This window comes from Paraburkholderia antibiotica (assembly GCF_012927125.1).
In the GTDB taxonomy this organism is placed as follows: Bacteria; Pseudomonadota; Gammaproteobacteria; order Burkholderiales; family Burkholderiaceae; genus Paraburkholderia; species Paraburkholderia antibiotica.
On the sequence record NZ_JABBFZ010000001.1, the window covers coordinates 56724 to 168969 of the forward strand.

The following is a 112246-nucleotide window of genomic DNA, read 5'->3' on the forward strand; positions in this document are numbered from 1 at the left end:
GTTGCGCAAGCGGCATGGCTTGAAAAGTCGCATAATCGACTCACATGACGACTGTGTCCGACACGCCGACGGCCCCGGCGGCGAGCGCTGGCAGCCGGCACCGGCAGGTTGTGCGATACTCGATCCGACCGCGGTGCAGCACGACCGCGCAGCAGAACAGGATAGGGGCCGGCTCCGCAATCGGCCCGTCGAAAACGCATCTGCCACGGTAATCATGACAGAGTCGTGACGGCCGGGCGGCGGCGAACGGGCTCATCGGCCAACTGGCCGGGTTTTGACAGGATTGCGGGCCTGTCCCAGTTGTTTAGAATGGGTGTATGGCGATTATCCCGGACAAGCAGGACGGCACCGTACTGGAGCGGCAGGAGCAGAAACTCAAGCCGCCGTCCATGTACAAGGTGGTGCTGCTGAATGACGACTTCACGCCAATGGAATTTGTCGTGATGGTCGTGCAGGAATATTTCAATAAGGATCGTGAGACCGCAACACAGGTTATGTTGAAGGTGCATCGCGAGGGCAGGGGAGTTTGTGGGGTCTATACGCGGGACATCGCGTCGACCAAAGTCGAGCAAGTCGTTACCCACGCACGGCAGGCCGGGCATCCGCTGCAGTGTGTGATGGAGGAAGCATGATTGCCCAGGAACTGGAAGTCAGCCTGCACATGGCGTTCATGGAAGCACGCCAGGCAAGGCACGAGTTCATAACGGTCGAACATCTTCTGCTCGCGCTGTTGGATAACCCGACGGCGGCGGAAGTGTTGCGTGCATGCGCGGCCAATATCGAGGATCTGCGTCAGAACCTGCGCAACTTCATTCATGACAACACGCCGACCGTGCCGGGCACGGACGACGTCGACACGCAGCCCACGCTCGGTTTCCAGCGTGTGATCCAGCGCGCCATCATGCATGTGCAGTCCACCTCGAACGGCAAGAAGGAAGTGACCGGCGCGAATGTGCTGGTCGCAATCTTCGGCGAGAAGGACTCGCACGCGGTGTATTACCTGCAGCAGCAGGGCGTGACGCGTCTGGACGTGGTCAACTTCATCTCGCATGGCATCGCCAAGACGAGCAGCTCGGACGCCGCGAAAGCGAGCGACGCGAATGCCGAGTCCGACGAAGCCGCCGCGCAGAAGGAAACGCCGCTCGCCCAGTTCACGCAGAACCTGAACCAGATGGCGAAGGACGGCCGCATCGATCCGCTGATCGGACGCGAGTCGGAAGTCGAGCGCGTGGTGCAGGTGCTGTGCCGCCGGCGCAAGAACAATCCGTTGCTGGTCGGCGAGGCGGGCGTCGGCAAGACTGCGATCGCCGAAGGTCTGGCGTGGCGCATTACGCGCGGCGAAGTGCCGGACATCCTCGCGGATGCCCAGGTGTATTCGCTCGACATGGGCGCGTTGCTCGCGGGCACCAAATATCGCGGCGACTTCGAGCAGCGTCTGAAGACGGTGCTGAAGGAACTGAAAGAGCGTCCGCACGCCATTCTCTTCATCGACGAAATTCATACGCTGATCGGCGCGGGTGCCGCGTCGGGCGGCACGCTGGACGCATCGAACCTGCTGAAGCCGGCGCTCTCGTCGGGCACGCTGAAGTGCATCGGCGCGACCACGTTCACCGAATATCGCGGCATCTTCGAAAAGGACGCGGCGTTGTCGCGTCGTTTCCAGAAGGTCGACGTGACCGAGCCGACCGTCGAGCAGACGGTCGCGATCCTGCGTGGGCTGAAGTCTCGTTTCGAAGAACATCACGGCGTGAAGTATTCGTCGGGGGCGCTGTCGGCGGCGGCTGAGCTGTCGGCGCGTTTCATCACGGACCGCCATCTGCCGGATAAGGCGATCGACGTGATCGACGAAGCGGGCGCGGCGCAACGCATTCTGCCGAAGTCGAAGCAGAAGAAGACGATCGGCAAGAACGAGATCGAGGAAATCATCTCGAAGATCGCGCGTGTGCCGCCGCAAAGCGTGTCGCAAGACGATCGCAGCAAGTTGCAGACGCTCGACCGCGACCTGAAGAGCGTCGTGTTCGGCCAGGATCCGGCGATCGACGCGCTGTCGGCGGCGATCAAGATGGCGCGCGCGGGTCTCGGCAAGCTGGACAAGCCGATCGGCGCGTTCCTGTTCTCGGGCCCGACCGGCGTCGGCAAGACCGAAGTCGCGAAGCAGTTGGCGTTCACGCTCGGCATCGAGTTGATCCGTTTCGACATGTCGGAATACATGGAGCGTCACGCGGTGAGCCGTTTGATCGGCGCGCCTCCAGGATATGTCGGTTTCGATCAGGGTGGCCTGCTGACCGAGGCGGTCACGAAGAAGCCGCACTGCGTGCTGCTGCTCGACGAAATCGAGAAGGCGCATCCGGACATCTTCAACGTGCTGCTGCAGGTGATGGACCACGGCACGCTGACGGACAACAACGGCCGCAAGGCGGACTTCCGCAACGTCATCATCATCATGACGACGAACGCGGGCGCCGAGGCGATGGGCAAGTCGGTGATCGGCTTCACGAACCGCCGCGAGGCGGGCGACGAGATGGTCGACATCAAGCGCATGTTCACGCCGGAGTTCCGCAACCGTCTGGACGCAACCATCAGCTTCCGTGCGTTGGATGAGGAGATCATCATGCGTGTGGTCGACAAGTTCCTGATGCAACTGGAAGATCAGCTGCACGAGAAGAAGGTCGACGCGCTCTTCACCGACGCGCTGCGCAAGCATCTGGCGAAGCATGGTTTCGACCCGCTGATGGGCGCGCGGCCGATGCAGCGTCTGATCCAGGACACGATTCGTCGCGCGCTCGCCGACGAGTTGCTGTTCGGCAAGCTGATGAACGGCGGCCGCGTGACGGTCGACGTCGATGCCGAAGACAAGGTGCAGCTGACCTTCGACGAGCATCCGGCGCCGCGCAATCCGAATCCGGAAGCGGTGGAAGTCGAATAAGGCCTGGCGCAGCAGGCGCTGCGCCAGGCCTAGGCGAGCTAGACTAGCTGGCTGAACTGAAAGCAAAACGGCGCGGGATAAAACCCGCGCCGTTTTCTTTTGGGGCTCTGCTTTTCCGCGATGATGCTGGCGCTACCCTCGCGCTAACCGCTAACGGACACCGCGGCAGCAAGCGCTCAATGCTTGCCGGTGCTGCCGAAACCGCCTGCGCCGCGCACGCTTTCCTCGAAGTCGTCGACGATATTGAACTCGGCCTGCACGACCGGCACGATCACCAGTTGCGCGAGGCGTTCCATCGGATTCAGCACGAACGTCGTTTCGCCGCGATTCCACGTCGAGATCATCAGTTGACCCTGGTAATCGGAATCGATCAGGCCGACCAGATTGCCGAGCACGATGCCGTGCTTATGCCCAAGACCCGAGCGCGGCAGAATCAGCGCCGCATAACCCGGATCGCCGACGTGGATCGCGAGGCCCGTCGGCACCAGCGCGGTTTCGCCGGGTTTCAGCGTCAGCGGTTCGTCGAGGCAGGCGCGCAGATCGAGGCCGGCGCTGCCGGTCGTTGCGTAGGCGGGCAGCTGTTCTCGCATGCGTTCATCGAGAATCTTCAGGTCGAGTTTCATTCAGGTTCGAGAGAGTGTGGATTAGACGTTGGATGGGCGTTCGGATAGGCGGCTCATCAGCCGCGCCGGCAAACCGGTCAGGCCGCCCGATTCGCGCCGAGCTCGAAAGCCTCGGCGAGAAGTTCATAAGAGCGCAGCCGCGCGCGATAGCTGGCGGCGACGGTCAGCACCATCAGTTCGTCGGCCTGGAATTGCTCCTGCAGTTCCGTCAGCCGCGCGGTGACGGTCTCCGGCGTGCCGATGATGCTGCGCGGTTTCTCGCGCGCGATGATCAGTTCTTCGCGCTCGCCGTACTCCTGCGTGACGCCTTGTTCGATCGTCGGAATCGGTTCGTTCAGGCCGTACGCCATCTGCACGCGCCGCAGATCGACGGCTTTTTCGAGGTCGGCCGCTTCCTGCTCGGTATCCGCGCAGATCACGAACACCGCGGCCGCAAGATACGGCTGCGCCGCTTCGTTGCCCGGCTGGAAACGCTCGCGATACGCTAGCGCGACCTGCTTGCCGAAATGCGCGTTGATGAAATGCGCGAACGCGAAACGGATGCCGAGCTTTGCCGCCAGCTGGCCACCGAATTCGCTGGAGCCGAGCATCCACAGTTGCGGGCGCGTATCGATTTGCGGCTGCAGCAGCACGCCTTGCGCGACGTGATCGTCGGACAGCGTGCCATGCATCAGGCCGACCAGCTCGGCGACCTGCTGCGGGAAAATCTCGCCGCGATTGTAGGCACCGGCGGCGACCGCCTGCGCGGTGCGCATGTCGCCGCCCGGTGCACGTCCGACGCCGAGATCGACGCGGTTCGGAAACAGCGCCTCGAGCATCATGAACTGCTCGGCGACCTTGAACGGGCTGTAGTACGGCAGCATCACGCCACCCGAGCCGATGCGAATGCGTTTGGTCACGCTGCCGAGGTGCGCGAGCATCACTTCGGGGCAGGGGTTCGACACGCCGCGCAAGCCATGGTGTTCGGCGCACCAGTAGCGCGTGTAGCCGAGGTCGTCGGCAAGCTGCGCGAGTTCGACGGTGGCGGCAATCGCGTCCGCCACCGAATGGCCGGCGACCACCGGCGTTTGATCGAGCACGGAAAGTAGCGTCATGTCAGTAGTGCTCCAGATAACTCCGATTCGGCACGGCACGCGCGACGGGCGGGGCAGCGGAGTGCGAGTCCGCCGCCATGCGCTCGTCTAGCGCAGCGGACCGGTGTCGGGCGGCAGGCGCTTCGCGATTTCCGTGATCAACGCGCGCGCGAGCGTCTGCTTGTCGGCGCGCGGCAGCTTCGTGGCGCTGCCTGCTTCGAACAGGATCACTTCGTTGTCGTCGAGCCCGAAGGTCTGCGGGCCCAGATTGCCGATCAGCAGCGGCACGTTCTTGCGCACGCGCTTTTCCTCGCCATGGACGTCGAGGTTATCGCTTTCGGCCGCGAAGCCGACCGTGAACGGCGGCTTCGGCAGCCTGGCGACCGCGGCCAGGATGTCCGGATTTTCGACGAACGAGAAGCTCGGCAGCGCTCGCTCGGCGGTCTTCTTGATCTTCTGCTCGCTGACGTGATCGACGCGCCAGTCCGCCACTGCCGCGACGCCGATAAAGACGTCCGCATCGGCGACCGCGTGCATCACCGCGTCGTGCATCTGCTGGGCGGTTTGCACGTCCTCGCGGAACACGCCCCACGGTGTTTCCAGCGCGACAGGGCCGGCCACCAGATGCACGTCGGCGCCGGCCTGCTGTGCGGCGCGCGCGAGCGCGAAGCCCATCTTGCCGCTCGAGCGGTTGGTGATGCCACGCACCGGATCGAGCGGCTCGAAGGTCGGGCCGGCCGTCAGTAGCACGCGCCGGCCGGAGAGAATCTTCGGCGCGAAGAACGACGCGATCGCTTCATAGGTCGCCGCCGCTTCGAGCATGCGGCCGTCGCCGACTTCGCCGCAGGCCTGCGGGCCCGAATCCGGGCCGAGCACTTCGACGCCGTCCGCGCGCAATTGCGCGACGTTGCGTTGCGTGGCGGGGTTCTGCCACATCTGCCGGTTCATCGCCGGCACGACCAGCAGCGGGCAGTCGCGCGCGACACATAGCGTCGCGAGCAGATCGTCGGCCATGCCGTGCGCGAGTTTGGCGAGGAAATCGGTGGAGGCGGGCGCGATCACCATCGCATCGGCTTCGCGCGACAGATCGATATGCGCCATGTTGTTCGGCACGCGCGCGTCCCACTGGCTCGTGTAGACGGGGCGCCCGGACAGTGCCTGCATCGTGACGGGCGTGATGAACTGGGTCGCCGCGTCGGTCATCACGACCTGCACGGTTGCGCCGGCCTTGGCCAGGAGACGCGTGAGTTCGGCGATCTTGTAGCAGGCGATGCCGCCCGTCATGCCGAGGACGAGGTGTTTGCCTGCGAGTTCTGCGGTAGCCAACGAAAGCCTCCGACAAAGCGTGATCGCGCGGCGGCACGATGGCGTTGCCCGCCGTCGCGCCGTCGCGCTTTTCAAACGGACGCGGGCGCGGCCGACGAGGCCTCGCGCCCGCGGGCGACGTTAGCGTGTGCCGCGTACCCGCCGCAGCTCGTCGAGCACGAGCAGGATCGCGCCGATCGTGATCGCGCTGTCGGCGAGATTGAACGCCGGCCAGTGCCAGCCGCCCACGTGGAAATCGAGGAAGTCGATCACGTGGCCGTACATCAGCCGGTCGATCACATTGCCGAGCGCGCCGCCGAGAATCAGCGCGAGTGCCGTGCAGAACATCTTCTGTCCGCTATGGCGCTTGAGCAGATAGCAGATCACCAGCGCGGCGACCACGCCGAGCGCGGTGAATGCCCAGCGCTGCCAGCCGCCCGCCATCGCGAGGAAGCTGAACGCGGCGCCGCGGTTGTACACGAGGATCAGGTTGAAAAACGACGTGACCTCATGCGGCACCCCGTATTCGAACACCTTGCGCACCGAGATTTTCGTCAGCTGATCGAACAGGATGACGATCAGCGCGATGCCGAGCCAGGGTGCCAGCGAACTGCTTCGAACCGATGTTTTCGACATGCTGCTTCCCGCCATTATGCCGCGCTCCTCGTTTCGCCATTGCCGAACAGATTGCTGAAGCAGCGGCCGCACAGCGATGGATGCTCGGCGTTCGCGCCAACGTCCGCACGGTAGTGCCAGCAGCGTTCGCACTTCAGGTATTTCGACGTAATCACTTCGACGCCTTCGTCCGCTTCGCTCCCGACCTTGACGACGTTCGCCGCCGACGTGATCAGCACGAACTTCAGGTCGTCGCCGAGGCTGGCGAGCGCGTCGTAACGCGCGCCGCTCGCACGGATTTCGACCTCCGCCTGCAGTGACGAGCCGATCAGATTCGCGACGCGCGCCTCTTCCAGCGCCTTGGTCACGTCGCCGCGCGCGGCGCGCAGCAGCGTCCACTTGTCGAGCAGCGCGCCCGCGTCCGGCACGGCCGGGTACGCGTGGTAGGTCTCGGTGAAGATGGTCTCGCTGTTCGGCTGGAACACCTTCCACGCTTCTTCGGCGGTGAACGACAGGAACGGCGCCATCACGCGCAGCAGGCCGTGCGCGATGTGGTAGAGCGCGGTCTGCGCCGAGCGGCGCGCAACCGAGTCCGCCGCCGTGGTGTACAGGCGGTCCTTCAGCACGTCGAGATAAAAGCCGCCGAGATCTTCCGAGCAGAACGTCTGCAGCTTCGCGACGACCGGGTGGAACTCGTACTTCTCGTAGTGCGAGAGGATGTCGTTCTGCAGGTTCGCCGACAGCGCTACCGCGTAACGATCGATCTCGAGCCAGTCTTCGACCGGACGCGCGTGCTGCGCGAAGTCGAAGTCCGACAGGTTCGCGAGCAGGAAGCGCAGCGTGTTGCGGATCCGGCGATAGCCTTCCGTCACGCGCTTCAGAATTTCTTCGGAGATCGCGAGTTCGCCCGAATAGTCGGTCGACGCGATCCACAGGCGGATGATTTCCGCGCCGAGGCGGTTTGCCACTTCATGCGGATCGATACCGTTGCCGAGCGACTTGCTCATCTTGCGGCCTTCGCCGTCGACGGTGAAGCCGTGCGTGAGCAGCGCGTTGTAGGGCGGCCGGCCGTCGAGCATCGATGCGGTCAGCAGCGACGAGTGGAACCAGCCGCGGTGCTGGTCCGAGCCTTCCAGATACAGATCGGCCGGGAATTGCAGCTCGTCCTTGTGCGAGCCGCGCAGCACGTGCCAGTGCGTGGTGCCCGAGTCGAACCACACGTCGAGCGTGTCGCGGTTCTTTTCGTACATGTTTGCATCGTCGCCGAGCAGCTCGCGCGGATCGAGCGTCTGCCATGCCTCGATGCCGGCCTTCTCGACGCGCTGCGCGACCTCTTCGAGCAGTTCCAGCGTGCGCGGGTGCAGCTCGCCGGTTTCCTTGTGCACGAAGAACGCCATCGGCACGCCCCATTGACGCTGACGCGACAGCGTCCAGTCCGGGCGGTTCGCGATCATGCTGAACAGGCGCTGCTTGCCCCACGACGGATAGAACGCGGTGTTCTCGATGCCTTCGAGCGCGGTTTCGCGCAGCGTCCTGTCGCTGTCGTTCGGCTTCACGTCCATGCCGGCGAACCATTGCGACGTAGCGCGATAGATGATCGGCGTCTTGTGGCGCCAGCAGTGCATGTAGCTGTGCGAATACTTTTCGGTGCGCAGCAGCGAGCCCGCGCCTTGCAACGCTTCGACGATCTGCGGATTGGCCGCCCAGATCGACAGGCCGCCGAACAGCGCGAGCGATTCGATGTAGCGGCCATCGCCCATCACCGGGTTGATGATGTCGGAGTCCGACATGCCGTGCGCCTTGCACGACACGAAGTCTTCCACGCCGTAGGCCGGCGACGAGTGCACGACACCCGTGCCGGTTTCGGTCGTCACGTAGTCGCCGAGGTAGACCGGCGCAGTGCGCTTGTAGGCCGGATGCGCGGACGCGAGCGGGTGGTTGAAGCGCAGATTGACGAGCTTTTCACCCGGCGTGGTCGCGACGATCGTGCCTTCCAGACCGTATTGCTTCAGACACGCTTCGACGCGCTCTTCAGCCAGAATCAGCAGGCCGCGCGGCGTGTCGACCAGCGCGTAGACGATTTCCGGATGCAGGTTCAGCGCCTGGTTGGCGGGGATGGTCCACGGCGTGGTGGTCCAGATCACGATGCCGCCTTCGTTGCGCGGTAGCGCGGCGAGGCCGAACGCCTGCGCGGTCTTTTCCGGCTCGGCGAAGCTGAACAGTACGTCGATGGTCGGATCGGTCTTGTCCTTGTACTCGACTTCCGCCTCGGCGAGCGCCGAGCCGCAGTCGAAACACCAGTTGACCGGCTTCAGGCCGCGGAATACGTAGCCCTTTTCCATGATCTTCGCGAGCGCGCGGATTTCGCCGGCTTCGTTCGCGAAGTTCATCGTCTTGTACGGGTTGTCCCAGTCGCCGAGCACGCCCAGACGGCGGAAGCCGACCTTCTGCTTCTCGATCTGCTCGGTCGCGTAGGCGCGCGCCTTCTGCATCACTTCGGCGGCCGGCAGCGACTTGCCGAACTGCTTTTCGATCTGGATTTCGATCGGCATGCCGTGGCAGTCCCAGCCCGGCACGTAGACCGCGTCGAAGCCCGCGAGGTTGCGCGCCTTGACGATCATGTCCTTCAAGATCTTGTTCACCGCGTGGCCGAGATGGATGTCGCCGTTCGCATACGGCGGGCCGTCGTGCAGGATGAACTTCTTGCGGCCCTTCGAGGCGGCGCGGATCGTCTCGTAGACCTTGCGTTCCTGCCATTCCTTGACCCATTGCGGCTCGCGTTTGGGCAGGTCGCCGCGCATCGGAAACGGCGTGTCGAGCAGGTTGACCGGGTAGCGGGACTGCGGTTTCGAATCGGCTTTCTTGTTGCTCATGATGTGGGTGGCGGTGAATGCGTTGTATGCGTAGCGGCGCGCGGGTTGCGCTCAGCCGTGGCGTGGGACGCGCCCGGCAGGCGGCTCGTGTGAAGCCCGGACGCCCTTCGATGCGCGGTGGCGGTTCTTGCGGCGCGCTGCGCCGGCCCGAACCGCGGCGGCTATCTAATTCGGTCGGTGGCCGAGGTGGCGAAACCGGTGGAACGACTGCCCGGCGTGCCGGCGCCGACGGCCGCGAACCACGCGCGGGCATTGGCGACGTCGCGCGCGATTGCGGCGGTCAGCGTTTCGAGGTCGACGAACTTTTCCTCGTTGCGCAGCTTTTTCAGGAATTCGACGCGCACGAGTTTGCCATACGCGTCGCCGTGCCAATCGAGCAGATGCACTTCGAGCAGCACGCGGCCGGAGTCGTCGACGGTGGGGCGCAGGCCGAGGCTCGCGACGCCGGGCAACGGTTGCTCCGCGATGCCGTGCACCTGCACGACGAAGATGCCGGCGAGCGCCGGGCGCTTGTGCGCGATCGGCAGATTGAGCGTCGGAAAGCCGAGATCGCGGCCGAGCTTCATGCCGTGCGTGACGTGGCCGCTGATCAGGTAATCGCGGCCGAGCGCGGCGCGTGCCGCGTCGAGGTCGCCCGCGATCAGCGAGGCGCGCACGCCCGAGCTCGAAATACGCGCGCCCGACGGGTCCGCGACCGTGGCCATCTGTTCGACTTCGAAGCCGTGCTGACGGCCGGCTGCCTGCAGCGACGCGAAGTCGCCGGCACGCTTCGCGCCGTAGCGGAAGTCGTCGCCGATCATGACCCAGCGCGCGTGCAGCCCGCCGACGATGATCCGCTCGACGAACGCATCCGGCGACTGGCTCGCGAACGTGTGATTGAAGTGCTCGACCACCACGCGGTCGACCCCGTTGGTGCGCAGCGCCTCGAGCTTGTCGCGCAGCATCGCGATGCGCGGCGGCGCGCCGGCCGGGTTGAAGAACTCGCGCGGATGCGGCTCGAAGGTCATCACGCAGACGGGCAGGCCGCGCGCATCGGCGGCGGCGCGCACGTGGGCGAGCAGCGCCTGGTGGCCGCGGTGGACACCGTCGAAGTTGCCGATGGTCAGCGCGCAGGGCGCGCGGCTTTCGGCATTGGGAAGACCGCGGAAGACTCTCACGATAGCGGGTTGCAGCGGTTGGGTGGCAGTGGCGAGCGGCTGGCCCGCAATGGCGGCCAGAGTGCCGCAAAACAATCGATTATAAACGCTTGGCGCAACAGACGGCTGCGCGGTCGCGGTCGGACGATTGCCGAATGATAAAATCCGCGCATGAAAAAACTCGTCATCCTGATTTCCGGACGGGGCAGCAACATGGAAGCCATCGTGCGCGCCTGCGCGAGCGAGGGTTGGCCGGCGCAGGTCGCCGCCGTGATTGCCAACCGTCCCGATGCCGCCGGACTCGCGTTCGCGGCGTCGCACGGCATCGCCACCGCGGTGGTGGACCATCGCCAGTTTCCGGATCGCGATAGCTTCGACGCAGCGCTTGCCGAACAGGTCGACGCATTTGCGCCGGACCTGGTGGTGCTCGCCGGCTTCATGCGGGTGCTGACCGCGCGCTTCGTCGACCATTACGCCGGGCGCATGCTGAACGTGCATCCGTCGCTGCTGCCGAGCTTTCCGGGCCTCAAGACCCACCAGCAGGCGCTCGACGCCGGCGTGCGGCTGCATGGCGCGTCGGTGCATTTCGTCACGTCGCAGCTCGATCACGGGCCGATCGTGGTGCAGTCGGCGGTCCCCGTCGTTGCCGGCGATACCGCCGCCACGCTTGCCGGGCGCGTGCTCGCGACCGAACATATTATTTATCCACGCGCGGTGCGCTGGTTCGTCGAAGGGCGTCTTGCTCTCGATGGCCTGCGTGTCACGCTTACGCCGTCGGAGCCGCAATGGCTCTTTGCCGGTCACACCGCCGGAGAGGGCGCATGAGATTACATGGTTTCCTGATTGGACAAACTGAAACGCTGCTGGCCGAAGTGCTGCGCCTGAACGGCCCGGCCGACGCCACCACCAGCCGCTTTTTCCGCGCGCATCCGAAGCTCGGCCACAGCGAGCGCGGCGTGATCGCCGAGGCGGTGTTCGCGGTGCTGCGCCGCCGGATGGAATTCGCCCACCTCGCCGAGAGCGGCTCGGGCAACCCGGCACGCCGGATGGCGCTGCTGGGCCTGATGCAGACGGCCGGGCGCAACGCACTGAAGCCGTTCGTCAGCGAGGCCGAGGCGACCTGGCTCGAACACGTCGCGAGAATCGACCCGGAAAGCCTGCCGCTGCGGATTCGTCTGAACCTGCCCGGCTGGATCAGCGACGCGCTGAGCACCCGCATCGAACCGGCTGAGCTCGCGCAGCTGGCCGCCGCGCTGAACTACCCGGCGCCGCTCGATCTGCGCGCGAACCCGATCAAGGCGACCCGCGACGACGTGCTCGGCGCATTGCAGAAGGCCGGCATCGAGGCCGGCGCGACGCCGTTCGCGCCGTTCGGCGTGCGCGTGGTCGGCAAGCCGGCGTTGACGAAGCTCGACGCGTTCCAGCAGGGCTGGCTCGAAGTGCAGGACGAGGGCAGCCAGCTGCTGTGCTCGCTGGTCGCGCCGCGGCGCGGCGAGATGATCGTCGATTTCTGCGCGGGCGCGGGCGGCAAGACGCTGGCGCTCGGCGCGGCGATGCGCTCGACCGGCCGGCTCTACGCGTTCGACATCTCCGAGCGGCGTCTCGCCAAGCTCAAGCCGCGCCTGGCGCGCAGCGGCCTGTCGAACGTGAACCCGGTGTTGATCGACAGCGAACACGACGCGAAGATCAAGCGTCTGGCCGGCAAGATCGACCGTGTGCTGGTCGATGCGCCGTGCAGCGGCCTCGGCACGCTGCGCCGCAATCCGGACCTGAAGTGGCGCCAGTCGCCGGAGTCGATCGCCGAGCTGGCGCCGAAGCAGGCGTCGATTCTGGCGAGCGCGGCGCGTCTGGTGAAGAAGGGCGGCCGGCTCGTCTACGCGACCTGCTCGATTCTCGAAGCGGAAAACGAGGCAATCGTGCAGCAGTTCCTCGCCGATCATCCGGACTTCGCACTTGTGCCGGTGCGCGACGTGCTCGCCGAGCAGCGCATCGAGCTGGAAATGGGCGATTACCTGTCGCTGTGGCCGCATCGCCATGCGACGGACGGCTTCTTCGCCGCCGTGCTCGAGCGTCAGAGCTAAGCACGACCGGCGCCTCGCCGGTGCGCGCGGGTCGGCTTGCCGCCCGCCCGCGCCGGCGCTTTCGGCGACATCATGAATACCCTCTCTCCTCATATGTTCGGCGACATCGCGCGCGACTTCGGTCAGCCCGTGATGTTGTGGCAGGTCGGCATCCTGCTCGTGACGCTGGCGGTGGCCTGGCTGCTCGCGCGGCTGCTGCGTCGGCGCGTGGCGCAGTCCCAGTCGCAGCAGCTGTCGTTGCCGCGCTACCAGAGCCTGCGCTTCGGCATGGAAAGCCTCAATCGCGCGGCTTTTCCGCTGATCGGCGCGGCGCTCGTGTGGATCGCGCGGGCGATCGCCGGGCAGTTCATGCACACGGCACTGCTCAATCTCGCGCTGGTGCCGCTCGTCGGTATCGGCCTGATCTACATCGTGTTCTTCTTCGCGCGGCGGGTGTTCAACCGCGACGGCGGCGTGCATCCGTGGCTGTTCCTCGTCGAGAAGACCGTGTCGGTGATCGTGTGGGTCGGCATGGTGCTCACGCTGATGGGCATCCAGGACAGCGTGATCGCGTGGATGGACAGCGTGCGCTTCCGGGTCGCCAATGCGCACATGACGCTGCTGTCGCTCGTCACCGGCCTGCTGTGGGTCGGCGTCACGATGATCGTCGCGATGTGGCTCGGCTCGACGTTCGAAGACCGCCTGATGCGCTCGAAAACGCTCGATGCGAACCTGAAGGTGGTGGTCGCGCGCGTCGGCCGGGCGGCCTTCGTGCTGGCGGCGATCCTGATCAGCCTGTCGATCGTCGGCATCGACATCACGGTGCTCGGCGTGTTCGGCGGCGCGCTCGGCGTCGGCCTCGGCTTCGGCATGCAGAAGATCGCGAGCAACTACGTGTCGGGCTTCATCATCCTGCTCGACCGCTCGTTGCGGATCGGCGACACGATCAACGTGACGGGCCTGCAGGGCCGTGTCACGCAGATCCGCACGCGCTACACCGTGGTGCGCGGACTCGACGGCATCGAAACGCTGATTCCGAACGAAAAACTGATCACCGACGTCGTGCAGAACCAGTCGTCGTATCTGACGCGCGGTTACGCGCGGGCGGCCGTGCAGATCGCCTACACGTCCGACGTCGAGCAGGCCATGGCGCTGCTCGCTCAAGCCACCGCCGACGTGCCGCGGGTGCTGAGCGATCCGGCGCCGACGCCTTTTCTGGTCGGCTTCGGCCCGGACGGCATCAATCTCGAACTGGGTTTCTGGATCGACGACGCGGCGAGCGGCACCTCGGGCGTGCGCTCGAGCGTCAACCGCAACATCTGGCGTCTGTTCTCCGAGCACGGCGTCAAGATCCCGCTCGCGCAACGCGAGGTGCGGATCGTCGGCCCGGCGGGCGGCACAATACCGCAACCGGTAACAATGACCGATTTGACCCAGGCGGTCGCGCCGGAGGCCTCGTCGGACGTCGCGCTCAGGCCGCTGGGCGGGGCTGTCAACGACGGCCGCTAACAGCCGTTTCAGGTCGCCGCGAGCAGCACACCGTTGCCGCGGCAACTGCTATCACATTGATAGCGCACAAAAAATCCCTATTTGTTACAAACACTTGGAACGCTTCAAGTAGAATGTCGTCCAATCCGGCGTTATGCTTTCACTTTCTTGACACACGCGCCGCGTGTGCTCCGAATTTCTCGTTCTGCAGGTAACTTACCTTGTTGAATTCTTTGCTCGATTTTCTTGCCCATGGCCTGCTGCATTTCTCGTGGTGGCAACTCATTGTGTACACGGCCGTCGTGACGCACATCACGATCATCGGCGTGACCGTTTATCTGCATCGCTGCCAGGCGCACCGCGCACTGGAGCTGCACCCGATCGTCAGTCATTTCTTCCGTTTCTGGCTGTGGATGACCACCGGCATGCTGACCGGCCAGTGGGCCGCGATTCACCGCAAGCACCATGCGAAGTGCGAGACCGAGGAAGATCCGCACAGTCCGCAAACGCGCGGCATCTGGAAGGTGCTGCTCGAAGGCGCTGAGCTCTATCGCGCCGAAGCGAAAAACGAAGAAACGATGCGCAAGTTCAGCCACGGCACGCCGAACGACTGGATGGAGCGCAACGTGTACACGAAGTACCCGATCCTCGGCGTGAGCCTGATGATGGTGATCAACGTCGCGCTGTTCGGCGTGGTGGGCCTGACCATCTGGGCCGTGCAGATGGTCTGGATTCCGTTCTGGGCCGCGGGCGTGGTCAATGGTCTCGCGCACTTCTGGGGCTATCGCAACTTCAATTCGTCGGATGCGAGCACCAACATCTTTCCGTGGGGCATCATCATCGGCGGCGAAGAACTGCATAACAATCACCACACGTATGCGACGTCCGCGAAGCTGTCGAACAAGTGGTACGAGTTCGATATCGGCTGGATGTACATCCGCATCATGCAGGCGTTTCGTCTGGCCAAGGTGAAGAAGGTTGCGCCCACGCCGCGTCTGACGACCGGCAAGCTCGTGCTCGATCAGGACACGCTGCAGGCCGTGCTCGCGAACCGCTACGAAGTGATGGCGCGTTACGCGAAGGCGATCAAGCGCGCCTACCGTCAGGAGCTCGCGCATCTGAAGGAAGTCGGCGCACGCGAGAAGTATCAGGTGATGCGTGGCGCGCGTAGCTGGTTTCACAAGGAAGAAGCAGGCCTGAACGAGCCGCAGAAGCGCCAGCTGCCGCAGATTTTCGCGAATAGCCAGAAGCTGAAGACCTATATCGACATGCGCAACGAACTCGCGTCGATGTGGGAACGTTCCAATGCATCGCGCGAGCAATTGCTGGTGCAGTTGCAGGACTGGTGCCATCGCGCTGAGCAGAGCGGTATCAAGGCACTGCAGGACTTCGCGATGCGACTGCGTCGCTATGCCTGAAATCCATTAAAATTTCGGTACGTCACAAAACCCCGCGTTGGCGGGGTTTTGCTTTTTTGGGCCGCGGAAAATCGTCCGACGAAAGCGATGCGACCGTCAACCGCGGCGGCCAAGCGAGGGCAGAGGAGATGATGGAGCAGCAGGCGATCAGGAGCGTCGAATACGACCGGCCTCAGGCGCAGGGTACGACTTGTGGCATCGGGCAGGCGTGGGCGAAGGTGCCCGAAACGCCGTCGGCGGAAGAGAAATTGGCGCTGAAAGCGCGTATTCGCGCGCTACTCAAGCGTGAGAAAGCGGTGCTCGTCGCGCATTATTATGTCGACGCTGAGTTGCAGGAACTTGCCGACGAGACCGGCGGCTGCGTGGCCGATTCGCTGGAAATGGCGCGTTTTGGTCGCGATCACGACGCGCAGACACTGGTGGTCGCGGGCGTGCGCTTCATGGGCGAGACCGCGAAAATTCTGAGCCCCGACAAGCGCATTCTGATGCCGGATCTCGATGCGACATGTTCGCTCGACCTCGGCTGTCCGGTCGACGAGTTCTCGGCGTTCTGCGATGCGCATCCGGATCGCACGGTGGTCGTGTATGCGAACACGAGCGCAGCAGTGAAGGCGCGCGCGGACTGGATGGTGACGTCGTCGATCGGGCTGGAGATCGTCGCCGATCTGCATGCGCGTGGCGAGAAAATCATCTGGGCGCCGGATCGTCATCTTGGCAGTTACATTCAGGGCAAGACCGGCGCGGACATGCTGATGTGGCAGGGCTCGTGCCTCGTCCACGACGAATTCAAGGGTATCGAACTGGATCTGCTGCGCGCCGAGTATCCGCGCGCTAAGGTGCTCGTGCATCCGGAGTCGCCGGCCAACGTGGTCGCGCAGGCGGATGTGGTCGGCTCGACCACGCAGTTGATCGACGCCGCGCAGAAGCTCGACGCGAGCCATTTCATCGTCGCGACCGACCTCGGCATCCTGCACAAGATGCAGCTCGCCGCGCCCGGCAAGACGTTGATCGCCGCGCCGACGGCCGGCAACAGCGCGACCTGCAAGAGCTGCGCGCACTGCCCGTGGATGGCGATGAACGGTCTCGCGAATCTGGTCGACGTGCTCGAGCGCGGCCACAACGAGATTTTCGTCGATCGTGCGATTGGCGAGCGGGCGCGTCTGCCGATCGATCGGATGCTCGACTTCGCGGCGCGTCACAAGAAGCGCGTGCAGGCAAGCGGCGATCTCGCGCGCGATGCGCAACTGTATTCGAACGTGGGGGCAGCGTAATGACGGTGATGGAAAAGGCGCTGCAGCAGGCAGTGATGCATGAAGAGGCCAACGGCGCGGCCCATGGCGACGCCAACAACGCGGTGTCTCCACTTTTCGCGGAGATTCACGCGCAATACGGCGCGGCGTTCGATGCGGCGCTCGCGCGCAATGTCGCGGATGCGCTCGCCGAAGACGTCGGCAGCGGCGATCAGACCGGCCGTCTCGTGCCTGCCGACGACGTGCGCGACGCACGCATCATCGTGCGAGAGGACGCGGTGCTGTGCGGTGTGCTGTGGTTCGAAGCGGTGATGCGCGCAGTCGATCCGCGCATCGAGGTGCGGTGGCGTTATCGCGAGGGCGAGCGGATGAGTGCGGATTCGCCGGTCTGCGAATTGCGCGGCCCGGTGCGTGCGCTGCTGACCGCGGAGCGCAACGCGATGAATTTCCTGCAGTTGCTGTCTGGCGTAGCGAGCGCGACGCGCCGTTATGTCGACGCGATCGCTCACTCGCGCACGCGCGTGCTCGATACGCGCAAGACCTTGCCCGGTTTGCGGCTCGCGCAGAAATACGCGGTACGTGTCGGCGGCGGCGCGAACCAGCGGCTCGCGCTGTACGACGGCATTCTGATCAAGGAAAACCATATCGCGGCGGCCGGCGGCGTTGGCGCGGCAATGGACGCGGCTCTCGCGTTGAATGCGGGCGTGCCGATCCAGATCGAGGTCGAAACGCTCGAGCAACTGGAAACCGCGCTCGCGCATCGCGCGCAATCGATTCTGCTCGATAACTTCTCGTTCGACATGATGCGTGACGCGGTTCGGATTACGGCGGGGCGCGCGGTGCTGGAAGTCTCCGGCGGCGTGAACTTCGAAACCGTGCGCACGATCGCGGAGACGGGTGTCGATCGCGTATCGATCGGCGCATTGACCAAGGACGTACGAGCGACCGACTATTCGATGCGGATCGTTTGAGGTTCATGCGTTAGCGCTGCAGCCTCGCGCTTGCGGGTGCCGTGGCCGAACGAACAGACAAGGCCCTCGCCGGGTTCACTCCGGCGAGGGCCTTGTCGTTTTTGCGCCGTTGTTTCAGCCTGCGTTTCGACGCGCGTCGATCGGACTTGTAGGGCCCGCCATGCCGGGCATCAAGCGTCCGACCTACGCACATACTCCGGCGACAACACTGTCGGCAAAGCCTTTGGCAACGCGTTGGGCCAGTCGCGGCTGAAATGCAGGCCGCGGCTTTCTCGCCGCGAGCGCGCACCGTCGACGATCAACGATGCGACGTCGACCAGATTGCGCAGCTCCAGCAGATCGCGGCTCACCTTGAAGTTCGCGTAGTACTCATGGATCTCGTCGCGCAGCAGTGCGAGCCGGTGCTTTGCGCGTTCGAGCCGCTTGTCGGTACGCACGATGCCGACGTAATTCCACATCAGCCGTCGCAGTTCGTCCCAGTTGTGCGCGACTACGACTTCCTCGTCCGGATCGGACACGCGGCTTTCGTCCCAGGCCGGCAGCGGCGCGTGGATCGCGGCGCTGAAGCCTTCCGCTTCGATGGCCTGCGCGGCCGAACGGCCGATCACCAGGCATTCGAGCAGCGAGTTACTGGCAAGCCGGTTCGCGCCGTGCAGGCCGGTGCAGGAGGTCTCGCCGACCGCATAGAGGCCCGCCAGGTCGGTGCGGCCCGCGAGATCGGTGACGACGCCGCCACACGTGTAGTGCGCGGCCGGCACGACCGGGATCGGCTCTTTGGTGATGTCGATGCCGAATTCGAGGCAGCGGGCGAGAATGGTCGGGAAATGCTCGCGCAGAAACTCGGCCGGCTGATGGCTGATGTCCAGATACACGCAATCGATGCCGCGCTTCTTGATCTCGAAGTCGATCGCGCGCGCGACGATGTCGCGTGGGGCGAGCTCCGCGCGCTCGTCGTGATTCGGCATGAAGCGCGTGCCGTCGGGTAGTTTCAGGATGCCGCCTTCGCCGCGCACCGCCTCCGAAATCAGGAACGACTTCGCGTACGGATGGAACAGGCAGGTCGGGTGGAACTGGATGAATTCCATGTTCGATACGCGGCAACCGGCGCGCCAGGCCATTGCGATGCCGTCGCCGGTCGCGGTGTCGGGGTTGGTCGTGTACAGATAGACCTTGCCGGCGCCGCCGGTCGCGAGCACCGTGTGCGGCGCTTCGATCGTGACCGTGCGGCCGCTTTGCAGGTCGAGCGCGTACAGGCCGTGGCAGCGGCGGCCGGGCAGGCCGAGGCGCTCGGAGGTGATCAGGTCGATCGCGTGGTGGTCTTCGAGCAGCGTGATGTTCGGGTGCTGGCGCACCTTTTCGCTCAACGTGGCGACCACCGCGTGGCCGGTGGCGTCGGCTGCGTGAATGATCCGGCGGTGGCTATGGCCGCCTTCGCGCGTCAGGTGAAAGCCGAGTTCGGCGGCGTCGTCCTTCGTGAACGGCACGCCTTGCTCGATCAGCCATTCGATTGCCGCGCGCCCATGTTCGACGATGAAGCGCGTCGCCGCCTCGTCGCACAGACCGCCGCCCGCGATCAAGGTGTCGCGCACGTGGTTCTCGACGCTATCCGCGGAATCGAGTACCGCGGCGATGCCGCCCTGCGCCCAGTCGCTCGCGCCCTCCGTCAGCGATCGCTTGGCGATCACCGCGACCCGTCGCGTCTGCGCGAGATTGAGTGCGACGCTCAGTCCAGCCAGACCGCTACCGACAATCGCCACATCGAATTCCATTGCCTGCATCTCCATCTTTCGTTTTGCGATGACGGCGCGCGAATCGCACGCCGCGAAAACGACACAGGATACGCGTCGCGACGGACGAGCGAAAGCTGGCCAAATGGAATAGGGCGTTGCGCGCGTTCAAGGCGGTGTTATTGCGGCGCACGCCCAAAACAAAAAGCCCCGCACGGATGCGAGGCTTTTCGGCATGTCTTCGCCTTCGTCAGGCGAGAGGAGCCCAAGATTACTTGATCTTGGTTTCCTTGTAGTCAACGTGCTTGCGGATGACCGGATCAAATTTCTTGATCAGCATCTTTTCCGGCATGTTGCGTTTGTTCTTCGTGGTCGTGTAGAAGTGACCCGTGCCTGCGGTCGATTCCAGCTTGATCTTGTCGCGTGCGCCTTTAGCCATGATTTACTCCTTAGGCTTCACCGCGTGCGCGCAGGTCTGCGAGCACAGCGTCGATACCGTTCTTGTCGATCAGGCGCAGGCCGGCGTTCGAAATACGCAGACGCACCCAACGGTTTTCGCTTTCCACCCAGATACGGCGGCTTTGCAGGTTCGGCAGGAACCGGCGCTTGGTCTTGTTGTTCGCGTGGGAAACGTTGTTGCCGCTCATCGGCGCTTTCCCAGTTACTTGGCATACGCGTGCCATGAGAGCACTCCTAATACGCTAATTCTGAGTTCGAACGCCGTGAAAGTTTCCCGAAAAGAGCCGCGCTGAAGTGGAGTTCGCAAGTACTCGCTACTACAGCCGCCTGACCTTTTTGGAACGCCTCAGTGGCTTCGGAACAGGGGGTTGGAAATAGGCAAACCGGGATTCTAGCAGAAAAAAAGCCGCAAAATCAAACCTTATTTGTGCTGCCCGGTCACGCCGTTGTCCAGCGGCCTCTGCGCTTCGTGCGCCGCCGCGGGCTTTTGCGTCTGCCCCGGCCAGCCGGCGCGGGCGAATGAGTATACGCTATCCGCGCCAATCACCAGATGATCGATCAGCTGGATGTCGACCAGCGCGAGCGCATCGCGCAGCGTCTGCGTCAGGCGGCAGTCGCTCGCGCTCGGGTGCACGGCGCCGGACGGGTGGTTGTGCGCGACGATCAGGCTCGCGGCATTCGCGGCGAGCGCCTGCCGGACGATTTCGCGCGGATACACGGCCATGCGCGTGAGCGTGCCTTGCGCGCTTTCCTCGCAGCGGATCAGCCGATGCCGCGCGTCGAGAAAGAGCGACACGAACACCTCCTGTGACCGCCCGCCGATCAGCAGGCGCAGATAATTTTCGACCGCCTCGGGCGAATTCATCAACTGGCGCTTGCGCAGCTTGTCGACCAGCGAGCGGCGCGCCATTTCCATGATCGCGAGCAACTGCGCCTTTTTCGCGGGACCGATGCCGCGGATGCCGTCGAAATCCGCGTAGGTGGCGTTGAGCATCGCGCGCATCGAGCCGAAGCGTTCCAGCAGTGTCTTCGCGACGTCGAACACGTCGTGGCCGGGCAGGCCGGAGCCCAGCACCAGCGCGATCATTTCGGTGTCCGACAGTACTTTGGGCCCGTGGCTGATCAGCCGTTCGCGCGGCATGTCGTTGCGATGCCATTTGCCGCGCACGAGCCGCGGCCGCGCGCGGGCAGGGGCGGCAGCGGGCGCTTGCGCCGCGCCGGCCGGCCGCGGCGCCGTGGCCTCGCATAGGGTGCCGCGCTGGCCGTGGGCGGGTCCGGCGCGCTCGCGCGTGTCGGGCTGCGCTGTCGCGTTGGGGGTTTCGTCGATTGTGCCGGCGAAATTTGCCATATATATAGAGTCCTCCACTTCCGGTTGGTGGCTCGCGCGGCGCGAAGGCGCCGCCACGGCCATGCCACCTTCGCGCGCGACGGACTCAAGCCGGCGCCCGCTAGGTGGCTTACAATAGACGCTTTGCGCACGGCACCCCGACGGTTTGCCACACGCGTCGACTGCTCCCGCGGCGCACGCGTGCAGCGCGCTTCGACTGAGCGAGCATTGCATGAGCATCATCGACATTTCCGAGGTGAAACCCGGTTCACACGTCACGCTGCATTACCGGCTTTCGCTTGCCGATGGCGCCGAAGTGATCAACACGTTTAACGACAAGCCGGCCACGCTGCTGCTCGGCGCCGGTCAACTGGCTCCGCCGCTGGAAGATATTTTGCTGGGTTTGAAGGTGGGCCACCATTCGACCTTTCAGCTAGCACCCGGTCAGGCGTTCGGGCCGCGCAATCCGGAGCTGATCCAGCGCGTCTCCCTTGCCACATTGCGGGAAAACAGCATGATCGGCGAGGATTTTTCGCCGGGCGATCTGGTCGAATTCAACGCGCCGGGCGGCGGCCGCTATGCTGGCGTGCTGAAGGAAGTCGGCGAAACGTCGGCCCTGTTCGATTTCAATCACCCGCTTGCCGGCCAGGCGCTGGCGTTTGAAGTGAAAATCATCGGGATTCTGTAAACATGAGCATTGCGGATACGACTCTTGCCGAAGCGGAGATCCTGCTGGCCCAGCCACGCGGGTTCTGTGCCGGCGTCGACCGGGCGATCGAGATCGTCGAGCGCGCCATCAAGCTGTATGGCGCGCCGATCTACGTGCGTCACGAAATCGTCCATAACGCCTACGTGGTCGAGGATCTGCGCAAGAAGGGCGCGATCTTCATCGAGAACCTGGACGAAGTGCCGTCCGGCAACACGGTGATCTTCAGCGCGCACGGCGTGTCGAAGGCCGTGCGCTCGGAGGCGGAGTCGCGCGGGTTGCGGGTGTACGACGCGACCTGTCCGCTCGTGACCAAGGTGCACATCGAAGTCGCGAAGATGCGTCAGGACGGCTTCGACATCGTGATGATCGGCCACAAGGGCCACCCGGAAGTCGAAGGCACGATGGGCCAGGCGGCCGAGGGCATGCATCTCGTGGAGGACATCGAGGACGTGCAGGCGTTGCAGCTCGCCGATCCCGAGCGCATCGCGTTCGTCACGCAAACCACACTGTCGGTCGACGACGCCGCCGAAATCATCGGCGCGCTGAAGGCCAAATACCCGTCCATCCGCGAGCCGAAGAAGCAGGACATCTGCTACGCCACGCAGAACCGGCAGGACGCGGTGAAGTTCATGGCGCCACAGTGCGACGTCGTGATCGTCGTTGGCAGTCCGAACAGCTCGAACTCGAATCGCCTGCGCGAACTCGCCGAAAAGCTCGGCGTGCCGGCCTATATGGTCGATTCGCCCGACCAGATCGACCCGGTCTGGGTCGAAGGCAAGCGCCGCATCGGCGTGACGGCCGGCGCGTCGGCGCCGGAAGTGCTGGCACAGGCGGTGATCGCGCGTCTGCGCGAACTCGGCGTGCGCAACATGCGCGCGCTCGAAGGCATCGAGGAAAACATCGCGTTTCCGCTGCCGCGTGGACTGGGTCTGCCGACCTGACGTCCAACAATCCCTCGCTTCGTTGAAAGGAAAGCGCACCTAAGGGTGCGCTTTTTTTATGGCTCGCCTCTCACGAGTCACTTAAATAATAAGTGCCACATCAAATGTGTTTGTCAACTTTGGTGACCTTGCGCACTAATTATTTTGAATTCCGATCTGGTCTTTTTATGGTTTTCGAGGGATGCGTCCCCGTTTCCTGATAACCGGATCGCGAGCGACAATTAATCATGCACTGAGTTAGTGCAATTGATCTAATGCGCACTGAACCGTCATATCTGACGCAAAGCCCGGCCTATCCGGCATTCCACCCGATTACCCGCAACACTTGATGCCATCGGGCTCGGCGTCGGTGCAACTGATGCACGAAAAAGAATCGCAACCGGGTTGCGCTTTTTCGTCGATTTAGCTCTCAAAATAAGGTTGCAATGCAGGAAAACCCCACCGTTTCAACAATATTGCCAGTCGCATAATTGGAGTTACAATGCGCGCGTTCTCAAGGCCTTGAGGTCCTGAACAGTGGATTTTGCAAGGCGCAGGAGACCCTACTTGATGCGAGTCAAATTTGCTTACGCCGTGTCCGTCGCGGCCGCGGTTGCGATGTTGACCGCGTGCGGCAAGAAACCGGATGGCGAAGCGGGAGCGGGCGCATCGGCGGCATCGGCCGCGGCGGTGGCCGCCGCGAGCGAAGCGACTATCGTGAAGATCGGTCATGCCGCGCCGTTGACGGGCGGTATCGCCCATCTGGGCAAGGACAACGAAAATGGGGCACGCCTCGCGGTCGAGGAAATCAATGCGCAGGGTCTGACGATCGACGGTCATAAGATCCAGTTGCAGCTCGACGCGCAGGACGATGCGGCGGACCCGAAAACGGGCACCGCCGTCGCGCAGAAGCTGGTCGACGATCATGTGGTCGCGGTGGTGGGGCATCTGAACTCGGGCGTGTCGATTCCGGCGTCGAAGATCTATAGCGACGCGAGCATCCTCGAGATTTCGCCGTCGTCGACCAATCCGGCGTACACGCAGCAGGGTTTCAAGACGACCTATCGGGTGGTCGCGACCGATGCGCAGCAGGGTCCGGCGCTCGCCAACTACGCCGTCAAGGCGTTGGGCGCCAAACGCATCGCGGTAGTGGACGATGCGACGGCCTACGGCAAGGGTCTCGCGGACGAATTCGCGAAGACCGCCGCGGCGGACGGAGCGAAGATCGTCGCGCGGGAGGCGACGAACGACAAGGCCACGGATTTCCGGGCCATTCTCACGAAGATCAAGAGTGTTCAGCCGGACGCCATCATGTTCGGCGGCATGGACGCGACGGGCGGGCCGTTTACGAAGCAGGCGGCCGCGCTCGGTATCAGGGCAAAAATCCTTGGCGGCGACGGTGTGTGTACCGACAAGGTGGGCGAGCTGGCGGGAACCGCCGTGCAAAACCTGGTCTGTTCGGAAGCAGGACTCGCGCTTTCGAAAATGGACAGGGGAGCGGACTTCGAAAAGAAGTACGAAGACCGTTTCCACACACCGGTGCAGATTTACGCGCCGTTCACGTACGACGCTGTATACGTGATCGTCGATGCAATGAAGCGCGCTAATTCGATCGAGGCGCCCAAGGTGCTGGCTGCGATGCCTTCGACCGATTACAACGGAGTAATCGGCCACATCGCGTTCGACGACAAGGGTGATTTGAAAGAGGGCGCCATTACGCTTTACGACTTCAAGGACGGCAAGAAAGCGGTTCTCGACGTCGTAAAGATGTGATGACGGGAAGTTTGGCCTGACGGCACCGACACCATCCAACGGTGCCGTTTTTGCATCCGCCGATGGCGGGCCCGCGACCGCATCCCGGTCGTCCAGGCTCACCGGCAGCGGATAACCCTTACCGGTCTTTTACATCAGTACCCGCAGTGCCGTTGAGATTTCGTCGCGCATCACCGCCCACCGGCCGATGAAGAGCACGAATCCAGTCGCACGGGCTAAGGAGCATTAAATGGATATCTTCGTCCAGCAGATCCTGAATGGACTGGTGCTTGGCAGTGTCTACGCCATCATCGCACTAGGCTACACGATGGTTTACGGCATTCTGGGCATCATCAACTTCGCTCACGGCGACGTGTTGATGGTCGGCGCGATGGTCGCGCTGTCCGCCATAGGCGTGCTGCAGAACCACTTCCCCGGCCTCGGCAACGTGCCGACGCTCGTGATCGCGTTGATCATCGCGGCGGTGGTCTGCTCGGTGGTCGGCTACACGATCGAGCGGGTCGCTTACCGGCCGTTGCGGCGCGCGCCGCGTCTCGCACCGCTGATTACCGCGATCGGTGTGTCGATCCTGCTGCAGACTCTCGCGATGATGATCTGGTCGCGCAATCCGCTGCCGTTCCCGCAACTGCTGCCGACCGATCCGATCAACGTGATCAAGGCCACCGACACGACGCCGGGCGCGGTGATCTCGATGACTGAAATCGTCATCATCGTGGTCGCGTTCCTCGTGATGGCCGGTCTGCTGCTGCTCGTGCACAAGACCAGGCTCGGCCGCGCGATGCGTGCGATCGCCGAGAACCCGAACGTCGCGAGCCTGATGGGCGTGAATCCGAACTTCGTGATTTCGGCGACCTTCATGATCGGCTCGGCGCTTGCCGCGCTGGCCGGTGTGATGATCGCGTCCGAATACGGCAACGCGCACTTCTACATGGGCTTCATCCCCGGCCTGAAGGCCTTTACCGCGGCGGTGCTGGGCGGGATCGGCAACCTCGGCGGCGCGATGGTGGGCGGCGTGCTCCTCGGCCTGATCGAGCAACTGGGCGCCGGCTACATCGGCAACCTCACGGGCGGCGTGTTCGGCAGTAACTACCAGGACGTGTTCGCGTTCGTGGTGCTGATCGTCGTGCTGGTGTTCCGTCCGTCGGGTCTGCTCGGCGAACGTGTCGCGGATCGCGCTTGATCCCCGGGCCATAAGGAGTCAACAATCATGACCTCAATTCAACCGATCGAGCCGTCGACGACGCTCATTCCCGAAAAGAACCGCACGAAGACGCTGACCATCGGCCTGCTCACGGCGGTCTTCGTGATCGCGGCACCGATGATCATCGGCGCCGCCGGCGGCAACTACTGGGTCCGCGTGCTCGACTTCGCGATGCTGTACGTGATGCTCGCGCTGGGCCTGAACGTGGTGGTCGGCTTCGCCGGCCTGCTCGACCTGGGCTACATCGCGTTCTACGCGATCGGCGCCTACACGGCCGCGCTGCTGAGCTCGCCGCACCTGTCGACGCAATTCGAGTGGATCGCGCATCTCGCGCCGAACGGTCTGCACGTGCCGATCTTCCTGATCGTGCCGATCGCGATGGCGCTTGCCGCGATGTTCGGGATTCTGCTTGGTGCGCCGACGCTGCGTCTGCGTGGCGACTACCTCGCGATCGTGACCCTCGGCTTCGGGGAAATCGTGCGGATCTTCATGAACAACCTCGACCGTCCGGTGAACATCACCAACGGCCCGAAGGGGATCACGGGTATCGATCCGGTGCAGGTGGGCGGCTTCAGCCTGTCGCAGTCGCACTCGCTGTTCGGCATGCAGTTTCCGTCGGTGTACCTGTATTACTACCTGTTCGTGCTGTGCGCGCTGTTCGTGATCTGGACCTGTACGCGTCTGCAGCATTCGCGTATCGGCCGTGCGTGGGCCGCGATTCGCGAAGACGAAATCGCCGCCAAGGCGATGGGCATCAACACCCGTAACGTGAAGCTGCTCGCGTTCGCGATGGGCGCGTCGTTCGGCGGGCTGTCGGGCGCGATGTTCGGCTCGTTCCAGGGCTTCGTGTCGCCGGAGTCGTTCACGTTCTGGGAATCGGTCGTGGTGCTGGCGTGCGTGGTGCTCGGCGGCATGGGCCACATTCCGGGCGTGATTCTCGGCGCGGTACTGCTCGCGGTGTTCCCCGAGTTCCTGCGCTCGACGATGGGGCCGCTGCAGAACATGATCTTCGGCCATGAAATCGTCGATACGGAAGTGATCCGTCAGCTGCTGTACGGTCTCGCGATGGTCGTGATCATGCTGTATCGCTCGGAAGGCCTGTGGCCCGCGCCGAAGCATGAAGACAGGATTGCGAAGCTGGCGAAGCGCAACGGCAAGAAGCCGGTGCGCGCGTAAAGACGTCGGGCGGGGCCACGGCCCTGCATGAGGCCCGAGTCGGCGCTCAAGCGCGCACTCGGGTCGACAGGAGAAAAAGACATGAGCGATAACGTAAGCAACAACGCGCCGATCCGCCTGTCGGTGAAGGGCGTCAACAAGCGCTTCGGCGGCCTGCAGGCATTGTCGGACGTCGGCCTGCAAATTCGCGCGGGCGAGATCTACGGTCTGATCGGCCCGAACGGTGCCGGCAAGACCACGTTCTTCAACGTGATCACGGGGCTGTACACGCCGGATTCGGGCGAGTTCAAGCTCGACGGCGACAACTACACGCCGACCGCGGTGTATCAGGTCGCGAAGGCGGGCATCGCGCGCACGTTCCAGAACATCCGTCTGTTCGGCGGCATGACCGCGCTCGAAAACGTGATGGTCGGCCGTCATGTGCGCACCAAGCACGGCCTGCTGGGCGCGGTGTTCCAGACGCCGGCCGAGCGCAAGGAAGAGCGCGAAATCAAGGAGCGCGCGCTCGAACTGCTCGACTACGTCGGCATCACGCAGTACGCGGACTACACGTCGCGCAACCTGTCGTACGGCCACCAGCGGCGCCTCGAAATCGCCCGTGCGCTGGCGACCGATCCGAAGCTGCTCGCGCTGGACGAACCGGCGGCCGGCATGAACGCAACCGAAAAGGTCGAGCTGACCAAGCTGCTCGACAAGATCCGCGCGGACGGCAAGACGATCCTGCTGATCGAACACGACGTGAAGCTGGTGATGGGTCTGTGCAACCAGATGACGGTGCTCGACTACGGCAAGGTGATTGCGCAGGGTCTGCCGCAGGACGTGCAGAAGGATGCGAAGGTGATCGAAGCTTATCTGGGTGCGGGAGTCCACTGATGTCCACGACGCAAGCAATGCTGAAAATCAAGGGCCTGCAGGTCAACTACGGTGGCATTCAGGCGGTCAAGGGCGTCGACCTCGAAGTCGGCCAGGGCGAACTCGTCACGCTGATTGGCGCGAACGGAGCGGGCAAGACCACGACGATGAAGGCGATCACCGGCCTGAAGGCGTATGCGGCCGGCGACATCGAGTACATGGGTCAGTCCATCAAGGGGCTGCCCGCGCACGAGCTGCTCAAGCGCGGTCTCGCGATGGTGCCGGAAGGGCGCGGCATCTTCGCGCGCATGTCGATCATCGAGAACATGCAGATGGGCGCGTATCTGCGCAACGATGCCGATGGTATCAAGTCGGACGTCGAGCGCATGTTCGGCTTTTTCCCGCGTCTGAAGGAGCGCGCATCGCAATACGCGGGCACGCTGTCGGGCGGCGAGCAGCAGATGCTGGCGATGGCGCGCGCGATCATCTCGCGTCCCAAGCTGCTGCTGCTCGACGAACCGTCGATGGGTCTGTCGCCGATCATGGTCGAGAAGATCTTCGAAGTGGTGCGTTCGATTTCGGCCGAAGGCATGACCGTGCTGCTGGTCGAGCAGAACGCGCGTCTCGCGTTGCAGGCCGCGAATCGCGGCTACGTGATGGACTCGGGTCTGATCACGATGTCGGGCGACGCGAAGCAGATGCTCGACGATCCGAAGGTTCGGGCTGCTTACCTCGGTGAATAAGTGATTGAATAAGTAGCCGGCTAAGTCAGTGAGCTGCAGGATGCGCGCGGCTCACACGCCATCCGTCTGCAACGCAAAACGCGCCCTTCGACGCAACGTCGTGGGGCGCGTTCTATTTGGTCGGCCCAGCGGCGCGAATTATGGGAGTCGCCCGATAACCGCGCTGATTTCATCCTTGGTGAACGCCCGCAGCGTTTTCGAGCGGACATTGCCGGCCGAACCGAGCGCGAAGCCGAAGGTGAGGAAGCTCTGTTCGTCAGCCGCCTCGACGACCGAGACGAGATCGTATTCTCCTAGCGTCCAGTAAATCTGCTTCATTTCGCAGCCAAAAGACTTCGCCATCTCCGCAGCCTGTCCGGCGCGCTGCGCGCTGTTCTTGACGGTGCGGATACCCTGATCCGTGAATTGCAGAAGCACCACATAAGTCGCCATGACGATTCCCCTTACGATTAAGACGGGTTGGGACTCGGGCGCATGAGGCGTACCGCGAACCGTCGCGGAGTGTCGCAAACGAGTCGTTAGAGCATCGGCGTCGTCTCGTGCGTAAAACGATTCTAGGCAATCGGTTTGTGCGCTATTCGCGGTTTGTCCGAATGCGCCGATATGTGCGCGGATGCGGCGCGAACAGCAGGAGAAGGCGACGCGGTTCGATGGCGCGCCATGAAAAAAGCCGCATGCGCTAGCGAACGCATGCGGCCTTGCCGTCTTCAATCAGGTGTGCGACGCGATTTACGTCGCCGGCACCGCGTCCGCGAATTTGCCGAGCCGCTTGCCGAGGCTGATCACCGCATCGGCGCGATAACCGAGCGCTTCGTAGAACGCCTGGATGTCGGCCTTCGCCGACAGCACCTGCAGATTCAGCTTCGGACAGCCCAGCGCGGTCAGCGTGTTTTCCACGTGCGCGACCAGACGCGTACCGATGCCGTGACGTCGCAACGCTTCGTCGACCGCGAGCGAATACAGCCAGCCGCGGTGCCCGTCATAACCGCCCATCACGGTGCCGACGATACGTCCGTCGAGCACCGCGACGAAGAACAGTTCCGGCTGCGTGGCGAGCTTGTTCTCGATCGACAGATGCGGATTGCGCTGCGGGCGCGTGGCGTCCCGGTACTCTGGGAAGGCCTGCTGCCACAGCGCGACCACGGCATCGGTGTCGCTCGCGTCGAAGCGGCGGATCGAAAGCGTCGGGGTTATCGTCATCGGCATGCTCCGTGGCAATTACAGCGAATCGAGCACGGAGCGTAGCATCGCCATCATCTGGTCGATCTCTTCGGTCGTCACGTTCAGCGCAGGCATGAAGCGCAGCAGGTTCGGACGCGCGGCGTTCAGCAGCACGCCGTCGGGCTGCATGTCGCGCGCCTTCTCGACGATCTGGTTGCCGATGTCCTTGCCGAGCAGCAGCGCGCGCAGAAGACCCTCACCGCGTTCGCCCTTGAAGCCACGCTCTTCCGACAGTTCGAGCAGCTTCGCGCGCAGATATTCGCCGCGCGCACGCACGCCTTCGAGGAAGCCCGGCGCCACCAGTTGCGAGATCACCGAGTAGCCGACGGCGGTCATCAGCGGATTGCCGTTGTAGGTGCCACCCTGATCGCCCGCTTCGAACACCGCGACTTCCGCCTTCGAGAGCAGCGCCGCTAGCGGCACGCCGCCACCGATGCCCTTGCCGAGCGTCATGATGTCCGGCTCGATACCCGACAGCTGATACGCGAACAGCGTACCCGCGCGACCGCAGCCGCTCTGCACTTCATCGACGATCAGCAGGATGTTGTGCTTTTTCGTCAGCTCGCGCAGTTGCTGCATGAATTCGCGCGTCGCCGGGATCACGCCGCCTTCGCCCTGGATCGGCTCGAGCATCACCGCGACGGTCTTTGCGTTGATCAGCTTTTCCACCGATGCGATGTCGTTCAGATCCGCCTTCGGAAAACCCGGCACCTGCGGCGCGTAGATCGTGTCCCAGCCCGGCTTGCCGCTTGCCGACATGGTCGCGAGCGTGCGGCCGTGAAAGCTGTGATCGAACGTGATGATTTCGAATGCGCCGTCCTTGAACTTCTTGCCCCACTTGCGCGCGAGCTTGATTGCGCCTTCGTTCGCCTCGGCGCCGCTGTTCGCGAAGAACACCTTGTCGAAGCAGCTGTGCTGCGTGAGCAGTCCCGCGAGCTTCGCCATCGGCTCGTTGTAGAACGCCGGCGACGGGTTCAGCAGCAGCTTCGCCTGCGTGTTCAGCGCTTCGAGCATGCCGTCGTTGCAGTGGCCGAGACTGTTGACCGCCCAGCCCTGAATGAAATCCAGATAGCGCTTGCCGTTGTTGTCGTACAGCCACGAGCCCTTGCCGTGCGTGAAAACGATTTCGGGCCGATTCGTGATGTACATCAGCGACTCGATTGGATACTCATTGAAATTCATGACGGCAGGCTCCAGGCAAAAGGGTAAGAGCAGGGTGAAGGATCAGAGAGACGGTTTGGCCCATGAAACGGCGGCCGGAAAAACAGAAAAGCCACGGCATGCCGTGGCTTTCATGATTCGAACAGCTTGCGCCCAGTGCTGGATGTGGCGCGAGTCCGTGACGAAGCCAGCGGCGTCCCTAGGGGAGCGGCGAGCGGCGACGTCGGAGTTCGGACTGGATGCGGTTCATGCGCGAAAGAATACGATAAGAAAAGCGCCGATGTAAACCATGAATTTGCAGCGACGCTATCTCACGGCCAATTTGCCGGCCTGTCGCGCGGCTGACATATTTAACGCGCGCGGCCTGCGCAGGCACTGATGCGAGTGCCCGCGCTCCCAACCGGTAACGGCAATCAGACCGCGTTCGCGAGATCGGCGGCGCTCGTGAACGAGTCCGCGTAGAACTCGTCTTCCGGCAACCGATGATGCTGCGTGAAATCGCGCTGCGCCGATTCGACCATCACCGGCGCGCCGCACGCGTACACCTGGTACGCGGACAGATCGGGCAGATCCTCGATCACCGCGCGATGCACGAAGCCGGTACGGCCGGTCCACGCGTCGCTTGCATCGGGTTCGGAGAGCACCGGCACGAACTTGAAGTTCGGGATCTCACGCGCCCATTGCTCGGCGAGTTCGAGCAGATACAGGTCCTTCTTGCGACGCGCGCCCCAGTAGAGCGTCATCGGTCGCGTGATGTTCTTGAACACCGCATGCTCGACGATCGCCTTCAGCGGCGCGAAGCCGGTGCCCGACGCGAGCAGCACGATCGGCTTGTCCGAATCTTCGCGCAGGAAGAACGTGCCGAGCGGTGCTTCGAAGCGCAGGATGTCGCGTTCCTTCATCGTGTTGAACACGTGGTCGGTGAACGCGCCGCCGGGCATGTGGCGGATGTGCAGCTCGATCGGGCCTTCGGTGTGCGGCGCGTTCGCCATCGAGTAGCTACGACGCTTGCCGTCCTTCAGAATGAATTCGAGGTACTGGCCGGCCAGATACTGCAGACGCTCATTGGCGGGCAGTTGCAGCTTCACGACGATCACGTCGTCGGCTTTGCGCTCGATCGCGTTCACGCGGCACGGCAGCTTCTTGACCTGCACGTCGCCGACGCCGGCGACTTCGCGGATATCGACTTCGAGATCGGAGCAGGCGGTCGCGCAGCACAGCAGCGCCATGCCGCGGGTTTTTTCGTCGTTCGACAACGCCGACGACGAATGCGCGCGCTGTTCGACTTCGCCGCTCACCACGGTGCCCTTGCACGAACCGCACGCGCCGTTCTTGCAGCCGTACGGCAGGCCGATACCTTGACGCAGGGCGGCGGACAGCACCGGTTCGTCCTGTTCTACCTGAAACTGCCGGCCGCTTTGCCGGAGCGTGACGTTAAATGCCATAGAGAGTTCGGAATCGAAAAGTCGGAATCGTGAATCGTTATCGGGACCCGCCGGATTGACCGCGCGGTACCAGTTGCGTGTGACCGCTACAATGCGTCCACCATGAATGCGACACGAAACTTCCGCCGGCCGCGCGTGCTGATCGTTGGATGCGGCGACGTCGGCCTGCGCTGCGTGCCCCTGTTGCGACCGCGCGCGCATGTCTTCGCGTTGACGAGCCATGCCGGGCGTTGCGCGGAGTTGCGCGCCGCGGGCGTGACGCCGCTCGTCGGCAATCTCGATGCGCGCCGCAGCCTCAAACGGCTCGCGGGGCTCGCGCCGACGGTGATGCATCTCGCGCCGCCGCAGAAGACCGGCGACGACGACCGACGCACCCGCGCGTTGCTGGCGACGCTCGGTACCGCGGCCGGCGCGGGCCGCAAGGCCACTTTCGCGGCACGTTTGCCGGCTGTGCGGGCCGTACCGGTTGCGCGTTTGCGTCGCGCGCGCGCTTCACGTCTGGACGCTGAAACAGCCGGTATTGTACCCGACGGGGTCGGCTGGACCGCCGCTTCGCGCGCGCCGCGACGCATCGTCTACGCGAGCACGACGGGCGTCTACGGCGACTGCGGCGGCGCATGGATCGACGAGACGCGCACGCCGCGGCCCGCGAATGCGCGCGCGAAACGGCGCGTGTCGGCGGAGCGGCAGTTGCGCCGCGCGAGCGCGCGCGGCAGTGTGAGCGCGAGCATCGCGCGGATTCCGGGCATCTACGCGCGCAGCCGTCTGCCGCTCGCGCGGCTCGAAAAAGGTACGCCCGCGCTCGTCGACGCCGACGACGTCTACACCAATCACATCCACGCCGACGACCTCGCCGCGATCCTCGTGCGCCTCGCGACGCACGGTCGGACCGCGCGCGTGATTCACGCGTCCGACGATTCGTCGCTGAAAATGGGCGAGTATTTCGATGCGGTCGCCGATGCGTTCGCGCTGCCGCGCGCGCCGCGCATCACGCGCGCGCAGGCGGAAACGCAGATCGAGCCGATGCTGCTGTCGTTCATGCGCGAATCGCGGCGGCTGGTGAACCGGCGTCTGAAGGACGAGCTGCGCGTGCGGCTGCGCTATCCGAGCGTGGGGGATTTTTTGCGGGAAGTTTTGCGCGAAGTGGTGAAGCAGGGCGGCTAGGGGGCTGCAGCCAGGCGGCCGCCGCAAAGGCGGCCAAGGCCAAGGCCGCAAAACAGCAAGCCGCCTCCCGAGGCCGCATGGCCCCGCAAAAAACACCTGCCCCGCATCGCATCAATCGACCGCGCAGACCCATCGCATGGCTGCGCCGTCCGTGCGCTTCAGGTCAGCGCCGGCAGCATTTCCAGCAGCAGAAAACACAACATGCCGCCCACTAACGCGCCGATCAGGTTCGGATGGTATTTGTGCCGCAGTCGCATGACAATCAGCGATCCGCCGACCAGCAGCAGCCCAAAACCAATAAACGCAATCATCGCCTGCGAGATCGCGATCGTGCTGTCGATATGCATGGCGTCCCCCTCCTTGAAACCTTTGTAGTCGTTTGTTTAAACGAGTATAGGGCGACATGTAAGGAACGGCATGCTGCGATGCAGCGCCGGATCCGCGACGCACCGCAATGCGCGAGGGCTTTTCCCGGCGCATCAAAGACTTAGATAGGGACTACCGACGCACTACCGGTTTACCCGCCCCGTAGCGCGTCGAGCTCGTTGTCGTCGAGCCATTGCCACGCGCCGGGCGCGAGCGTCGCGGGCAGCACGAATCCGCCGACGCGTTCGCGATGCAATGCTTCGCAGCGATTGCCCGCCGCCGCGATCATGCGTTTGACCTGGTGGTATTTGCCTTCGAGCACGCTGAGCGCGAGCGTGTGGGTGTCGCGTGCCTGGGCGTCGAGCGCGGCGCTCGGCTTGCTCTCGCCGTGCAGCAGCACGCCGTCGCGCAACGCGGCGAGTTGCGCGTCGTCGAGCGGATGGCGGGTGGTCGCGACGTAGAGCTTCGGCACCTTGCGTTTCGGCGACGTGAACTGATGCACGAACTTGCCGTCGTCGGAGAGGAGCAGCAGGCCCGTGGTGTCCTGATCGAGGCGGCCGACGCACTGCACGCCGCGCTCGGCGAACTGCGGCGGTAGCAGGCTGAACACGCTCGGATGATGCTGCGGATCGCGCGAGCATTCGTAGCCGGCCGGCTTGTTGAGTAGTAGATACGCGTGCTCGCGATACGGCCATTCGACGCCGTCGACGCTAAAGCGCAACGTGCCGTCGGCGACGGCGAAATCGGTGTCGGCTTCGGTGCAGACCGTGCCGTCGACGCTCACGCGCGCGTCGCCGATCAGCGCCCGGCATTGCCGACGCGAACCGAAACCTTGGGTAAAGAGGATGCTTTCGAGATTCATGGCGAGCGAAGAATAACACCGCAAGAAGCGGAGCGCGTCGCCTCGCGCGAGCAGCGACGATGAACGCCTCAAGTCGAATCTCTGGAGTTCATCGATGCGTGACGCGTCCTCATCCGCCTCTTCTTCGTCTTCCACTACGCCGCGCTGGTCCGGCGCGTTTCGCCGCCTCGCGTGGTCGAACCTGTGCGCGCAATCGGCCGAGCAGATCAGCCTCGCCGCCGCGCCGCTCGTCGCGGTGTTCGCGCTCGGTGCGAACGCACGCGATACCGGCCTGTTGCAAACCGCGCAGACGCTGCCGTTCCTGCTGCTGTCGATGCCGCTCGGCGTGTGGGCCGATCGCCGCTCGCGTCGCGCGCTGATGACGCTTGCCGAAAGCGTGCGCGTCTGCGCGATGCTATGCGTGCTGCTGCTCGTGCTCACGCATGCGTTGAATCTGCCGCTGCTCGCCGCGCTCGGCTTCGTCGCGGCAACCGGCACGGTGGCCTACAACGTCGCGGCGCCTTCGCTGGTGCCGTCGCTCGTGCCGCGCGAAGCGTACGCGAGCGCGAACGGCCGACTCGAACTCGCACGCAGTGTCGCGTATTCGGCGGGGCCGGCGGTGGGCGGCCTGCTGGTCGGCTGGATCGGCGCGGGTTGGGCCTATGGCGGTGCGGCCGCGTTGTCGGCGCTCGCGGTGGTCTTGCTCGCGGGGCTGCGCGAGCCGCCGCGCGCGAGTGCGCCGCCACGGCACTTCATGCTGGAACTGCGCGACGGCACGCGCTTCGTGCTGCGCGATCCGTTGCTGCTGCCGATGCTCGCGACCGCCGTGTTTTTCAACCTCGGCTTCTTCATCCTGCAGGCGGTGTACGTGCCGTACGCGGCGCAGCGTCTCGGACTCTCCGCCTCGGCGATCGGCGTGACGCTCGGCGCGTACGGCGTCGGCATGGTGTGCGGCGCGCTCGCCGCGCCGGCCATCGCGCGGCTGCTCACGTTCGGCAGACTGCTGGTGATCGGGCCGTCGTGCGGTTTGCTCGCGTCGCTCGTGATGGTTGCGACGCTCGTCGCGCCATCGTTCTGGCTCGCGCTCGCGAGTTTCTTCCTGCTCGGCGCGGGACCGATCCTGTGGGTCGTCGGCTCGACCACGCTGCGTCAGGCGATCACGCCCGCGCGGATGATCGGCCGCGTGTCCGCATTGATCAGCACTGCCACCTATGGCGCGCGACCGGTGGGCGCGCTGCTCGGCGCGGCGCTCAGCGCACGCTGGAGCATCGACGTGTGCCTCGTCGCGGCGGCGCTCGCGTTTTTTGTGCAGGCATCGATCATTTTCTTCTCGCCGGCGGCGCGGCTGCCGAGCATTCCGGAGCCGGCCGACGAAGAGCGCGCGGCGGCGTGCTGACGGTGGTCCAGCCTGCGGACCGGTCCGATGAAAATGAATTTTCATCGCCTGGCTGTGCCGGGACATGACCAAATCCCTTATCCAAAGGGGTTTGGTCGGTGTTAACCCTTGAATGATGAAAATACATTTTTTTGCAAATACGTTTCATGTAAATATACTTTCACTCATCCCGGATAACATCGCCGCCTCGGTCCGCTTGCATGATCCATCACCCGTCCGCTGTTTCGAACTCCGCCGAGCAGGCGATCGCCACGCGCATCGCCGCCGCGATGTCGACGCTGACACCGATTCACCGGCGCATGGGCGAGTACGTGCTGGCCAACCTGTTCCGCGCGGCGACGATGCGGATCGACGAACTGGCGAGCGCGGTCGGCGCGTCGGTGGCGAGCGCGAACCGCTTCGCGCGGGCGCTCGGATTCGACGGCTATCCGCAGTTTCGCGAGGCGCTGGTGCGCGGTTTCGAGGCGACGCTCGCGCCGGTCGAGCGGTTGCGCAGCGCGCAGGAATCGCTCGCGGCCGGCGACGATCTGATCGACGCGTCGCTCGAACAGGCCGCCAATAATCTGCACGCGACCCGCACCACGATCGATCGCGCCACGGCCGATGCCGCCGTCGACGCGATCATCGCCGCGCGTCGCGTGTTCGTGGTCGGCTTCGGCGCGAGCGCGTTTCTTGCAGGTCTGATGGAGCACGGGCTGCTGCCGTATCACGACAACGTGCGATCACTAGCGCTGATCGGTGGCCCATCGCACTCGGCGCGGCAACTGGTGCTGTCGAACGAAGGCGATCTGGTGATCGGTATCGCGTTTCCGCGCTACGTCGACGACACGATCGAACTCGCGCGGCGTGCGTCGGCGCGCGGTGCACGGGTGCTCGCGCTCACCGACTCGCCTGGCTCGCCGCTCGCGCAATTCGCGGACCTCGCGCTGTATATCCGCACCGACCGGCGTCTGGCGTCGAATGCCGATTCCGCGGTGCTCGCGGTGATCGAGGCGCTGTGCGATGCGGTCGCGTATCGCGCGCAGCGCTCGGTCAAGGCGGCCGCCGAGGTCAGCGAGTTCTTGCTGCCGTGGCTTTTCGATGCGCAGTCCGGTTCGAGCGATGCGACGCGGGAGCCGGCGCAGGCTGCGCCGCGAGGCGCGCGTGGCAAGGAGACGAAAGCTAAAGACGCGAAACACGCGGCAGGCGCGCAGGCTCGAAACGCCAAAGCGGAAAACACCGCAGCCGCAGGCACTGAAACCAAGGCCACCACAGCCAGGACGTCGAAGACCGGCGCGCCGCAGGCCACCGCGCGCGAAGCACGACCCACCGACACGAAGCGCACCGGCGCAACCAGCGCCGAGTCCGCCAGCACCACCCGAACAACCCGCAATCCACACTCCAAACGATGAACTCCAACGCAGTCATTGCCATTCACGGCGGGGCAGGGACGATTCTGCGCGCGTCGATGTCCGCCAGCGCCGAAGCCGACTATCACGCGGCGCTCAATGCGGTGCTGAGCGCCGGCCAGCGCGTGCTCGCCGATGGCGGCAGCGCGCTCGACGCGGTCAGCGAAGCGGTGCGTCTGCTCGAAGACTGCCCGCTCTTCAACGCGGGTCACGGCGCGGTCTACACCGCTGCGGGCACCCACGAACTCGACGCCGCGATCATGGATGGCCGCACGCTCGACGCCGGCGCGATCTGCTGCGTGAAGCGCGTGCGCAATCCGATTCTCGCCGCGCGCCGCGTGCTGGAGCACAGTGATCACGTGCTGTTCACCGGCGACGGCGCGGAAGCGTTCGCGGCCGCGCAGGGACTCGAGTTCGTCGATAACAGCTACTTCGATACCGATGCGCGCTATCGCCAGTGGCAACTCGCGCGCGAACAGCAGCGTCCGATGCTCGATCACGACGGCGCATCGCTCGCGGCCGCCGCGGCTGCGCAGCGCAACGCCGAACCCACGCCGCACGAGCCGATCGATCCGAACCGCAAGTTCGGCACGGTCGGCGCGGTCGCGCTCGATCGTCACGGCCATCTCGCCGCCGCGACCTCGACGGGCGGCGTCACCAACAAGCAGGTCGGCCGCGTCGGCGACACGCCGCTGATCGGCGCCGGCTGCTATGCCGACGACGCGACCTGCGCGGTGTCGACCACCGGCTCCGGCGAAATGTTCATCCGCATGGTCGCCGCCTACGACGTGGCCGCGCAGATGACCTACCGCCAGCTCTCGCTGGAAGACGCCGCGCACGACGTCGTGATGAACCGCCTGCCGAAGATCGACGGACGCGGCGGCCTCGTCGCCGTCGATGCGCAGGGCAACGTCACGCTGCCGTTCAACACCGAAGGCATGTACCGCGGTTTCGCGCGGCTCGGCGGAGCGCCAGTGACGTCGATCTACCGCTAGCCGTTCGCATTTCGTCTTCAGGACGGCCAGCCGGTTCGCCGGCCAATCCTGCAGGCGTTTAGTTGTACTGCATTCCGCTTTATTCCGCCTTCTCGCCTTATTCGTTTGTCGCGTTCGAATTCAAAGGACTCACCGTGCCGACTTCCTCGCACACTGCTCGCCCGCTTATCGAAACCTTGCCGCCGCAGCGCGTGCTCGCGGTCGACGATCTGACGGTCGCGTTCCGGCGCGGCGACTCGACGTTCAACGCGGTGCGCAATCTGTCGTTCACGGTCGAGCGCGGCGAGACGCTCGCGATCGTCGGCGAATCGGGCTCGGGCAAGTCGGTCACCTCGCTCGCGCTGATGCGGCTGATCGAGCACGGCGGCGGCCGGCTGGCCGGCGGCAGCATCGCGTTCCGGCGGCGCGACGGCAGCGTGCTCGATCTCGCGAAGGCGTCGTCCGGCACGATGCGCACGATTCGCGGCGCCGACATCGCGATGATCTTCCAGGAGCCGATGACCTCGCTGAATCCGGTATTTACGGTCGGCGATCAGATCGGCGAGGCGATCGCGCTGCACCAGGGCAAGAGCCGCGAGGCCGCGCGCGCCGAAACCTTGCGCCTGCTCGAACTGGTTCGGATTCCTGAGGCAAGGCGGGTGGCCGCGCGCTTTCCGCATCAGCTGTCGGGCGGCATGCGCCAGCGCGTGATGATCGCGATGGCGCTGTCGTGCAAACCCGCGCTGCTGATCGCCGACGAGCCGACCACCGCGCTCGACGTGACGATCCAGGCGCAGATCCTGCAACTGATCCGCGGTCTGCAGGACGAGATGAACATGGGCGTGATCTTCATCACGCACGACATGGGCGTGGTGGCCGAAGTGGCCGACCGCGTGCTCGTGATGTATCGCGGCGACAAGGTCGAGGAAGGTCCGTCCGACACGGTGTTCGCCGCGCCGTCGCATCCGTACACGAAGGCGCTGCTCGCGGCGGTGCCGCGGCTCGGCTCGATGCAGGGCACCGACCGGCCCGCGCGTTTCCCGGTCCTGACGATCGAGCAGGCCAGCGCGCAGGGTGCAAATGATGCCGCTGCCGCGATCGTCGCCGCAGAAGCGCAGCCGCCGGTGCGCGACGACACGCCGCCGATCCTGCGCGTGCGCGATCTGGTCACGCGTTTTCCGGTCAGAACCGGCCTGTTCGGTCGCACGACGGGCCGCGTGCATGCGGTCGAAAAAGTCAGCTTCGATCTGCGGCCCGGCGAAACGCTCGCGCTGGTCGGCGAGTCGGGTTGCGGCAAGTCGACCACGGGGCGTTCGCTGCTGCGGCTCGTCGAAACGCAGAGCGGCTCGATCGAGTTCGATGGCAAGGAAATCGGCTCGCTGACCGGCCCCGCGTTGCAGGCATTGCGACGCGACATCCAGTTTATTTTCCAGGACCCGTTCGCGTCGCTCAATCCGCGGCTGACGGTCGGCTTCTCGATCATGGAGCCGCTTCTCGTGCACGGTGTCGCGCAGGGTGCGCAGGCGCAGGCTCGCGTCGAGTGGCTGCTCGGCAAGGTCGGTTTGCCGGCCGAGGCCGCGCGTCGCTATCCGCATGAATTCTCCGGCGGCCAGCGTCAGCGCATCGCGATTGCGCGCGCGCTCGCGCTGAATCCGAAAGTCGTGATCGCCGACGAATCCGTGTCCGCGCTCGACGTCTCCGTGCAGGCGCAGATCGTCAATCTGATGCTCGATCTACAGCGCGAACTCGGCGTCGCGTATCTGTTCATTTCGCACGATATGGCGGTGGTCGAACGCGTCAGCCATCGCGTCGCGGTGATGTATCTCGGCCAGATCGTCGAGATCGGTCCGCGCCGCGCGGTGTTCGAAGCGCCGCAGCATCCGTACACGAAGAAGCTGATGAGCGCGGTGCCGGTTGCCGATCCCGCGCGCCGTCACGCGAAACGGATGCTCGCCGCCGACGACATCCCGAGCCCCATCCGCGCGCTGCACGACGAGCCCATCGTTGCGCCGCTCGTCGCGGTGGGCCCGGATCACTTCGTCGCGCAGCATCGCGTCGGCGGCGCGTATTGAATTGTCGACCCCGGAGTCACCGCCACCGCACTACCGCGCCACTGCATCGTCGTGCTCGAAAACTCCTGTAGTACCACGCAACACGAACCAACCATAACGACCCGGTCACACTTTCAACCTGTTATCTCTCGCAGCCTGGAGCAACCTCATGAACCTGCTGTTCCCGTCTTCTCCGTTTCGTTTGCGCGCGCTCGTCAGCGGCGGCGCGGTCGTGTTCGCGATGCTCGCGGGCAATCTGGCGCACGCCGAAACCACGGCCGTGATGGCCGTCGCGTCGACCTTCACGACGCTCGATCCGTACGATGCGAACGACACGCTCTCGCAGGCGGTGGCGAAGTCGTTCTACCAGGGGCTGTTCGGTTTCGACAAGGACATGAAGCTCGTCAACGTGCTGGCCGACAGCTATGAGGCGAGCCCCGACGCGCGCGTCTATACGTTCAAGCTGCGCCACGGCGTGAAGTTCCAGGACGGCACCGACTTCAACGCGGCGGCGGTGAAGGCGAACTTCGACCGCATCACCGATCCGGCGAACAAGCTCAAGCGCTACAACATGTTCAGCCGCATCGAGAAGACCGAGGTGATCGATCCGTACACGGTGCGCGTTACGCTGAAGACGCCGTTCTCGGCGTTCGTGAACGTGCTCGCGCATCCGTCGGCGGTGATGATTTCGCCGACCGCGCTGAAGAAGTACGGCAAGGACATCGCGTTCCATCCGGTCGGCACCGGTCCGTTCGTGTTCGTGAAGTGGGACCCGGCGGGCGATCTGACGGTGAAGAAGTTCGACGGCTACTGGAAGAAGGGCTACCCGAAGGTCGACACGATCGACTGGAAACCGGTCGTCGACAACAACACGCGCGCGGCGCTGATGCGCACCGGCGAAGCGGACTTCGCGTTCCAGGTGCCGTACGAGCAGATCGCGCAATTGCAGTCGAGCCCGAAGGTCGACGTGATCGCGACGCCGTCGATCATCGCGCGCTACCTCAGCATGAACATGAACCAGAAGCCCTTCGACAATCCGAAGGTGCGTCAGGCGCTGAACTACGCGATCAACAAGGACGCGCTCGCGAAGGTCGCGTTCTCCGGCAATGCGGTGTCGATGGAAGGCGTGGTGCCGCAAGGCGTCGATTACGCGACGAAGACCGGGCCGTGGCCGTACGACCCGGCGAAGGCGCGTGAACTGCTGAAGGAAGCGGGCTATCCGAGCGGCTTCGAAACCACGCTGTGGGCCGCGTATAACAACTCGACCTCGCAGAAGGTGATCCAGTTCCTGCAGCAGCAGCTCGCGCAGGTCGGCGTGAAGGCGCAGGTCGAAGCGCTCGAGGCGGGCCAGCGTGTCGCGAAGGTCGAGAGCGCGCAGGATCCGGCCACTGCGCCGGTGCGCCTGTTCTACACGGGCTGGTCGTCGTCGACGGGTGAAGCGGACTGGGCGTTGAGCCCGCTGCTCGCGAGCAACTCGTTCCCGCCGAAGATGGTCAACACCGCGTACTACAGGAACGACACGGTCGACAGCGACCTGAAGCAGGCGCTCGAAACCACCGACCGCGCGCAGAAGGCCTCGCTGTACGCCGATGCGCAAAAGCGCGTGTGGGCGGACGCACCGTGGGTCTTCCTGATCAAGGAGAAGGTCGTGTACGCGCGCAGCAAGCGTCTGTCGGGCGCGTACGTCGCGCCGGACGGCTCGTTCAACTTCGACGAGATCGCGCTCAAGTGACGACCTGAGCACGCGGCGCGGCGCTCCCCTGCGCCGCGCCGTTGCTGCATCCGGATCCGCATCCGATTCCCCGTTGCCCGCATCCTTGCCGGATTGGTTTCATGCTGAACTTCCTCGTCAAACGTCTTTTTGGCCTGCTGCCGACGCTTTTCATCGTCGCCGTGCTGGTGTTCCTGTTCGTGCATCTGCTGCCGGGCGATCCGGCGCGGCTCGCCGCCGGTCCCGAAGCGGACGAGGCGACCGTCGCGCTGGTGCGCGCCGATCTCGGTCTCGACAAGCCGCTGCCGCAGCAGTTCGTCCATTTCTTCTGGCGCATCGCGCACGGCGACTTCGGCATCTCGACGCGCAGCAAGCGGCCGGTCAGCCAGGAAATCGCCGAACGCTTCATGCCGACGCTGTGGCTGACGATCGTGAGCATGGTGTGGGCGGTCGTGATCGGCATGGCGCTCGGCATCGTCTCGGCGGTGTGGCGCAACCGCTGGCCCGACCGGCTCGGCATGACGCTCGCGGTGTCGGGCATTTCGTTTCCGGCATTCGCGCTCGGTATGCTGCTGATGGAAGTGTTCTCGGTGCAGCTCGGATGGCTGCCGATCATCGGCGACGGTACGTGGCGCGGCTACGTGCTGCCGTCGCTGACGCTCGGCGCGGCGGTCGCGGCGGTGATGGCGCGCTTCACGCGGGCCTCGTTCGTCGAGGTGATGCACGAGGATTTCGTGCGCACCGCGCGCGCGAAGGGCGTGCCGGAGCGGCTCGTGATCGTCAAGCACTGCCTGCGCAACGCGCTGATTCCCGTCGTCACGATGATGGGTCTGCAATTCGGTTTTCTGCTCGGCGGCTCGATTCTCGTCGAGGTCGTGTTCAACTGGCCGGGGCTGGGGCGCCTGCTCGTCGATGCGGTGGCGATGCGCGACTATCCGATCATCCAGGCCGAAGTGCTGTTGTTCTCGCTCGAATTCATCATCATCAATCTGATCGTCGACGTGCTGTACGCGGTGATCAACCCGACCATCCGTTTCAAGTGAGGCCCGCATGAGCATCTCTGCAACCGAGGCGAATGCGGCGCGCGCCGCGATCGTGGAAAGCGCGATCCGCACGCCGTGGAGCGAGTTCTGGCGCAAGTTCCGCAAGCAGCATGTCGCGCTGGCCGCCGGCGTGTTCGTGCTACTGCTGATCGCGGTCGCGATTGTCGCGCCGCATATCGTGCCGTACGACCCGGAGAATTTTTTCGACTACGATGCGCTGAACGCGGGGCCGTCGGCCGCGCACTGGTTCGGCGTCGATTCGCTGGGCCGCGATATTTTCAGCCGTATCCTCGTCGGCTCGCGCATTTCGCTGGAGGCGGGCTTTCTGTCGGTGGCGATCGGCGCGGTGATCGGCACGTTCTTCGGACTGCTTGCCGGCTACTACGAAGGCTGGTGGGACCGCATCACGATGCGCGTTGCCGACGTGCTGTTCGCGTTCCCCGGCATCCTGCTCGCGATCGGCGTGGTCGCGATTCTCGGCAACGGCATGGTCAACGTGATCTGCGCGGTCGCGATCTTCAGCATTCCGGCGTTCGCGCGGCTCGTGCGCGGCAATACGCTGATGCTCAAGCAGCTCACCTATATTGAGGCGGCGCGCAGCATCGGCGCGTCGGACTGGACGATCATCGTGCGGCACATTCTGCCGGGCACGATTTCGTCGGTGGTCGTGTATCTGACGATGCGCATCGGCACTTCGATCATCACCGCGGCGAGTCTGTCGTTTCTCGGCCTCGGCGCGCAGCCACCGACGCCGGAGTGGGGCGCGATGCTCAACGAAGCGCGCGCCGATATGGTGACCGCGCCGCATATCGCGCTGTTTCCGAGTCTCGCGATCTTTCTGACGGTGCTTGCGTTCAACCTGCTCGGCGACGGTCTGCGCGATGCGCTCGATCCGAAGCTGGATCGGCCGTGAGCCAAGGCATGAGCATAGGCATAAGCAAGGACATCGGCATGAGCCGTCATTCGCGCGAACAGGCGCCGCATATCGGCACGTTGCCGGCTGGCCCGCTCGGCACGATCGCCGACGTGGCCGGCGTCAGCGTCGGTCATTGCACGCTGGCTGAAGGTGCGCTGCAAACCGGCGTGACCGTGATCCGGCCGCATCGCGGCGATCCGTTCGTCGACAAGGTGCCGGCCGCCGCGTCGGTGATCAACGGTTTCGGCAAGAGCATCGGGCTCGTGCAGGTCGACGAACTCGGCACGCTGGAGACGCCGATCGCGCTGACCAACACGTTCGGCGTCGGCGCGCTCGCGCAGGCGCAGATCCGGGCGGCGATTCGCGCGAATCCGCGCATCGGCCGCGAATGGTCGACGGTCAATCCGCTCGTGTTCGAATGCAACGACGGTTATCTGAACGACATCCAGGCGCTCGCCGTTCACGAACAGCATTTCGACGCCGCGTTCGATGCAGCGAGTACCTACGTGGCAAGCGGCGCGGTCGGCGCGGGACGCGGGATGTCGTGCTTCGATCTGAAGGGCGGGATCGGCAACGCGTCGCGCGTGGTGAACATTGCGGGAAGCGATTATGTGGTCGGCGCGCTGGTGCTCGCGAACTTCGGCCGCCTGCCGATGCTGACGATCGACGGCACGCCGCTCGGGCGAGTGCTGGCCGAACGCGCGAGCGCTGCTCGTGCCGAGGCTGCCGCTCACGCTGAAGCCAACGCTGAGGCCAACGCAACCAAAGCGCCTAACGTAACCAACGCAACCACCGACAAACCCGAGCAAGGCTCGATCATCATGATCGTCGCGACCGACGCACCGCTCGACGCGCGCCAGCTGAAGCGTCTGTCGCTGCGCGCGGCGGCCGGTCTCGCGCGCACCGGCTCGGTGTATGGCCACGGCAGTGGCGATATCGCGCTGGCGTTTTCGACCGCGTACACGGTGCCGCACGGCGCGGACTTCGTCACGCTGCCGCCGCTCGTCGCCGATCACGGCCTCGACCCGCTGTTTCGCGCGTGCGCCGATAGCGTCGAACAGGCGATCGTCGATGCGTTGTGGAGTGCCGAATCGGTGACCGGTCGCGATGGCCATCGGCGGTTGTCGTTGCGCGACAGCGTGCCGGATCTGCTGCAGCTACTCGGGCGAGGCGCGCAATGAAAGTGCTCGTCTCCACCGATATCGAAGGCGTGGCCGGCGTTTTCCACGTAGAGCAGACGCGCGCGGGCAACGGCGAGTACGAAGCCGCGCGCCGCTGGATGACGCTCGAAGCGAACGCGGCGATCGAAGGCGCGTTCGCGGGCGGCGCGACCGACGTGTGGGTCAACGATTCGCACGGCGGCTTTCGCAACCTGCTGCCCGATCTGCTCGACCCGCGCGCGCGGATCGTGCTCGGCAAACCGCGCACGCTCGGCATGATGGCCGGACTCGAATACGGCGCGGCGCTCGTGTTCATGATCGGCTATCACGCGAAGGCGCAAACGCGCGGGATCCTCGCGCACACGATCAACAGCTTCGCGTTCGCGCGCGTCGCGTTCAATGGCGTCGAACTGGGCGAGGCGGGCGTGTACGGCGCGCTGGCCGAAGAATATGGCGCACGGGTCGCATTGTTATCGGGCGACGACGTATTCGCCGAAGAGACCGCGCCGCGTTTTCCGGGGGCGCGTTTCGTCGTCACGAAGACTGCGACGGGGCAGGCGAGCGGCGTCACGCTATCGTCCGCGAGCGTGCGTGAGGCGCTGCATGCGGCCGCGTGCGAGGTAGTCCGCGCGCAGCTCGATGCGGGCCGTGCGACCGAAGCGACACGCGCACAGCCGCAGCCGGTCGAGTGCGAGCTGCGCGTGCAAACCAGCGGGCTTGCCGATCTGTTCTGTCAGTGGCCGACGCTGACACGCGTCGATGGCGTGACACTGCGCTTTGGCGCGGCGTCGGCCGAGCATGCGGTGCGGATGCTGAACTGTCTGTCGGCGATGTCGTTCATGCTGCGCTGAGCGGTCGAGCGGTTTGGCCTTTTGGGCGAACGAAGCCACATCTCCGGCCGATCGCGGCCCACTCTACTGCTGCAGCCGGCTCAACTCGCGCGCCGCATGATCGATCGCGTCGGCCACCGCGCCCGCATGCGACACCGGCGCGAGATGGCTCGATGCGACCGGCACCACCTTCGCGCCGATCCGCTCGGCGATCGTCTTCTGTAGCGCGGGCGATACCGCGCGGTCCTGCGTTGTCAGCACATACCACGATGGCTTGTCTTTCCAGCCGATCTGATCGACCGGTTCGTCGAATGCTTTCGCCGCGATCGGCACCTGCGCGGCGGCGAGCACGCGCGTGACCATCTCGGGCACGTCGGCGGCGAGGTCCGCGCGATAACGCGCGCGGTCGAGCCACAGGAAGCCGTTGGCATCCTTGTTGATGCTCTGGCCGGCTGGCATCGGACCGCCGGCCTTCATCACGTCCATCGCCGATTCATGCAGTTGCGGCGCGAGCGCGGCCACATACACGAGCCCCACGACGTTCGGCGCGTTCGCCGCCACTTCGGTGATCACGACGCCGCCCCACGAATGGCCGACCAGCAGCACCGGACCGTCCTCACGCGCGAGCACGCGCCGCGTCGCGGCGACGTCGTCGGCAAGCGACGTCAGCGGATTCTGCACCGAACTCACGTGATAGCCCTTGTGCTGCAGCTTCGCGACCACGCCATTCCAGCTCGATCCATCGACGAACGCGCCGTGCACCAGCACGATGTTATGCACCGGGCCGGCGATCGGCGCGGCAGCGGGCTGGCTGGGAGTCGGGGCGGAGGAGGACGCGGACGGAGCGGGCGCCATTGTCGGCGCTGGGGGTGTGTTGACCGGCGCGCTGGAATGATCGGGCGATGGCGGCGCGCCTGGCGTTTGTGCCGGCCCTTGTTCGACACCCGGCGCGGCGGCGGGTGCGATAGGTGGCGCCGAGGGCGCGGTTTGCGCGAGCGCGCTCGCACCCGCACCCGCGAAGCAGAGGCACAAAACGACGGCGTGGAGCGGACGTTTGGGCAACATGTTGAAGCTCCGCAGGCAGAGAGTCGACTACGGGACCATACCGAAGCGCCATCCCGCTGACAATCACAATCCGCGCGCTTAAGTGCGGCGCAGAACCAACGCGGGTCGCCCCGAATGTCGGGGGAATATCGGCCGGGGTAAAATCTTGGGTTCGCCGGGGCGGACCACGGGTCCCGACGGGTAATGCGGCACAAAAAGGGCAGAAAAAGGGGCGCAAAGCCGGTTGCAGGATGGGCTGTAAGAATCGCCGCAAGAAAGCCCCTGGAAGAGTTGCAAGCAGGGAATCCGCGAGCCGGCCGTCGTAACTGGCAGTCTCAGGCGGGCAGTAGCAGGCGAGCGATTCCAACCAACGATATCGAACAGGCAGTCTCCACACAGCGGTCGCCAGCGCGCGATCTCCACACAGCAGGGCGCAATGAATAGTGCACAGCAGCAAGAGGGCCTGAAGCGCGGGCTCAAGAATCGCCACATCCAGTTGATCGCGCTGGGCGGCGCGATCGGTACGGGTCTCTTTCTCGGCTCGGCCAGCGTATTGCAGGCGGCTGGTCCGTCGATGATCCTCGGCTACGCGATCGGCGGCGTGATCGCGTTCATGATCATGCGTCAGCTCGGCGAGATGGTCGCGCAGGAGCCGGTTGCCGGCTCGTTCAGCCACTTCGCGTACAAGTACTGGGGCGACTTCCCCGGCTTTCTGTCCGGCTGGAACTACTGGGTGTTGTACGTGCTCGTCAGCATGGCCGAGCTGACCGCGGTCGGCACCTACGTGCATTACTGGTGGCCGGGCGTGCCGACCTGGGTGTCGGCGCTGGTCTGCTTCGCGATCATCAACGCGATCAATCTCGCGAACGTGAAGGCATACGGCGAAACCGAGTTCTGGTTCGCGATCATCAAGGTCGTGGCGGTGATCGGCATGATCGTGTTCGGCGGCTATCTGCTGGTCAGCGGCCACGGCGGCCCGCAGGCGTCGGTCACGAACCTGTGGAGCCACGGCGGCTTTTTCCCGCACGGTTTCCACGGCCTCTTCATGATGCTCGCGGTCATCATGTTCTCGTTCGGTGGCCTGGAGCTGATCGGCATCACGGCGGCCGAAGCGGCCGAGCCGCAGAAGAGCATCCCGAAGGCGGTCAACCAGGTGATCCTGCGGATCCTGATTTTCTACATCTGCTCGCTCGCGGTGCTGCTGTCGCTGTATCCGTGGAACGAAGTGGCGGCGGGCGGTAGCCCGTTCGTGATGATCTTCTCGCAGATCGGCTCGTCGCTGACCGCGAACGTGCTGAACGTGGTGGTGCTGACCGCGGCGCTGTCGGTGTACAACAGCGGCGTGTATGCGAACAGCCGGATGCTGTACGGTCTCGCGGAGCAGGGCAACGCACCGCGCGCATTGCTGAAGGTCGACCGACGCGGCGTGCCCTACATGGCGATCGGTCTATCGGCGCTCGCGACGTTTGCCTGCGTGATCATCAACTACGTGATTCCGGCCGAGGCGCTGGGCTTGCTGATGTCGCTGGTGGTGGCGGCGCTGGTGCTGAACTGGGCGCTGATCAGCCTCACGCATCTGAAGTCGCGCAAGGCGATGGTCGCCGCAGGCGAGACGCTGGTGTTCCGCTCGTTCTGGTTCCCGGTCAGCAACTGGATCTGCCTCGCGTTTATGGCGCTGATCCTCGTGATTCTCGCGATGACGCCGGGCCTGTCGGTCTCGGTGTGGCTGGTGCCGGCGTGGCTCGTGCTGATGTGGATCGGCTACGTGATCAAGCGGCGGCGTGAAGTGGCGCGCGGCGGTGCGGAGATGGTGGGCCGCTGAACGGAGGCTGGATGGCGGCGTGAGCGCGCGGGGAGCGGTGCTTGCGTTGCTTGTACTGCTTGTATTTGAAGGGTGCGGTGGTTTTCGTTGAAGCCGTTTCCGCTTCCGCTTCCGCAATCCAGGCCGAGGCCGCATCCGGCCGCGCCAGAAACGACAAACCCCGCGAGCAGCGAGTGCTCGCGGGGTTTGTCGTTTTGACGGCGTGATTGCTGAACCAGAAATACCACCGCGCGGTCGTGCCGAGTCGTTCATGGGCTTCTGGACGGCCATTCTTTCGTTCGCTTATGTCGCATGTCGAGATTGCGCTTCATGAACGACACGGCAACTTTTTATCCGCAAGCGACAGCGGCACATCGTGCAGCCTCGCGCGGCAGTTCAATACGACAATATCGAACGCTGCGTCATCCAGCGCCGGTATTCGCGTGCGCGCGCGACGTCCGCCAACTGTTGCAGGATCAGCGCTCGCAACGGCGACACGTTCGGATCGGGTGTCTTGCCGCGGCTCAACCGGCTCAGTTGAAACTTGACGGCGGCCATGTTGGCCAGCGACGCCAGCGGTTTGTTCTTCCATGTGATTGGCGTGAGCGCAGGCGCCTTGTCGTTGCCGAGACGCCATTCGTGGGGCAGGTTCGGATCGATCGCCAACGCAGTCCCGATCCCGATCATGTCCACCCCGCTGGCGATGACCTGTTCGGCGACAGCCCGGTGGCGGATGCCTCCGGTGACCATCACGGGCATCTTTGCGATCGTCCGGATGTCGCGGGCGAATTCCACGAAATAGGCCTCGCGGGCCAGGGTGCGGCCGTCACGTGCGTCGCCTTGCATCGCCGGGGCTTCATAGCTTCCGCCGGAAAGCTCGACCATATCGACGTCCAGATCGTTGAGCAGCTTCACGACCTGTCGGGCGTCATCCGCACTGAAACCCCCGCGCTGGAAATCAGCGGAATTCAGCTTGACGGCAACGACGAACCGGGGAGAAACGACCGCACGAACGGCGTTGACGATCTCCAGTAACAGGCGAGCCCGGTTCTCGAGCGAACCGCCCCATTGATCCGTCCTCTGATTGGTGAGCGGGGACAGGAACTGGCTTAGCAGATAGCCATGGGCAGCATGGATCTCGACGCCCGTAAAGCCGGCCAGCTCACCCAGCCGCGCAGTGCGGGCAAAGCGCCGGATCACATCTTCAATGACTTCGCCGGTCATCGCGACGGGCGTATTGAAGTGCTTTGACATCTTGCCCAGTGCGAGAGGGACTGCCGAAGGCGCCCACGTCTGTTGTCCAAGATTGGCCCGCATCTGACGGCCCGGATGATTGATCTGCAGCCAGACATGCGCGCCCTTTGACCGACTGATTCGCGACCAACGCCTGAATGCGTGAAGATGCCCGTCATCTTCGAGCACAACGCCACCGGGACCCGTCATGGCGCGGCTGTCGACCATCACGTTGCCGGTAATGAGCAGGCCGGCACCCCCTTCCGCCCACGCCTGATAGAGACGCATCAGTTGCTCCGACGGAGCGTGGTCCGCGTCTGCCATGTTTTCCTCCATGGCTGCTTTAGCGATGCGATTCTGAATAATCGACCCGTTGGGTAGTGCTAACTTGTCGAACACGTTCATGGTTCACCTCGTTTGATCGTGGCTCGACTTTAAGGTTAAAGTCAACTTTAATGTCAATGCCTCCTGTGAGGCTAAATGCTCGAATTTTTTATGACGGCCGGGAGTGCCGGAAACATGAAAATTGGTGAACTTGCGGAGCGCACGGGCGTTGCCGCTTCGCGTATCCGTTTCTACGAACGTATTGGCCTGCTGAAGCCCGAGCGTCAGCCGAACGGCTACCGCTCCTATTCGTCTCAAGCGGTGCTGGTGCTCAATCTGATCGCGGCGGCACAGCAGGCCGGTTTCAGTCTGGACGAGATTCGGATATTGCTGCCGCCCGACCTGACGCAATGGCAGCACAGCGCGCTGATCGAAACACTGCGCGGCAAGGTGCTGGACATCGAAGCAATGCAAACACGGCTCGCGCAGAGCAAGGCGCACCTCGTCGCGCTTCTCGCGGAGATCGAAGCGAAACCCGACGAAATGGACTGCAATGCCAATGCGAAGAGAGTGCTGTCCCGGATGCGCTTGGGGGAAGTGAAAAAGCCGACGCTGCAGGCCGCAGATGTCACGACGCTTCGTAAAGCGAAGCGGCAGCAGTCGCTCAAGAGCGGTTAGGGTGGTTAGGTGCGCCTCCCGGTTAGGGGGCGGCCAGGGGCGTCCGATGCTGCGGCGTGCCCCGTCGCCGACCGTCACAGCAGGGCGGCGACCCGCTCGGCTGTTGCTCTGGCGGACTGCGGGTTCTGCCCGGTCACCAGCCGGCCGTCGGTGACGACCTTCGAGACGAACGGCAGCAGGGCTTTCTCGTAGAACGCGCCGCGCTGCTTCATCTCTTGCTCGGCGTTGTAGGGTACTTTTTTCGCGACGCCTGCCAGCACCTCCTCGACCCAGGAGTAGCCGGTGACTCGCCGCTGCGCCACCAGTCGTTTGCCGTCCGAGAGCGTTGTGTTGAGCAGTCCGCAGTAGCCGTGGCAAACGGATGAGACGACCCCGCCGCGTTCGTAGATATCCCGGGTGATTTGCTGCAGGCCGATGTTATCGGGAAAGTCCCACATGACCGCGTGGCCGCCCGTGAAATAGATCGCATCGAAGTCCGCCGGATCGATCTGGTCGGGGCGCGCAGTCGTCGCCAGAAGTGCCTGGCGATTCCGGTCGGTCAGCCACGCCTTCACGGAGGCGTCGGCCATGGGCCATTTGAGCGAGCGCGGCTCAAGGAGCGAAACGCCGCCTTTTGGGCTGACGAGATGCTGGTCGTAGCCTTTCTCTGCGAAGACGTGCCACGCATGGGTCAGCTCGGATAGCCAGAGGCCGGTCGGTTCGGCCTGGTCGGCATAGTTGGCGACGTTGCTGACGACGTGCAGTACGCGTTTGGTCATGTTGTAGTGTCCTTTTGATCTGCCACCGGAACCTCTCGCCGACGCGTCGAAATCCCCTTGCTTACGGAGCGCGCACGGTTACGGGCGACAGTCATCACCATAACGTTGAAGTAAAGCTGAAGGTCAAGGCCTTTCGAGGCTTCGTCTGGTTGAGGGTAGGGGCGGGCTCGACGCTACTCTTGCAACACGTCTGTTCCGCGCAGTACGCGGCAGCCGCAGAAAGACCAACATAAACTGCCGAACGTCATCTGGGACGATGGGATTATGAAGCAGGAGCCCGCGGGGTTTTGCTTTGCACCCCGCATGCCTGTACTGCGGTGTCCCCAAAATGCGCAAGGATAGCGATGCGCAGCTCGCCTGCGGGCACAGCAGCCCGGCTTTGCCACGCCAGCACGACGCAAGCTGATCCCTTCGCAACGTCACGATTTAGATTGCTTTCCGAGCGCAAAGAGCGCATGGTGTAAAAATCCAGTTGTACCTGGCCGTGCATTTTTCATCCGGACAGGCATTGGTTCATGACGGTCAGGATAACTTAACGAGCGTGCCCTCATGACCATTCCCACGATCGAGTACCAGGGGCACGAGCTACGTGCCTACTCTCACTAGATATTTCCCCACCTTCGCGACCCGTACGCAAAAGGACCAAGGCGGTCCACATCCTTCGTACGGATTGACACGATCCCTCCCGGCGAAGTCAAGGCGCGGCGCTATGCAATGTTGTTCGGCGTGTCAAGTCCCACCACAATGGACGACGCCATCGGTATCGCGCTGCAGTACGGTAAAAACTCGTCGATGGCAAGGCTCGGGCAACAGAACTGTGACATATCGCGTGTGAATCCACCCGCAGTTGACTGGAGCAAGTCATGCAATATCCGTTTTATGTGCGCCGCGATGGCGATAACGCCTTTCGTGCCAGTTTTCCAGATCTTCCGCGGGCAGTTGCGTGTGGGCGGTCGTTTGATGAACTCAAGGGCAACGCGCAGGAGATCGTCGAACTGATGTATGACCGCAGCGAGGAGCTCATACCCGCCCCGACGAGCAGTACGTCGGAATTGCAATCGCTCGATATGGACGATGGGAAGGGGATCTGGATGTTCATTGAGATCAATCTCACGCGTGTCACGTCCAAGGCCGTCAGCGTTCAGTTCAGTTTGCCCGAGAGTCTGCTGCAGAGAGTCGATGCCGCAGCAAAACAACGTTGTTCCACGCGCTCCATGTTCTTTACGCAGGCCGCCGTACACGAACTCGCGAACTGGGACGAAACACGAGCGTCGTAGGCGCGGGTTATCGGGCGCATGAAGACAGAAATTCTTCATGGTCGATGACCACGTCGAAATGCCAGCCTGGCCGTAAAGAGAGCCTGTTCCAGTACGCCGGATCTTCCATGCAAGGAATTTGATGTCACGCTACCAGTTCGAAGCCGATCTGACCCATCTCGAACACATCATTCCGCTCCTTTTACGCGGAAATCCGCTTGCGCTATCGTACTGGCGGCGTCGTTTGTCCTCGCTATCGGCGCAGCAGAGCCTGTTACCCGATGGGAACAGGCGGGTGACCCGACTGCTTCAGGTGTTCGATGAAGTTGAGTGCGCAGTGCTATCGGGCAAGCCCACCGTCGGCCCGGTCGCCGTTGTAAAACCGGCGCGTGCGCCTCCCGTCGCAAGGGGCCTCAAAAGCGGCAGGAGCGGCACCCAGTAGGCAGCGCGCAGACGGTCGTAGAGATGGTCTCGGAGCAAGGAAAGAATCTGATCACGACTGGCGGCGCATCTGCTATTGCGATATTACTGACGCTTCGAGGCCTCCTGCTTCAGTTTCTTCGCGTCTTTCTTTTCCTGCGGCGTACTTGTGGCCGCATTCTTCTCGGTCTTCCTGGCGACGTGGGCTTTGCTCAACCTGGCCTCCTTCGATAGAACTCTCACGCAGTAGGTCGCTACGCGCGTTTCCAGGCAGGCACGATCGATCCAACATATAGCGGGGCGGTTGAGAGACTGGCCTCGCCCGTCTAGGGACCTTTATCCTGATCCGGGATGTCCGAGAGGCTGCGACGCGCGGGCCGGTAGTGGCCGGGCGCAGCATCCATCCGGAGGGCCCGAACAGATGCAGCACGCGTTTCGAGTTCTTGTGCGCGAGATATCCCGTCCGACGAACCGAAGGTCGCGGCACTCCTGAGGTCGGCCGCGGTTAGTGCCTGGGCCGCTTCATTCCTTCTGCTTCCATGGCGGCATTGCGCTCCTCGCTTGCTTCAATGGGGTCCATGGAGGCGTCGACCGACGCTTCCGCTCGTTCCGTGGCGGATCTTGTGTCGGCGACAACTGCGCTGCCTGCTGCATCATCCTCGCGCGGAGGCTCAAGCATGTCATGGAGTACGGCTTCCAGCTCCGGCGTGTTCCACGGCGCCCCGCGCTGCGTCTTCCTTTTTATATAGTGCCGGACTTCTGCGTCCTGCTCCGGGGTCAAGGGAAGGCCGCGAAAAGTGTTTTTCGGGGTAGAGTCAACCATGTCCTGCTCCTGGAATAATCCTTTTCAAGTGTAGTCTGTCGCGCGCGACAAACACGCTAATTATTCGTCCGCTTATCGGGCAATCCTGCTCGCTGTTTGCCAGCGGGGGCGCGTTTTCATTGTTCGAGATGACCCAACAGCTTTCCTCTACGGCGCGACGCAATGACGGCTCGTTGTTCCTGCATCTGATCGGCGCGACCAGTGTTGCGATATGTCGATCTTCGGTAGTTGAATGGACTCGATGAAGTGTGCAATTCGGGCTCCCATTCTTCGCCTCGACAAGCAATTGTGCGGTCATTGATGACTAGCATGTCGGGGCAAGATGCGACGCCTGAAACAGGCTTTGCATCTTGCCCGAGTCGATGGTCGTCTCTTCGGCTATGCATGACCATTTGCTGGTAGCTTGTCAGAGGGACCTGCGTGGTTTCTGATGTTAATGTTCAATGACCACAACGGAGGTTTTCATGCACCGAACTATCGGATATCGCGGCTTTGAAATTCACGTTGATCTGGTACGGGCTGGGGACGACACGTTTGACGTATTTTTCCAGATAAAAGGCGGCACCAATCTCGAAGTGCTGGGTGCGCGGGGAGGCCGAATAGCGCTGCGCAATGGCCCCTTTACCGAGCGATGGGCCTACCTGGTAGCCGAAATCGCTGGTCAGGCCGCGATCGACATATTGCTTGGCCCGGTCGACTGAGTTCGGTCCTTGCATCCCTCGCCCTCTCGACACAGTGGTCATACGGGGCAGGGCCGACAGCGGGCGATTATTTTGAATGAGCGCTTAGGCCCCGCATCATGGGAACCGTCTCCTGCAATTGCTGTGGGCCATGCACGCGCATTAAATCCAGTCCCATGGACCCTCAGCCGGGTCAAGGAGGATTCATGAAGCTTCGTGTCGGATATGAATTGTCGTACGAGTGCTCGCAGCCCACGCCGATGATGCTGATGCTGAACACGCATTTTTCTCATGCGAAGGATGTTGTCGTGCCGGATCTGATCGTTACCGATCCGCCGGTGCCGGTCAGCCAGTACCGCGACCTGTTCGGTAACCTGTGCAGCCGGATCGTCGCGCCCATTGGACGTGTAGGATTACGTACGACCGCGCTGCTCAACGTGTCCGGTGCGATGGAAACGCGGTCCAGCGACGGCTGGGGTCATCCCGTAGAGTACTTACCCGACGATACGCTGGTTTTCCTGCTCGGTAGTCGCTATTGTGAGACCGATCTGCTGGTAGACATCGCATGGCAGCTTTTCGGTCAGTGCGCGCCAGGACGCGAGACTGTGCTGGCGATCTGTGACTTCGTGCATCGACACATTGAATTCGATTACGAACATGCGCGGCCGACGAAAACTGCATGGGATGTTTTTCGGGAACGCAAAGGAGTCTGCCGCGATTTCGCGCAACTCGGCGTCACGCTATGTCGGGCAATGAACATCCCGGCGCGCTACTGCACCGGCTATATCAGCGATGTGGGCTTGCCGCCCGTTGCTGCGCTGATGGATTTCGCGGGTTGGTTCGAAGCTTATGTGGGCGGTACCTGGCAGACGTTCGATCCGCGAAACAACGCCCCACGCATTGGGCGTGTATTGATGGCGTACGGTCGTGACGCTGCCGACGTGGCGATCAGTAATGCGTTCGGTCCTGCGATACTGACGCACTTCGAGGTGCACTGCGACCAGCAATGACGGCGCTGCAGTCCACCAACCCTGAGCCGACGCGGAAGTTCACGAACAGCACGCTCGCGTGACAATTCCGCCAATAACGGTAGCGCTGGAATGTACGAGGTTTAGCCTTCCTGGCGGGAGCAATGAGATGCCGGACACATTGACGTCTGCACAGCGGCCGATTTGGAGAAAGTCGGCTATAGGTCGTCGCGGCACTGCGAGTCCCCGCAATATTCGGCGGTAGCACCGGACAGCCGCTCTGACCGCGGCTTCTTTCGCCACCTGTCTTCTTTCTGATCCGAACTCACGCCAGGCACCGCATTGGGTAATGCGCGCGGGCTGGCAGCAGTCTGTTCTCCGAAATATGTTGCAACGCAGCGAAAACCAGCCTATAACCATCTATATGGATGGTCAGAGGATGGAAATGGAAAAGCGCGCTGTACCCAGCATGAATCGCCCGAAAGGCGGCGAGTCGGAAAAAATCACGATCAACCTCGGCCCTGTGGATCTCGGGCAAATCGACCTGCTCGTGGAAGAAGGCTTTTATTCAAACCGGACTGACCTGATCCGAACCGCCATACGTAACCAGCTCGCGCTGCACGCCCAGGTCGTTCACGAAACGGTGACGCGCCGTGCGCTCGTGCTCGGGCTACAGCATTTTTCGAGGCAGGACCTCGAGGCAGTTCGTGCCGCCCATCAGCGTCTCACCATTCAGGTGCTGGGACTGGCCAGCATTGCGGGCGATGTTTCCCCGGAACTTGCGCTCGCGACCATCGACAGCGTCGTAGTGCTGGGCGCCTTTCATGCATCGGCTGCCGTCAAGACGGCACTCGCTGGCAGGATCCGCTAACAACCGTGCGACGCCCGATACCTCACCCCGATAACGGACAGATACGATGAAATTCAATGATGGCTTCCTGAACTCGATGCGCGAAGCGATGACCTTGCTGCGCAGCCGCGGCCCCGCCGAAGCAACAGAAGCGATACAACGCACCCTGCGAGGAGAGACCGATAACCTCGCGAATCGAACGGCGTCGTGGGACACATCGCCAGAAGCCGTTGCCGTGCCGTTTGACGCGCTGACGATGAAGCGGGGAAAAACACTCAACGCTCGAGAAGCCGGCATTGACGTCGAGGACCGGGGACATTTCAGCACGCATGTGTATTCGAATGCCGCGGGTCGCCGTCAATATCGACTGTATGTGCCGGCGGAAAGCCACGGCGAGCAGCTACCCTTGATCGTGATGTTGCACGGCTGCACACAGAACGCCGACGATTTCGCAGCAGGCACACAGATGAACGTACTGGCTGAGCGGCATCGATTTCTTGTCGCCTATCCGGAGCAGCCGCAGCAGGCCAATGCGTCGAAATGCTGGAACTGGTTCAAACCAGATGACCAACATGGCGAACGCGGCGAGCCGTCATTGATCGCGGGCATAACCCGTCAAATCATCGCAGCCCATAACGTCGATCCCGTGCGCGTGTACGTCGCAGGCCTCTCCGCGGGCGGCGCGATGGCGGCGATCATGATTGCTGCGTATCCCGAACTCTATGCCGCGGCAGGTGTACATTCCGGGCTTCCCGCACGATGCGCACACGATCTTCCTTCGGCGCTCGCGGCGATGAAAGGCGGCAGGCGTTCCGCAGAGGCACGATCCGTCTTATTGCCGAAAAAACCTCTCATCGTCTTTCATGGCGACTCGGATGCCACGGTTCACATACGCAATGCCGCACAGCTTGTTCGGGGCTTCGACGCGAAGCCGGATGACGGTCGTGAACAGCGTCCGGCCGATGCAGGCCGACGTGCCTGCACTGTCTCGCGGCTGGTTTCAGCGAATGGCATCGACGCCGAACTGTGGACCGTTCACGGGGCACCGCACGCCTGGGCAGGCGGCAATGCCCGGGGCAGCTACACCGACCCCACTGGACCGGACGCAAGTGCTGAAATGCTGCGATTCTTTCTTGAGCATCCACAGCGGCGATAGCTGTTGCGCTCAATCTGCGGGCCGGGTGGCTGCCATATCGCATAAGGAGAAAGCTCCTCGGAAAAGGAATAAAGGCGCGGGGTCGAAGATTGACCACTCCACCAAGCGCAGAATCGATCTCCCTTCGTTGAGCTCTCGCCGGGTGCCATGGAACAAGGGGAGGTTGACCGGCCAGAAGCCTCCATTGAGGCTCCGAGAAATTTGGGCAATTCGAACGAGGCTGCATATCTCGTCCAACGCTCGTGAGCCGGCGATGTTCGACCTGGCGATCGACAGCAAGCTCCAGGCGTGCGATTTGACGCGCTTGCAGGTGCAGAACGTCTGCATAGGAGGCCATCTAGTTGCCCGAGCGACGTTTATGCAGCAGAAGACACGAAGACCGATCCAGTTCGAAATCACGGAGCAAATTCGGCAGAGTGTCGCGACCTGGATTTCAGCGCGCAAGTTGAAGCCCTCCGACTATCTGTTTCCGAGTTGCCTACACGCGTCAGAGCACTTCTCGACGCGCCAGTATGCTCGTATCGTGCATCGATCGGCCGCGTCAAAGTCGGACTGGACGACGCCACCTACGGCACGCACACGATGCGCCGCACGAAGGCATCATTGGTCTATCGACAGACAAACATGCCGGCGTCGGCTGCGCTTTGGAAACCCTCAGTCAGTGCATTGATCTGGCCCAAATCCAGGGAGCGGGGCGCAGTTCCGTCCCGATCCCGCGGAGAAGGTGCGGTGCCGTACGCTCGTGCCCGTCCGCCATGCGAGGCAAGGGTGCATAACATGCAGTTCCGCGCATCGGTTTGTTTGCAGAACGGCGGCCTGGGGAATCAGTTACAAGATAAGTATTGACGTTGGTAGCACCCAGCGGGTACTGTAGCAGCCGAAGTTCAAGAAGTTCGATTGCTGTTCATCAATTAGTCGCTGCTCGGCGATATTCGTTGTCCTCTCCCTCCTTGATGCTTCACACGCTCTTTAAAAGAGCATTCTTCTATTTTTCTCAAGGAATCTTATGGATACCGGTATCGTCAAGTGGTTCAACGACAGCAAAGGCTTTGGCTTCATCACCCCGGACAGTGGCGGCGACGATCTGTTCGCGCACTTCTCCGAAATCAGCGGCGATGGCTTCAAGACACTGGCTGAGAATCAGAAGGTGAGCTTCGAAACGAAGCAAGGCCCGAAGGGTCTGCAAGCGGCTAACATCAAGCCGCTGTAAAGTTTGAAGAGCCCGGTCTCTCGCGGTAGACGCCGGGCTGTAGCGACACATTCGCGGAGCTTTGTCTCCCAGGTTGGCACAATCACTCCTGGCTGCCTCAGTTTATTCGGCAGCTTGCCAAGGCCCCATACGCCGCGTTGCGCGTCATTCTCCCTCAGGCTTCAAAGCTATTTTTTGCTTTTCGACTGCTTCAGATTCAGTTCGAAATGGCGTTGAATCGGCGTGCCCATGCACATGTCGCACGCGCGCGCACTTGAACATCATTCAAATAAAATGCACAACAAACAGATTCATCAATACAACGGCTATGCCGTCCAACCCTCGGCGCATCGTTTGTCCGACGGTAGTTTTTCATCCAACCTGCTGCTCGAGCGAACCAATAACGCGCGCGCCGAAGGCCGCTACCAGTTCTATTCGCTCGATTACTTCACGAGTGAAGAGCAGGCGCTGCGGCACTCGACACGCTGGGCACGCAACTGGGTCGACACGCGCGGGTAAGGGCGACGCCGTTTCAGTGGCGTGTCATGCACGTTCGGCCGAAGTAAGGAATTTGCGACACGCCCGCGTGGCAAACGGACGAGTGGGATGGCGGGCTAGTGAGCCGTCAGCACCATCAAAATATCTGCATACCATGCGCTGTTCAGTCCGAGCGATTCGTCCATCCGGTCATCCCGGCCGCTCATGTCAATGCTCGAAGAATGAACGCCTAACAGCAGCCACGGTAGTTCACCAAGCTTCCTGCCTTCTGAGTGTGCTCTCAGCACAACCGGTGCGCCACTGGTACCGCGGTGAGTTCTTGCGTCCGTGACAAAGCAGCCCTTCCCCTGAAAACGCAGCCCGAGCGTGGAAGCCAGAACGCTTTTCCATGTACACCCCTCAGATGATCGTGCTCTCAATTCCGGGGCATTGCGAATCACGACTGCAGTCGAATTGCACGAAGCCACCCTGTTCGGGGAACCCGCAAGCACTGTGGTGCGTGGTCTGCCGTAGCCGAATCGCTCAGGCGGGCTCCCAGAGCGAGCGGCCGGATCTGCCACCGTCAATCAGCATTTCAGCATAGGCGACGGACGCGCGCCTTGCGTCGCCGGAATGCTCGAAAGGACGCTTGCCAGGCACACGGAAAAGACGACTCTTTGCGCTGTCCATTCCGGAACCGGGTTCACTGATACGGATCGACGCATCGAAACCTTCCTCGTAATTGTGGCCAGATCCAGCCTGGGTCGCATGATGGGGATACACGAGCAGGGAAATATCCAAGCCTCGATAATGGCGATTGGTGGTCATCAGATCACTCCTTGGGGCCGCAGCAAGCAGCCGGTTTTTTGATCGTTGTCCGGGGTCAGGTCAAAGGCGACATCCGAAACGCCTGACGAGCCGTATCAACGAGCCGTAGCAGCCCGGCCGGACTTTCCCGGAGGGAAATCCCGACGTTCGGGCAAGACGATAATTCAAGCGGCTTTACGCCTGACCTGTCAGCGAAATTCATGCATGCATGGGCAAGCGTTGGCCAGGCCGGCACTCAGCTTAGGTCTGTTCGATCGCGCGGCGCGCCGCTCCGGAATCGAAAGCGCGTTGCCGTTCCTTTCGCGTTGTGTTCGATATCTCGTCGCGACAGCGTTCCGTCGCTTGTGCAATGAAGCCAGTAGTCTTTATCTGCTTCATCGTGCGGCAAGAAAGCGTGGTTGCCGGCGAACGTCCTCGTGGAGGGGCCGCCACATACTGTGGGGGGAGGAACAAGGCTGAAAGCCAGGTCATCGGAAAGAGAATCGATGACCGTGCGGACAAGGATCCGATTTGCGGACTTCGTGACCCACCATACGCGCGCCGGCATGTTCCGTCAATTCAATTCTGAAAACATCGGCGTTGCGCTGTGTTAGTTATTTCAGGGTATAGTGAGCCTCCCCTTGTGGAGTGCCCAGCATGTCGACCCAGCCGCTTCTTCTCTACAGGGGGTATGAACTTCATCCTCTCGTATTCCCCCGCACGTTCAATCGCTTTGACGGACATTCCCGTTACGCCGAAGGGTATGACATAGCGGTACGGATATGCCGTCCGGCCGCAATAGCAAGCTCTGCCGCGAGCCGTATTTTCCGGCTGAACCAGCCTCATGCATTCTCCGATTTGGGCACGGCAAGGCGAGCCGCCCGTCAGCAGGGAAAGGACATCGTCGACGGAAAGGTGAGTGGCGCTTCGGTCGTCGACATGTGAAAAACGCTGCTGACGTGCAGCGTCACCGGTTTTGCCCAGGCGAAGATAGCGCTGCCTGAAAACCGATCCGGCTGTCGCTGCATCGGAAAAGTGACCTGCGGCTGAAAGCGTTCCTCTGGATGTCACGCGCTGACCGTGTGCTGTATGTCGCGAACACTGACTGACATGCCTCGCGCCACGAACTAAACCTTCCCGCGAATGTTCACGAGAGGCCGGCACGGCTCCGTCTTCATTTGCACCGCGGATGCAGAAGATACGGATTTTGTATTTGTTCGCATGCCTGAATGAATGTCAGGCGGATTTGACCGCCGCTGTTTGACTGTGCCCTGCGGGTATTTTTCGGCAAAGACTTTGTCCGCTTGCGCGTCCGTTCGTGGATCGATGCTCCCCCGAGCCGCATCGATCCAACAATCTAAAGGAGCGCCCATGTACCGGATGATCCTGTATCGAGGTTTCGAGATTCACGTCGAACTGACATCGTCTGTGGAGGATCTGTACGAGGTCAGCTTCCAGATAAAGGGCGGCGAGCAACTCGCCATCCTTGGCGACCGGCGTGGACGCATTCCGCTGCGCAACGGTCCATTTACCCGGCGTTGGGCATATCTCGTCGCGGAAATAGCGGGGCAGGCTGCAGTCGACGTACTGCTTGGGATGGCCGCGGGCGATCAGCCTCCCGTATGATCTGTCGTTTGACCTGCCCTGAAGATCCGATGCCCCTGGCTGTTGAAAACGTATGGCAGTGGCAAGCCACGAGTCGTGTTGCTGTCTCACGTCGGGCTGGGTGTGCGGTCGGGCTGCACGTTCCCCGCTGTTGCGCACGCTGGAACTCTCGTTTGCGACCTCACAAAAGGCGGATCAATTTCGGCCATAAGAGCGAACGGGGCAGCAATGCCGTACCGAGGGCTTTGTTTCGCCGTCATTGATCTGTCGAGATCGGGATTGCCTGGCGCCCATATCGACCGATCGCATGCTGCGTTCCTGCATGACGCGGCGAAGACGCGAAGTCAAACACGGACTAGCATATTGCCGCGGCCGCCCGGCACTGCTGTCATAAGCACCGGGCTGATCCGCAAATCCTTGTATTTTTTCTGATGGCACCGGGAGCACGGTTTTCCTGTACAAATCCATCAATGGGCGTACCATGGGATCATCGTTCGATCTGTGGCCGTTCACGGCATCCTTAGCCGCTTCACCCCGTAGAACCGGACCTTCCCCGGTCACCCCAGACCACGCGGCGCGGCCCAACGCGTGAAGCACTGCGAACGCAGTGGCTCACGTCTCCATGCCCCCTCTCTCTTGCGTCGCCCGATGACGCGGTGGTGAAGATATCCCATGACAACCGGCTCCCGCCTCTACTGCGGACGCGGGATTCACCCGCTGTAGTGGACGGAGTACCGGTGCACACTGGAGTGTGATATGCAAAGGAATGACCTGCTGGAGTGGATCCGGCGCAATGGTTCCGGGCTCGTCGACCAGTTTCTGCCGCCCGGCGCGCAGGCGGAACTCGACAGCGTCATTCGTGACCATCGTCACGAGGTCGATGTCGATGCGTTTCTGATGTTCGTGTCGATTCGCGCATTGCTGCGCGAGCGTGGCATGGCAAGCTGCGAGTCGGATTGCGAGGCAGGGCAGATCATGGCCATGCTAAGCACGTGAGTCGCGCTTTTTTCGATGCCCGGTGGGACAGTCGCAACCGGGCGACAACCCTGAAGGACAAACTTATGCGCTTCAATTCCACGCTGATCGCTGTCGACCCGACTCCGCGGCGTGCCGACGGCGAGTACATGGCCCACGCACGGATCAGCAGCAATCGTGCAGACGGCACCAGTTACGAAATTTATTCGAGCGGCGATCTGGCCGGTTTTGACGCACGCGAGGACGCGGTAGCCCATGCAAAGAACTGGGCGCAGGACTGGCTGGAGGCGCGCTTCGGCTGATAGACGTTTCACAGACAGATGCATGCAGACGCATAGCGATCGGCCTGAAGGCCAGCCATTCGCCGTCAGAAAGATAAGATGCAACCAATATCAGCCGCGCGTATCGATTCAGTCGCATGCCCAGCGTCCGGGCATCCGTCCGGATCACAATCAGGAAAACAATTGACTACTGTAACGCCCAAACTCAACGAACCGGTGGAAGTTGCCCTGCGCCGTTTCCGACGCTCCATCGACAACACGGGTCTGCTCAAGGAATTGCGCGCAAGGATGGCCTACGAAACGCCAACCGCCAAACGCAAAAGAAAAAAGGCCGCTGCCGTGGCGCGGCTGCGCAAACAGATCAAGCGGTCGCTACCGCCTGGAAAGCTGTATTGATCTGCAACCCGCCAGCGCATGCACGTGAGGAAATTCCATCTTGACGGTAATGGCGAACCATTCATGCGGCTGCGGGCCGGCGCGGCAACCGCACGTTTCTCAAGGCGCTTGATGTTACTTGGGTCCATTCCCGCCGCTAGCTTTTCGCGGGCATCGTCGCGCTTTTTTCGCGCTGCCGCGAGCGATACGTCCGGATAGACGCCAAGCGCGAGCATTCCTGACCTGCACATCGGTCAGCGACATGGTGGTATCTCCCGCTGGAAAACCCGGAAACGAGCCAGATACCACCAGCTGTCGACGAGTCAGCGCGGATCAACGGGGAATAAAAAACCCCGCAAGACCTTGATCTTACGGGGTTTTTCGGAATTTATCGGCTCTCGCCGGAACAGCTTGTGGTGCCCAGGGCCGGAATCGAACCGGCACGCCTTGCGGCGGGGGATTTTGAGTCCCCTGCGTCTACCAATTTCACCACCTGGGCAGATCCTGCAGCGCGCGTTGGGATTTCCGCGCGCGAAGAAGACGCAGATTATGGCCGAAAATCGCTCGGCGGGCAAGCCGATTGCCTGGTCTCGCTGCTTCGGCTTCGGTATGCCCGCTGTATCAGACCGTCCTGTCCCTGGACGGCGTCTTAGACGGTGCGCGAGAAGCGTTCGAGCGTTTGCTGGCCGAGATAGCGGTCGAACACCATCGCGATATTGCGCACGAGCATGCGTCCGGCCGTCTGCACTTCGAGCTTGCGAGTGCCGAGCGAGATCAGGCCATCGTCTTCGAACGAACGCAACCGCTCCAGCTCCGGCGCGAATGCCTCGGTGAAATGGATGCCGTACGCCGCCTCGAATTCGTCGAAGCGCAGTTCGAGGTTGCACATGATCTGCGTGATGATGTCGCGTCGCAGACGATCGTCGGCGGTCAGGCGGATGCCACGCGCGATCGCGAGCCGGCCCGCATCGATCGCGTCGGCGTAGGCGGGCAGGTCCTTTTCGTTCTGCGCGTACACATCGCCGACTTTGCCGATCGACGACGCGCCGAAGCCGATCAGATCGCACTCGGCACGCGTGCTATAGCCTTGGAAATTGCGATGCAAGGTGCGCCGCGCCTGAGCGCGCGCGAGTTCGTCGGTGGGCAGCGCGAAGTGATCCATGCCGATGTACACATAGCCCGCCTCCGTCAGACGCTCGACGATCCGTTGCAGCAACGCGAGCCGCTCGGTGGGCGAGGGCAGCGTGGCGGGATCCATCTGGCGTTGCATCTTGAAAAGCTGCGGCATGTGCGCGTACGCAAACACCGAGAGCCGGTCCGGCGCGAGTTCGAGCATGGTGTCGAGCGTGCGGCTGAAGCTCGCGACCGTCTGATGCGGCAGCCCGTAGATCAGATCGACGCCGATCGAATGAAAATCCACCGCACGCGCGGCCTGCATCACCGACGCGGTCATCTCGAACGGCTGGATACGATTGATTGCCTGTTGCACGCGCGGATCGAAGTCCTGCACGCCGAGGCTCAGCCGGTTGAAGCCGAGGCGCCGCAGATGCGCGATCGTGTCGGGCGATGCTTCGCGCGGGTCGACCTCGATCGAATATTCGGCTTCGTGATCCGACAGCAACGTGAAGTGCTGGCGCGTCGCGGCCATCAGCTCGGCCATTTCGTCGTGCGACAGGAAGGTCGGCGTGCCGCCACCCCAATGCAGTTGCGACACCGGGCGTTGCGTATCGAAACACGCGGCCTGCAACGCGATTTCGCGCGTGAGCCGCTCGACATAAGGCTGCGCGTGCGCGCGATTTTTCGTCGCGACCTTGTTGCAGCCGCAGTAGAAGCACACGGTGTCGCAAAACGGAATGTGGAAGTACAGCGACAGATCGGTCGACGCGGCGCCGGGGTCGGCGGCCGCGCGCCGATAGTCGGCGGGATCGAACGAGTCGCGGAACTGTGGGGCGGTCGGATAGGACGTATACCGGGGACCGTTCGCGCTGTAGCGGGCGAGCAGGTCGGGGCGGAACAGAGTGTCGGCGAGAGACATGAGCAATGCGTTGCGATGGTTGGCTGTGCGGGGCGGCGGGCGTAACGATGGGGCCTGCCAGACCGCTTCAACGGCGAGCCATGCGCGTATGGCCTGTAGGAGTGTTCGAGTTTAAGTGAGTGCTCATCGCACAAATTGTGTAAAAAAGTCGCATGAAAATGCAGTGGCACAATGCAGGTCTGGCGATGCGTTGCCAAGATTTCAGTTCAGGAAAGATGACGTGGATCAAAGGTTAAATAGCGGACTGCACCGCGCCGCGGTCGTAGACGCAGCGTTACGGCAGGATCTCGCGACGCGCGAGTCGCCGTTTCAGGTGGACGGTCACGCGTGCCGTCCCGATTGCGGCGCATGCTGTATCGCGCCGTCGATTTCGAGCCCGATTCCGGGCATGCCGGACGGCAAGCCGGCTGGGGTGCGCTGCGTGCAACTCGGCGACGATCTGCGTTGCGCGATCTTCGGCCGGCCGGAGCGGCCGGCGTGCTGCGCGGGCCTGCAGCCGCAGCTCGAGATGTGCGGCGCGAGTCGCGGCGAAGCGCTCGCGTGGCTCACGCAACTCGAGGCGCGGACGCAGCCGGCGTCGCGTGTGTTACCCGCGGTGTCACCCGCGGCGCGGGTCGAGCGTTAAGTTAGCAGGCGGCAGGCGTTCGATGCGCAGTCCAAAGCAACCGACCCGCGCGCACGCTCCGTCCACGAACCGTAACCGGCAACCCAAACCGATGTCCGTCAGGGCTTCCACAGGAGATTTCGCATGACTCGACCCGCAGCGCCCGACCGGCGCCGCTTTCTGCGCGCCGCGCTGACCGGCTGCAGCGCGCTTGGCATCACGGTGTCGCTCGCGGCCTGCGCGAGCCCGACGTTTCCGTTCATCCCGTCGCACTACACGTTCTCGCAGCAGCAGGTGCAGGAGGCGGTGCAGCGCAAGTTCCCGTATCAACGCACGGTGTCGCAGGTGTTCGACGTCGCGCTGAGCAATCCGGTGGTCGGCATGCTGCCCGATGCAAACCGCGTGTCGGTGAAGCTCGACGCGCGCTTCGCGAGCCCGTTCCTGCAACAGCCGGTCGCCGGCGTGTTCACGCTGTCGAGCGAACTCGCCTACGACCCGGCGAGCCATTCGGTGATCCTCAAATCGCCGAGCGTCGACAACGTCAGCGTGGACGGCCAGGCGCAGGCGTACAAGCAGCAGATCAACGCGGCCGCGGGGCTGCTCGCCACGCAGTTGCTGACCAACTATCCGATCTACACGTTCAAGCCCGAGCAAATGCAATTTGCCGGCGCGCACTACGAACCCGGTACAATCACCGTCCTTACAAACGGCATACGCGTGGAAATCGTCGAAAAATGACGCGCGCGCGGCCGCCCAGGGCCGCGCATGCCTGCATGACCGTGCGAGCCCTGTCGTTACGACAACCTATCGCGATAAGGGGCACGGATGGACTGGCTACTGGCTTGCAAGGCGCTGATTCTCGGCGTCGTCGAAGGTTTGACGGAGTTTTTGCCGGTGTCGAGCACCGGGCATCTGATCGTCGTCGGCAGTCTGCTCGACTTCTCCGACGATCATGCGAAGACCTTCGACGTCGTAATCCAGCTCGGCGCGATTCTCGCCGTGTGCTGGGAGTTCCGCCGCCGCATCGGCAGTGTGATCGTGGGTTTGCCGAGCCGGCCGGAGGCGCGTCGTTTCACGCTGAACGTCATCATCGCGACGATCCCGGCGATCGTGCTCGGCCTGCTGTTCGAGAAGTCGATCAAGGCGGCGCTGTTTTCGCCGGTGCCGGTCGCGTTCGCGCTGGTGGTGGGCGGCGTCGTGATCCTGTGGGCGGAAGCGCGGCAGCGTGCGCGCGGCGACGCGGCGATACGGGTGCGCAGCGTCGACGATCTGACGCCGCTCGATGCGCTGAAGGTCGGCCTCGCGCAGTGCTTCGCGCTGATTCCGGGCACCTCGCGCTCGGGCTCGACGATCATCGGCGGGATGCTGTTCGGCATCGAGCGCCGCGCCGCGACCGAATTCTCGTTCTTTCTGGCGATCCCGATCATCTTCGGCGCGACCTTCTACGAACTCTACAAGGACTGGCACCTGCTCAGCACCGACGCGCTCGGCAGCTTCGCGCTCGGTTTCGTGGCGGCGTTCGTCAGCGCGTTCATCTGTGTGCGCTGGCTGCTGCGCTACGTCGCGTCGCACGATTTCACGGTGTTCGCGTGGTATCGGATCGGCTTTGGCTTGCTGATTCTGCTGATCGGGTATAGCGGTGGGTTGGGCTGGGGGGATTGAGGCTCAGCCGGTTGGGTGAGCGCAATGCAAAAAGGTCCGCGTAGGCGGACCTTTTTCGTTTGGCGGACTGGTTGGCGATGCGCTGGCGTGTACGCGCTTTCTTGCGCGTGTCGCGTTGGGCCGTTGCGTTAGGTCGTTACACCACTACGCCGCTATGTCGCGCTTGCGGAACACGAGGTCCCACACGCCGTGGCCGAGCCGCAGACCACGTCGCTCGAACTTCGTCACCGGACGATAGTCGGGGCGCGGCGCGTAGCCGTCGGCGGTGTTCTGCAGCAGCGGATCGGCGCCGAGCACTTCGAGCATCTGCTCCGCGTAGTTTTGCCAGTCGGTCGCGCAGTGCAGATACGCGCCCGGCTTCAGACGCGACACCAGCAGCGCGACGAATTTCGGCTGGATCAGCCGGCGCTTGTGATGACGCGCCTTGTGCCATGGGTCCGGGAAGAAGATGTGCACGCCGTCGAGGCTGTCGGGCGCGATCATGTGTTCGAGCACTTCGACCGCGTCGTGCTGGATGATGCGGATGTTCGTCAGCGATTGCTCGCCCATCAGCTTCAACAGCGCGCCGACGCCGGGCTCGTGAACTTCGACGCCGAGGAAGTCGTCGCCGTTGCGCTGCGCGGCGATTTCCGCGGTGGTCGCGCCCATACCGAAGCCGATCTCCAGCACGCGCGGCGCCTCGCGGCCGAACACGCTAAGCCAGTCGGGCTGCTGCGGCGTGTAGGGCACGACGAAACGGGGGCCGAGTTCATCGAGCGCGCGGCGCTGGCCGGTCGACACGCGACCCGCGCGCGTGACGAAGCTGCGGATGCGGCGATGATGCAGCGTGTCCGCCGATGCATCGTCGCGCTCGACCGTGCTGTCGACGCTATCCGCGTCGGGGCCGGCGGCTTGACCCGCGGATGTGCTCGTGGGCGTCGGGAGGTCGTCCGGCAGGCCGGAGTCGTTGGGATCGTGGCTCATTCGTCGATGTGCTGCAAGGTGAGGGCTGCGCGGCTTGCGTGGCGGGCCGTGGGCGGTTTGCCGATCGCGGTCGTGCCGGTCGTGCAATGTGCGCTGTCGCGCTCCGGAGAGGCGACGCACTGCATTGCGCGGTTGGCTGGCGTGGCGTGCTGCTGATCGTGCGGCGCCGGGCCGTGGCCACTACAAAAAAGCCGCCTTCAGTGAGGCGGCTCTTGCTGGATTCCGCTGAACGCTCAGCGCGGAAAGTGGAGCGGGCGATGGGAATCGAACCCACGGCTCTAGCTTGGGAAGCTAGGGTATTACCATTATACGACGCCCGCAGAGCGCGCTATTTTACAGGGTTTTGGATGGTTTGGGGCAATGGGCCGGTCTGAGAGGCGGTCGGACTGCGGACAGCCAAACCGGTCGCGCGCCTTGACGGGAAAACGCCCACTGTTTTATCCGCGCATTCTCCAGGGGCCTCCACCCGCATCAATGACTCTCACTCTGCACCTCATGACGAACCCGCTTCAGCTTGCGAGGCGGCGCTTCGGCGCGATCATCCGACAGCGCTGGCGCTACCACGGGCGTCTTCAGGTCAGCGGCCAAAGCCGGTGTCGCCGGATTGCCCGAAAACTTCGTTTTCCAGCTGGTCGTAAAAGTATCGACCTGTGCTGGCGTGACTTGCGTCACCTGCACGAGGCCTAGAAATGCGATGACCGCGCCAAATATCGTGAGGCGTCGCTGCAGCCTCGTCTCGAAAGCAGATTCCGACGCGGTTCGCTCGATCCGGATGACCTCGGCGATTCTCCCCAGTTGATCGACGAGTTCGTCACGCAGCGACTTGAGCCGCAACCGCTTGTGGACGGTGTCGTACAGCGGCGCGACTTCCGTCGTGGTGACGCGAGCGGGCGCGTCGAAGTAATAGCTTGCGATGAAGCGGGAAATTTCCGAATGCATCGTTTCAGTGCGCTTGACCTTCGCGTCGTCGCGGCAGCATTCGGCAAGCTCATTGATCGCTTCTTCGAGGACGTGGCGGTAGGCGAGTCCGAGCATATAGGCGGTGAGCGCCCGGTCGATCCGTTCCGGCTTGAGCGTGGCTGCAAGGATCGCCATCCCTCTTGCATCGACCGCTGCTTTGACCTGCGCGACGATCGAATAGCTTGCTTCGGTCAGTGTGCCTGACTCTCGAATGAACCTTGAGATATCGCCGATCACGTTCGGCGAGCTACTGTCGGACCACACAAAACAGGCTTTTTTCTCGGGGATGCTGCCTTTCTCCGCGAACTCGCATGCACGTGCCCAACCATATTTCAATGCGCCTTCTGTCAGGCTTTCCGTCGGGCAAAAGCAGAATACGACCGAGCGATCGGAACCGGAAAAAAAGCGGACGAAGAATGGATCCTTGGGATTGTTACGCTTGTTCGTCATGGTCGAACCATGAACGGACCCGAGCAGATAATTTCCCTCCAGCGGGACGTCGATCTGGAGCGTCTCTAACGGCTTTTCGATGCGGTAGATGATTCCTTGCACTTCAATCTCCTGAGCGGGGGCATGGTGGTGCTATTTGCCCTCGTTTACGGCATCCGCTTAAAAAACTGTAGTGCGAGCGTGCGCGCTTACGGACCGTGCCGTCAGCCTTCAGAACCCACCCCCACTTGCCGTTATCCCGGACGAGCGCCAGGCCGGTGAGCGTTCATCAGCAAAGCCAACCCCCGGCGCTCTCCCATCCCGTTCAAGAGACCTATCCCAAAGATGCAGTGGTTTTCCAATCTGAAGCTGAGCCACAAGCTTGTCGGCTCGTTGATGCTGTGCGCGTTCGTGACGGCCATCGTCGGCACCGTCGGGGTGCTCAAGGTGCGCGAAGTCGCGACGATGCAGACCGAAATGTACGACCGCGAATTCGTGCCGGTGCGCGATGACGGCACCGCCGCGTGGCAGGCGGCCTCGCACTTCCGGCGTCTCTATTCGTACATCCTGAATCCCGAAGCAGCTGGCCGCGCCGATACGGTGCGTCTCAATCACGGCGGCGAGGCGGCGATCCTGTCGGCGTTCGACTACGAGCGTAAGCACGCGACCACCGACGCGCAGAAGCAGTTGCTGAGCGACTTCGACGCCGCATATCCGGCTTACATGAACTCGGTCGCGAAGGTGATGGCGCTCGCCGATCAGGGCGACCAGCCCGGCGCGCTCGCCGAGCTGAAGTCGACCACCGATCCGCTGCACGTGAAGCTGCGCACGCTGATGATCAAGCTGTCGGACGTGCGCGACGAACTGGCGCGGCGGCGCGTCGAAAACGGCGTCGAGGCGGTTCGTTCGGTGACGTGGTGGATCGCGAGCTGCGCGCTCGTCGGCATCGCGATCGCGATTGGCCTCGGACTGTGGCTGACGCGCGCGGTCGTGCGGCAGATCGGCGGCGAACCGGCCGAGGTCGCGAAGGTCGTCGAGCAGATTGCCGGCGGCGATCTGAGCCAGCGCCTGCCTACGGGCGGCACAGGTGGTGTGGGCGGCACGGCCGACGGCAGCATCCTCGGCGCGGTCGCGCACATGCAACGGCGTCTCGCGACGACGATCGGCTCGATCCGCGAGAGCGCCGAGTCGGTCAGCATCGCGTCACAGCAGATCGCGAGCGGCAACATCGATCTGTCCGCGCGCACCGAAGGGCAGGCCGCCTCGCTCGAACAGACCGCGGCGAGCATGTCGGAACTTACGCAGACCGTCAGCCGCAACAGCGACAACGCACGCAACGCGAGCGCGCTCGCGACACAGGCCGCGCAGGTCGCGAACGCCGGCGATACGGCGGTCGAGGGAATGGTGCGGACCATCGGCGAAATCAGCGGCAGCTCGACGAAAATCTCGGAGATTACCGGCGTGATCGAGGGCATCGCGTTTCAGACCAACATCCTCGCGCTGAACGCGGCGGTCGAGGCCGCGCGCGCGGGCGAGCAGGGACGCGGCTTCGCGGTGGTCGCGAGCGAGGTGCGCAATCTCGCGCAGCGCTCGGCGAGCGCGGCCAAGGAGATCAAGGAGATGATCACGACGTCGGTCGCGATCATCGAGGGCGGCACGCAGCAGGCCGCCGAAGTCAGCGCGACGATGGCCGACATCAAGGCCGCGATCCATCGCGTGTCGGATATCGTCGGCGAAATCGCGACGGCGTCCGAGGAGCAGACCCGCAGCATCCATCAGGTCGGCCAGGCCGTCACGCAGATGGACGAAACCACCCAGCAGAACGCGGCACTCGTCGAAGAAGCGGCGGCCGCCGCGCAATCGCTCGATGCGCAGGCGCGCAAGATGAAGCAGACGGTGTCGGTGTTCCGGGTGGGCGAGAGCCGTGGTTTTGCGGCGGCTACCGCGGCTGCCGCAGTGACTGCACGGGCAACGACAGCGGCGACGCGGGGGCGTGTCGGCAAGGTCGGGTTGCCGGAGCAGCCGGCGACCATGTCCGACCGTGTGGCCGCGACGGCGGATGACGACTGGAATACGTTCTGATTCGCGACGTCGGAGCGATTGGCGGGAAGCGGCGGCGCGCAGGTGAAGAGCGCCGTTACCCGGCGGAGGCCGGCAGCTGGTCAGCAGCTGGTCGGAGCCAAAACCGAAACCGAAGCTGAAGCGGTAATCGGCAGCAACGGCACAAAAAGAAAAGCCGCCGCGTGCATGAGCAAATCGCGGCGGCTCTAACCTCATCGATCGACGACACGTGGTTCCGCACCACGCATCGGCCGATCTCGACGCGTGATCAGATCACGAAGTAAGTCAGCTGAACGGCCGCGCGTGTGACTACCATCTGCAGCACCTGCACGATCACGAACAGCAGGATCGGCGACAGGTCGATGCCGCCCAGTTGCGGCAACACGCGGCGCAGCGGATTCAGGAACGGCGCGGTCAGCTGATAGAGGATCGGCATCGCCGGCGAGCGCGGGTTGAGCCACGACAGCAGCGCCATCAGGATCGTCATCCAGATGATGAGGTTCAGCGCCCACTTGATCGTGGTCAGCACCGCGACGATCAGCAGGGTCGGCACCAGCGTCAGCGGATCGGCGCCGGTCAGCACGACCATCAGCACCACGTAGACGATCGCGGCGATCAGCGTCGCGACGATGCTCGCCCAGTCGATGTTGCGCGTGCTCGGCAGGATGCGCCGCAACGGCAGCACGATCCAGTTGGTCGCCTGCATCACGGCGTTCGACACCGGGTTGTACGGCGGCAGGCGCACGACCTGCAGCCAGGCGCGCAGCAGCAGCGCCGCGCCGAACAGCGTGAAAACGGTATTGAGCAGAAAACGGGCGATATCGCCAAACATCTCGTGTCCTTATGCTTCTGGGCGCGGCCGTCGCGTGGGCGGCGCGCTGCCGGCGTCGTCCGGGCGGACGTACCGGCGCTGGGTTGAATGGCAGACGCATTGCTCGCGCAAGCGCGTCTTCGTCGGGTTCGAGCAGCCGCGCGGAAGGCTTGCGGTGAGTCGCGCGGAATTGCGTGGGACAGAGGCAACCGGATTCGTCAGCCGACGGCTCGACGTCATTGCGCGCCGCGCCTGGCCGGCTGTCTGTCCGGCATCACACGGAAACGCGGACCTCGCTGATCAGGATCGTGCCGTTGCCGCCGTCGGTGTAGTTCGGAATGTCCGCCAGCAGTTGTTCGGACGCCGGCTTGAATACTTTATAGAAGTCATCCGCGCTATCGAACAGGAAGTGACCGGCGGCCACATACGGCGGCGGCGTGCCCGGCGGCCCCGCGTTGATGCCCGCGTCGACCGACCAGCCTTTCAGCGCCGGCCCGAACAGCTTCGCCGCGAGCGGCATGTGGGTCGCGCAGTAATAGTCCATGTCGAAGCGGCCGTTGTCCCGATAGGGATAGAGGATGCTGACCTTGATCATTGTGCGTTCTCGTCTGTTGATCCCGAAGCGTGGCGCGGCTTGCGTGTGGTTTGCCGTTGCCTGCTTGCGCGCCGGACGTCACATTATCACGGCTTACTTGACGCTTGCACCTGCCGTCGCCCGATTCAGCGAGCGGCCCAGCGATTCTTCCACTGCCGCGGAGATTGCTTCGATCGTTGCGGGCGGCGTCGCGCGGCGGCGCCCGAGGTCGACCGCGCGACGCGTCATGAGGCCGTACAGCGCGGCGTGATCGCCGCCGAGTTCTTCGAAGAGCGCCAGCTGCTTTTGCACGACGCCGGTGTCGCCGCGCGACACGGGGCCGGCGAGCGCGTTGGGCAAGCCTTTGTCGCGCGCGGTTTCGATCGTGCCGGCGAGCATCGGCAGCAGCGCGCGCAGCGCGTCGTCCTCGGCGAAGCCCAGCGTGCGCCATAGCGCGACGCATTCGGCGAGGCCGCACAGCGCGAAGCTCGCCGCGTAGTGCGCGGCGCCGTGGTAGAGCATGCGGCTGCCCGGCGGAATCGACAGCGGATGGCAGCGCAGCGCGACGGCGAGGGCGGTCAGCGTGTCTTTCAACGTGCCGTCGGCTTCGATCGTCACCGAGCAGCCGGCGATCCGCTCGAGATCGGTGAGCTCGCCGCCGAACAGATACAGCGGATGAAAGCCACCGATCGACGCGCCCTGGTCGTGCGCCGGCGCGAGTAATTCGACGGGCGATGCGCCGCTGCAGTGCACGAGCGCCTTGCCGCTCGCGGTGTCCGGGGCGAACCGGAGTGTGTGCGCTGTCGTACCGATGCTGTCGTCGGGAACGGCTAAAAAAACGATATCGGCGGCCTCGACGATCTGCTGCGGATCGTCGTAAGCCGTGCAGCGCTCGATCTGGGCGGCGAGCCGGCGCGCGGAATCGGCCGAGCGGCTCGCCACCGCGGTCACCGGATAGCCGGCGCGCGCAAAACCCAGCGCCAGACAGCGCGCGAGCCGCCCCGCACCGATGAAGCCGACACGCGGCAAGGAAGACTGGGACATGATCGGCGGCTCCGGACGGGTCGATTGAACGGGAAGGATGAAGTATCGCGCATCCGGCTCATCGTCGGCGCGATCGGGCCCTGTGTGTGCGGTGGGGCTTGCGGTGGACCTCGCGTTGGCGCGGCTTGGCGGCCGATTTTCGTCGGATCAATCCGCCGGCGATATGGCACCGCCTGCCGATCATCGGGCCGCGCGACGCTCGCGGGTCTGAAAACTGCTCACAATCGTGACTGCTCCAATCGACGTTTTGCAGTTGCTGTTCCGTACTTTTTGCTGTTCCGGTACTTCGTTTCGCAGTCGGAAATTCGGGAGGGTAGCGATGAGTATTTTTTCTTACCGAAAACACTTGCGGTTCCTGACGCACGCGCAGCGCCGTCGCTGGTGGGATCAGAAAAAGCGCCTGACGCCTCGTGTGCGGATCAGCGGCGCCTACGTGCCGCCGAACGTGTCCCGCGAATTTGTCTATGTGAAGGTCGGCTAGACGCGATCTTCGCTTGGACAGGTGGGAAAATGCCCGGTGAAAGCAATTCGCCGGGCATTTTTTATGGGAAATTCCTTTCCGCTGTCAGTTTTGAAGCGAATTTGTAATCAAACATTACGGAACCGCGAACTCCACGACGCCCGCGCGCTCTCATCTATGACGCGCGGCGAGCTTGCCCCGCCCAACTCCTTGATTCCCGGCCCGTTTTGCCAGCGCCGTTGTGGCCCCGACGTTCGTGCCTGAAGCACGTCGCGGCGAGCCCAAAGTCGCGCATTGCAATTTGCAACAAATGCGAACAGATCGGCCGGGCCTTTTTCGTTAAATTGATTCAACAGCATGCGAGGCATGCGCAGTCGGCGACCTTGGCAGGCCGCGCTAGGAGAATAGAAGTGAAAAAGATCGTTCCGTTTGTCGTTGCAGCAGCACTCGGCCTCGGACTTGCCGGGGCCGCTCAGGCGCACGTTTCTGTCGGTATCGGCATCGGGGTGCCGGTCGCGCCGGCCTATCCGGTGTACGCGGCGCCGCCGCCGGTTTATTACGCACCGCCCCCGCCGCCGGTCTATGCTCCGGCCCCGGTCGTGGTGGCGCCGGCTCCGGTGGTGGTCGGTGGCTATTACGGCGGGTATGGGCGTCCTTATTATCCGCACGGCTACTATCGCGGGTACTACGGCCACGGTTATGGCCACGGATACTATCGCCGCTAAGCGCGGGCGCGGATGACGCGCGGGAATGTCGACGGCGTAACGCCGGCTTGAATGCCGGGTTACGCCGTTTTCTTTTGCGCGCTGTTTTGTCCGTCCGATGATTCGTCCGGCGCGAGCACTCCGAAAACTCGCGCGGACACCCCACGCAGACGACGTTCCAAAGCATCGGCGAAGCTGGGAGAATGGCTATTTCGCCATCGCTCAGGAGAGTTTCGCCGATGCAAGCGCTTCCCGCTCCCACTTTCGATGACGTTCTCGACGCCGCCGCGCGTCTCGAGGGCGTCGCGCACCGCACCCCCGTGTTGACGTCGAGCACCTTCAACGAGCGCACCGGCGCGTCGGTGTTCTTCAAGTGCGAAAACTTCCAGCGCATGGGCGCGTTCAAGTTCCGCGGCGCGTATAACGCAATCTCGCATTTCGACGCAGAGCAGCGCAAGGCAGGCGTGCTGACCTATTCGTCGGGCAATCACGCGCAGGCGATCGCGCTGTCGGCACGCCTCGCCGGCATTCACGCGACGATCGTGATGCCGCACGACGCACCCGAAGCGAAGGTCGCCGCGACTAAAGGCTATGGCGGCGAAGTGATCACCTACGACCGCTACACGGAGAATCGCGAGGAAATCGGTCGCCGGCTCGCCGAGGAGCGCGGTATGACGCTGATCCCGCCGTACGATCATCCGCACGTGATCGCCGGGCAGGGCACCGCGGTGAAAGAGTTGATCGACGAAACCGGGCCGCTCGACATGCTGTTCGTGTGCCTCGGCGGTGGCGGGTTGATCGGCGGCAGCGCGTTGTCGGCGGCGGCGTTGAGCCCGGCTTGCACGGTGATCGGCATCGAACCCGAAGCGGGCAACGACGGCCAGCAATCGCTCGCGCGTGGCGAGATCGTGCACATCGACACGCCGCGCACGATCGCCGATGGCGCCGCCTCCACGCATCTCGGCCACTACACGTTCGCGGTGATCCGCAAGCTGGTCGCGCGGATCGAAACCGTCAGCGATGTGCAACTGATCGATACGATGCGCTTTTTCGCCGAGCGCATGAAAATGGTCGTCGAGCCGACCGGCTGTCTCGCGGCGGCAGCGGTGCTGAACGGCGTCGTGCCGGTGAAGGGCAAGCGCGTCGGCGTGGTGGTGAGCGGCGGCAACGTCGATCTGGCCAGGCTCGCGCAGTATCTGGCGTAAAGCGGGTCGGCTTCGGCCGCGCCTGGCTGAATGAAAAACGGCTCGCCAAGGCGAGCCGTTTTCTTATGGGCCGTGGTCAGCCATTAGCCATCAGCGATCAACTGGAGACATGCGCGGCGCTCTGCACGATCAGATCGTGATACCCGTTGACGATCACGCTGTATGAGAAATACGCGAACAGCAGCGCTGACAGCACATGACAGGCGCGTAGCAGACCAGCGCCGGCACGCTTGCGGCCGTGGCTGCCGAGCCCGCAGATAAACAGCGTCCAGCACAGGCCGCCGAGAAAGAAGCCGCCGAGGAAGATCGCCGCCGTGGTCGGGCTCGTCGCGCCGGCTTTGGCGATCAGCGCGCCGCCGACCGCCGCGAACCACAGAATCGCCGATGGCGACGACACCGCGAGCAGCACGCCGCGCAAAAAGCCGCGCCACGCGGACAGATGCGGCGCGCTGGCCGAGCCTTCGCCGGCCACCGCGGGCGCCGTGGCCGGGTACATCGCCTCGCGCGCCATCTTCCACGTGAGGAACAGCAGGATCGCCGCGCCGCCGATCCACACGACCCAGCGCACCGATTCGAACTGCAGCAGCGCGGCCATGCCGGCAAGCGCGAGCGCCGCGTAAATCAGGTCGCCGACGCACGAGCCGAGGCCGAGCCAGAAGCCCGGCCGGAAGCCATGCGACAGCGTCAGCGAAATGATCGCGACGTTGACGAGACCGATATCGAGGCACAGCGACAAGGACAGAAAAAATCCGTCCGACATCATTGAAAAGGCGTGCATCCGGGCGACCGCTCCATCCGTTCTGTTATCTGTTTTGTTGTCTGTCGTTCTGCGATGCGCGGCTCAGGCCTTGCCGAGGCCCAACTCGTCCCATAGCGTGTCGACGCGCTGCTTGACCGCGTCGTCCATCACGATCGGGCGGCCCCATTCGCGGTCGGTTTCGCCCGGCCACTTGTTGGTTGCGTCGAGTCCCATCTTCGAGCCGAGTCCGGCCACCGGCGACGCGAAATCGAGGTAGTCGATCGGCGTGCGGTCGACCAGTACCGTGTCGCGCGTCGGGTCGACCCGCGTCGTGATCGCCCAGATCACCTCGTTCCAGTCGCGGATATTCACGTCCTCGTCGACGACGACGATGAACTTCGTATACATGAACTGCCGCAGGAAGCTCCACACGCCGAACATCACGCGCTTGGCGTGGCCCGGGTAGCTCTTCTTCATCTGCACGATCGCCATGCGGTAGCTGCAACCCTCCGGCGGCAGATAGAAGTCGGTGATTTCGGTGAACTGCTTCTGCAGCAGCGGCACGAACACTTCGTTCAGCGCGACGCCGAGCACCGCGGGTTCGTCGGGCGGTTTGCCGGTGTAGGTGGAGTGATAGATCGCGTCGCGACGCATCGTGATGCGCTCGACCGTGAAGACCGGGAACCACTCCTGTTCGTTGTAGTAGCCGGTGTGGTCGCCGTACGGGCCCTCGAGCGCGTGCTCGTAGCCCGCCGACGCGCCCTTCGACGGACGCGGCGGGGCGCCCGCCGGCGCGGGGGAGGGCGCGCCCTCCTGCGGATAGATGAAGCCTTCGAGCACGATCTCGGCGCGCGCCGGCACCTGCAAACCGTCGACGCCCGGCGTGATGCACTTCGCGAGCTCGGTACGGCCGCCGCGCAGCAAGCCGGCGAACTGGTATTCGGACAGCGTGTCGGGCACCGGCGTGACCGCACCGAGGATCGTCGCCGGGTCCGCGCCGAGCACGACCGCTACCGGATAAGGCTTGCCGGGATTTTTCAGCGCGAACTCGCGGAAATCGAGCGCGCCGCCGCGATGCGCGAGCCAGCGCATGATCAGCTTGTTACGGCCGATCAGTTGCTGTCGATAAATTCCTAGATTTTGTCGGCTCTTGTTTGGCCCTTTCGTGACGGTCAGACCCCAGGTAATCAGCGGCCCGGCGTCGCCCGGCCAGCAGGTCTGGATCGGCAGTCTGGCGAGATCGACGTCGTTGCCTTCCCAGACGATTTCCTGGCAGGGCGGCGCGCTGACCGCCTTCGGCGCCATGTCCCACACGGCCTTCGCGAGCGACAGCAGCTTGCCGGCGTCCTTCAGTCCTTTCGGCGGCTCCGGCTCTTTCAGCGCGGACAGTAGCCGACCGACGTCGCGCAGCGATTCGAGCGCCGCCTGGTCGCCATCGGCGCCTGTTTCAGCGTCGATGCCCATGCCGAGCGCCACGCGGCGCGGCGTGCCGAACAGGTTGCCGAGCACGGGAAACGCGTGCTGCCCGGTATGCTCGAACAGCAGCGCCGGGCCGCCCGCGCGCAACACGCGGTCGCACAGCTCGGTCATTTCCAGCTTCGGCGACACCGGTTGCGAGATGCGGCGCAGTTCACCCATCGATTCGAGGCGGCCGATGAAGTCGCGCAGGTCTTTATATTTCATCTGTGACGGTTGGGGCCGCATGCGCGGCGCATAGGGACAAAGGGCGAACGGACACGACAAAAACGTACAGCGGGCAGAACGGCGCAAGCGCGCTGCCGACGCCAAAGCGATTGTCGATTTTACCTGCGTTGGAAAGCGCACGTAGAGCAACCAAATGGCCTAATTGAAGTAGCCAGGGTCAGATCGCTGAAAACACGCGTGGCAGGCGGTTTCCGGCCGACTGAACACTGTTCATAATTACAAATAGTTATAGATTTTGCTTTCCATAGTGTTGACGATCTATAAAACCGTGCATAGAATCCGTCCACATTGGTTGTGGGGTGTTAACCTTTTTACCGCTACCCCCGGTTCTTGAGACGCAACGCGTCACCGTTTCCGCTCCCTGCAGGGCACGGACGGCTTATTGAAGTCCTCACCAGCGTCCCCTGACGCTGGTTTTTCGCGTGGGAGCAAGGTCCGGCATGCTTCGAGCGTGTCTGGGCTGTTTTCGAGATGGCTCCCCAGACGGTATTTGCCGTTTTCCCGACATCGCTGCTGCCCAACCAGAGAGCACGCGATGTCTTGATTCCGCGAACGTGTGGTACCGCCTGATCATCCGGCGGCGTCCGCGGATCATGCAAGATGGGAGATCTGAATGAACGCTTGGTTATCGTGGCGTCCCGATGAGCGTATTGCGCAGCTTGTGCGCGGTGCGTTGCGGCGCGGGACGCGAGTAAGTCATCACCTGTTCAGCATTGTCGGCGGGATCGCCGTGGTGCTGGCTCTTGTTCTTTGGCTGATGCCGGCCTGGCGCGGCGTGCTTGCCGCGCGACTGATGCCGGTCGTTTCCGCGGCCGTGCAGGCGGGTCCCGCCCGTCTGCTGCAAGGCAATCCGATGCCGGCCATCGGTCCGGCCGGCAATGCCGGCGGGTCGTCCGACGATACGCTGTCGGCCAATTCGGCCAGCACGTTGAACAATGCCGATGCCGCCAACGATGGCAGCACGGCCTTCACCGTCGGTAGCACCAACTTCGACAACGCGGTCGACAACTCTGGCTCGACCGGCATGGGCGTCGCGGCGCTGAATGGTCTCGCTCCGCGCGCGATGCAAAGCGTGGGTGCGCTGGCCCGCCTGATTCCGTCGCAGCGTGTCTCCGCCGATGCGCGGGACGACCGTGTGCTGGTATCGAGCCACGAGCAGGACCTGGTGTCCTCGTACCTGGCGCGGCGCTACCGTGTGGCTCAGGAACCCGTCAGCGAGCTCGTGAGGGCGGCGTTCGATACCGGCCGCGAAGTCGGCCTCGATCCGCTGCTGCTGCTGTCGGTGATGGCGATCGAATCGGGCTTCAACCCGTACGCCGAAAGCGGCGTCGGCGCGCAGGGCCTGATGCAGGTGATGTCGAAGGTCCATTCGGACAAATTCCAGTACTTCGGCGGCCAGGGCGCGGCGCTCGAACCGCTGACGAACATCAAGGTCGGCGCGCTCGTGCTGAAGGATTGCATCGCGCGCGGCGGCTCGCTGCCGGGCGGCTTGCGTCTGTACGTTGGCTCGACCTCGCAGGACGACGGCGGCTACGGCGCCAAGGTGATGGCCGAGCGTGGCCGTCTGCGCGACGTCGCGCGCGGCCGCAAGGTGCCGATCAACGCACCGCAGGCGCCGGCGCTGACCGCCTCGGCCAATACGACCGCGGTGGCGAGCAATAACGGCGGGAACGGCAAGCGCGTGCAGATGACGATGCAGACGGGGCACGCGGTGAGTGCGGCGGTGCATACGCAGCCGGCCGAACCGGACGACGATGCGAGCGCCACGCGGCATGTGGCGGCGTCGGCTTCGGAACTGGGCGCCTGAGGGTAGCGGTTACGGATTTCGGGGCTGGCAGAGGTTCGTACCGGCTAGCACTAGAGACAAAGTCTGACGTGCATGAAAAAAGGACACCTGAGAAGGTGTCCTTTTTTGTTTCTGGCTGCAGGTCGAAGGCGGCGGGGCGTTTCGGCGTGACTGACGCCTGGCCGGTGGCGCGTTGTGCGGATGGGGGGCGGGGCCTGTGGCCTGGTGGTGCAAGGTCGGCGGCGTGTTCGTCGCGCGGCACCGTCAGCGTGACTGTGGCGTTACGCGTCAAGCCCAACCATGTCGCTCAACGCCCGCAGCCTCAATGCCGCCCGAACAGCTTCGCCAACCGCTCGACCGCTTCTTCGAGCTTCGGATAGGCGGTCGCGTACGACAGCCGGATGTACTCCCTCGGCGCGGCTGTGCCGAAGTCCATGCCCGGCACCAGCACGACGCCGGCATCGTGCAGCATCGCCTTCGTGAGCGCCGCGCTGTCGCCGGCGGCCGGATGCGCGACGCCGCGACAGTCCGCGTACACGTAGAACGCGCCGTCGGGCATCACCGGGACCGAGAAGCCGAGCGATTCGAGCGCCGGCGCAATGAAATCGCGACGGCGCTTGAATTCGAGGCGCCGCGCTTCGTAGATGGCGATCGTCTCCGGCTCGAAGCACGCGAGCGCCGCGTGCTGGGCAAGCGCCGACGCGCAGATGAACAGGTTCTGCGCGAGCTTTTCGAACGCGCCGACCATCGCGGGCGGCACGACCAGCCAGCCGAGCCGCCAGCCGGTCATGTTGAAGTACTTGGAGAAGCTGTTGACGGTGATCACGTCGTCGCCGAATGCCAGCGCCGACACCGGCTTCGCGTCGTAGCTGAGGCCCTGGTAGATCTCGTCGACGATCGTGAAGCCGCCGCGGGCGCGCACGGCCTTGACGATGCGTTCGAGTTCGGCCGGCTCGATCGAGGTGCCCGTCGGGTTCGACGGCGACGCCAGCAGCACGCCCCGGGTGCGCTCGCCCCACAGGCGCTCGACGTCGGCGGCGGTCAGTTGGAAACGCTCGGCCGGCCCGCTCGGCACCATCACCGGCTTGCCTTCGGCGGCGATCACGAAATGGCGGTTGCACGGATAGCACGGGTCGGGCATCAGCACTTCATCGTCGCGATCGACGAGTGCCGCGCACGCGAGCAGCAGCGCGGCCGACGCCCCCGCGGTCACGACGATCCGGGCCGGATCGACGTCGATGCCGTAAAAATCGGCGTAATACGCGGAGATCGCGTCGCGCAACGCGTGCAGGCCGAGCGCGTTCGTGTATTGCGTGACGCCGCGGCGCAGCGCGTTCGCCGCCGCCTCGATCACCGGTTCGGGCGCGGTGAAATCCGGCTCGCCGATACCCATGTGAATGATGTCGCGCCCCTCGCGTTCGAGTAGCGCGGCCTCCTTGGCCAGTTCCATCACGTAGAAGGGCTGGATGGCGTCGACGCGGGCGGCAAGCCGCGCCAGCGGTTCGGTCACGGAGTTCATACAGTCAGATCCAGTTCAGAAGCAGAAGCGCGACGACGGGGCCCGCGCGACGGATGAAGCGCTGATGCGCTGGGGCAGCCACAAGTCGTGCCCCGAGTCACATCCTGAGTCACATTCTGATAGGGGCGCCGGCGAGGTTTGCCGCGCGCCCGAGGCAAACGCGCATGGCGGCCATCTTCGATGGATGGCGCCACGCGCGTCGCGTTCAGCCCTTGCGGGCCGCTTGCGTTTCGGTGGCGCGCAGTTGCGCCGCGAGCTTGTCCAGCACGCCGTTCACGTACTTGTAGCCGTCCGAGCCGCCGAACGTCTTGGTGAGCTCGACCGCCTCGTTGATGACCACGCGATACGGAATGTCGACGTGATTCTTCAGTTCGAACGCGGCGACCAGCAACACCGCGCGCTCGACCGGCGACAGCTGTTCGATCGGACGATCGAGGCACGGCGCGATCGCGGCGGACAGCGCTTCCGAGTCGCGCATCACGCCATGCAGGATCGCGTCCAGATGCTCGTGATCGGCCTTGTCGTAACCTTGCGCGCCGCGCAATTGCGCGTCGATCTCGCCGGCGGGCGAGCCCGACAGCAGCCACTGGTAAAGCCCCTGCGTGGCCAGTTCGCGGGAGCGTCGGCGTGCGCTCTTCATGCCTCTTCCTCGTCTTCGTCTTCTTCCTCGTCGTCATCGCCGCCGAGCTGTTCGAGCGCAACCGCGAGGTTGGCCATTTCGACGGCCACGCGCGCGGCGTCGCGACCCTTTTCGGTCATGCGCGCGACAGCCTGTTCGTCGTTCTCGGTGGTCAGCACCGCGTTGGCGACGGGGATGCCGAAGTCGAGACCGATGCGGGTGATGCCCGCGCCGCTTTCGTTCGACACCAGTTCGAAGTGATAGGTCTCGCCGCGGATCACCGCGCCGAGCGCGATCAGCGCGTCGAACTGGGCGCTTTCCGCGAGCTTTTGCAGCGCGAGCGGGATTTCCAGCGCGCCCGGCACCGTGACCAGCAGCACGTCTTCGCCGGTCACGCCGAGGCGTTCGAGTTCTTCGATGCAGGAGTCCGCGAGGCCGTTGCAGACCGGTTCGTTAAAGCGCGCCTGGACGATGCCGATGCGCAGTCCGTCGCCGTCGAGATTCGGTTGGTATTGTCCGATTTCCATGTGAATTCCGTAGTGTTTGAGTGGGCGCGAGGCGCGTGGGTAGCCGGATCAGCCTTGCGGGGCTTGCTTGCTGCTGCCGGGCATCGGCACGAAGCCCGTGACTTCGAGACCGTAACCCGACATGCTGCCGAGCTTGCGCGGGTTCGACAGCACCTGCATCTTGCCGACGCCGAGTTCGCGCAGAATCTGCGCGCCGATGCCGTAGGTCTTGAAATCGACCGGCCGGCGTTTGAGCGCGTTGGCTTTTTCCTTCGAGTCGAACGCCTTGAAGACGTCGATCAGATGGTCTTTCGAGTCGCCGCAATTCAGCAGCACGACCACGCCGAGATCGCGCGCGGCGATTTCCTTCATGGCCGCATCCAGCGTCCACGAATGGGTGGATTCGCCGACTTCGAGCAGATCCAGCACCGACAGCGGCTCGTGCACGCGCACCGGCGTGTCTTCGTCCGGGTTCGGCGTGCCGCGCACCAGCGCGAGATGCGGCTGGCCGCTCGGCTGGTCCAGATACATGATCGCGCGGAACGGGCCGTGCGCGGTCTGCATCGTGCGTTCACAGACGCGCTCGACGATCGACTCGGTGCGGCTGCGATAGTGGATCAGATCGGCGATCGTGCCGATCTTCAGGCCGTGCTCCTGCGCGAACTCGATCAGGTCGGGCAGGCGTGCCATCGTGCCGTCGTCCTTGATCACTTCGCAGATCACGGAAGCCGGCGTGAGCCCGGCGAGCGCGGTGAAGTCGCAGCCGGCCTCGGTATGGCCGGCGCGCACCAGCACGCCGCCCGGCTGGGCCATGATCGGGAAGATGTGGCCCGGCTGCACGATGTGCTCGGCCTTCGCGTCCGGCGCGACCGCGGCGGCGACCGTGCGGGCGCGATCGGCCGCCGAGATGCCGGTCGTCACGCCTTCGGCCGCTTCGATGCTGACCGTGAACGCGGTGCCGTACTGGGTGCCGTTGCGGTAGGTCATCAGCGGCAGGTTCAACTGCTTGCAGCGTTCCTGGGTCAGCGTCAGGCAGATCAGGCCACGGCCGTAGCGGGCCATGAAATTGATCGCTTCCGGGGTGACGAACTCGGCGGCGATCACGAGGTCGCCCTCGTTTTCGCGGTCTTCTTCGTCGACGAGGATCACCATCCGGCCGGCTTTCAGTTCGGCGATGATCTCTTGGGTGGAGGCGAGCGTCATGTTGGCGAGATTTTCGGGAAAGCGCGTATTTTACGCCACGCGCGGGCCCAAGTCGCCTCCGCCGGACGACATAGGCCATCCGGCCGACTGGTGATGAGCGGGGCTGCGCTGCTACGCTCGTCGAAACCGGTGGGGTAGGGCAACGGAGCGGGGCGGCGGGCGTGGCGCGGTGGACGGGCTCCGCTTACGGATTGCAGCCGTGAGGAACGGTACTGACGGGGCGTATCGGCGACTGGGCAACGGCTTTACTTGTGGCTTGCCGGGAGACCTGCATGGCTCGGACCATTCGCGATGCGGCCAATGGCCGCCGCTGACTTTGGCCGATTGCCATGACGCGTCTACAGTATTCGTATCGTTCGCCAATGGAGGTTCGAGTGAAGCGTACGTGGACGATCATCGGCGTGAAGGACGTGGCGCGCAGTTTTCGCTGGTATCAGACGCTGTTCGGCCAGCCGCCGACGTCTCCGGCTCATGACGACTTCGGTCAGCTCGTCGATACGGACGGCACCGTGCTGCTCTGCCTGCATCGGTGGGGCGCGCACGAGCATCCATCGTTGCTGGATCCAGGAAATGGCCAGGCGGGCAACGGCCTGCTGCTGTTTTTCCGTGTCGACGATTTCGACGCCTGTCTCGCAAGGGTGCGCACGCTCGTGTCCCGGCTCGACGACGAGCCGCACCTGAATCCGCACACGGGAACGCTGGAGTTTGCTCTGCGTGATCCGGACGGCTATTGCGTGATGGTCAGCGCACTCGCGGCGGCGTGAGAGCGCTTCCGCATGACGGACGGCAGTTGCTCGAGCGGTCCAGATTGCGTGGCTAAAACCTGTATCGACATTTCCCGCTTTGCCCTCGATCATGTTTATCGCGCGCAATATGCTCCGCGTGCATGATGGTTTGACGCAAGTCACTTTCCCAGCACGAAAACGCCCGTTTTTTCGATGCCCAAGATGTATGGTGCAGCGCAAGATCCGTCGAAAACACGGGGTTTCCGGCTGCATCATACTTTGCAGGTATGAAAGAGGACAGGAAAAGTATTGGACGCCAAAAACGCGGGAAGGGTATAAAAACGTCCAATGAACTCCCCTCTCGCAGCAGCAGCCGACATGACCCTAGCGACCATCGAACGTATCGAAACAAGCCTCGTCGATTTGCCGACGATCCGCCCTCACAAGCTGTCGGTCGCCACGATGTATGGGCAGACCCTGATGCTGGTGAAGGTGTACTGCAGCGACGGCGTCGTCGGCATTGGCGAAGGCACCACGATTGCCGGCATGGCCTACGGCCCCGAAAGCCCCGAGGCGATGAAACTCGCGATCGACGCCTACCTCGCGCCGGCCATGATCGGCAAGGACGCCACGCGCATTCAGGCGTTGATGGCGCACCTCGGCAAGCTGGTCAAGGTCAATCATTTCTCGAAGAGCGCGCTGGAAACCGCGTTGCTCGACGCCCAGGGCAAACGCCTTGGCGTGCCGGTGAGCGAACTGCTGGGCGGTCGTCGTCGTGAGCGTTTGCCGGTGGCATGGACGCTCGCCTCGGGCGACACCGCGAAGGACATCGCCGAAGCCGAGCACATGCTCGAAGTGCGCCGGCACAAGGTCTTCAAGCTGAAGATCGGTGCGAAGGAACTCAAGACCGACATTCGCCACGTCGCCGAAATCAAGAAGGCGGTTGGCGATCGCGGCGCGGTGCGCGTCGACGTCAATATGGCCTGGAGCGAAACCCAGGCCGCCTGGGCGATCCCGGCACTGGCCGACGCGGGTTGCGATCTGGTCGAGCAGCCGGTCGCGTCCGCCGCGGCGCTCGGTCGTCTGATGCGCCGCTTCCCGGTCGCGCTGATGGCCGACGAAATTCTGCAAGGACCCGAAAGCGCGTTCGAGATCGCAAAGAACGGCGGCGCCGACGTATTCGCGATCAAGATCGAACAGAACGGTGGTCTGTTCGCCGCGCAGCGCGTCGCCGCCATCGCCGACGCCGCCGGTATCGAGCTGTACGGCGGCACGATGCTCGAAGGCGCGTTCAGCACGGTGGCTTCGGCGCATCTGTTCGCGAGCTTCGCGAACCTGCAATGGGGCACCGAACTGTTCGGCCCGCTGCTGATCACCGAAGAGATTCTGACCCAACCGCTCGACTACAGCGACTTCGAGCTGACCGTGCCGAACGGCCCGGGGCTGGGCATCGAACTGGACGAAGCGAAGGTCAAGCGCTTCACTCGCGACGGGCTGATGAAAGTCACCCGCTAAACGGATACCGATCAAGAGGACTTAAAGATGCTTTTCCATGTACGGATGGACGTGAACATCCCGCTCGACATGCCGGCGGATGTGGCCAACGAGATCAAGGCGCGCGAGAAGGCTTACTCGCAGGACCTGCAGCGCAGCGGCAAGTGGCGTCATATCTGGCGCCTCGTTGGCGAGTACGCGAACTACAGCGTTTTCGATGTGGAGAGCAACGCCGAGCTGCACGAGATTCTGTCCGGCCTGCCGCTCTTTCCGTACATGAAGATTTCGGTGACGCCTCTGTGTCGTCACCCGTCGTCGATTCGGGACGACGACATTTGAGCCCAGTGGCGAAGCGCTCTTTGAAGTCGGGCGTAAGCAACATTATTTTTTCCCCCAATACCAACTGGAGACAGTCATCGTGAGCGTCAAAGTATTTGAAACCAAAGAAGTGCAGGACCTGCTGAAGGCAGCATCGAACGTCGACGCCGGCAACGGCAACGCGCGTTTCCAGCAAGTCGTTTTCCGTCTGCTGGGCGATCTGTTCAAGGCGATCGATGACCTCGACATCACGCCCGACGAAGTCTGGGCCGGCATCAACTACCTGAACAAGCTCGGTCAGGACGGCGAAGCGGCACTGCTGGCGGCCGGCCTCGGTCTCGAGAAGTATCTCGACATCCGCATGGACGCGGAAGACAAGGCGGTCGGTCTGGCAGGCGGCACGCCGCGTACCATCGAAGGCCCGCTGTACGTTGCCGGCGCTCCGGTACGTGACGGTCTGTCGAAGATCGACATCAATGCCGATGCGGATGCAGGTCCGCTGGTGATTCGCGGCACGGTCAAGGGTATGGACGGCAAGCCGGTGGCTGGCGCGGTTGTCGAATGCTGGCACGCGAACTCGAAGGGCTTCTACTCGCACTTCGACCCGACGGGCGCACAGAGCGAATTCAACCTGCGCGGCGCGGTCAAGACCGGCGCGGACGGCAAGTACGAATTCCGCACGCTGATGCCGGTGGGCTACGGCTGCCCGCCGCACGGCGCGACCCAGCAACTGCTGAACGGCCTCGGCCGCCACGGCAACCGTCCGGCGCACGTGCACTTCTTCGTCACGAGCGACTCGCATCGCAAGCTGACCACGCAGTTCAACATCGAAGGCGATCCGCTGATTTGGGACGACTTCGCGTACGCAACGCGTGAAGAACTGATTCCGCCGGTCGTCGAGAAGACGGGTGGCGCGGCGCTGGGCCTGAAGGCCGACGCGTACAAGGACATCGAGTTCAACTTCACGGTGACGCCGCTGCTCCAGGGTAAGGACAACCAGCTCGTCTACCGCCTGCGCGCTTCGGCCGAAGCGTAATGGCGCCGGGCGACGGTGTGGCAACACGACCGTCGCCCGCTTCGTTGCGGGAATCATCCGCTACCGATACAAGTCCTCGTGGATGGTCAACGCCGTCCACGAGGACTTTCTCGTATCGGGTCCCTTCTTTTACGGTCAGCCACCCTGGCGGATCGAGTATCTAGCGCATTGAGGAGCTGACGGTGTCGAGCAAAATTCGCGAGCAGGCCGCACACGATGTCGCGTCCGTGCTGCCGGAGCGGGCCCACGATCTGGCGCGCTTGCAGATTCTGATCGACGACAGCGAGCCCGTCGTCACCGTCGTCGGCAAGTACAACCATGGCAAGAGCAGCCTGCTCAACGAATTGGTGGGCCGCGACGCGTTCGCCGTGTCCGACCGGCGCGAAACGGTGCGGCTGTCCGATAGCGTGCGCGAGGGTGTGCGCTGGCTCGACGCGCCGGGGCTCGACGCCGATGTCGGCAGTGCTGACGATCGCGAGGCGCTGCGCGCCGCATGGCTGAAGTCGGACATTCGCCTGTTCGTGCATGCCGCGAAAGAGGGCGAGCTCGACGCGAAAGAGCTGGCGCTGCTGAGCGAACTCGATCGGGACCGCGTGCGGACCGGACGGCAAACGCTGTTCGTGCTGTCGCAAGTCGACCAGCTCGCCGACGATGCCGAGCTGCAGAGCGTCGGCGCCGCGATCGATCGGCAGATGCCCGGCGTGGTGCTGAACGCGGTGTCGTCGATGCGGCATCGCAAGGGGCTCGAAGGCGGCAAGAAACTGCTGCTGGAGAAAAGCGGTATCCCCGCGCTGCACGTCACGCTGCAGACCGAACTCGCGCGCGTGCCGAAGGCGCGGGCGCAGGAAACCGAATTGCTGTTCCGCGAAATCGGCACGAAATTGCAGCAACTGCGCGCGGCGCAGCAGACGTCGCTGGATCTGCTGCGGCATACGCAGCAACAGCAAAGAATCGACTTCGATCGCGGCCTGTCGTCCGTGATCGAAAAAGTGGCCGGCGATATCGAAGCCATGTTGAACGCGCTCGGCACCGATCACGCGATCGTGCCGGATACCGCGAAGGACGCCTACGCGATTACCGCGGGCAAACTCGAACGCGCGCATATCCAGATCGCGTACTCGCGCGCCTGCATCGAAATCGACGCGCTGCTGGCCGGGCATGGCGTGATCGGTCTGCCGAAGGAACAGCATACCGCCGCGAAAAGCCTGAACTCAGTGATGATCGCGGTGATGGGCGTGTCGGTGAAATTCCGCAAGGATTTGCGCCGGATGTTCTGCGAAGCATCGGGACGGGAGCGCATGCAGCGCGAGTTCACCCACTACTACGAACTGTCCGACGACCGCAAGGCGCTGGCTGCGCAGATCGTCGATATGGAAGCGGCGATTGCTGCGTCGGACCAGGCCGCGACCGCGCTGCAGACACTGGAGGCGCGCGCATGAAAGCCGACGTGAGCCTGGAGCAGCGCTTTATCGCCGAGGTCGACGGGTTCGATTTCGTCGCACAGGATATCGACGCGCTGCTGCATGCGCTGAACGATTGGCTCGCGAAGCTGAATGCCGATCTGGAAGCTGGGCGCGTGCGGTCGGATGGCTTGCAGTCGCACAGTGTGCTGGCGCGCGAGGCCGACGCGATCAATACGTTGCTGGGCGATAGCACGCCGACGTGGACACGGCAGTGGACCGACCTGCAGGTCGCGCAAGCGTTGGCCGATCGTTTCGACGATCAGGCGCTGCTGCTGGTGTTCGGCAAGTTCAACGCCGGCAAGAGTTCGTTCTGCAATTTCCTCGCCGAGCGTTTCGCCGCGCACAACCGGCCCGTGCAGTATTTCCACGTCGACGCGGGCCGTGTCGTCGAAACGTCCGAGCCCTTCAGGGAAGGCGCGACCGAAACGACGTCGCGTCTGCAAGGCGTGCGCCTCGGCGAGAAACTGGCGTTGCTCGATACGCCGGGCCTGCATTCCGTGACGCCGGAAAACGCCGCGTTGACGCAGCGCTTCACCGACAGCGCCGACGGCGTGCTGTGGCTGACCAGCTCGACGTCGCCGGGACAGGTGCAGGAGCTCGACGAACTCGGCCGCGAATTGCACAGGAACAAGCCGCTGCTGCCAGTCGTCACGCGTAGCGACGAGTACGAGGAAGACGAAGTCGATGGTGAACTCGTCAAATGTCTGCGCAACAAGACCGCGCAGCGTCGCGCGTTGCAGGAGCAGGACATTCGCATTCGCGCGCAGGAAAAGCTCGTGGCGATGGGTGTCGATGCGGCGCTGCTGAAGTCGCCGGTGTCGATCTCCGCGTACGTCGCGCGGGTGGAAGGGCAGACGCCGGCGGCGCTGAACGAGGCCGGTTTCGAACGGCTTTATGCGGCGTTGCTCGACATCGCGGGGCCGGCGCTCGCTTATAAGCGGCGCAAGCGGGCCGAGATACTGCTGCATCATCTGGAAGAAAACGTGTTGGGCAGTCTGCAGCGCGACGCGGCGCCGATGCTCGTCGGGCTCACGCAGTCGACGCAGGCTGCGCTCACGATGCTGGAGCAACAGCAGGAGCAACTCGTCAATGCGGTGTGGCGCGGCATCGCGCCGACGTTGCCGGCGTTGCTGGATGCGCACGCGGCAACGCACGACGTGAAGGCGCTGTGCAACACGCTGTCGCAAGCGATATTCGAGCGGTTTGGTCGCGAGGCGGAGCGGGTGTTGGGCGATTATGCGATCGTGTTCGACGCGTCGCTTGCGCGTATTGCACTCGACGAGAAGGCGGATTTCGACGAGATCGTCGTCGAGCGTGGGGCGGGTGGTGCGGTTGGCATTGCGGTGGCGAGCGAAGTCGCGGGTGTCGATTATGGGCGGCTGCATGCCGCGCTCGGCCACGCGATTCGCGAGTGTCTGCTGAGCCTGGTCAGCCATGCCACGCAACAGTGCCGCGCGTCGATTACCCGACTGACGGCGCTCGCGCGCGAACTCGAAGAGATTCTGGCGAGAAACGAAGAACGCCTGCTCGGACTGAAATCGAAAGTGCGGTCCGAGTCTGTCTGAGGCGGGGTCCTTCCAGCGCGCGTTCCCTCTACGCGCGTTGCTATTCGCCGCCGCATCAACGCAGCTTCATACGCGGGGCATGAACGCCCCGCGTCATCCCCTCGCAGTCATCTGCATCCGCTCAAACACCCGGCCTCAGCGTGATCGTGAACGAGCGCGGCGTTTCGCCGTTTTCATCGCGCGGCATCGGGTCGGAGCGCTTGATCGCTTCGACGGCCGCCTTGTCCCAACTCCGGTCGCCGCTCGAGCGAACGATCTTCACCGACTCCAGATTGCCCGTGGACGTGCAATGCACTTCGACCACGGTTTCCCGATGATCCACCTTGCCATTCCAGACGATGTTCGGCTGCACGCGTTGCCGGACCAGCTGCGCGTAATCGAACACCTTCGGCGCGGAGGCCGTTTGCGCCGCTGCTGCCTGGTATCGGGACGCGGCGACGGAGAGATTCTTCAGCGCCGTGATCAGTAACGACGTCGAGCGTCGGCTGTTATCGAGTTCTCCTAGCGTGATCCATTCGCGCGCGGTCTGCGGCATGGTGTCGAACGCGTGGCGATAGACGCGCATCGCCTTGCACCAGGCTTCGGGCGACAACTCCGCCTGCCTGCCGCTCGTCAGCAACCCAAGATCGTCCGCAGCCGAAGGATCGCGATTCAACGTATCCGCGATCGACGCCGACAGCGCCAACTGTCCGCGCAACCGCTCGCCTGGCGTGACCGTGGGCGGCGGCGTGGTTTGCGTCGACTGCTTGATCAGGTTGAACATCGCCTGCAATTGCGCTCGCAGTTCCGCGTCGCTCTCGGTTTCCATCGACAGATAGCGCGACGTGATCTGTTGCAGATTCCTGAGGCCGCCGCAATCGGGCGGCGCGTTGTTCAGCGCGCGCGTCGTCAGGCTCAGCACCTGGTCGCGGTCCTGCTGCGAGATGCGCGCCATGCCGTTCACCATGTTCAGCGCACGTTCGAGCGCGACGGGGCCGACCGTCGTCGGGTTGTTGTCGGATGAAAGATAGGCGCGCCGGATGTCTGGATCGGCGGTCAGTTTCTGCGCCCACTCTGTCAGCAGTTTCGCTTTCGACGAGTCGGGCGGCAGGCCGAAGCGCTGCGCGAGTTCCGTGGCGTCGAGCGGTTTGCTGCCGGGTAGAAACGGCAGCGCGGTCGATAGCAGCGAGGGGCTCGCCGGGCCGGCGGGAAAGGATGGGAGACGGGCGAGGTCTGCGTAGGCCGGATTGTTCGCGGCCGGCGTGAAACCGACACCCGCACTCGCATTCGCACCAGCTCCGGAAGGCGCCGCATTGGCCTCGGTGCGCGGCAGATCGAAATTGAAGTTCGTCTCGACTGCGACAGGGCGGTTGTCCACGCCGGTAAAGGGCCGGCACTGCGCGCGCCGTGCCGCTTGCAACGCGAGGTTGTCGAATGCCGGATTGCCTGACGACACTTCGACGACCGCGTCGGCGATCTGCCCGCGTTCGTCGACCGATGCACGCACGATGGCGTTCGGGCGCGGCGCGTGCGTGATGGCCGGGCCGGCGGACTTCAGATCGTCGGCGGACAGACCGTAGCTGCAAGGGATGTTCTGCGCGGGCACATAGTGCGGCGTCGATGCGATCGTCGCATGAGCGGCGCTTGTGCCGACGAGGCAGGCGATGCTGGCGAAAAGCAGCGAGGCTTCGAGGGCTCGCGATCGGGTTAAGCGGAGATACGACGAAGGCCAGCGATAACGCGTATTTAGTTTTGTCATTGTCGTGACGGTGTTCAGATCCTGCCGAGAGTCCGACGGCCGTCGTGGCCCGCTTCGCGCGTGGCTACGGTCCCCAGCACCGTCGTCCATCGAAGTTTGCACCGGGCACGACGCGACGACAATAGCGAGTCGATCTTCCCGGCAAGCCGTCGCTACGTTACTTCGCGGATTGATCGCCATCCTTCGGCGCGTTGAGCATCCGCTCCACATAGCGCGCGATCAGATCGATCTCCAGATTCACCCGCGCCCCGTCGCGCAGATGCTTGAGCGACGTCACCTGCACGGTATGCGGGATCAGATTGATCGAGAACTCGCAGCCGTCGTCGCGATCGGTCACCGAGTTCACGGTCAGGCTCACGCCGTTCACCGTGATCGACCCTTTGTAGGCGAGATAGCGGCCGATCTCGCGCGGCGCGAGAATGCGCAACTCGTGCGACTCGCCGACCGGCGCAAAACGCGTGACCGTGCCGAGTCCATCGACGTGGCCCGACACGATATGTCCACCCAGCCGATCGTGCGCGCGCAGCGCTTTCTCCAGATTGACCTCGCCGGGTTCGCCGAGGCCGACCGTGCGGTTCAGGCTTTCGCGCGACACGTCCACCTCGAACGAGTGATCGGTCTTCGCGACCACCGTCATGCAGGCGCCCTGGATCGTGATGCTGTCGCCGAGTTGCACGTCGGCGAGTTCGAGCCCGCCGGCCTCGACGTTCAGACGCACGCCAGCGTCGTCGCCCGTGCCGAGCGGCCTGATCGATTCGATGCGGCCCACTGCCGCGACGATTCCTGTAAACATCGTGCTAGTCCTTGATCATTTCGAAACGGTGGGGGACACGGGGTCGGTCCCGGGTATGGCCGACGGCGCGAAGCGCGCGAGAATCCGCAGATCGTCGCCGATTCGCTCGACCGTGTGGAAGTTCAGTTTCACGCGATCCGCGAGCAACTCCGGCGCGGCCAGATTGAACATGCTCATCGACTCGATACCGAGCAGGCTCGGCGCGAGATAGACGAGCAGTTCATCAACGCAACCTTCGCGCAGCAGCGAGCCGTTCAGTTTGTAACCGGCTTCGACGTGCAACTCGTTCACGTTGCGCTTGCCGAGTTCGTTCAGGAGGCGCGGCAGATCGACCTTGCCGGCCGGGTTCGGCAGCGGCACGATTTCGGCGCCGCGCTCGCGCAGCGCGCTCGCGCGCTCTTCGAGACGCGCATCCAGATTGCCGCAGAAAATCAGCGTCGGCGCGCCAACGAGAATCTGCGCGTCGAGCGGCACGTCCAGCCGACTATCGATCAGCACGCGTTGCGGCTGGCGCGGCGTGTCGATCGCGCGCACCGTCATGCGCGGATCGTCTTCGCGCACGGTGCCGATGCCGGTCAGGATCGCCGACGCGCGCGCGCGCCACGCATGGCCATCGGCGCGCGCGGCGGCGCTGGTGATCCACTGGCTTTCGCCCGATGGCAAACCGGTGCGGCCATCGAGCGAGGCCGCCACTTTCATTCGTACCCACGGCCGGCCGCGCGTCATGCGCGACACGAAGCCGATGTTCAGCTCCTGCGCTTCGTTGGCGAGCAGCCCGCAGCGCACTTCGATGCCGGCATCGCGCAGCATCGCGAGACCGCGCCCGGACACCTGCGGATTGGGGTCTTCCATCGCCGCGATCACGCGGCCGATCTGCGCTTCGATCAGCGCGTTCGCGCACGGCGGCGTGCGGCCGAAGTGGCTGCACGGTTCGAGCGTCACATAGGCGGTCGCGCCGCGCAGATCGTGGCCGCGCGAGCGCGCGTCCTTCAGCGCGCGCACCTCGGCGTGATCCTGGCCGGCCGGCTGCGTGTAGCCTTCGCCGATCACCTCGCCGTTCCTGACGAGCACGCAACCGACGCGCGGGTTCGGATCGGTCGTGTACATGCCGCGCTTCGCAAGCGCGAGCGCGCGTTCCATATGGACGAAATCGGTTTGCGAGAACATCGGTGTCCGTTGACTGCGGTAACTGGGTCGTGCGGGTTGCGGGTGAGACGTGTGGGCCTGAGCGAGGTCCCCGCTCGAAGCTTCGTGCGAAGCCTGCGGCGGGGCTTTGCTTCAGGTCCGGATTCAGCCCTTCAGCGAGGCGAACACGCCGCGCGCGGCGTCGATCGTCGCGTCGATTATCGCGTCGTCGTGCGCGCTCGACACGAAGCCTGCCTCATACGCGGACGGCGCGAAATAGACGCCGGCGTCGAGCATCTTGTGGAAGAACGCGTTAAAGCGCGGCACATCGCTTTGCGTGACCTCGGCGAAGCTCGTCGGGATCGATTCGCGGAAGTAAATGCCGAACATGCCGCCGAGCGAATCGGCCGCGAACGGCACGCCGGCTTCGCGCGCTGCCTGCGCGAGACCTTGCGCGAGACGCGCGGTGCGTGCGGCGAGCGTGTCGTAGAAGCCGGGCGCCTGGATCAGCTGGAGTGTTTTCAGGCCGGCCGCGACCGCGATCGGATTACCCGACAGCGTGCCCGCCTGATAGACGCCGCCGAGCGGCGCGAGATGGGCCATGATGTCGCGCCGGCCGCCGAACGCTGCCGCCGGCATGCCGCCGCCGATCACCTTGCCGAGGCAGGTGAGGTCGGGCGTGATGCCGTACAGTTGCTGCGCGCCGCCGAGCGCGACGCGGAAGCCGCACATCACTTCGTCGAAGATCAGCACCGCGCCGTACTCGCTGCACAGACGGCGCAGCGCCTGCAGGAATTCCGGCGTCGCGCGCACGAGGTTCATGTTGCCCGCGACCGGCTCGACGATCACCGACGCGATCTCGTTGCCGAACGCCTTGAACGCTTCTTCGAGCGCGGCGACGTTGTTGTATTCGAGCACCGTGGTGTGCTTCGCGATATCGATCGGCACGCCCGCCGAGGTCGGATTGCCGAACGTCAGCAGACCCGAGCCGGCCTTGACCAGCAGGCTGTCCGCGTGGCCGTGATAGCAGCCCTCGAACTTGACGATGCGGCTGCGGTTCGTGAAGCCGCGCGCGAGACGCAGCGCGCTCATCGTCGCCTCGGTGCCGCTCGACACCATGCGCACCTGTTCGATCGACGGCACCAGCTTGCAGATTTCCTCGGCGATCTCGACTTCCGATTCGGTCGGCGCGCCGAACGAGAAGCCGTTCGCGAGCACACGCTGCACCGCTTCGAGCACTTCCGGATGAACGTGGCCGAGGATCATCGGGCCCCACGAGCCGATGTAGTCGGTATAGCGCTGGCCGTCGGCGTCCCAGAAGTACGGGCCTTGCGCGCGCTCGATGAAGCGCGGCGTGCCGCCGACGGAGCGGAAGGCGCGCACTGGCGAGTTCACGCCGCCGGGAATGGTGCGTTGCGCGCGTTCGAAAAGGGTTTCGTTTCTGGACATGGCGATGGCTGAAATAGGGGTTGCGTCGCGGCGCAAACGGCCTGGGGCGATTCCCACGGGCGATCCGCGCGACGCTGGGATAGATCGAGAAATTGTACCGGAGTCGGCGTCGGCGGGCGGCGCGGGCGGGCTTTTGCCGCGCCGTGCCGGTGAACGCGCTGCGGCCGTGGTGCGGGTGTTTTGCCTAACTTTCCGGTGTGGCTTTCGGTGGCGTTTTACGGGTTGCGTTCCGGCTTCGCGATGGCCTGACGGGCGCCGCCGCGTTGGTCGCGACAGGCTTTGCGGCGATGGCGGTGGCAGTTGTGGCGGCGGTGCCAACAGCGGCGAGATTCGCCGCGGCCTTCTGCGCCGCCGCGATGTGCGCGGTGACCTTGGTCGAGCGCGCGGGACCGTTCGGCGGCGCGTCGAGCCTCGGCGGCTTGCGCTTGCCGGTCAGCTCGGCCCAGCGCTTTTCCAGCGCGCCCTCGGCGATCGGCTTGATGATGGTGCCCGAGCTTTGCGCATCCCACGTCTGCACCGAGAACGGATGCACGCGCAACTGTTCGCGCGCAATCACCGGCGCCTGATGCGCATCGACGAGCCAGTCGTACACGAAGTCGATGCACAGGCGATAGCCGCGTTTGGTCGACGCGTCGGGGACTTCGTACGGCGCGCGCGTTACGTAGCCGGAGCCGAAGATGCCTTTCGGTTCCTGAGCCACGCGATGCAGGAACACCCGGTCGCCGGGCAGGATCCCACGCGCGAAGCCGCAGCCCCACACGTCCGCCACGGCCTCGCCGACGGCAACGCGTTTTGCGATGTCGGGCAGTTCGGGCCATGGCCACTTCTTCGGGCTCCAGATCAGCAGAAAGGCGGTCATCGCAGGCTCGTGACGAGGTCAGGGGGAGGGTGTTGCACGGTGTTTGGTGCGGTGGCGCATGCCGACGCATGCCCCGGCTATGCAGGCGGCAGCTTAACCGATCGGCAGCGCGCATGCCGCACGGTAGGGGCACCGTAGAGGCGCGGCATGCGATGGGGCGACATCGCGCGAACGTGGCGGCGATGGCTGCCATGCTCGATTACCGCGTGATTCCCGCGCGATGACCGCCGCGCCCACGGCTTGGGCTGTCGTGGATCGCCCACGTTGCCGCGTGCCGGCGCGGTCTGCCGGAGAACCGTCGCGTACAATCGAGCCCTCAAGTCGTTGCTGCCCCGCTTTTACCGTTCCGCTGCCGATGCCGGCGCGGCGTTTCATCCGGATTCCCCATGTCTCACGTCGCTAAACGCCGACCCGATGGCCGGCTGATTCTGTTGCTCGGTGCGCTGGCCGCCTGCGGACCGATTTCCATCGATATGTACCTGCCGAGCCTGCCGACCATCGCGCAGGCCTTTGCGGTCGGTACCGGCGCCGCGCAGTCGACGCTCACCAGCTTCATGTTCGGCTTTTCGATCGGCATGCTGCTCTACGGTCCGCTGTCGGATACCTATGGACGCCGGCCGATTCTGCTCGGCGGCATCGTGATGTATGCGCTGGCGAGCATCGCATGCGCGATGTCGTTCTCGATCGGCTCGCTGGTCGGATTTCGCTTTATCCAGGCGCTGGGCGCGGGCGCGGCATCGGTGCTCGCCCGAGCGATTGCGCGCGACGCGCACGAGCCGGGCGATGCCGCCCGCGTGCTGTCGATGATCGCGATCGTCACGTCGATCGGCCCGCTGCTCGCGCCGCTGATCGGCGGCCAGTTGCTGCTGGTGGGCGGCTGGCGCACCGTGTTCGTCGCGCTGACGCTGTTCGGTTCCGTGTGCGCGGTGATGGCGTTTCTGAAGGTGCCGGAGACGTGGCCGCGCGAGAAGCGCGCACAGTCGGCGCTGCTGAAGTCGTTCGGCGCGTACGGTACGTTGTTGCGCGATCCGGTCGCGTGGGGTCACATGCTGTGCGGCGGCATGGCGTTCGCGTCGATGTTCGCGTACATCACCGCGACGCCGTTCGTGTACATCGAGTACTTCCACGTGTCGGCGCAGCATTACGGCTTTCTGTTCGCGCTGAACATCGTCGGCATCATGGGCGGCAATTATCTGAACACGCGGCTGGTCGGCCGGCTCGGACCGGTGCCGATCATCTCGTTCGCGGCGACCGTCAGTTTTGTCGCGTCGCTGTTCGTCTGTCTCGTGTCGCTGACCGGCTGGGGCGGGTTGTGGTCGATCGTGTTCGGCCTGTTCTTCGTGGTCAGCGTGGTGGGCGTGCTGGGCGCCAATTGCACGACCGATCTGATGCATCGCTATCCGGTCAACGCGGGCGCCGCGGCGGCCGTGTTCGGCGCGGTGCAGCTCGCGTTCGGCGCGTTGTCGAGCCTGGCGGTCGGGCTGTGGCAGGACGGTTCGCCGAAGGGCATGGGGATCGTGGTGGGGGTGGCGGGCAGTTTGTGCTTTGTCGGGCGGATGCTGGTGATGCGCTGGCACGGCTCGAAAGCGCCGGCCGCCGCGTGAGTGACGCGCGGGCGTTGTCTCGGTAGCGGTCGATGGCTTCTCTTCGTGGATGCCGTGCGAACACGGCGCAAGGGTACGTGCGAGCGACGTGGAAATGACGTGAGAGCCGATGTGAGACTCGTATGGCGTTGCCGCGCACCGGCCCGCGCGTGACCTCCCGGCGCGCCTCTACGGAAAACACCTGGTGTTGCGTGCGCGCCACCGTGCGTCACGGATTGCATTGCTATGATGAAGTCACTGTTCCTCGGAGCGGCAATCATGGCGATCAAAGACCTGATGAACGGCGAACGGCAACATGCCGCATTCGCCGAAGCGCAACGGCTGGCCGACAGCGGCGCTTATTACGATTACACCGACATCGAACACGTCTTGCGCTTTGATCAGGGGCTGACCGATGCCTCGGCTTTGCTCGACAGCCAGTTGATGCATCGCGATCTGAATCGTCGTTGTGCGGATGCGCGCGAAAAGCTCGAGATGGTCGACGCGTGATGCGCATCGCGTGACGGTACATTGAGGGTGGGAGGAGGGTGCGCGCGACGTTCGGTGCATGAGTGTTGCGCGCAGGCTCGCACGGCCATAAGCTGCCCGGAGGTGTTCACTTCTGGAGTGGTCGATGACCGATAGCCCGCACGATCCGCATTTGTCACGTACCTTGCCGCACACTCACAATCCGGCTGCGCTCGCGAAACCCGGTGGTCATTACAGCCACGTCGTGGTGGTGAATGAAGCGTGGGCGGCGCATGTCTGTAACGCTTCGGATTAACCTTTGGACGTGCGGCTCAAACAGTCGCTTCCTCATCCGTTCCGGCCAGTGCGCTTCGTGCGGCATCCTTGACCGATGCGGCGTCGTCGCTTGGTGACACCGTCGCCACCGTCTGTTCGCGGGTGTTCTGATAGATGTTGCGATAGCGCAGATAGCCGCCCGTAAGTCCCTGTGGCTCCATCCTGTTTCGAACGCGAAATCCCGCACGCGAATCGTGCAGATAGTCATCGAAGAACTGTTGCACTGAGGTGGGTACGCTGTCATTCGTGGTCGCGGCAGCAACTAGTTCGCGGGTTTCACCGCTCACCGGGCGATGGTCCCACGCATACCATGCAACCATGGCAGGTGAGAGTATCTCAAGCATCGTCGCGGTTCCGGCGGTCTTCAGCGTGGATTGCAGACGTGGGCCAATATCGTGTACTTGCTCGGCCAGGTCGTTTTGCGCCTCGGACAATTGGTCGTGGTCATCAACCGCCCGCTTCCAGAAAGAGCGGTTTTCCAGATCAAGCCTTGACGGCAACGCCTTACGCCATTGCAGATATTGGTGCGTGTGCTGGCGGATCATGTTCAATGTACCGTCCTTGCCCGAGCCGTCCGCGCCAATACCGTTGTCGTGCCAGTACGCCTTGTACTTCGCCAGCAGGTCGGGCGGTATGTCGAACTGCTTTTTAAGCGCTTCGAATCCCTTGCTGTTGATTTCATCGCGTGATCTCAACGGCACCCCCGCCTTGAACGCTTCGTAATACATGTCGTTTAGTGGAATCTGGGACAACTGCCCGAGCTTTCCCTGCTCAGTGGGAAGGTAACCACCGCCCACGTCCGAGTGCATGCCGGGATAAGCTACCTGTCGCACGTTGGACGCCATCTCCAGCGGAAAGCAGGCGCGCTGCTCGTGCAGCGCAATGAAATGGACGCACTGCTCCACGATTCCCGGGATGGCCTGGGTACCGTCCGCCCACGCCATATGTCCATTCACCCCCGGAATCATGTTCGGAACGCCCACCGACGCAACCGTATCGAACAGGCCAAGAAAATACAGGCGCAATGGTACGCCCGCCAGCGTGTAATAGCCGCCATCATCGCGCTTGAGCAAATCGTTCAGCCAATTCGTAAATGCCCTAGCCTCTGCCGCACCGCGCGAAAAACCCAGCACCGCGACGTTGATCGAGGTCACCTGGCGCTGGGCGTTTTTCAGCACCACAGCGAGCTTGTCTTCCCATTTGCGCAGGGCTGCAACACGGCGCTGCTTTTCTAGCATCATGTTCGCCAGCATTTGTCCTGCCATTGCGCCCGGCATGGCATCGTCGGGCGAGAGGAACGTTTTTCCAGGCGTTGCGCCCGATGGCAGCGCAGGCGCATTGGAGCTGATGGAGTTGACGAGGGCCTTTGCGTCAGCGTCGGTTAACAACAGCGTCTTGGTAACGTATTCATGCGCGGCATTGAAAACCTGCGTGATACCCCAGTTGATACGGTCTGCGCCCATATAACCTGCGCCCATGCCGAGTGTATCGCCGCTCTGGTTGTTGTCGCCGACCTTGTCGAAGGGCGTGCCGACGCCTGTGATGTAGTAGGGGAACAATCCCTCATCGACTTCACGGGGGGCAGCATTGAAAAGGCGGGCAACATTGCTGTGCTTGTTGTGGGCCTGCTGGGTGCCGGATGTCTTCGGCTCAGTCCAGTCCTGGTTGTTACCCGTGCCGTCAAAGAACAGAGTGGCATATACCTGTCCCTGGCATTGCCCGGCCTCCTTCCGGTGAATGCACTGCATCGCAGCGGCCCTTCTGGCCAACTCCTGGGGAGTGAGCTTGCGGTAGCCATCTGCGGGAAGGGGGGCGGGGATCGTGACCGAGTAAGGCATCTGGATTGTCCTTTTTGTTGACTTTACATCTTTGCTTCGTCGCCCTTCAGCGGGTAATTGGTGTGCCCGAGGTCATACATCGTGACGAACACCTTGATTAGCCCGTCGCGCAGAAAATGCACAGCAAACATGCCGCTCTCATCGGGTGTGTACGGGGGGACGGCAACAACGCGGCTTTGCGGGTGCTCGTTGTACGTATCCGTCCAGGTCACGGTCACGGTTAGGCCGGGCGTGTATTTAGCCGGTAGGGATACGCAGCAGGCAGAGCCCCCTTCTTCGTGCCTGGCGAGAAACGAGCCACCCTGGCCATTGACGGAAAAGCTGCCGATGGAGTTATCGGTATGGTTGTAGCCCACAACGTCCAGTCCCATTGTCTCGGTGCTGGATACGGGGTGGCTGTCATCGTTATTGGCCCCGGCATGGCAACCGGAAAGCAAGGCGCTCAGCACGAGCGCCAGTCCGAAGGCAAGTTTTCTTGGTGTTGTCATTGGTGCTTAACTGCCGTTCTGTATGAAGTGCGCCGCTCCGCTGTGGCTAATCGGAGAGCGGACGCATCAAAAGCAATCGAGTAAAGCAAATCATCTGAACAATGTCCATGATTCGGAACATTGGTTGACGATGTTTAACAGGCAGACCCAAAGCCAGCCTTGGGGAGGGAGACCAGTCTGCTTTCGACGGGGGATGACTGATTTGCTGGCAGGGTAACGTCGGGTGCGCGTCGTGGTGCCGACGCGCACCGCCAATGACGGGATGCCATCTGCCGTGCGCCGCGCTTTTTATGGGCGGAAGAATTGCTTAGGTCGTTCCGATTTCGTCTGCTTCGTTGCGGCCGTTCGTGAGCGGGTTGGCGAACAGAATGTCGTCGTCATTGCAGGTTTCAGTGCAAACCGACGGGCGACCATAGGCGCGGTCCAGAATCGTGCAAGCGGCGCTCAGCCGCGTTCCTTCGTTGGCGCATTGCATGAGTTCGACCAACACGCGGATGGCGGCGGGGCCGTGCTCTCTCGCGGGTTCCCTAACCCTCGCGGTCGCGTTGTTCGGCGTTCATTTCTGGCGTCCGCCTGTCTTGTGTCCGATTGCCATAGCCCGCTTCCTCTATCCGCTTCTTAATGGCGTCCTTCGCTCTTGCCGCTGGCCTGTGTGACCGCCAGCCAGGCATTGACGGCGGCGAGCCTTCGCGCATAGCGCGGATGTTCGGCATTCAGGTAGTCAGGAGTATCACTCGCACCGGGATAGAAGAATCCCGTTGTTACGCCCAGCGACGCGAGCCACGTTTTCAGGGTTTCAACATCGACGGTCGTCCGCTGAGCGTCGATTTCGCCTACGGGGTCCCAATAACCTTCGGATTCATCGTTGACGTATCGAATATGAGTGTACTTACCCACGTAGACCTTATTGGCGGTCAGCGTTCCCCGTTCCGCTGCGTGCGTCAACGCCTGTAGAACGGCCTTGAACTTTTCCGGGGTCTCGTCCAGGACCTCTTCGCCAGTCTCGAACTCTATGAAGCTCGCTTGGCGCGGAATGTGGCAAGTTTTTTCGCCGTATTCCTCAGGCCCCTAGACTCGGTTGGGCCGGATGCCGCAAATCAACGCCGCCGCGCCCGCAAGCGAAAACGTATCGGCGGTCCTGCATAGATCGGACTCGTCCATAATGAGTCCCCCGACGGGAAACGTGAATGAGCGGATTCTAGTGGACCGTCGCGGCAACGATGCAGGACGCGCCGATGTCTGAAAACGCGTACGAAGGCGGCGAGTTTGTGCGCGATGATGGGCGAAAAAACAAAAAACCCGCAAATATCTAAACTTGCGGGGTTTTTGGGGAGTCTGGCGGAGGCGGTGAGATTCGAACTCACGGAAGGATCACTCCTTCGCCGGTTTTCAAGACCGGTGCCTTAAACCACTCGGCCACACCTCCAAACCGCGAATTGTAACCTGAAAAAACGTCGCTGCCGAGGGCCGTCGAACGACCGTCTACTGTGGATCTTTCAGAAACAGCGCCTGCAGATCGTTGAGGAACGCCTGACCGAGCGGGGTCGGGGCGATCCGTTCGTGGTCGCGCGTAATCAGCTTGCGTCGCTCGGCTTCCTGCAATGCGGGCTCGATCGCGGTGATCGACAGACCCGTGCGCTCGATGAACCGGTGCACCGGAAATCCCTCCACCAGCCGCAGCGCGTTCAGCATGAACTCGAACGGCAGATCGCGCGGCCCGACCTCGTGTTCTTCCTGCACGCTCGCGCCGGCCTTCGCCTGCTCGATGAAGGTGGCCGGATGCTTGTAGCGCGCCTGGCGCACGATGCGGTTCGGAAACGACAGCTTCGTATGCGCGCCCGCGCCGATGCCGAGATAGTCGCCGAAGCGCCAGTAGTTCAGATTGTGTTTGCTCTGCCGATGCGGCTGCGCATACGCGGACACCTCATAGCGCTCGTAGCCGGCCTCGGCCGTGCGCTGGTGCAGCCAGTCCTGCATGTCGGCGGACTCGTCGTCGTCGGGTAGCGCGGGCGGAAACTTCGCGAACAGCGTGTTCGGTTCGAGCGTCAGGTGATACAGCGACAGATGCGGCGGCGCGAACGACAGCGCTGTCTCGATGTCAGCCTCGCATTCGGCGAGCGTTTGCCCGGGCAGCGCGAACATCAGGTCGAGGTTGAAGTTGTCGAACGTGGTGGCGGCGACTTCCACCGCGTGGCGTGCCTGCGCCGAATCGTGAATCCGGCCGAGCGCTTTCAGATGCGCTTCGTTGAAACTCTGGATGCCGACCGACAGCCGGTTCACGCCGCTCGCGCGAAACTGCGCGAACTTGTCGGCTTCGAACGTGCCGGGGTTCGCTTCGAGCGTGATTTCGGCGTCGGCATCGAGCGGCAGCAGCGCGCGAATATCCGACAGCATGCGGTCGAGCCCCGCCGCGGACAGCAGGCTCGGCGTGCCCCCGCCGATGAACACCGTATGCACCTGGCGCCCCCAGATCAGCGGCAGCGCCATTTCCAGATCGGCGCGCAGCGCGTCGAGGTAATCGTTCTCCGGGAACGCGTCGCCTTTCCACTCGTGCGAATTGAAATCGCAATACGGGCACTTGCGCACGCACCACGGGAAATGCACGTACAGCGCGAGCGGAGGCAGCGAGGTCAGACGGATGCTGCCCGGCGACGTGAACGCCTTGACGACACCGTTACCGATGTCCGCGGGCGTCGGGTGAATCGGAATCACGCTTCCTCCGACAGACGCGCGAGCAGTTGCCGCAGCGCGATCGCGCGATGGCTGCTCGCGTTCTTCACCGCCGGCTCGAGCTCGGCGGCGCTTGCGTTTAGCGACGGCAGATAGAAGTACGGGTCGTAGCCGAAGCCGTGTTCGCCGCGCGGCGCGTCGAGAATCTCGCCATGCCAGCGGCCCTCGGCGATCAGCGGCTCGGGGTCGTCCGCGTGACGCACGAGCGCGAGTACGCAGAAGTAGTAACCGCGCCGGTCGCTCGCGCCGTGCAACTCGGCGATCAGGCGCGCGTTGTTCGCCGCGTCGCTCTTCTCGCCGCCGGCGAGTTGCGCGTAGCGTGCCGAATAGACGCCCGGCGCGCCGCGCAGCACGCGCACGCACAGGCCGGAGTCGTCGGCGAGCGCGGGCAGGCCGGTGAGCTTCGCCGCATGACGCGCCTTGGTCAGCGCGTTTTCGACGAAGGTGGGATGCGGCTCTTCCGCTTCCGGCACGTTGAGCGCGCCTTGCGGAATCAGTTCGATGCCGGCCGCGCCGAACAGCGCCGCGAACTCGCGCAGCTTGCCCGCGTTGTTTGACGCCAGCACCACTTTCTTCAACGGCATGCCGTCCTCGCGAACTTCGTTCACCGCTGTACTCCCAGCGCTTCTTTCTGCTTCGCGATCAGCGTGTTGATGCCGTCGCTCGCGAGATCGAGCAGCGCGTTCATTTCGTCGCGCGAGAACGGCACGCCCTCGGCGGTGCCCTGAACTTCGACGAAGCCGCCCGCGCCCGTCATCACGACGTTCATGTCGGTGTCGCACTGCGAGTCTTCGTCGTAGTCGAGATCGAGCACCGGCACGCCGTTGTACACGCCGACCGAAATCGCCGCGACGTAGTCGTTGATCGGCGAGCTTTCGATGCGGCCCGTCGCGAGCAGTTTCGCGACCGCGTCGTGCGCGGCGACGAACGCGCCGGTGATGCTCGCGGTGCGGGTGCCGCCGTCGGCCTGAATCACGTCGCAATCGAGATTGATGGTGCGCGCGCCGAGCTTCTCGAGATCGAACACCGAGCGCAGCGCGCGGCCGATCAGGCGCTGGATTTCCTGCGTGCGGCCGGTCTGCTTGCCGCGCGCGGCTTCGCGGTCGCTGCGCGTGTGCGTGGCGCGCGGCAGCATGCCGTATTCGGCGGTGAGCCAGCCCTGGCCGCCGTCGCGCAGAAACGGCGGCACGCTCTCGGCGACGCTCGCGGTGCAGATCACCTTGGTGTCGCCGAATTCGACCAGCACCGAGCCCTCCGCGTGTTTCGTGTAGTGACGCGTGATGCGCACGTCGCGCAACTGGTTGGGCTGGCGGCGGCTCGGGCGTTGGGTGTCGTTGCTCATGTCGGAAGGGCTCGGAGTAGTTCGAAAGAGGGCGGAGGAAAAGCGCAATTTTACCGCCGATCGGATAGCGCGGTCGCGCGCGTGGTTCGCGACAGATGACGCCAGACGGGCTCGCGTGCCAACCCGCATCCATGCTGGCTCGCGGCGGATGTCGCCGCCAAAAATGGGATAATGCCGGTTCCCCGCCCCGCGTCTCGTACACGCCGGGCGATCCGCTTCTCAGGCCGGCGTTCGACGCCCGGCCGCAATCGCGAGAAATACGATGATCTACAGCATGACTGGCTATGCGAGCGCCACCCGCGAACTCGTGGCGGCCTCGGGCACTGGCGGCGTGAGCGTGTCGGTCGAATTGCGCACGGTGAATTCGCGCTTTCTCGATCTGAACTTCCGTATGCCGGAAGACGTGCGCGTGGTCGAACCGACGCTGCGCGAAATGCTGATGAACAAGCTGTCGCGCGGCAAGGTCGACATTCGTGTGAATCTGCAGCGCAGCGAGCAGTCGGCGAACGTGGGCGCGATCAGTCGCGATGCGCTCGAGCAGCTCGCGCTGCTGCAGCGCACAGTGCTCGAAACGTTTCCCGATGCCGGTCATCTGCGCACCGGCGAAATCCTGCGCTGGCCGGGCGTGCTCGCCGAAAGCGGCATCGCGCCCGAAACGCTGCGCGACGCGGTGCTCGCGTGCGGCAAGCAGGCTATCGCCGACCTGATCGACGTGCGCGCGCGCGAAGGCGCGCAGCTCGCGAACATGCTGCTCGCGAACGTCACCGAAATGGAGGCGATCGTCACGAAGATCACGCCGCTCGTGCCGGATCTGATCGCGAAGCATCAGCAGAAGATCGTCGAGCGTCTGCAGGAAGCGCTCGGCATCGCCGCGCCGGATGCGGCCGCGACGATCGTCTCGCGCGAAGAGATCAACGAGCGGATTCGCCAGGAAGTGACGATGTACGGCATTCGCATTGACATCGCCGAAGAGCTGTCGCGCCTCACCGCTCACCTGAACGAAACGCGTCATGTGATCGAGAAGGGCGGCAAGGTCGGCAAGCGGCTCGACTTCATGATGCAGGAGCTGAACCGCGAAGCGAATACGCTTGGCTCGAAGGCGGCGGCGAAGGAACTCGCGGATTCGTCGATGACGCTGAAACTGCTGATCGAACAGATGCGCGAGCAGGTACAGAATCTCGAATAAGGCTGGAGCACTACACATCATGACCGACCACCACCCACGCGAAAGCGGCGCGCCGCGCCATCCGTACGCCGGCGCTTATCCTGGCAACCTGTTCATGGTCGTCGCGCCGTCGGGCGCCGGCAAGTCGACGCTCGTGAACGCGCTGCTTGCCGGCGACGACGCGATCCGTCTGTCGATCTCGTACACGACGCGCCCGCCGCGTCCGAAGGAGCAGGACGGCGAGCACTATCACTTCACGACCGTCGAAGACTTCATGCGCCGCCATGACGAGGGCGAGTTTCTCGAAAGCGCGGAAGTGCACGGCAACTACTATGGCACCTCGCGCGTGTGGATCGAGGAGCAGATGAAAAGCGGCCATGACGTGCTGCTCGAAATCGACTGGCAGGGCGCGCAGCAGGTGAAGAAGCAGTTTCACAACGCGGTGGAAATTTTCATTCTGCCGCCGTCGCTCGAAGCGCTCGAAGAGCGTTTGAAAAAGCGCGGCCAGGACGAGCCGAACGTGATCACGCGACGCCTGCTCGCGGCGGGCGGCGAGATGGCGCACGCGGCCGAAGCGGAGTACGTGGTGATCAACGAGAACTTCGATCGCGCGCTCGCCGAACTGCGTTGCCTCGTCGGCGCGACGCGTTCGCGCTTCGCGTCACAGTACGCGCGTCACACGCAGCTTTTCATGCAGCTCGGCATCCACTTGCCGCACGCGTGAGCGCGGCGTTGTGCCCAGCACATAAGGTAGAATAAGCAACATACTGAGAAGGAACCCAACATGGCCCGCATTACCGTCGAAGACTGCCTCAAACAGATCCCGAACCGTTTCGAACTCGCGCTTGCCGCAACCTATCGCGCGCGTCAGCTCGCCCAAGGTCACACGCCGAAGATCGAAAGCCGCGACAAGCCCACCGTCGTCGCGCTGCGTGAAATCGCGTCGGGCCAGGTCGGCGTCGAAATGCTGAAGAAGGTGCCGGTTTAAGGCGCACTGTTTTTCGTTTTCGATTTCCCGGTATTTGCCACACCGGATTGATCAACGTGCAGACCTGCGTCCAACCCTGACCGCTACCGGAGAGGCGACCATGAGTGCTACCCCGCCCACCGCCACGGAAGTGGATCACGACGTCGATTCGCCCTCGTCTGCACGCAAGTACATCGACGCGGTCCTCGAGCAGTCGTTTCGTCATCTGTTCGGGCCGACCGCCACGCCGGAGCAGCCGCGCCGGCATGACGTCGTTTCGATCGCCAATCTGACGTCCGCGCTGTCCGGCTATCTGCAGCCGGAAGAGATCAAGGACATCAAGGCGGCGTTCCATTTCAGCGACGAAGCCCACCTCGGTCAGTATCGCCAGAGCGGCGAGCCCTACATCACGCATCCGGTCGCCGTCGCGGAAATCTGCGCGGGCTGGAATCTCGACGCCCAGTCGATCATGGCGGCGCTGCTGCATGACGTGATGGAAGACCAGGGCGTGACCAAGGCGGAGCTCGCCGAGCGCTTCGGCGCGAAGGTCGCGGAACTGGTCGACGGTCTGTCCAAGCTGGACAAGATGGAGTTTCGCAACCGCGAGGAAGCGCAGGCGGAAAACTTCCGCAAGATGCTGCTCGCAATGGCGCGCGACGTGCGCGTGATTCTCGTGAAGCTCGCCGACCGGCTGCACAACATGCGCACGCTCGGCGCGGTGCCGCCCGAGAAGCGTCGTCGCGTCGCGCGCGAAACGCTCGACATTTACGCGCCGATCGCTCACCGGCTCGGCCTGAACAATACCTATCGCGAGCTGCAGGACCTGAGCTTCGCGAACTTCAACCCGCACCGTTACGCGACGCTCGAAAAAGCCGTCAAGGCTGCGCGCGGCAACCGGCGCGAAGTGGTCGGCAAGATTCTCGAATCGGTGCAGCGCGCGATCGCGGACGCGAAGCTCGACGCCGAAGTCACCGGTCGCGAGAAAACCATCTTCAGCATCTACAAGAAGATGCGCGACAAGCAGTTGTCGTTCTCGCAGGTGCTCGACGTGTACGGCTTCCGTGTCGTGGTCGAGAGCGCGCTCGAGTGCTACACCTGCATCGGCGCGCTGCACGCGCTGTACAAACCGGTGCCAGGCAAGTTCAAGGACTACATCGCGATCCCGAAGGTGAACGGCTATCAGTCGCTGCACACCACGCTGGTCGGCCCGTTCGGCGCGCCGATCGAGTTCCAGGTGCGCACGCGCAAGATGCATGAAATCGCCGAAGCGGGCGTCGCCGCGCACTGGCTGTACAAGAACGGCAGCGCGGATCTGAACGACGTGCAAAAGCGCGCGCATCAGTGGCTCAAGTCGCTGCTCGATATCCAGAGCGAGGCGGGCGACTCGAGCGAATTCCTCGAGCACGTGAAGATCGACCTGTTCCCGGACGCGGTCTACGTGTTCACGCCGAAGTCGAAGATCATGGCGCTGCCGCGCGGCGCCACCGCGCTCGACTTCGCGTATTCGATCCACAGCGACCTCGGCAACCAGTGCGTCGCCGTGAAGATCAACAACGAATTGCTGCCGCTGCGTACCGAGCTGAAGAGCGGCGATATCGTCGAGGTCATCACGGCGCCGTATTCGAAGCCGAATCCGGCATGGCTCGGTTTTGTGCGCAGCGGCAAGGCGCGTTCGGCGATCCGTCATTATCTGAAGACGATGCGTCTGAACGAGTCCGTGCAACTGGGCGAGCGTCTGGTCGATCAGGCGTTGAAGGGCTACGGGTTCGCGCTGTCGGACGTCACGCCGGAAGTGTGGGAAAAGCTCGTGCAGTGGACGGGTAACAAGAACCGTCAGGAAATTTTCGCGGACATCGGCCTTGGCCGGCGCGTCGCGGCGGTGATGGCCAAGCGCATCGAAGTGCTGATGAGCGGGCGCGACGCCGACGACGACGGCTCGCGTTCCGAGTCCGGTTCGACGCCGCATGCGCCGCCTGTGGTCATCACGGGTACCGAGGGCATGTCGGTGCAGTTGTCGGCCTGCTGCCGTCCGATTCCGGGCGACGACATCATGGGCTATATCGGCATTGGCCTCGGCATGGCGATTCACACGACGGATTGCCGCGTTGCGCAGCGGATTCACCGGCGCGATCCGGGCCGCTGGATCGACGTCGCGTGGGCGCCGCAGCCGGGTCGTCTGTTCGACGTCGCGGTCAAGGTGCTGGTCAAGAACACCAAGGGCGTGTTTGCGCGTGTGGCGGCCGACATCACGTCGGCGGATGCGAACATCGTCCATATCGCGATGGATGAAGACCTGTCGCAGGAATCCACGGTGCTGCGCTTCGTGATCCAGGTGAGCGATCGGGTTCATCTGGCCAATGTGATGCGGCGGGTGCGGACGAACCCGGACGTGATGCGCATCGCGCGTGAACGGCCGAGCGAAGAAGGGCACCACCGGCATGATGGCGGGATGCGGATCGATCGCGAGCGCGCGGACTACTGAGTCGTGCGGATTGCCGTCGGGCTTCGGCGTTGACAGGAGCTTGATGGATCGCGGTCTGGTCTGGTCATGCCTTGATCCGTCCTGATGGTGTGCGGCTGTCATTTCCGTGCGCCATCGGCTTCAAGTCGGGCACCCTTCGTGCGGCACTTATCGGCACGTAGCTGAAAAGCAGGTCTCACCTGAACTCCGGAGAGAACGCCGATGAACGTATCCAGGCTCCATGGCGTGGCGCTCGACTACTGGGTGGCGCGCAGCCTGCACGACTTCGTGCGCGAAATTTACTTTACCGATAGTGGCGAGACCGTCGCGATCCGCGGCAATGACCGCGGTCGTCCGTGGGATGGCCGTTTTACGCCGTCGGTGTCGTGGGAGACGGCTGCGGTCGTGCTCGAGCGTGCGCGGCGGCTCGACGTGCGGGAGCAGGGCGGCAGGAATGCGGTATGCGTCGCGGAGTTCGAGGGCGCCCGACAAGCCGTCGAGGGGCGGGGCGAGTCGCTACGAATCGCCGTGCTGCGTGCGTTCGTGGCGAGCCATTTCGGCGATACCGTCGACGACGACATGCTGTGGGAGCGGCAGGCGCTGAACGGCATACGTACCGAAACGATCAGCGAGCAAACGGTGGGTGGGGTGATGGAGGATTTGCCGCGTCCGGACGGGCAGATTGGAGATATCCAGTCGCCGCCGCGTTGAGGGGCTTAGGGC

At 63.7% G+C, this 112246-nt stretch carries 106 protein-coding genes, 3 tRNA genes and 3 pseudogenes; 62 read left to right on the forward strand and 50 right to left on the reverse strand.

The window, feature by feature from the left end:
- The first annotated feature begins 317 nt into the window (after positions 1-317).
- Together clpS and clpA are read left to right on the forward strand one after the other, a co-directional pair.
- Entirely contained in the window at positions 318-632 is a 315-nt protein-coding gene (clpS, locus tag HHL14_RS00255; protein WP_169495602.1) for an ATP-dependent Clp protease adapter ClpS, read from the forward strand.
- Positions 629-2926 carry an ATP-dependent Clp protease ATP-binding subunit ClpA gene (gene clpA, locus HHL14_RS00260; protein WP_169495603.1) on the forward strand — a complete coding sequence of 766 codons (2298 nt, stop codon included), beginning with the start codon at positions 629-631 and terminating at the stop codon, positions 2924-2926. Before clpS ends, clpA begins: the two co-directional genes overlap by 4 nt.
- A 176-nt stretch (positions 2927-3102) precedes the next feature.
- Here the strand turns inward: clpA and dut are convergent, their stop codons facing one another.
- The 6 genes from dut to HHL14_RS00290 all read right to left on the reverse strand — a co-directional run bounded on the left by dut (position 3103) and on the right by HHL14_RS00290 (position 10572).
- A complete protein-coding gene (gene dut, locus HHL14_RS00265) occupies positions 3103-3549 on the reverse strand; it encodes a dUTP diphosphatase (RefSeq protein ID WP_169495604.1) in 447 nt (148 codons plus the stop codon).
- A gap of 77 nt (positions 3550-3626) precedes the next feature.
- Positions 3627-4643, reverse strand: a complete 1017-nt coding sequence (locus HHL14_RS00270) for an LLM class flavin-dependent oxidoreductase (RefSeq protein ID WP_169495605.1) — start codon at positions 4641-4643, stop codon at positions 3627-3629.
- An 87-nt stretch (positions 4644-4730) separates the two neighbouring features.
- On the reverse strand, positions 4731-5948 hold the full coding sequence (gene coaBC, locus HHL14_RS00275) for a bifunctional phosphopantothenoylcysteine decarboxylase/phosphopantothenate--cysteine ligase CoaBC (RefSeq protein ID WP_169495606.1): 1218 nt from the start codon (positions 5946-5948) through the stop codon (positions 4731-4733).
- A gap of 120 nt (positions 5949-6068) precedes the next feature.
- On the reverse strand, positions 6069-6563 hold the full coding sequence (gene lspA, locus HHL14_RS00280; RefSeq protein ID WP_169495607.1) for a signal peptidase II: 495 nt from the start codon (positions 6561-6563) through the stop codon (positions 6069-6071).
- Positions 6564-6577: 14 nt separating this feature from the next.
- Positions 6578-9415: an isoleucine--tRNA ligase gene (ileS, locus tag HHL14_RS00285; protein ID WP_169495608.1), complete on the reverse strand. Its 2838-nt coding sequence runs from the start codon at positions 9413-9415 to the stop codon at positions 6578-6580.
- Between the two features lie 161 nt (positions 9416-9576).
- Positions 9577-10572, reverse strand: a complete 996-nt coding sequence (locus HHL14_RS00290) for a bifunctional riboflavin kinase/FAD synthetase (protein ID WP_169495609.1) — start codon at positions 10570-10572, stop codon at positions 9577-9579.
- Between the two features lie 150 nt (positions 10573-10722).
- Here HHL14_RS00290 and purN point away from each other — a divergent pair, with 150 nt between their 5' ends.
- The 6 genes from purN to nadC all read left to right on the forward strand — a co-directional run bounded on the left by purN (position 10723) and on the right by nadC (position 17738).
- Complete coding sequence (gene purN, locus HHL14_RS00295) at positions 10723-11376, forward strand: phosphoribosylglycinamide formyltransferase (RefSeq protein WP_169495610.1); 654 nt, start codon at positions 10723-10725, stop codon at positions 11374-11376.
- The gene (locus HHL14_RS00300) at positions 11373-12632 is read left to right on the forward strand and encodes an RsmB/NOP family class I SAM-dependent RNA methyltransferase (RefSeq protein WP_169495611.1); all 1260 of its coding nucleotides are present in this window, start codon (positions 11373-11375) and stop codon (positions 12630-12632) included. The genes purN and HHL14_RS00300 overlap by 4 nt, the downstream gene beginning before the upstream one ends.
- Before the next feature lie 72 nt (positions 12633-12704).
- Positions 12705-14120: a mechanosensitive ion channel family protein gene (locus HHL14_RS00305; RefSeq protein WP_230412875.1), complete on the forward strand. Its 1416-nt coding sequence runs from the start codon at positions 12705-12707 to the stop codon at positions 14118-14120.
- A 200-nt stretch (positions 14121-14320) separates the two neighbouring features.
- Entirely contained in the window at positions 14321-15517 is a 1197-nt protein-coding gene (locus tag HHL14_RS00310; RefSeq protein ID WP_169495612.1) for a DesA family fatty acid desaturase, read from the forward strand.
- 131 nt (positions 15518-15648) lie between these two features.
- Positions 15649-16788: a quinolinate synthase NadA gene (gene nadA, locus HHL14_RS00315; RefSeq protein WP_206002170.1), complete on the forward strand. Its 1140-nt coding sequence runs from the start codon at positions 15649-15651 to the stop codon at positions 16786-16788.
- Positions 16789-16796: 8 nt separating this feature from the next.
- Entirely contained in the window at positions 16797-17738 is a 942-nt protein-coding gene (gene nadC, locus HHL14_RS00320; protein ID WP_407945255.1) for a carboxylating nicotinate-nucleotide diphosphorylase, read from the forward strand.
- A 170-nt stretch (positions 17739-17908) separates the two neighbouring features.
- Here the strand turns inward: nadC and nadB are convergent, their stop codons facing one another.
- From nadB to radC, 4 genes are all read right to left on the reverse strand, one after another.
- A complete protein-coding gene (gene nadB, locus HHL14_RS00325) occupies positions 17909-19507 on the reverse strand; it encodes an L-aspartate oxidase (protein ID WP_169495614.1) in 1599 nt (532 codons plus the stop codon).
- Between the two features lie 229 nt (positions 19508-19736).
- Complete coding sequence (rpmG, locus tag HHL14_RS00330) at positions 19737-19904, reverse strand: 50S ribosomal protein L33 (protein ID WP_008919555.1); 168 nt, start codon at positions 19902-19904, stop codon at positions 19737-19739.
- A gap of 10 nt (positions 19905-19914) precedes the next feature.
- Positions 19915-20148: a 50S ribosomal protein L28 gene (gene rpmB, locus HHL14_RS00335; RefSeq protein ID WP_006050117.1), complete on the reverse strand. Its 234-nt coding sequence runs from the start codon at positions 20146-20148 to the stop codon at positions 19915-19917.
- 197 nt (positions 20149-20345) lie between these two features.
- Entirely contained in the window at positions 20346-21272 is a 927-nt protein-coding gene (radC, locus tag HHL14_RS00340) for a RadC family protein (protein ID WP_169495615.1), read from the reverse strand.
- 211 nt (positions 21273-21483) lie between these two features.
- Here radC and HHL14_RS00345 point away from each other — a divergent pair, with 211 nt between their 5' ends.
- The 7 genes from HHL14_RS00345 (at position 21484) to HHL14_RS00375 (ending at position 28625) form a co-directional block, all read left to right on the forward strand.
- Positions 21484-21939, forward strand: coding sequence for an FKBP-type peptidyl-prolyl cis-trans isomerase (locus HHL14_RS00345; RefSeq protein ID WP_075302429.1), 456 nt, complete (start codon positions 21484-21486; stop codon positions 21937-21939).
- Between the two features lie 2 nt (positions 21940-21941).
- Positions 21942-22901 carry a 4-hydroxy-3-methylbut-2-enyl diphosphate reductase gene (gene ispH / locus HHL14_RS00350; protein WP_169495616.1) on the forward strand — a complete coding sequence of 320 codons (960 nt, stop codon included), beginning with the start codon at positions 21942-21944 and terminating at the stop codon, positions 22899-22901.
- Between the two features lie 549 nt (positions 22902-23450).
- Complete coding sequence (locus tag HHL14_RS00355; RefSeq protein WP_169495617.1) at positions 23451-24653, forward strand: branched-chain amino acid ABC transporter substrate-binding protein; 1203 nt, start codon at positions 23451-23453, stop codon at positions 24651-24653.
- Positions 24654-24882: 229 nt separating this feature from the next.
- Positions 24883-25833, forward strand: coding sequence for a branched-chain amino acid ABC transporter permease (locus HHL14_RS00360; RefSeq protein ID WP_169495618.1), 951 nt, complete (start codon positions 24883-24885; stop codon positions 25831-25833).
- 27 nt (positions 25834-25860) lie between these two features.
- Positions 25861-27030 (forward strand): ABC transporter permease subunit, encoded by a 1170-nt coding sequence (locus tag HHL14_RS00365; protein ID WP_169495619.1) that lies wholly within the window; start codon positions 25861-25863, stop codon positions 27028-27030.
- 81 nt (positions 27031-27111) lie between these two features.
- On the forward strand, positions 27112-27903 hold the full coding sequence (locus HHL14_RS00370; RefSeq protein ID WP_169495620.1) for an ABC transporter ATP-binding protein: 792 nt from the start codon (positions 27112-27114) through the stop codon (positions 27901-27903).
- A gap of 17 nt (positions 27904-27920) precedes the next feature.
- Positions 27921-28625: an ABC transporter ATP-binding protein gene (locus HHL14_RS00375; RefSeq protein WP_407945256.1), complete on the forward strand. Its 705-nt coding sequence runs from the start codon at positions 27921-27923 to the stop codon at positions 28623-28625.
- A gap of 138 nt (positions 28626-28763) precedes the next feature.
- On the opposite strand, the gene HHL14_RS00380 is transcribed toward HHL14_RS00375, so the two are convergent.
- From HHL14_RS00380 to HHL14_RS00395, 4 genes are all read right to left on the reverse strand, one after another.
- Positions 28764-29057, reverse strand: a complete 294-nt coding sequence (locus tag HHL14_RS00380) for a GYD domain-containing protein (protein WP_169496270.1) — start codon at positions 29055-29057, stop codon at positions 28764-28766.
- A 297-nt stretch (positions 29058-29354) separates the two neighbouring features.
- Positions 29355-29825, reverse strand: coding sequence for a GNAT family acetyltransferase (locus HHL14_RS00385; protein WP_169495622.1), 471 nt, complete (start codon positions 29823-29825; stop codon positions 29355-29357).
- Positions 29826-29843: 18 nt separating this feature from the next.
- Positions 29844-31028 carry an acetylornithine transaminase gene (locus tag HHL14_RS00390; RefSeq protein WP_169495623.1) on the reverse strand — a complete coding sequence of 395 codons (1185 nt, stop codon included), beginning with the start codon at positions 31026-31028 and terminating at the stop codon, positions 29844-29846.
- 392 nt (positions 31029-31420) lie between these two features.
- Positions 31421-32452, reverse strand: a complete 1032-nt coding sequence (locus HHL14_RS00395; RefSeq protein ID WP_169495624.1) for a CDP-6-deoxy-delta-3,4-glucoseen reductase — start codon at positions 32450-32452, stop codon at positions 31421-31423.
- A 102-nt stretch (positions 32453-32554) separates the two neighbouring features.
- On the opposite strand from HHL14_RS00395, the gene HHL14_RS00400 reads away from it, so the two are divergent.
- The gene (locus HHL14_RS00400) at positions 32555-33616 is read left to right on the forward strand and encodes an NAD-dependent epimerase/dehydratase family protein (RefSeq protein ID WP_169495625.1); all 1062 of its coding nucleotides are present in this window, start codon (positions 32555-32557) and stop codon (positions 33614-33616) included.
- 158 nt (positions 33617-33774) lie between these two features.
- On the opposite strand, the gene HHL14_RS00405 is transcribed toward HHL14_RS00400, so the two are convergent.
- Together HHL14_RS00405 and HHL14_RS00410 are read right to left on the reverse strand one after the other, a co-directional pair.
- Positions 33775-33963: a hypothetical protein gene (locus HHL14_RS00405; RefSeq protein WP_169495626.1), complete on the reverse strand. Its 189-nt coding sequence runs from the start codon at positions 33961-33963 to the stop codon at positions 33775-33777.
- A gap of 170 nt (positions 33964-34133) precedes the next feature.
- Complete coding sequence (locus tag HHL14_RS00410) at positions 34134-34844, reverse strand: pseudouridine synthase (RefSeq protein WP_169495627.1); 711 nt, start codon at positions 34842-34844, stop codon at positions 34134-34136.
- A gap of 94 nt (positions 34845-34938) precedes the next feature.
- Here HHL14_RS00410 and HHL14_RS00415 point away from each other — a divergent pair, with 94 nt between their 5' ends.
- From HHL14_RS00415 to HHL14_RS00455, 9 genes are all read left to right on the forward strand, one after another.
- Positions 34939-36219 carry an MFS transporter gene (locus HHL14_RS00415; RefSeq protein WP_169495628.1) on the forward strand — a complete coding sequence of 427 codons (1281 nt, stop codon included), beginning with the start codon at positions 34939-34941 and terminating at the stop codon, positions 36217-36219.
- A 200-nt stretch (positions 36220-36419) separates the two neighbouring features.
- On the forward strand, positions 36420-37610 hold the full coding sequence (locus HHL14_RS00420) for a MurR/RpiR family transcriptional regulator (protein WP_169495629.1): 1191 nt from the start codon (positions 36420-36422) through the stop codon (positions 37608-37610).
- Positions 37607-38602: an isoaspartyl peptidase/L-asparaginase family protein gene (locus tag HHL14_RS00425; protein WP_169495630.1), complete on the forward strand. Its 996-nt coding sequence runs from the start codon at positions 37607-37609 to the stop codon at positions 38600-38602. The genes HHL14_RS00420 and HHL14_RS00425 overlap by 4 nt, the downstream gene beginning before the upstream one ends.
- 134 nt (positions 38603-38736) lie before the next feature.
- On the forward strand, positions 38737-40653 hold the full coding sequence (locus HHL14_RS00430; protein WP_169495631.1) for a dipeptide ABC transporter ATP-binding protein: 1917 nt from the start codon (positions 38737-38739) through the stop codon (positions 40651-40653).
- Positions 40654-40801: 148 nt separating this feature from the next.
- A complete protein-coding gene (gene gsiB, locus HHL14_RS00435; protein ID WP_169495632.1) occupies positions 40802-42364 on the forward strand; it encodes a glutathione ABC transporter substrate-binding protein GsiB in 1563 nt (520 codons plus the stop codon).
- 101 nt (positions 42365-42465) lie between these two features.
- Positions 42466-43386: a glutathione ABC transporter permease GsiC gene (gsiC, locus tag HHL14_RS00440; protein WP_169495633.1), complete on the forward strand. Its 921-nt coding sequence runs from the start codon at positions 42466-42468 to the stop codon at positions 43384-43386.
- Between the two features lie 7 nt (positions 43387-43393).
- A complete protein-coding gene (gene gsiD, locus HHL14_RS00445; RefSeq protein WP_169495634.1) occupies positions 43394-44299 on the forward strand; it encodes a glutathione ABC transporter permease GsiD in 906 nt (301 codons plus the stop codon).
- 8 nt (positions 44300-44307) lie between these two features.
- A complete protein-coding gene (locus HHL14_RS00450) occupies positions 44308-45483 on the forward strand; it encodes a DmpA family aminopeptidase (RefSeq protein ID WP_230412876.1) in 1176 nt (391 codons plus the stop codon).
- The gene (locus HHL14_RS00455) at positions 45480-46313 is read left to right on the forward strand and encodes a M55 family metallopeptidase (RefSeq protein WP_169495635.1); all 834 of its coding nucleotides are present in this window, start codon (positions 45480-45482) and stop codon (positions 46311-46313) included. The genes HHL14_RS00450 and HHL14_RS00455 overlap by 4 nt, the downstream gene beginning before the upstream one ends.
- Positions 46314-46376: 63 nt before the next feature.
- Here the strand turns inward: HHL14_RS00455 and HHL14_RS00460 are convergent, their stop codons facing one another.
- Positions 46377-47357 carry an alpha/beta fold hydrolase gene (locus HHL14_RS00460; RefSeq protein WP_169495636.1) on the reverse strand — a complete coding sequence of 327 codons (981 nt, stop codon included), beginning with the start codon at positions 47355-47357 and terminating at the stop codon, positions 46377-46379.
- A gap of 415 nt (positions 47358-47772) precedes the next feature.
- Here HHL14_RS00460 and HHL14_RS00465 point away from each other — a divergent pair, with 415 nt between their 5' ends.
- A complete protein-coding gene (locus tag HHL14_RS00465; protein WP_169495637.1) occupies positions 47773-49158 on the forward strand; it encodes an amino acid permease in 1386 nt (461 codons plus the stop codon).
- Positions 49159-49533: 375 nt separating this feature from the next.
- On the opposite strand, the gene HHL14_RS00470 is transcribed toward HHL14_RS00465, so the two are convergent.
- The gene (locus HHL14_RS00470; RefSeq protein ID WP_169495638.1) at positions 49534-50775 is read right to left on the reverse strand and encodes an NADH:flavin oxidoreductase/NADH oxidase family protein; all 1242 of its coding nucleotides are present in this window, start codon (positions 50773-50775) and stop codon (positions 49534-49536) included.
- Positions 50776-50889: 114 nt separating this feature from the next.
- Here HHL14_RS00470 and HHL14_RS00475 point away from each other — a divergent pair, with 114 nt between their 5' ends.
- Positions 50890-51372, forward strand: coding sequence for a MerR family transcriptional regulator (locus HHL14_RS00475; RefSeq protein WP_169495639.1), 483 nt, complete (start codon positions 50890-50892; stop codon positions 51370-51372).
- 74 nt (positions 51373-51446) lie between these two features.
- Here the strand turns inward: HHL14_RS00475 and HHL14_RS00480 are convergent, their stop codons facing one another.
- Entirely contained in the window at positions 51447-52130 is a 684-nt protein-coding gene (locus HHL14_RS00480) for a type 1 glutamine amidotransferase domain-containing protein (protein ID WP_169495640.1), read from the reverse strand.
- 863 nt (positions 52131-52993) lie between these two features.
- Between HHL14_RS00480 and HHL14_RS00485 the strand changes: the two genes are divergently transcribed.
- Positions 52994-53407, forward strand: a complete 414-nt coding sequence (locus tag HHL14_RS00485) for a type II toxin-antitoxin system HicB family antitoxin (protein ID WP_169495641.1) — start codon at positions 52994-52996, stop codon at positions 53405-53407.
- 904 nt (positions 53408-54311) lie between these two features.
- Here the strand turns inward: HHL14_RS00485 and HHL14_RS00490 are convergent.
- Complete coding sequence (locus HHL14_RS00490; RefSeq protein WP_169495642.1) at positions 54312-54629, reverse strand: hypothetical protein; 318 nt, start codon at positions 54627-54629, stop codon at positions 54312-54314.
- Between the two features lie 464 nt (positions 54630-55093).
- Here HHL14_RS00490 and HHL14_RS32785 point away from each other — a divergent pair, with 464 nt between their 5' ends.
- The 7 genes and pseudogenes from HHL14_RS32785 to HHL14_RS00525 all read left to right on the forward strand — a co-directional run bounded on the left by HHL14_RS32785 (position 55094) and on the right by HHL14_RS00525 (position 59991).
- The gene (locus HHL14_RS32785; protein WP_206002143.1) at positions 55094-55330 is read left to right on the forward strand and encodes a hypothetical protein; all 237 of its coding nucleotides are present in this window, start codon (positions 55094-55096) and stop codon (positions 55328-55330) included.
- A 185-nt stretch (positions 55331-55515) separates the two neighbouring features.
- Positions 55516-56319: a transglutaminase-like domain-containing protein gene (locus HHL14_RS00500; RefSeq protein ID WP_169495644.1), complete on the forward strand. Its 804-nt coding sequence runs from the start codon at positions 55516-55518 to the stop codon at positions 56317-56319.
- 403 nt (positions 56320-56722) lie between these two features.
- Positions 56723-57148, forward strand: coding sequence for a CopG family transcriptional regulator (locus HHL14_RS00505; protein WP_169496272.1), 426 nt, complete (start codon positions 56723-56725; stop codon positions 57146-57148).
- 46 nt (positions 57149-57194) lie between these two features.
- Positions 57195-58283 (forward strand): extracellular catalytic domain type 1 short-chain-length polyhydroxyalkanoate depolymerase, encoded by a 1089-nt coding sequence (locus tag HHL14_RS00510; RefSeq protein WP_169495645.1) that lies wholly within the window; start codon positions 57195-57197, stop codon positions 58281-58283.
- Between the two features lie 112 nt (positions 58284-58395).
- Positions 58396-58904, forward strand: a pseudogene (locus tag HHL14_RS33010) (tyrosine-type recombinase/integrase); the annotation flags it as partial.
- Between the two features lie 385 nt (positions 58905-59289).
- Positions 59290-59493: a cold-shock protein gene (locus tag HHL14_RS00520; protein ID WP_169495646.1), complete on the forward strand. Its 204-nt coding sequence runs from the start codon at positions 59290-59292 to the stop codon at positions 59491-59493.
- 273 nt (positions 59494-59766) lie between these two features.
- The gene (locus HHL14_RS00525) at positions 59767-59991 is read left to right on the forward strand and encodes a hypothetical protein (RefSeq protein ID WP_169495647.1); all 225 of its coding nucleotides are present in this window, start codon (positions 59767-59769) and stop codon (positions 59989-59991) included.
- A 95-nt stretch (positions 59992-60086) separates the two neighbouring features.
- Here the strand turns inward: HHL14_RS00525 and HHL14_RS33895 are convergent.
- Positions 60087-60356, reverse strand: a pseudogene (locus tag HHL14_RS33895) (serine protease); the annotation flags it as partial.
- Between the two features lie 136 nt (positions 60357-60492).
- Complete coding sequence (locus tag HHL14_RS00530) at positions 60493-60777, reverse strand: hypothetical protein (protein ID WP_169495648.1); 285 nt, start codon at positions 60775-60777, stop codon at positions 60493-60495.
- A 636-nt stretch (positions 60778-61413) separates the two neighbouring features.
- Between HHL14_RS00530 and HHL14_RS00535 the strand changes: the two genes are divergently transcribed.
- The 5 genes from HHL14_RS00535 to rpsU all read left to right on the forward strand — a co-directional run bounded on the left by HHL14_RS00535 (position 61414) and on the right by rpsU (position 64013).
- Entirely contained in the window at positions 61414-61701 is a 288-nt protein-coding gene (locus tag HHL14_RS00535; RefSeq protein ID WP_169495649.1) for a hypothetical protein, read from the forward strand.
- Positions 61702-62127: 426 nt separating this feature from the next.
- On the forward strand, positions 62128-62382 hold the full coding sequence (locus HHL14_RS00540) for a hypothetical protein (RefSeq protein WP_169495650.1): 255 nt from the start codon (positions 62128-62130) through the stop codon (positions 62380-62382).
- A gap of 735 nt (positions 62383-63117) precedes the next feature.
- Positions 63118-63357 carry a hypothetical protein gene (locus HHL14_RS00545; protein ID WP_169495651.1) on the forward strand — a complete coding sequence of 80 codons (240 nt, stop codon included), beginning with the start codon at positions 63118-63120 and terminating at the stop codon, positions 63355-63357.
- A 65-nt stretch (positions 63358-63422) separates the two neighbouring features.
- Positions 63423-63638, forward strand: a complete 216-nt coding sequence (locus HHL14_RS00550) for a hypothetical protein (protein WP_169495652.1) — start codon at positions 63423-63425, stop codon at positions 63636-63638.
- A gap of 162 nt (positions 63639-63800) precedes the next feature.
- Positions 63801-64013, forward strand: a complete 213-nt coding sequence (rpsU, locus tag HHL14_RS00555) for a 30S ribosomal protein S21 (RefSeq protein WP_169495653.1) — start codon at positions 63801-63803, stop codon at positions 64011-64013.
- Positions 64014-64087: 74 nt separating this feature from the next.
- On the opposite strand, the pseudogene HHL14_RS33900 reads toward rpsU, so the two are convergent.
- The 3 genes and pseudogenes from HHL14_RS33900 to hemN all read right to left on the reverse strand — a co-directional run.
- Positions 64088-64225: pseudogene (locus HHL14_RS33900) on the reverse strand (Arm DNA-binding domain-containing protein); the annotation flags it as partial.
- A 181-nt stretch (positions 64226-64406) separates the two neighbouring features.
- Positions 64407-64491: transfer RNA gene (locus tag HHL14_RS00565), tRNA-Leu, on the reverse strand.
- A gap of 150 nt (positions 64492-64641) precedes the next feature.
- Positions 64642-66027 carry an oxygen-independent coproporphyrinogen III oxidase gene (hemN, locus tag HHL14_RS00570; RefSeq protein WP_169495654.1) on the reverse strand — a complete coding sequence of 462 codons (1386 nt, stop codon included), beginning with the start codon at positions 66025-66027 and terminating at the stop codon, positions 64642-64644.
- A 313-nt stretch (positions 66028-66340) separates the two neighbouring features.
- On the opposite strand from hemN, the gene HHL14_RS00575 reads away from it, so the two are divergent.
- The 3 genes from HHL14_RS00575 (at position 66341) to HHL14_RS00585 (ending at position 68293) form a co-directional block, all read left to right on the forward strand.
- Positions 66341-66652: a YkgJ family cysteine cluster protein gene (locus tag HHL14_RS00575; protein ID WP_169496273.1), complete on the forward strand. Its 312-nt coding sequence runs from the start codon at positions 66341-66343 to the stop codon at positions 66650-66652.
- A 123-nt stretch (positions 66653-66775) separates the two neighbouring features.
- A complete protein-coding gene (locus HHL14_RS00580; RefSeq protein WP_169495655.1) occupies positions 66776-67369 on the forward strand; it encodes a DUF1439 domain-containing protein in 594 nt (197 codons plus the stop codon).
- Between the two features lie 87 nt (positions 67370-67456).
- The gene (locus HHL14_RS00585; RefSeq protein WP_169495656.1) at positions 67457-68293 is read left to right on the forward strand and encodes an undecaprenyl-diphosphate phosphatase; all 837 of its coding nucleotides are present in this window, start codon (positions 67457-67459) and stop codon (positions 68291-68293) included.
- A gap of 144 nt (positions 68294-68437) precedes the next feature.
- Here HHL14_RS00585 and trmB read toward each other — a convergent pair whose 3' ends face one another.
- From trmB to HHL14_RS00600, 3 genes are all read right to left on the reverse strand, one after another.
- Positions 68438-69256 (reverse strand): tRNA (guanosine(46)-N7)-methyltransferase TrmB, encoded by an 819-nt coding sequence (gene trmB, locus HHL14_RS00590; RefSeq protein ID WP_169495657.1) that lies wholly within the window; start codon positions 69254-69256, stop codon positions 68438-68440.
- Between the two features lie 246 nt (positions 69257-69502).
- Positions 69503-69576: transfer RNA gene (locus HHL14_RS00595), tRNA-Gly, on the reverse strand.
- A 151-nt stretch (positions 69577-69727) separates the two neighbouring features.
- Positions 69728-70768 (reverse strand): hypothetical protein, encoded by a 1041-nt coding sequence (locus HHL14_RS00600; protein WP_169495658.1) that lies wholly within the window; start codon positions 70766-70768, stop codon positions 69728-69730.
- A 222-nt stretch (positions 70769-70990) separates the two neighbouring features.
- On the opposite strand from HHL14_RS00600, the gene HHL14_RS00605 reads away from it, so the two are divergent.
- Complete coding sequence (locus HHL14_RS00605; RefSeq protein ID WP_169495659.1) at positions 70991-72727, forward strand: methyl-accepting chemotaxis protein; 1737 nt, start codon at positions 70991-70993, stop codon at positions 72725-72727.
- A 247-nt stretch (positions 72728-72974) separates the two neighbouring features.
- On the opposite strand, the gene HHL14_RS00610 is transcribed toward HHL14_RS00605, so the two are convergent.
- The 3 genes from HHL14_RS00610 to HHL14_RS00620 form a co-directional block, all read right to left on the reverse strand.
- Positions 72975-73538, reverse strand: a complete 564-nt coding sequence (locus HHL14_RS00610; protein WP_169495660.1) for a YggT family protein — start codon at positions 73536-73538, stop codon at positions 72975-72977.
- A gap of 253 nt (positions 73539-73791) precedes the next feature.
- Positions 73792-74112 (reverse strand): EthD family reductase, encoded by a 321-nt coding sequence (locus tag HHL14_RS00615; protein WP_169495661.1) that lies wholly within the window; start codon positions 74110-74112, stop codon positions 73792-73794.
- Positions 74113-74205: 93 nt separating this feature from the next.
- Positions 74206-75135: a Rossmann-like and DUF2520 domain-containing protein gene (locus tag HHL14_RS00620; protein WP_169495662.1), complete on the reverse strand. Its 930-nt coding sequence runs from the start codon at positions 75133-75135 to the stop codon at positions 74206-74208.
- A 226-nt stretch (positions 75136-75361) separates the two neighbouring features.
- On the opposite strand from HHL14_RS00620, the gene HHL14_RS32790 reads away from it, so the two are divergent.
- The 3 genes from HHL14_RS32790 (at position 75362) to HHL14_RS00630 (ending at position 77504) form a co-directional block, all read left to right on the forward strand.
- Positions 75362-75616 carry a hypothetical protein gene (locus HHL14_RS32790; RefSeq protein ID WP_206002203.1) on the forward strand — a complete coding sequence of 85 codons (255 nt, stop codon included), beginning with the start codon at positions 75362-75364 and terminating at the stop codon, positions 75614-75616.
- Positions 75617-76005: 389 nt separating this feature from the next.
- Entirely contained in the window at positions 76006-76320 is a 315-nt protein-coding gene (locus tag HHL14_RS00625) for a hypothetical protein (protein WP_169495663.1), read from the forward strand.
- 218 nt (positions 76321-76538) lie between these two features.
- Positions 76539-77504 (forward strand): threo-3-hydroxy-L-aspartate ammonia-lyase, encoded by a 966-nt coding sequence (locus HHL14_RS00630; RefSeq protein WP_169495664.1) that lies wholly within the window; start codon positions 76539-76541, stop codon positions 77502-77504.
- A gap of 97 nt (positions 77505-77601) precedes the next feature.
- On the opposite strand, the gene HHL14_RS00635 is transcribed toward HHL14_RS00630, so the two are convergent.
- Positions 77602-78282: a LysE family translocator gene (locus HHL14_RS00635; RefSeq protein ID WP_169495665.1), complete on the reverse strand. Its 681-nt coding sequence runs from the start codon at positions 78280-78282 to the stop codon at positions 77602-77604.
- A 63-nt stretch (positions 78283-78345) separates the two neighbouring features.
- Entirely contained in the window at positions 78346-79926 is a 1581-nt protein-coding gene (locus tag HHL14_RS00640; protein WP_169495666.1) for a UbiD family decarboxylase, read from the reverse strand.
- Between the two features lie 634 nt (positions 79927-80560).
- On the opposite strand from HHL14_RS00640, the gene HHL14_RS00645 reads away from it, so the two are divergent.
- Positions 80561-81754: a transglycosylase SLT domain-containing protein gene (locus HHL14_RS00645; RefSeq protein WP_169495667.1), complete on the forward strand. Its 1194-nt coding sequence runs from the start codon at positions 80561-80563 to the stop codon at positions 81752-81754.
- A gap of 301 nt (positions 81755-82055) precedes the next feature.
- Here HHL14_RS00645 and HHL14_RS00650 read toward each other — a convergent pair whose 3' ends face one another.
- From HHL14_RS00650 to ribBA, 4 genes are all read right to left on the reverse strand, one after another.
- Positions 82056-83252 (reverse strand): pyridoxal phosphate-dependent aminotransferase, encoded by a 1197-nt coding sequence (locus tag HHL14_RS00650; protein WP_169495668.1) that lies wholly within the window; start codon positions 83250-83252, stop codon positions 82056-82058.
- A 205-nt stretch (positions 83253-83457) separates the two neighbouring features.
- The gene (gene nusB / locus HHL14_RS00655; RefSeq protein ID WP_169495669.1) at positions 83458-83892 is read right to left on the reverse strand and encodes a transcription antitermination factor NusB; all 435 of its coding nucleotides are present in this window, start codon (positions 83890-83892) and stop codon (positions 83458-83460) included.
- Entirely contained in the window at positions 83889-84398 is a 510-nt protein-coding gene (gene ribH / locus HHL14_RS00660) for a 6,7-dimethyl-8-ribityllumazine synthase (protein WP_169495670.1), read from the reverse strand. The genes nusB and ribH overlap by 4 nt, the downstream gene beginning before the upstream one ends.
- 48 nt (positions 84399-84446) lie before the next feature.
- Positions 84447-85580, reverse strand: a complete 1134-nt coding sequence (gene ribBA, locus HHL14_RS00665) for a bifunctional 3,4-dihydroxy-2-butanone-4-phosphate synthase/GTP cyclohydrolase II (protein WP_169495671.1) — start codon at positions 85578-85580, stop codon at positions 84447-84449.
- A gap of 374 nt (positions 85581-85954) precedes the next feature.
- On the opposite strand from ribBA, the gene HHL14_RS00670 reads away from it, so the two are divergent.
- From HHL14_RS00670 to HHL14_RS00695, 6 genes are all read left to right on the forward strand, one after another.
- The gene (locus tag HHL14_RS00670; protein ID WP_169495672.1) at positions 85955-86344 is read left to right on the forward strand and encodes a VOC family protein; all 390 of its coding nucleotides are present in this window, start codon (positions 85955-85957) and stop codon (positions 86342-86344) included.
- Between the two features lie 339 nt (positions 86345-86683).
- Positions 86684-87820, forward strand: coding sequence for a muconate/chloromuconate family cycloisomerase (locus tag HHL14_RS00675; protein WP_169495673.1), 1137 nt, complete (start codon positions 86684-86686; stop codon positions 87818-87820).
- Between the two features lie 27 nt (positions 87821-87847).
- Positions 87848-88138, forward strand: coding sequence for a muconolactone Delta-isomerase (catC, locus tag HHL14_RS00680; protein WP_169495674.1), 291 nt, complete (start codon positions 87848-87850; stop codon positions 88136-88138).
- Positions 88139-88217: 79 nt separating this feature from the next.
- The gene (gene catA, locus HHL14_RS00685; protein WP_169495675.1) at positions 88218-89153 is read left to right on the forward strand and encodes a catechol 1,2-dioxygenase; all 936 of its coding nucleotides are present in this window, start codon (positions 88218-88220) and stop codon (positions 89151-89153) included.
- Between the two features lie 182 nt (positions 89154-89335).
- Positions 89336-90592: a GTPase gene (locus HHL14_RS00690; RefSeq protein WP_169495676.1), complete on the forward strand. Its 1257-nt coding sequence runs from the start codon at positions 89336-89338 to the stop codon at positions 90590-90592.
- Positions 90589-92181 (forward strand): GTPase, encoded by a 1593-nt coding sequence (locus HHL14_RS00695; RefSeq protein WP_169495677.1) that lies wholly within the window; start codon positions 90589-90591, stop codon positions 92179-92181. Before HHL14_RS00690 ends, HHL14_RS00695 begins: the two co-directional genes overlap by 4 nt.
- 121 nt (positions 92182-92302) lie before the next feature.
- Here the strand turns inward: HHL14_RS00695 and HHL14_RS00700 are convergent, their stop codons facing one another.
- From HHL14_RS00700 to HHL14_RS00720, 5 genes are all read right to left on the reverse strand, one after another.
- Positions 92303-93919 (reverse strand): TonB family protein, encoded by a 1617-nt coding sequence (locus HHL14_RS00700; RefSeq protein WP_169495678.1) that lies wholly within the window; start codon positions 93917-93919, stop codon positions 92303-92305.
- A 157-nt stretch (positions 93920-94076) separates the two neighbouring features.
- A complete protein-coding gene (locus HHL14_RS00705; protein ID WP_169495679.1) occupies positions 94077-94712 on the reverse strand; it encodes a riboflavin synthase in 636 nt (211 codons plus the stop codon).
- Between the two features lie 15 nt (positions 94713-94727).
- The gene (gene ribD, locus HHL14_RS00710) at positions 94728-95879 is read right to left on the reverse strand and encodes a bifunctional diaminohydroxyphosphoribosylaminopyrimidine deaminase/5-amino-6-(5-phosphoribosylamino)uracil reductase RibD (protein WP_169495680.1); all 1152 of its coding nucleotides are present in this window, start codon (positions 95877-95879) and stop codon (positions 94728-94730) included.
- A 123-nt stretch (positions 95880-96002) separates the two neighbouring features.
- Entirely contained in the window at positions 96003-97286 is a 1284-nt protein-coding gene (gene hemL / locus HHL14_RS00715; protein WP_169495681.1) for a glutamate-1-semialdehyde 2,1-aminomutase, read from the reverse strand.
- Positions 97287-97470: 184 nt separating this feature from the next.
- On the reverse strand, positions 97471-98145 hold the full coding sequence (locus tag HHL14_RS00720; protein WP_230412877.1) for a hypothetical protein: 675 nt from the start codon (positions 98143-98145) through the stop codon (positions 97471-97473).
- A 386-nt stretch (positions 98146-98531) separates the two neighbouring features.
- Here HHL14_RS00720 and HHL14_RS00725 point away from each other — a divergent pair, with 386 nt between their 5' ends.
- From HHL14_RS00725 to HHL14_RS00735, 3 genes are all read left to right on the forward strand, one after another.
- Positions 98532-99749: a Bcr/CflA family multidrug efflux MFS transporter gene (locus HHL14_RS00725; protein ID WP_169495682.1), complete on the forward strand. Its 1218-nt coding sequence runs from the start codon at positions 98532-98534 to the stop codon at positions 99747-99749.
- Between the two features lie 258 nt (positions 99750-100007).
- On the forward strand, positions 100008-100238 hold the full coding sequence (locus HHL14_RS00730) for a hypothetical protein (RefSeq protein ID WP_169495683.1): 231 nt from the start codon (positions 100008-100010) through the stop codon (positions 100236-100238).
- Positions 100239-100362: 124 nt separating this feature from the next.
- Positions 100363-100512 (forward strand): hypothetical protein, encoded by a 150-nt coding sequence (locus tag HHL14_RS00735; RefSeq protein WP_230412878.1) that lies wholly within the window; start codon positions 100363-100365, stop codon positions 100510-100512.
- A 16-nt stretch (positions 100513-100528) separates the two neighbouring features.
- Here HHL14_RS00735 and HHL14_RS00740 read toward each other — a convergent pair whose 3' ends face one another.
- The 8 genes from HHL14_RS00740 to rph all read right to left on the reverse strand — a co-directional run bounded on the left by HHL14_RS00740 (position 100529) and on the right by rph (position 106930).
- Complete coding sequence (locus HHL14_RS00740) at positions 100529-102370, reverse strand: T6SS phospholipase effector Tle1-like catalytic domain-containing protein (protein WP_169495684.1); 1842 nt, start codon at positions 102368-102370, stop codon at positions 100529-100531.
- A gap of 23 nt (positions 102371-102393) precedes the next feature.
- Positions 102394-102858: a DUF3304 domain-containing protein gene (locus HHL14_RS00745; RefSeq protein ID WP_169495685.1), complete on the reverse strand. Its 465-nt coding sequence runs from the start codon at positions 102856-102858 to the stop codon at positions 102394-102396.
- 307 nt (positions 102859-103165) lie between these two features.
- Positions 103166-103348, reverse strand: a complete 183-nt coding sequence (locus HHL14_RS00750; protein ID WP_169495686.1) for a hypothetical protein — start codon at positions 103346-103348, stop codon at positions 103166-103168.
- Positions 103349-103476: 128 nt separating this feature from the next.
- Positions 103477-103755, reverse strand: coding sequence for a hypothetical protein (locus HHL14_RS00755; RefSeq protein WP_169495687.1), 279 nt, complete (start codon positions 103753-103755; stop codon positions 103477-103479).
- A 439-nt stretch (positions 103756-104194) separates the two neighbouring features.
- A tRNA-Ser gene (locus HHL14_RS00760) sits at positions 104195-104284 on the reverse strand.
- 56 nt (positions 104285-104340) lie between these two features.
- A complete protein-coding gene (gene hemW, locus HHL14_RS00765) occupies positions 104341-105570 on the reverse strand; it encodes a radical SAM family heme chaperone HemW (RefSeq protein ID WP_169495688.1) in 1230 nt (409 codons plus the stop codon).
- Complete coding sequence (gene rdgB, locus HHL14_RS00770) at positions 105567-106196, reverse strand: RdgB/HAM1 family non-canonical purine NTP pyrophosphatase (RefSeq protein WP_407945246.1); 630 nt, start codon at positions 106194-106196, stop codon at positions 105567-105569. The genes hemW and rdgB overlap by 4 nt, the downstream gene beginning before the upstream one ends.
- The gene (rph, locus tag HHL14_RS00775) at positions 106193-106930 is read right to left on the reverse strand and encodes a ribonuclease PH (RefSeq protein ID WP_169495689.1); all 738 of its coding nucleotides are present in this window, start codon (positions 106928-106930) and stop codon (positions 106193-106195) included. The genes rdgB and rph overlap by 4 nt, the downstream gene beginning before the upstream one ends.
- A 262-nt stretch (positions 106931-107192) precedes the next feature.
- Between rph and HHL14_RS00780 the strand changes: the two genes are divergently transcribed.
- The 5 genes from HHL14_RS00780 to HHL14_RS00800 all read left to right on the forward strand — a co-directional run bounded on the left by HHL14_RS00780 (position 107193) and on the right by HHL14_RS00800 (position 112234).
- The gene (locus HHL14_RS00780) at positions 107193-108116 is read left to right on the forward strand and encodes a YicC/YloC family endoribonuclease (RefSeq protein WP_169495690.1); all 924 of its coding nucleotides are present in this window, start codon (positions 107193-107195) and stop codon (positions 108114-108116) included.
- Positions 108117-108135: 19 nt separating this feature from the next.
- Entirely contained in the window at positions 108136-108819 is a 684-nt protein-coding gene (gene gmk, locus HHL14_RS00785; RefSeq protein WP_169495691.1) for a guanylate kinase, read from the forward strand.
- A gap of 60 nt (positions 108820-108879) precedes the next feature.
- Positions 108880-109083: a DNA-directed RNA polymerase subunit omega gene (gene rpoZ / locus HHL14_RS00790; protein ID WP_044848533.1), complete on the forward strand. Its 204-nt coding sequence runs from the start codon at positions 108880-108882 to the stop codon at positions 109081-109083.
- A 100-nt stretch (positions 109084-109183) separates the two neighbouring features.
- On the forward strand, positions 109184-111544 hold the full coding sequence (locus HHL14_RS00795; protein WP_169495692.1) for a RelA/SpoT family protein: 2361 nt from the start codon (positions 109184-109186) through the stop codon (positions 111542-111544).
- A 201-nt stretch (positions 111545-111745) separates the two neighbouring features.
- Positions 111746-112234, forward strand: coding sequence for a phage protein NinX family protein (locus tag HHL14_RS00800; RefSeq protein WP_169495693.1), 489 nt, complete (start codon positions 111746-111748; stop codon positions 112232-112234).
- Positions 112235-112246: the final 12 nt, after the last annotated feature.

Excerpts from the sequence above, each read along its gene's own strand:
- clpS (WP_169495602.1), top strand. The coding sequence starts at position 318 with ATGGCGATTATCCCGGACAAGCAGGACGGCACCGTACTGGAGCGGCAG.
- clpA (WP_169495603.1), top strand. The coding sequence starts at position 629 with ATGATTGCCCAGGAACTGGAAGTCAGCCTGCACATGGCGTTCATGGAA.
- dut (WP_169495604.1), bottom strand. The coding sequence starts at position 3,549 with ATGAAACTCGACCTGAAGATTCTCGATGAACGCATGCGAGAACAGCTG.
- HHL14_RS00270 (WP_169495605.1), bottom strand. The coding sequence starts at position 4,643 with ATGACGCTACTTTCCGTGCTCGATCAAACGCCGGTGGTCGCCGGCCAT.
- lspA (WP_169495607.1), bottom strand. The coding sequence starts at position 6,563 with ATGTCGAAAACATCGGTTCGAAGCAGTTCGCTGGCACCCTGGCTCGGC.
- ileS (WP_169495608.1), bottom strand. The coding sequence starts at position 9,415 with ATGAGCAACAAGAAAGCCGATTCGAAACCGCAGTCCCGCTACCCGGTC.
- purN (WP_169495610.1), top strand. The coding sequence starts at position 10,723 with ATGAAAAAACTCGTCATCCTGATTTCCGGACGGGGCAGCAACATGGAA.
- HHL14_RS00300 (WP_169495611.1), top strand. The coding sequence starts at position 11,373 with ATGAGATTACATGGTTTCCTGATTGGACAAACTGAAACGCTGCTGGCC.
- HHL14_RS00305 (WP_230412875.1), top strand. The coding sequence starts at position 12,705 with ATGAATACCCTCTCTCCTCATATGTTCGGCGACATCGCGCGCGACTTC.
- nadA (WP_206002170.1), top strand. The coding sequence starts at position 15,649 with ATGGAGCAGCAGGCGATCAGGAGCGTCGAATACGACCGGCCTCAGGCG.
- nadC (WP_407945255.1), top strand. The coding sequence starts at position 16,797 with ATGGAAAAGGCGCTGCAGCAGGCAGTGATGCATGAAGAGGCCAACGGC.
- nadB (WP_169495614.1), bottom strand. The coding sequence starts at position 19,507 with ATGGAATTCGATGTGGCGATTGTCGGTAGCGGTCTGGCTGGACTGAGC.
- rpmG (WP_008919555.1), bottom strand. The coding sequence starts at position 19,904 with ATGGCTAAAGGCGCACGCGACAAGATCAAGCTGGAATCGACCGCAGGC.
- rpmB (WP_006050117.1), bottom strand. The coding sequence starts at position 20,148 with ATGGCACGCGTATGCCAAGTAACTGGGAAAGCGCCGATGAGCGGCAAC.
- radC (WP_169495615.1), bottom strand. The coding sequence starts at position 21,272 with ATGGCAAATTTCGCCGGCACAATCGACGAAACCCCCAACGCGACAGCG.
- HHL14_RS00345 (WP_075302429.1), top strand. The coding sequence starts at position 21,484 with ATGAGCATCATCGACATTTCCGAGGTGAAACCCGGTTCACACGTCACG.
- ispH (WP_169495616.1), top strand. The coding sequence starts at position 21,942 with ATGAGCATTGCGGATACGACTCTTGCCGAAGCGGAGATCCTGCTGGCC.
- HHL14_RS00355 (WP_169495617.1), top strand. The coding sequence starts at position 23,451 with ATGCGAGTCAAATTTGCTTACGCCGTGTCCGTCGCGGCCGCGGTTGCG.
- HHL14_RS00360 (WP_169495618.1), top strand. The coding sequence starts at position 24,883 with ATGGATATCTTCGTCCAGCAGATCCTGAATGGACTGGTGCTTGGCAGT.
- HHL14_RS00365 (WP_169495619.1), top strand. The coding sequence starts at position 25,861 with ATGACCTCAATTCAACCGATCGAGCCGTCGACGACGCTCATTCCCGAA.
- HHL14_RS00370 (WP_169495620.1), top strand. The coding sequence starts at position 27,112 with ATGAGCGATAACGTAAGCAACAACGCGCCGATCCGCCTGTCGGTGAAG.
- HHL14_RS00375 (WP_407945256.1), top strand. The coding sequence starts at position 27,921 with ATGCTGAAAATCAAGGGCCTGCAGGTCAACTACGGTGGCATTCAGGCG.
- HHL14_RS00380 (WP_169496270.1), bottom strand. The coding sequence starts at position 29,057 with ATGGCGACTTATGTGGTGCTTCTGCAATTCACGGATCAGGGTATCCGC.
- HHL14_RS00385 (WP_169495622.1), bottom strand. The coding sequence starts at position 29,825 with ATGACGATAACCCCGACGCTTTCGATCCGCCGCTTCGACGCGAGCGAC.
- HHL14_RS00390 (WP_169495623.1), bottom strand. The coding sequence starts at position 31,028 with ATGAATTTCAATGAGTATCCAATCGAGTCGCTGATGTACATCACGAAT.
- HHL14_RS00395 (WP_169495624.1), bottom strand. The coding sequence starts at position 32,452 with ATGGCATTTAACGTCACGCTCCGGCAAAGCGGCCGGCAGTTTCAGGTA.
- HHL14_RS00400 (WP_169495625.1), top strand. The coding sequence starts at position 32,555 with ATGAATGCGACACGAAACTTCCGCCGGCCGCGCGTGCTGATCGTTGGA.
- HHL14_RS00405 (WP_169495626.1), bottom strand. The coding sequence starts at position 33,963 with ATGCATATCGACAGCACGATCGCGATCTCGCAGGCGATGATTGCGTTT.
- HHL14_RS00410 (WP_169495627.1), bottom strand. The coding sequence starts at position 34,844 with ATGAATCTCGAAAGCATCCTCTTTACCCAAGGTTTCGGTTCGCGTCGG.
- HHL14_RS00415 (WP_169495628.1), top strand. The coding sequence starts at position 34,939 with ATGCGTGACGCGTCCTCATCCGCCTCTTCTTCGTCTTCCACTACGCCG.
- HHL14_RS00420 (WP_169495629.1), top strand. The coding sequence starts at position 36,420 with ATGATCCATCACCCGTCCGCTGTTTCGAACTCCGCCGAGCAGGCGATC.
- HHL14_RS00425 (WP_169495630.1), top strand. The coding sequence starts at position 37,607 with ATGAACTCCAACGCAGTCATTGCCATTCACGGCGGGGCAGGGACGATT.
- gsiB (WP_169495632.1), top strand. The coding sequence starts at position 40,802 with ATGAACCTGCTGTTCCCGTCTTCTCCGTTTCGTTTGCGCGCGCTCGTC.
- gsiC (WP_169495633.1), top strand. The coding sequence starts at position 42,466 with ATGCTGAACTTCCTCGTCAAACGTCTTTTTGGCCTGCTGCCGACGCTT.
- gsiD (WP_169495634.1), top strand. The coding sequence starts at position 43,394 with ATGAGCATCTCTGCAACCGAGGCGAATGCGGCGCGCGCCGCGATCGTG.
- HHL14_RS00450 (WP_230412876.1), top strand. The coding sequence starts at position 44,308 with ATGAGCATAGGCATAAGCAAGGACATCGGCATGAGCCGTCATTCGCGC.
- HHL14_RS00455 (WP_169495635.1), top strand. The coding sequence starts at position 45,480 with ATGAAAGTGCTCGTCTCCACCGATATCGAAGGCGTGGCCGGCGTTTTC.
- HHL14_RS00460 (WP_169495636.1), bottom strand. The coding sequence starts at position 47,357 with ATGTTGCCCAAACGTCCGCTCCACGCCGTCGTTTTGTGCCTCTGCTTC.
- HHL14_RS00465 (WP_169495637.1), top strand. The coding sequence starts at position 47,773 with ATGAATAGTGCACAGCAGCAAGAGGGCCTGAAGCGCGGGCTCAAGAAT.
- HHL14_RS00470 (WP_169495638.1), bottom strand. The coding sequence starts at position 50,775 with ATGAACGTGTTCGACAAGTTAGCACTACCCAACGGGTCGATTATTCAG.
- HHL14_RS00475 (WP_169495639.1), top strand. The coding sequence starts at position 50,890 with ATGAAAATTGGTGAACTTGCGGAGCGCACGGGCGTTGCCGCTTCGCGT.
- HHL14_RS00480 (WP_169495640.1), bottom strand. The coding sequence starts at position 52,130 with ATGACCAAACGCGTACTGCACGTCGTCAGCAACGTCGCCAACTATGCC.
- HHL14_RS00485 (WP_169495641.1), top strand. The coding sequence starts at position 52,994 with ATGCAATATCCGTTTTATGTGCGCCGCGATGGCGATAACGCCTTTCGT.
- HHL14_RS00490 (WP_169495642.1), bottom strand. The coding sequence starts at position 54,629 with ATGGTTGACTCTACCCCGAAAAACACTTTTCGCGGCCTTCCCTTGACC.
- HHL14_RS32785 (WP_206002143.1), top strand. The coding sequence starts at position 55,094 with ATGCACCGAACTATCGGATATCGCGGCTTTGAAATTCACGTTGATCTG.
- HHL14_RS00500 (WP_169495644.1), top strand. The coding sequence starts at position 55,516 with ATGAAGCTTCGTGTCGGATATGAATTGTCGTACGAGTGCTCGCAGCCC.
- HHL14_RS00505 (WP_169496272.1), top strand. The coding sequence starts at position 56,723 with ATGGAAAAGCGCGCTGTACCCAGCATGAATCGCCCGAAAGGCGGCGAG.
- HHL14_RS00510 (WP_169495645.1), top strand. The coding sequence starts at position 57,195 with ATGAAATTCAATGATGGCTTCCTGAACTCGATGCGCGAAGCGATGACC.
- HHL14_RS00520 (WP_169495646.1), top strand. The coding sequence starts at position 59,290 with ATGGATACCGGTATCGTCAAGTGGTTCAACGACAGCAAAGGCTTTGGC.
- HHL14_RS00525 (WP_169495647.1), top strand. The coding sequence starts at position 59,767 with ATGCACAACAAACAGATTCATCAATACAACGGCTATGCCGTCCAACCC.
- HHL14_RS00530 (WP_169495648.1), bottom strand. The coding sequence starts at position 60,777 with ATGACCACCAATCGCCATTATCGAGGCTTGGATATTTCCCTGCTCGTG.
- HHL14_RS00535 (WP_169495649.1), top strand. The coding sequence starts at position 61,414 with ATGTCGACCCAGCCGCTTCTTCTCTACAGGGGGTATGAACTTCATCCT.
- HHL14_RS00540 (WP_169495650.1), top strand. The coding sequence starts at position 62,128 with ATGTACCGGATGATCCTGTATCGAGGTTTCGAGATTCACGTCGAACTG.
- HHL14_RS00545 (WP_169495651.1), top strand. The coding sequence starts at position 63,118 with ATGCAAAGGAATGACCTGCTGGAGTGGATCCGGCGCAATGGTTCCGGG.
- HHL14_RS00550 (WP_169495652.1), top strand. The coding sequence starts at position 63,423 with ATGCGCTTCAATTCCACGCTGATCGCTGTCGACCCGACTCCGCGGCGT.
- hemN (WP_169495654.1), bottom strand. The coding sequence starts at position 66,027 with ATGTCTCTCGCCGACACTCTGTTCCGCCCCGACCTGCTCGCCCGCTAC.
- HHL14_RS00580 (WP_169495655.1), top strand. The coding sequence starts at position 66,776 with ATGACTCGACCCGCAGCGCCCGACCGGCGCCGCTTTCTGCGCGCCGCG.
- HHL14_RS00585 (WP_169495656.1), top strand. The coding sequence starts at position 67,457 with ATGGACTGGCTACTGGCTTGCAAGGCGCTGATTCTCGGCGTCGTCGAA.
- trmB (WP_169495657.1), bottom strand. The coding sequence starts at position 69,256 with ATGAGCCACGATCCCAACGACTCCGGCCTGCCGGACGACCTCCCGACG.
- HHL14_RS00605 (WP_169495659.1), top strand. The coding sequence starts at position 70,991 with ATGCAGTGGTTTTCCAATCTGAAGCTGAGCCACAAGCTTGTCGGCTCG.
- HHL14_RS00610 (WP_169495660.1), bottom strand. The coding sequence starts at position 73,538 with ATGTTTGGCGATATCGCCCGTTTTCTGCTCAATACCGTTTTCACGCTG.
- HHL14_RS00615 (WP_169495661.1), bottom strand. The coding sequence starts at position 74,112 with ATGATCAAGGTCAGCATCCTCTATCCCTATCGGGACAACGGCCGCTTC.
- HHL14_RS00620 (WP_169495662.1), bottom strand. The coding sequence starts at position 75,135 with ATGTCCCAGTCTTCCTTGCCGCGTGTCGGCTTCATCGGTGCGGGGCGG.
- HHL14_RS00630 (WP_169495664.1), top strand. The coding sequence starts at position 76,539 with ATGCAAGCGCTTCCCGCTCCCACTTTCGATGACGTTCTCGACGCCGCC.
- HHL14_RS00635 (WP_169495665.1), bottom strand. The coding sequence starts at position 78,282 with ATGCACGCCTTTTCAATGATGTCGGACGGATTTTTTCTGTCCTTGTCG.
- HHL14_RS00640 (WP_169495666.1), bottom strand. The coding sequence starts at position 79,926 with ATGAAATATAAAGACCTGCGCGACTTCATCGGCCGCCTCGAATCGATG.
- HHL14_RS00645 (WP_169495667.1), top strand. The coding sequence starts at position 80,561 with ATGAACGCTTGGTTATCGTGGCGTCCCGATGAGCGTATTGCGCAGCTT.
- HHL14_RS00650 (WP_169495668.1), bottom strand. The coding sequence starts at position 83,252 with ATGAACTCCGTGACCGAACCGCTGGCGCGGCTTGCCGCCCGCGTCGAC.
- nusB (WP_169495669.1), bottom strand. The coding sequence starts at position 83,892 with ATGAAGAGCGCACGCCGACGCTCCCGCGAACTGGCCACGCAGGGGCTT.
- ribH (WP_169495670.1), bottom strand. The coding sequence starts at position 84,398 with ATGGAAATCGGACAATACCAACCGAATCTCGACGGCGACGGACTGCGC.
- ribBA (WP_169495671.1), bottom strand. The coding sequence starts at position 85,580 with ATGACGCTCGCCTCCACCCAAGAGATCATCGCCGAACTGAAAGCCGGC.
- HHL14_RS00675 (WP_169495673.1), top strand. The coding sequence starts at position 86,684 with ATGACCCTAGCGACCATCGAACGTATCGAAACAAGCCTCGTCGATTTG.
- catC (WP_169495674.1), top strand. The coding sequence starts at position 87,848 with ATGCTTTTCCATGTACGGATGGACGTGAACATCCCGCTCGACATGCCG.
- HHL14_RS00695 (WP_169495677.1), top strand. The coding sequence starts at position 90,589 with ATGAAAGCCGACGTGAGCCTGGAGCAGCGCTTTATCGCCGAGGTCGAC.
- HHL14_RS00700 (WP_169495678.1), bottom strand. The coding sequence starts at position 93,919 with ATGACAAAACTAAATACGCGTTATCGCTGGCCTTCGTCGTATCTCCGC.
- HHL14_RS00705 (WP_169495679.1), bottom strand. The coding sequence starts at position 94,712 with ATGTTTACAGGAATCGTCGCGGCAGTGGGCCGCATCGAATCGATCAGG.
- ribD (WP_169495680.1), bottom strand. The coding sequence starts at position 95,879 with ATGTTCTCGCAAACCGATTTCGTCCATATGGAACGCGCGCTCGCGCTT.
- hemL (WP_169495681.1), bottom strand. The coding sequence starts at position 97,286 with ATGTCCAGAAACGAAACCCTTTTCGAACGCGCGCAACGCACCATTCCC.
- HHL14_RS00720 (WP_230412877.1), bottom strand. The coding sequence starts at position 98,145 with ATGACCGCCTTTCTGCTGATCTGGAGCCCGAAGAAGTGGCCATGGCCC.
- HHL14_RS00725 (WP_169495682.1), top strand. The coding sequence starts at position 98,532 with ATGTCTCACGTCGCTAAACGCCGACCCGATGGCCGGCTGATTCTGTTG.
- HHL14_RS00730 (WP_169495683.1), top strand. The coding sequence starts at position 100,008 with ATGGCGATCAAAGACCTGATGAACGGCGAACGGCAACATGCCGCATTC.
- HHL14_RS00735 (WP_230412878.1), top strand. The coding sequence starts at position 100,363 with ATGACCGATAGCCCGCACGATCCGCATTTGTCACGTACCTTGCCGCAC.
- HHL14_RS00740 (WP_169495684.1), bottom strand. The coding sequence starts at position 102,370 with ATGCCTTACTCGGTCACGATCCCCGCCCCCCTTCCCGCAGATGGCTAC.
- HHL14_RS00745 (WP_169495685.1), bottom strand. The coding sequence starts at position 102,858 with ATGACAACACCAAGAAAACTTGCCTTCGGACTGGCGCTCGTGCTGAGC.
- rph (WP_169495689.1), bottom strand. The coding sequence starts at position 106,930 with ATGAGCAACGACACCCAACGCCCGAGCCGCCGCCAGCCCAACCAGTTG.
- HHL14_RS00780 (WP_169495690.1), top strand. The coding sequence starts at position 107,193 with ATGATCTACAGCATGACTGGCTATGCGAGCGCCACCCGCGAACTCGTG.
- gmk (WP_169495691.1), top strand. The coding sequence starts at position 108,136 with ATGACCGACCACCACCCACGCGAAAGCGGCGCGCCGCGCCATCCGTAC.
- rpoZ (WP_044848533.1), top strand. The coding sequence starts at position 108,880 with ATGGCCCGCATTACCGTCGAAGACTGCCTCAAACAGATCCCGAACCGT.
- HHL14_RS00795 (WP_169495692.1), top strand. The coding sequence starts at position 109,184 with ATGAGTGCTACCCCGCCCACCGCCACGGAAGTGGATCACGACGTCGAT.
- HHL14_RS00800 (WP_169495693.1), top strand. The coding sequence starts at position 111,746 with ATGAACGTATCCAGGCTCCATGGCGTGGCGCTCGACTACTGGGTGGCG.